The 82,963-nt window shown below is 52.1% G+C and carries 78 protein-coding genes and 4 pseudogenes; 20 read left to right on the top strand and 62 right to left on the bottom strand.

Features of this window, described 5'->3' with window-relative positions; genetic code table 11:
- Window positions 1–313: 313 nt before the first annotated feature.
- The gene (gene gogB, locus NAZ64_RS15635) at window positions 314–1,804 is read left to right on the top strand and encodes a type III secretion effector GogB (protein ID WP_010835411.1); all 1,491 of its coding nucleotides are present in this window, start codon (window positions 314–316) and stop codon (window positions 1,802–1,804) included.
- Between the two features lie 270 nt (window positions 1,805–2,074).
- Here gogB and NAZ64_RS15630 read toward each other — a convergent pair.
- From NAZ64_RS15630 to NAZ64_RS15555, 16 genes and pseudogenes are all read right to left on the bottom strand, one after another.
- Window positions 2,075–2,233 (bottom strand): annotated as a pseudogene (locus NAZ64_RS15630) (hypothetical protein); the annotation flags it as partial.
- Window positions 2,184–2,519 carry a hypothetical protein gene (locus NAZ64_RS15625; protein WP_483640983.1) on the bottom strand — a complete coding sequence of 112 codons (336 nt, stop codon included), beginning with the start codon at window positions 2,517–2,519 and terminating at the stop codon, window positions 2,184–2,186. The pseudogene NAZ64_RS15630 and the gene NAZ64_RS15625, both read right to left, overlap by 50 nt.
- A 113-nt stretch (window positions 2,520–2,632) precedes the next feature.
- Window positions 2,633–3,214: a tail fiber assembly protein gene (locus NAZ64_RS15620; RefSeq protein ID WP_000143168.1), complete on the bottom strand. Its 582-nt coding sequence runs from the start codon at window positions 3,212–3,214 to the stop codon at window positions 2,633–2,635.
- A complete protein-coding gene (locus NAZ64_RS15615; protein ID WP_023193196.1) occupies window positions 3,214–5,709 on the bottom strand; it encodes a phage tail protein in 2,496 nt (831 codons plus the stop codon). The genes NAZ64_RS15620 and NAZ64_RS15615 overlap by 1 nt, the downstream gene beginning before the upstream one ends.
- Window positions 5,710–5,762: 53 nt before the next feature.
- Complete coding sequence (locus NAZ64_RS15610; protein ID WP_000178849.1) at window positions 5,763–6,005, bottom strand: hypothetical protein; 243 nt, start codon at window positions 6,003–6,005, stop codon at window positions 5,763–5,765.
- Window positions 6,006–6,043: 38 nt separating this feature from the next.
- Window positions 6,044–9,406 (bottom strand): phage attachment tail tip protein J, encoded by a 3,363-nt coding sequence (gene gpJ, locus NAZ64_RS15605; protein ID WP_000514902.1) that lies wholly within the window; start codon window positions 9,404–9,406, stop codon window positions 6,044–6,046.
- 61 nt (window positions 9,407–9,467) lie between these two features.
- A complete protein-coding gene (locus tag NAZ64_RS15600; protein ID WP_483640981.1) occupies window positions 9,468–10,115 on the bottom strand; it encodes a tail assembly protein in 648 nt (215 codons plus the stop codon).
- Entirely contained in the window at window positions 10,013–10,750 is a 738-nt protein-coding gene (locus NAZ64_RS15595) for a C40 family peptidase (protein WP_000662738.1), read from the bottom strand. Before NAZ64_RS15595 ends, NAZ64_RS15600 begins: the two co-directional genes overlap by 103 nt.
- A 6-nt stretch (window positions 10,751–10,756) precedes the next feature.
- Window positions 10,757–11,455, bottom strand: a complete 699-nt coding sequence (locus NAZ64_RS15590; RefSeq protein WP_001152686.1) for a phage minor tail protein L — start codon at window positions 11,453–11,455, stop codon at window positions 10,757–10,759.
- Window positions 11,456–11,464: 9 nt separating this feature from the next.
- Entirely contained in the window at window positions 11,465–11,794 is a 330-nt protein-coding gene (locus NAZ64_RS15585) for a phage tail protein (RefSeq protein WP_000447370.1), read from the bottom strand.
- 2 nt (window positions 11,795–11,796) lie between these two features.
- The gene (locus NAZ64_RS15580; protein ID WP_000372075.1) at window positions 11,797–14,892 is read right to left on the bottom strand and encodes a phage tail tape measure protein; all 3,096 of its coding nucleotides are present in this window, start codon (window positions 14,890–14,892) and stop codon (window positions 11,797–11,799) included.
- Window positions 14,864–15,202, bottom strand: coding sequence for a phage tail assembly protein T (locus NAZ64_RS15575; protein ID WP_010989052.1), 339 nt, complete (start codon window positions 15,200–15,202; stop codon window positions 14,864–14,866). Before NAZ64_RS15575 ends, NAZ64_RS15580 begins: the two co-directional genes overlap by 29 nt.
- On the bottom strand, window positions 15,199–15,594 hold the full coding sequence (gene gpG / locus NAZ64_RS15570; RefSeq protein WP_000479607.1) for a phage tail assembly chaperone G: 396 nt from the start codon (window positions 15,592–15,594) through the stop codon (window positions 15,199–15,201). The genes NAZ64_RS15575 and gpG overlap by 4 nt, the downstream gene beginning before the upstream one ends.
- Before the next feature lie 50 nt (window positions 15,595–15,644).
- Window positions 15,645–16,391, bottom strand: a complete 747-nt coding sequence (locus NAZ64_RS15565; protein ID WP_000971954.1) for a phage tail tube protein — start codon at window positions 16,389–16,391, stop codon at window positions 15,645–15,647.
- 7 nt (window positions 16,392–16,398) lie between these two features.
- A complete protein-coding gene (locus NAZ64_RS15560) occupies window positions 16,399–16,800 on the bottom strand; it encodes a phage minor tail U family protein (protein WP_483640980.1) in 402 nt (133 codons plus the stop codon).
- Window positions 16,797–17,375: a phage tail protein gene (locus NAZ64_RS15555; RefSeq protein WP_000677089.1), complete on the bottom strand. Its 579-nt coding sequence runs from the start codon at window positions 17,373–17,375 to the stop codon at window positions 16,797–16,799. The genes NAZ64_RS15560 and NAZ64_RS15555 overlap by 4 nt, the downstream gene beginning before the upstream one ends.
- A 108-nt stretch (window positions 17,376–17,483) precedes the next feature.
- On the opposite strand from NAZ64_RS15555, the gene NAZ64_RS15550 reads away from it, so the two are divergent.
- A complete protein-coding gene (locus NAZ64_RS15550; protein WP_000817265.1) occupies window positions 17,484–18,614 on the top strand; it encodes an RNA-guided endonuclease InsQ/TnpB family protein in 1,131 nt (376 codons plus the stop codon).
- Window positions 18,615–18,646: 32 nt separating this feature from the next.
- On the opposite strand, the gene NAZ64_RS15545 is transcribed toward NAZ64_RS15550, so the two are convergent.
- The 9 genes from NAZ64_RS15545 to NAZ64_RS15505 are packed head-to-tail and all read right to left on the bottom strand — an operon-like array spanning window position 18,647 to window position 26,599.
- Entirely contained in the window at window positions 18,647–19,030 is a 384-nt protein-coding gene (locus NAZ64_RS15545; protein ID WP_000083292.1) for a head-tail joining protein, read from the bottom strand.
- Between the two features lie 10 nt (window positions 19,031–19,040).
- The gene (locus NAZ64_RS15540) at window positions 19,041–19,400 is read right to left on the bottom strand and encodes a DNA-packaging protein FI (protein ID WP_000201486.1); all 360 of its coding nucleotides are present in this window, start codon (window positions 19,398–19,400) and stop codon (window positions 19,041–19,043) included.
- A gap of 57 nt (window positions 19,401–19,457) precedes the next feature.
- Window positions 19,458–20,486, bottom strand: a complete 1,029-nt coding sequence (locus NAZ64_RS15535; protein ID WP_000522566.1) for a major capsid protein — start codon at window positions 20,484–20,486, stop codon at window positions 19,458–19,460.
- A 54-nt stretch (window positions 20,487–20,540) separates the two neighbouring features.
- Window positions 20,541–20,888 (bottom strand): head decoration protein, encoded by a 348-nt coding sequence (locus NAZ64_RS15530; protein ID WP_000011260.1) that lies wholly within the window; start codon window positions 20,886–20,888, stop codon window positions 20,541–20,543.
- A gap of 12 nt (window positions 20,889–20,900) precedes the next feature.
- On the bottom strand, window positions 20,901–22,397 hold the full coding sequence (locus tag NAZ64_RS15525; RefSeq protein ID WP_001189495.1) for a S49 family peptidase: 1,497 nt from the start codon (window positions 22,395–22,397) through the stop codon (window positions 20,901–20,903).
- Entirely contained in the window at window positions 22,387–23,967 is a 1,581-nt protein-coding gene (locus tag NAZ64_RS15520) for a phage portal protein (protein WP_000831820.1), read from the bottom strand. The genes NAZ64_RS15525 and NAZ64_RS15520 overlap by 11 nt, the downstream gene beginning before the upstream one ends.
- A complete protein-coding gene (locus NAZ64_RS15515) occupies window positions 23,964–24,167 on the bottom strand; it encodes a phage head-tail joining protein (RefSeq protein ID WP_000201416.1) in 204 nt (67 codons plus the stop codon). The genes NAZ64_RS15520 and NAZ64_RS15515 overlap by 4 nt, the downstream gene beginning before the upstream one ends.
- The gene (locus NAZ64_RS15510; RefSeq protein WP_000623086.1) at window positions 24,151–26,082 is read right to left on the bottom strand and encodes a phage terminase large subunit family protein; all 1,932 of its coding nucleotides are present in this window, start codon (window positions 26,080–26,082) and stop codon (window positions 24,151–24,153) included. Before NAZ64_RS15510 ends, NAZ64_RS15515 begins: the two co-directional genes overlap by 17 nt.
- Complete coding sequence (locus NAZ64_RS15505; RefSeq protein WP_001102153.1) at window positions 26,054–26,599, bottom strand: terminase small subunit; 546 nt, start codon at window positions 26,597–26,599, stop codon at window positions 26,054–26,056. Before NAZ64_RS15505 ends, NAZ64_RS15510 begins: the two co-directional genes overlap by 29 nt.
- Before the next feature lie 285 nt (window positions 26,600–26,884).
- Between NAZ64_RS15505 and pliG the strand changes: the two genes are divergently transcribed.
- Window positions 26,885–27,286, top strand: a complete 402-nt coding sequence (gene pliG / locus NAZ64_RS15500) for a g-type lysoyme inhibitor PliG (protein WP_000669693.1) — start codon at window positions 26,885–26,887, stop codon at window positions 27,284–27,286.
- 235 nt (window positions 27,287–27,521) lie between these two features.
- Here the strand turns inward: pliG and NAZ64_RS15495 are convergent, their stop codons facing one another.
- The 3 genes from NAZ64_RS15495 to NAZ64_RS15485 are packed head-to-tail and all read right to left on the bottom strand — an operon-like array spanning window position 27,522 to window position 28,757.
- Complete coding sequence (locus NAZ64_RS15495; RefSeq protein WP_001533543.1) at window positions 27,522–27,974, bottom strand: lysis protein; 453 nt, start codon at window positions 27,972–27,974, stop codon at window positions 27,522–27,524.
- Between the two features lie 17 nt (window positions 27,975–27,991).
- Window positions 27,992–28,444, bottom strand: coding sequence for a lysozyme (locus tag NAZ64_RS15490; RefSeq protein ID WP_000984587.1), 453 nt, complete (start codon window positions 28,442–28,444; stop codon window positions 27,992–27,994).
- A complete protein-coding gene (locus tag NAZ64_RS15485; RefSeq protein WP_001574216.1) occupies window positions 28,428–28,757 on the bottom strand; it encodes a phage holin, lambda family in 330 nt (109 codons plus the stop codon). The genes NAZ64_RS15490 and NAZ64_RS15485 overlap by 17 nt, the downstream gene beginning before the upstream one ends.
- 275 nt (window positions 28,758–29,032) lie before the next feature.
- On the opposite strand from NAZ64_RS15485, the gene gtgA reads away from it, so the two are divergent.
- The gene (gene gtgA, locus NAZ64_RS15480) at window positions 29,033–29,719 is read left to right on the top strand and encodes a type III secretion system effector protease GtgA (protein ID WP_001110788.1); all 687 of its coding nucleotides are present in this window, start codon (window positions 29,033–29,035) and stop codon (window positions 29,717–29,719) included.
- Between the two features lie 360 nt (window positions 29,720–30,079).
- Window positions 30,080–30,529, top strand: a complete 450-nt coding sequence (locus tag NAZ64_RS15475) for a lipoprotein (RefSeq protein ID WP_000798706.1) — start codon at window positions 30,080–30,082, stop codon at window positions 30,527–30,529.
- A gap of 135 nt (window positions 30,530–30,664) precedes the next feature.
- Here the strand turns inward: NAZ64_RS15475 and NAZ64_RS15470 are convergent, their stop codons facing one another.
- From NAZ64_RS15470 to NAZ64_RS15415, 12 genes and pseudogenes are all read right to left on the bottom strand, one after another.
- Window positions 30,665–30,790 carry a hypothetical protein gene (locus NAZ64_RS15470; protein WP_001534733.1) on the bottom strand — a complete coding sequence of 42 codons (126 nt, stop codon included), beginning with the start codon at window positions 30,788–30,790 and terminating at the stop codon, window positions 30,665–30,667.
- A 398-nt stretch (window positions 30,791–31,188) separates the two neighbouring features.
- Window positions 31,189–31,986 (bottom strand): antitermination protein Q, encoded by a 798-nt coding sequence (locus NAZ64_RS15465; protein ID WP_001047630.1) that lies wholly within the window; start codon window positions 31,984–31,986, stop codon window positions 31,189–31,191.
- A complete protein-coding gene (locus NAZ64_RS15460) occupies window positions 31,976–32,122 on the bottom strand; it encodes a YlcG family protein (protein ID WP_001617856.1) in 147 nt (48 codons plus the stop codon). Before NAZ64_RS15460 ends, NAZ64_RS15465 begins: the two co-directional genes overlap by 11 nt.
- A pseudogene (locus NAZ64_RS15455) lies at window positions 32,119–32,271 on the bottom strand (recombination protein NinG); the annotation flags it as partial. The pseudogene NAZ64_RS15455 and the gene NAZ64_RS15460, both read right to left, overlap by 4 nt.
- A 71-nt stretch (window positions 32,272–32,342) precedes the next feature.
- Window positions 32,343–32,942: a DUF1367 family protein gene (locus NAZ64_RS15450; protein WP_483640979.1), complete on the bottom strand. Its 600-nt coding sequence runs from the start codon at window positions 32,940–32,942 to the stop codon at window positions 32,343–32,345.
- Window positions 32,943–33,005: 63 nt separating this feature from the next.
- Window positions 33,006–33,254, bottom strand: a complete 249-nt coding sequence (locus tag NAZ64_RS15445; protein WP_000911591.1) for a hypothetical protein — start codon at window positions 33,252–33,254, stop codon at window positions 33,006–33,008.
- Between the two features lie 276 nt (window positions 33,255–33,530).
- A complete protein-coding gene (locus NAZ64_RS15440; protein WP_001131212.1) occupies window positions 33,531–34,214 on the bottom strand; it encodes a T3SS effector NleG family protein in 684 nt (227 codons plus the stop codon).
- A gap of 237 nt (window positions 34,215–34,451) precedes the next feature.
- Window positions 34,452–34,847, bottom strand: coding sequence for a DUF977 family protein (locus tag NAZ64_RS15435; RefSeq protein WP_000089413.1), 396 nt, complete (start codon window positions 34,845–34,847; stop codon window positions 34,452–34,454).
- 17 nt (window positions 34,848–34,864) lie between these two features.
- A complete protein-coding gene (locus tag NAZ64_RS15430; protein ID WP_000788952.1) occupies window positions 34,865–35,617 on the bottom strand; it encodes an ATP-binding protein in 753 nt (250 codons plus the stop codon).
- Window positions 35,618–35,623: 6 nt separating this feature from the next.
- Window positions 35,624–36,499: a hypothetical protein gene (locus tag NAZ64_RS15425; RefSeq protein WP_020839439.1), complete on the bottom strand. Its 876-nt coding sequence runs from the start codon at window positions 36,497–36,499 to the stop codon at window positions 35,624–35,626.
- A 44-nt stretch (window positions 36,500–36,543) separates the two neighbouring features.
- A complete protein-coding gene (locus NAZ64_RS15420) occupies window positions 36,544–37,038 on the bottom strand; it encodes a hypothetical protein (protein ID WP_001669257.1) in 495 nt (164 codons plus the stop codon).
- Window positions 37,025–37,279, bottom strand: a complete 255-nt coding sequence (locus NAZ64_RS15415; protein ID WP_001033909.1) for a helix-turn-helix domain-containing protein — start codon at window positions 37,277–37,279, stop codon at window positions 37,025–37,027. Before NAZ64_RS15415 ends, NAZ64_RS15420 begins: the two co-directional genes overlap by 14 nt.
- Before the next feature lie 96 nt (window positions 37,280–37,375).
- On the opposite strand from NAZ64_RS15415, the gene NAZ64_RS15410 reads away from it, so the two are divergent.
- The gene (locus NAZ64_RS15410; RefSeq protein WP_483640978.1) at window positions 37,376–37,801 is read left to right on the top strand and encodes a helix-turn-helix domain-containing protein; all 426 of its coding nucleotides are present in this window, start codon (window positions 37,376–37,378) and stop codon (window positions 37,799–37,801) included.
- Between the two features lie 443 nt (window positions 37,802–38,244).
- On the opposite strand, the gene NAZ64_RS15405 is transcribed toward NAZ64_RS15410, so the two are convergent.
- Window positions 38,245–38,424, bottom strand: a complete 180-nt coding sequence (locus NAZ64_RS15405) for a hypothetical protein (RefSeq protein ID WP_024135615.1) — start codon at window positions 38,422–38,424, stop codon at window positions 38,245–38,247.
- Between the two features lie 430 nt (window positions 38,425–38,854).
- Here NAZ64_RS15405 and NAZ64_RS15400 point away from each other — a divergent pair, with 430 nt between their 5' ends.
- The 11 genes and pseudogenes from NAZ64_RS15400 to aspC all read left to right on the top strand — a co-directional run bounded on the left by NAZ64_RS15400 (window position 38,855) and on the right by aspC (window position 51,944).
- On the top strand, window positions 38,855–39,139 hold the full coding sequence (locus tag NAZ64_RS15400; RefSeq protein ID WP_000613375.1) for a YdaE family protein: 285 nt from the start codon (window positions 38,855–38,857) through the stop codon (window positions 39,137–39,139).
- A gap of 74 nt (window positions 39,140–39,213) precedes the next feature.
- The gene (locus NAZ64_RS15395) at window positions 39,214–39,549 is read left to right on the top strand and encodes a hypothetical protein (protein ID WP_000799631.1); all 336 of its coding nucleotides are present in this window, start codon (window positions 39,214–39,216) and stop codon (window positions 39,547–39,549) included.
- Window positions 39,550–39,678: 129 nt separating this feature from the next.
- Window positions 39,679–42,878: pseudogene (locus tag NAZ64_RS15390) on the top strand (RecE family exodeoxyribonuclease).
- Window positions 42,841–43,998, top strand: coding sequence for a RecT family recombinase (locus NAZ64_RS15385; RefSeq protein ID WP_077906096.1), 1,158 nt, complete (start codon window positions 42,841–42,843; stop codon window positions 43,996–43,998). Before NAZ64_RS15390 ends, NAZ64_RS15385 begins: the two are co-directional and overlap by 38 nt.
- Before the next feature lie 42 nt (window positions 43,999–44,040).
- The gene (locus NAZ64_RS15380; protein ID WP_001237031.1) at window positions 44,041–44,280 is read left to right on the top strand and encodes a DUF4060 family protein; all 240 of its coding nucleotides are present in this window, start codon (window positions 44,041–44,043) and stop codon (window positions 44,278–44,280) included.
- Window positions 44,281–44,320: 40 nt separating this feature from the next.
- A complete protein-coding gene (xis, locus tag NAZ64_RS15375) occupies window positions 44,321–44,569 on the top strand; it encodes an excisionase Xis (protein WP_000065276.1) in 249 nt (82 codons plus the stop codon).
- A 44-nt stretch (window positions 44,570–44,613) separates the two neighbouring features.
- Complete coding sequence (gene int / locus NAZ64_RS15370) at window positions 44,614–45,906, top strand: FimB-specific integrase Int (RefSeq protein ID WP_001262314.1); 1,293 nt, start codon at window positions 44,614–44,616, stop codon at window positions 45,904–45,906.
- Window positions 45,907–46,100: 194 nt separating this feature from the next.
- The gene (gene pncB, locus NAZ64_RS15365) at window positions 46,101–47,303 is read left to right on the top strand and encodes a nicotinate phosphoribosyltransferase (RefSeq protein WP_000191405.1); all 1,203 of its coding nucleotides are present in this window, start codon (window positions 46,101–46,103) and stop codon (window positions 47,301–47,303) included.
- Between the two features lie 168 nt (window positions 47,304–47,471).
- A complete protein-coding gene (gene asnS / locus NAZ64_RS15360) occupies window positions 47,472–48,872 on the top strand; it encodes an asparagine--tRNA ligase (RefSeq protein WP_000117870.1) in 1,401 nt (466 codons plus the stop codon).
- A 605-nt stretch (window positions 48,873–49,477) separates the two neighbouring features.
- Window positions 49,478–50,569 (top strand): porin OmpF, encoded by a 1,092-nt coding sequence (ompF, locus tag NAZ64_RS15355; RefSeq protein ID WP_000977709.1) that lies wholly within the window; start codon window positions 49,478–49,480, stop codon window positions 50,567–50,569.
- A gap of 184 nt (window positions 50,570–50,753) precedes the next feature.
- Window positions 50,754–51,944, top strand: a complete 1,191-nt coding sequence (gene aspC / locus NAZ64_RS15350; RefSeq protein ID WP_000462653.1) for an aspartate transaminase — start codon at window positions 50,754–50,756, stop codon at window positions 51,942–51,944.
- 61 nt (window positions 51,945–52,005) lie between these two features.
- Here aspC and NAZ64_RS15345 read toward each other — a convergent pair whose 3' ends face one another.
- The 7 genes from NAZ64_RS15345 to cmoM all read right to left on the bottom strand — a co-directional run bounded on the left by NAZ64_RS15345 (window position 52,006) and on the right by cmoM (window position 62,950).
- On the bottom strand, window positions 52,006–52,653 hold the full coding sequence (locus NAZ64_RS15345) for an MBL fold metallo-hydrolase (RefSeq protein WP_220569311.1): 648 nt from the start codon (window positions 52,651–52,653) through the stop codon (window positions 52,006–52,008).
- A 27-nt stretch (window positions 52,654–52,680) separates the two neighbouring features.
- Window positions 52,681–53,229, bottom strand: a complete 549-nt coding sequence (mepK, locus tag NAZ64_RS15340) for a peptidoglycan L,D-endopeptidase MepK (protein WP_000357052.1) — start codon at window positions 53,227–53,229, stop codon at window positions 52,681–52,683.
- A 259-nt stretch (window positions 53,230–53,488) separates the two neighbouring features.
- A complete protein-coding gene (gene ldtD, locus NAZ64_RS15335; RefSeq protein WP_023201777.1) occupies window positions 53,489–55,336 on the bottom strand; it encodes a L,D-transpeptidase in 1,848 nt (615 codons plus the stop codon).
- 344 nt (window positions 55,337–55,680) lie between these two features.
- Window positions 55,681–60,147, bottom strand: coding sequence for a chromosome partition protein MukB (gene mukB / locus NAZ64_RS15330; RefSeq protein WP_058214899.1), 4,467 nt, complete (start codon window positions 60,145–60,147; stop codon window positions 55,681–55,683).
- Window positions 60,147–60,851 carry a chromosome partition protein MukE gene (gene mukE, locus NAZ64_RS15325; RefSeq protein WP_000060024.1) on the bottom strand — a complete coding sequence of 235 codons (705 nt, stop codon included), beginning with the start codon at window positions 60,849–60,851 and terminating at the stop codon, window positions 60,147–60,149. Before mukE ends, mukB begins: the two co-directional genes overlap by 1 nt.
- On the bottom strand, window positions 60,832–62,154 hold the full coding sequence (mukF, locus tag NAZ64_RS15320) for a chromosome partition protein MukF (RefSeq protein ID WP_001288828.1): 1,323 nt from the start codon (window positions 62,152–62,154) through the stop codon (window positions 60,832–60,834). The genes mukE and mukF overlap by 20 nt, the downstream gene beginning before the upstream one ends.
- A complete protein-coding gene (gene cmoM, locus NAZ64_RS15315; RefSeq protein WP_001154025.1) occupies window positions 62,147–62,950 on the bottom strand; it encodes a tRNA uridine 5-oxyacetic acid(34) methyltransferase CmoM in 804 nt (267 codons plus the stop codon). Before cmoM ends, mukF begins: the two co-directional genes overlap by 8 nt.
- 135 nt (window positions 62,951–63,085) lie before the next feature.
- On the opposite strand from cmoM, the gene elyC reads away from it, so the two are divergent.
- Window positions 63,086–63,862 (top strand): envelope biogenesis factor ElyC, encoded by a 777-nt coding sequence (gene elyC / locus NAZ64_RS15310; protein ID WP_000899562.1) that lies wholly within the window; start codon window positions 63,086–63,088, stop codon window positions 63,860–63,862.
- On the opposite strand, the gene NAZ64_RS15305 is transcribed toward elyC, so the two are convergent.
- From NAZ64_RS15305 to NAZ64_RS15240, 14 genes and pseudogenes are all read right to left on the bottom strand, one after another.
- Window positions 63,842–64,735, bottom strand: a complete 894-nt coding sequence (locus NAZ64_RS15305) for a YcbJ family phosphotransferase (protein ID WP_000436888.1) — start codon at window positions 64,733–64,735, stop codon at window positions 63,842–63,844. The genes elyC and NAZ64_RS15305 overlap by 21 nt on opposite strands.
- A gap of 210 nt (window positions 64,736–64,945) precedes the next feature.
- On the bottom strand, window positions 64,946–65,692 hold the full coding sequence (gene kdsB, locus NAZ64_RS15300) for a 3-deoxy-manno-octulosonate cytidylyltransferase (protein ID WP_220569312.1): 747 nt from the start codon (window positions 65,690–65,692) through the stop codon (window positions 64,946–64,948).
- Entirely contained in the window at window positions 65,689–65,871 is a 183-nt protein-coding gene (gene ycaR / locus NAZ64_RS15295) for a protein YcaR (protein ID WP_000350055.1), read from the bottom strand. The genes kdsB and ycaR overlap by 4 nt, the downstream gene beginning before the upstream one ends.
- 51 nt (window positions 65,872–65,922) lie before the next feature.
- Window positions 65,923–67,151, bottom strand: a pseudogene (locus NAZ64_RS15290) (winged helix-turn-helix domain-containing protein).
- Between the two features lie 43 nt (window positions 67,152–67,194).
- On the bottom strand, window positions 67,195–68,172 hold the full coding sequence (lpxK, locus tag NAZ64_RS15285) for a tetraacyldisaccharide 4'-kinase (protein WP_220569313.1): 978 nt from the start codon (window positions 68,170–68,172) through the stop codon (window positions 67,195–67,197).
- Window positions 68,169–69,917: a lipid A ABC transporter ATP-binding protein/permease MsbA gene (gene msbA / locus NAZ64_RS15280; protein ID WP_000551246.1), complete on the bottom strand. Its 1,749-nt coding sequence runs from the start codon at window positions 69,915–69,917 to the stop codon at window positions 68,169–68,171. The genes lpxK and msbA overlap by 4 nt, the downstream gene beginning before the upstream one ends.
- A 36-nt stretch (window positions 69,918–69,953) precedes the next feature.
- Window positions 69,954–72,218: a ComEC family protein gene (locus tag NAZ64_RS15275; RefSeq protein WP_220569314.1), complete on the bottom strand. Its 2,265-nt coding sequence runs from the start codon at window positions 72,216–72,218 to the stop codon at window positions 69,954–69,956.
- A gap of 229 nt (window positions 72,219–72,447) precedes the next feature.
- Window positions 72,448–72,732 carry an integration host factor subunit beta gene (gene ihfB / locus NAZ64_RS15270; RefSeq protein WP_000167332.1) on the bottom strand — a complete coding sequence of 95 codons (285 nt, stop codon included), beginning with the start codon at window positions 72,730–72,732 and terminating at the stop codon, window positions 72,448–72,450.
- A gap of 155 nt (window positions 72,733–72,887) precedes the next feature.
- A complete protein-coding gene (gene rpsA, locus NAZ64_RS15265) occupies window positions 72,888–74,561 on the bottom strand; it encodes a 30S ribosomal protein S1 (protein WP_000140324.1) in 1,674 nt (557 codons plus the stop codon).
- A gap of 113 nt (window positions 74,562–74,674) precedes the next feature.
- Window positions 74,675–75,358: a (d)CMP kinase gene (cmk, locus tag NAZ64_RS15260; protein WP_000125007.1), complete on the bottom strand. Its 684-nt coding sequence runs from the start codon at window positions 75,356–75,358 to the stop codon at window positions 74,675–74,677.
- Between the two features lie 172 nt (window positions 75,359–75,530).
- Entirely contained in the window at window positions 75,531–76,292 is a 762-nt protein-coding gene (gene loiP, locus NAZ64_RS15255; RefSeq protein ID WP_000792301.1) for a metalloprotease LoiP, read from the bottom strand.
- Window positions 76,293–76,434: 142 nt separating this feature from the next.
- The gene (aroA, locus tag NAZ64_RS15250) at window positions 76,435–77,718 is read right to left on the bottom strand and encodes a 3-phosphoshikimate 1-carboxyvinyltransferase (RefSeq protein WP_000445190.1); all 1,284 of its coding nucleotides are present in this window, start codon (window positions 77,716–77,718) and stop codon (window positions 76,435–76,437) included.
- Between the two features lie 70 nt (window positions 77,719–77,788).
- Entirely contained in the window at window positions 77,789–78,877 is a 1,089-nt protein-coding gene (gene serC, locus NAZ64_RS15245) for a 3-phosphoserine/phosphohydroxythreonine transaminase (protein ID WP_000079586.1), read from the bottom strand.
- Window positions 78,878–79,062: 185 nt separating this feature from the next.
- Window positions 79,063–79,755, bottom strand: coding sequence for a DUF421 domain-containing protein (locus NAZ64_RS15240; RefSeq protein ID WP_000642868.1), 693 nt, complete (start codon window positions 79,753–79,755; stop codon window positions 79,063–79,065).
- 136 nt (window positions 79,756–79,891) lie between these two features.
- Between NAZ64_RS15240 and ycaO the strand changes: the two genes are divergently transcribed.
- Window positions 79,892–81,652 (top strand): 30S ribosomal protein S12 methylthiotransferase accessory factor YcaO, encoded by a 1,761-nt coding sequence (ycaO, locus tag NAZ64_RS15235; protein WP_220569315.1) that lies wholly within the window; start codon window positions 79,892–79,894, stop codon window positions 81,650–81,652.
- Between the two features lie 404 nt (window positions 81,653–82,056).
- Window positions 82,057–82,914, top strand: a complete 858-nt coding sequence (focA, locus tag NAZ64_RS15230; protein ID WP_000642539.1) for a formate transporter FocA — start codon at window positions 82,057–82,059, stop codon at window positions 82,912–82,914.
- Window positions 82,915–82,963 lie beyond the last annotated feature (49 nt).

Raw genomic sequence — 82,963 nt, 5'->3', positions numbered from 1 at the left:
AAATGTACTTAATTATGTACTTTTGAAATCGTCAGCATACGATCTGCTGATCAACATACGACGTTACATCACAATAGAGGTCTATACGATCTATAAACCTATAAACACGGTTACAGTCAGTCCTGACTAAACAGCAGCCGGCCTACCGCAGTCACGTTCTTGCAGACAACGTGACTGCGGTAATCCATCCCACCGGATTGTCTTCAAATTCTCCATGTTGCTGAATCGGCTAACAGCTTCTTAAACGATCGGTATTAGGCTAGGTTCTAAATCTTGCCTGAATGAAAATAAATGTAATAATGATAGCTTGGTATTGACATATAGATTGAAAAAGCGCATGAAAATAGGATTCCAACCAGCCATATTGCAATATGCATATACAAGTAACGAGGCGACATCAAACCTTGAGTTATTAAATAAATGGAGAATAGAATCCCCAGATATTGAGAAGGAGGAGCGTAATAGTATTTACGACAAAATAATAGAAGCAAATCATACCGGGAGCTTATCAATTACTGCTCATCATGTTACCTCTATTCCGGTATTTCCTGATAATTTATCCGAGTTGAATTTATCTTCATGCTATACACTGGAGTCTATTCCAAATCTTCCTGATGGGTTAAAAAGTTTAACTATATCTGGAAATCAGACCATTAAAATTTCATATTTCCCAGATAGCTTAGAGTCACTATCTATAGATATGCAGGCATATGAAGAAAATTATACTTTCCCCGCATTACCTTATGGATTAAAGAGTTTTACTGCGTGCTATGGTAAATTTTTGCCTCCCCTTCCTCCGCATCTATCTTCTTTGTCATTGCAAAATTTCCCTGAAATATTATGTGCTGAGTTACCATATAAATTAGATAAATTAGACTTACAAAATTGCCCTTTCTTGCCATTAATGAAAATGTTACCTGAGGGGTTAAAAGAACTAAGTATTGAACTTATACAAACAGTTCCCGGTACTGTTATAGATGATATTTTGCCTGATAAGCTAAAAAAATTAAGTATCAACTTTTGTGATAATATTAAACTTCCAGTTAAGCTTCCTGTTAATTTAAAGTCTATCAATTTATCCTCAAGGACCCCTATTGTATGGGAAATACCAACCTGCAATCTGCCTGCACATATAGATATTAGTACCGATGGTTATGTTAAGCTTAATCCTGAATTTCTTACCAGGAGTGATATTACCTTTAGTAACAAACCTGCAGGAGATGCGTTAAGTTTTCAGCCTGGAGATGTGGTTTATGGTTTATGTAAGGCAAGAGATCGAGTAAATACTTTAGTTAATTCGTTATATTATTTTTCAAAAAAAGATATTATTATTCAAAATACATTAACAGATGCGGTCTGGGACAGGAAGAATAGAGCCGTGTTTAATAAAGATGAGAAGATAGCAGAAAGATTGAATGATGTTCAGAGAGGGACTTTTTTTAGAGAATTTTTATCTCAACATAAAAAATACAATATTACCGAAGATAAATATTCAGACTTATCCAATGAGGAGTGCTGGATAAAAACAAGTAAAGCCGGTCTTGAATTCCAAACACGATTAAGGGAACGGTCAGTTATTTTTGTCATTGACAATTTAGTTGATGCTATAAGTGATATCGCAAATAAAACAGGAAAGCATGGTAATTCTATTACAGCACATGAGCTAAGATGGGTATATCGGAATCGACATGATGATCTGGTAAAACAAAATGTTAAATTTTTTCTTAATGGTGAGGCTATTTCACACGAAGATGTTTTTTCATTAGTTGGTTGGGATAAATATAAGCCTAAAAATGGAGTGTGATATTTAACGTGTGATTCATAGAAATCGTTGACTTTAAAAATAAAATATGCAATTAATATATTTATATATAGAGCAGTCCTATTGGAGTTAAGAATATATACTACCCCTAACTCTAGACTACATGCCAACTTTACTTAGTATCATATTTTCTTGCTACATATCTGTTTGGCAAGGGTATGAATAAAAAAACAAGATTAATTTAATTGATATCGCAACAGATAAGCACTTGCATTTATCTTTAAACCTTTTTATGGCCAACCAGATTTTTCACCATCTGCGCACGTTTATTCGGGCATGCGTTGAAAACCTGCAAAAAAGAAAAATATCGATGCTTATTATTTTTTCTTTAAGTAAATTTTCGCTCAACAAACTTAATTGTTTATTCAATGACGATGAAGCGTGAACTATGCTGGAAATGAAGGAAGTCAACAGTAAGGATAGTCTGAATATTCACGGGTGATATTATGAGACATCGTATATTTTTCCCATTGCTTCTGGTGTTGTCGGCTACAGCCTTTTCGGCATCGGCGATGGCCGCCAGTGATACAAAACCCCCACCAGATAATACAAAATCCGCCTCCAGTGGACTGCCGCCAATACCCGCCCCATTTATTCGTCCCCCCTGGGTGACAACTGGCCACCAGATATAGAAAAACCACCAGAGTGGTGTCAGATTTGTGGTTGTTAATTTTTTACAGAAGGCTGTAACAACCATATCAGTACTGATGGTATATCTGGTTATTATGCTTCATCAGTTCCTCCTGAACTGAATATTACTTCAGGCTGGTGTATTTTATTAATGCCAGCCTGTTTTTTCACAACGTCATATTACTGGTTTACAGGCACTTCCGGCCAGTCAGGATTTGTGGTATCCACCCGGTTAACCAGTATCCTGTATTTTTTCCATTCGTCGAGCTGCGCTTTCTCATCATCTGTTGCGATATCAAGATCAACAGCATCCTGTAACGGCGCGATTTTTTCAGATGCTATTTGCAGGAGCCTGTTTTTGGTTTCTTCCGCCTGACGAAGCTGCGCTGCTTTTTCAGCCGCTTCGTCTTTTACCCAGACCTTAGCCTTACTATCCCATTTCTGGTATTCACCACCTGGTGAAACTGATGTGACATTTTCGGGCAACGGACCAGGAGCGGAGATATAAACCTGATTGCCGGTTGTTGTGTCGTAAACCATCTCGCCGCGGTGATCCTCATGCAAACTCCATGTCTGGGTTTCAGCGTCAAATATAGCAATATGACTGGCGGGAATATCAGGAGGGGCGATATCAGTACAGTTTGCCGGTAGTCCTGTGTGCGGCGGAATATACGCATCACCTGCACCAATAAATTCGTTAGTATCTGAACGCAGATTGAAAATTTTAATTGTCTGCGCCTGTTCGCTCATTTTAAAAGTCATTATGCCAGCCTCACTATGTAGTTAAATGCAATATTTTTAACCGTGGTTTCCGCATTACCGTCTGCGTCCACAATAACGACGTGACCGTGTGGACCGATATACATGGTGTGCTCGTGTCCTCCGATATAAACTGTATGCGCATGGTCGCCAGCGGCCTGTGTCCATGCACCACCTCCAGGCTGAAATGAGGTGTGATTGGAATCTCCCCAGTATGAATTGATATAACCGCCGAACTGGTGAGTATGATTGCCCGTGGTATTGGTCGATTTCGTGCCGTAATCAAAGGATGAGGTAGATTTTGTCCCTAAGTCAGTATCCTGCGCCCGCGCGGTGTGCGAGTGCGATTTGTTGCCGTCCATTTCTTGCGACAGTACAGCACGTCCACTGATGGGCTTACCCTTTATTGTCCAGCCTCGCATGTCAGGGATAATGCCGGACGGATACGCTACAGCCAATAACGGGTAAGCAGATTTATCAAATGTTTGCCCCTGCATCAGGGCGTAACCGGCAGGGATGGTGTCAGACGGCCACGGAAGGGGAACGCCGGGCGGACACGACATCAGGGGGCGCCAGGTAAAACTGGAACCATTGGTTGCGTCATAGCGTATGCCAGTCCAGGTATTACCGGCTGAGTCTGTTATCTGAACGACACAACCGTTTGCACAATCGCGCTTGGCAATCACTTCCAGGAAAACATAATCGTTTACCGGCAATATTGTTGCCGGAGCTTTATTGCTGGCAAACCGGCGTGCGCCAGATGGCAGGTTACTCAAATCATCGGCGGAGCTTATCCACATAACAGGCTGTTCAGCAAGACCGGTCTGGGTGTCGTCTATAGCTCTTTTGGCGGAGGAAATACGGATGTCGTCACCAGCGGCTACAGTGCCTAGCGTAGTGCCGACGTTGAGTGTAGCGCTGTTGCCAAGTTGGAGGGACTGACGGGCCAGCGCTTTATCTGGCACATCATTCAAGTTCTGGTCTTTTTGCATGGCGCCAGTGGCACGACTTATGGTTTCTCTTAAACCAACGTATTCGATAAGACCGTCAACGCTTTTTCCTGACAACGCCGTCAGGGTTTCGTCCAGCGGCTGCTTGCCCGCCAGTTTATTCAGTACTGTGGTGGCAAAGTTCGGATCGTTTCCCAACGCGTCAGCCAGTTCCTGCAGGGTGTCCAGCGCTTCCGGCGCAGAACCAACCAACTGTGCCACTTTCGCCGCAACAAACGCTGCTGTGGCAATTTCAATACCTGCAGCTGTGGTTTCCGGCGTTGGTGCCGTTGGCGTACCGGTCAGTGCCGGACTGTCCAGCGGCGCTTTGGTCTGTGCCTCAATCATGACAGCTTTGACCGCCTTTGGCGTGGCTGCCAGCGCTTCGCTGTCACTGTCCGTGGCGCTGCTTAACTTAACGATACCTTTTTTCGTCAGGCTGGCATCTTCCAGGGAAATCACGTCCGCAATGTCTTCTGCCCGTTTTGCGGCATCTTCTGCTCTGGTGGCTGCTGCTCCGGCAGCAGTACTGCTTTGCGCCGCCAGTGATGCGCTGGTATCAGATGCGGCGGCGTGGGTGGATGCCTCCGATGCTGATGACGAGGCGGCTGTTGCGCTGGCCGCTGCTGTACTTGCTGACGTTGCTGCGTTTGTCTCAGATGTTTTCGCTGCGGCTGCCGATGCGGCTGCCGCCTTTTCCGACGCTGCCGCCGCAGTGACTGACGCACCTGCATCACCGGCACTGGAAGCCGCCTGCGTTTCTGACGTCTTCGCGGCGGTTTCGGATGCTCCGGCGCGCGCTGCTGATGTCTGCGCCGCCGTCGCGCTGGCGGCTGCGGCAGCAGCTGAATCGCCGGCGGCAGTACGGGAGACATCTGCATTCGCTTCAGATGTTTTCGCTGCGGCTGCCGATGCGGCTGCCGCCGTTCTGGCTGTGTCAGCCGACGCCGCGCTAGCTGATGCCTCCCCAGCTTTTGTGGTCGCCGTACCTGCGCTGCTCTCCGCAGACGCTGCGGATGAGGCTGCCTGTGTGGCTGATGCTTCTGCCGCTCCGGCTGCATTCACTGCTGCCGTGGCGCTTTCCGCCGCCTGACCTGCTGATGTCTGCGCCTGTTCAGATGCCTGCCCTGCGACAGTGGCATTCCGCGATGCCTCCGATGCCTGGCGGGCAACTTCTTCCACCATCGCCTCAAAACGCCGCAGCGCCTCCGGGCGGACGTCGTCTTCCGTCATGGCCCCCAGAAAATCATTCAGGGTGCCCGGCTTTGAATCATCGTAGACCGTAATAACTCCGGCATGTGACGGGGGATATCCTTCCACCAGGAGCGTGACAGTGTACTGCCCCTGCTCCACATCCATGCTGTAGCGCCCGGCGTCATCCGGATTTTCCGATGCCACCGTATTCACGACCACCGTCGTACTGGTCCGGCTGGCTTTCAGCTGAATGGTGCAGTTCTGTATCGGCGTTCCCGTACCATCTTTCAGTACGCCGGAAATAAGTACTGGCATATTACCTCCATAAAAAAACCCGCCCGCAGGCAGGCTTCAGATTTATTCACATCTCAGCACTGATTATCCGGGTCACGTAAATATGCCGGCAGAGAACACTGGACGCTCCGCGTGATTGTTTTTCCCTTTGCCTCACGGTGCTGTTTCTGCCCACGGTCGGTGCCGGTATAAATCCGGGTCTGGTTTTCAATATTGCTGTTGCCGCTTCCTCTTCCGTTATCGGCAACGGCAGCAGTGGAAAATAAAACGGACAGGGAAAGCCCTGCCGCCAGAGAAATTACGCGCGACATAGTCATATCTGTTCCTTGTTAAACGAAAGGGACCGGAAATCCGGTCAGTTTGTGAAGTTGCTCCCAGAACGGGAAACCATCACCAGCGGCCAGACAGAAGCTTCAGTGGTGTACTGCCCACGGACCCTCAGAGAGACGCTGATATCCACGACAGGTGAAGTGGTGTAGACCGAAAAGACAACGGTCTGATACATGGCCGGAATCCCTGCGGTATACGGCATAACCTCCGCCGTTTTCACCTGTCCGTTAATATTTATCGTGACGGTGATGGCACCGGAGCCACCGTTACGCTCACAGTTAGCCATCACCGTGATGGTTTTCCCTATCTGATAGGTGGCGCTGTCGGTATACCGTGTTGAGGTGCTGCGTTCGTCGTTCGTCGCCCTGATGCTCACGCCCTGCATGACTTTTGAGCCGCAGATATCACCGACAAACTCTCTCGCTTCTATCACGCCAGAAAACTTACCGGAGGTGGCATTGATTTCTCCCGTAAACGAGCCAGATACAGCGTTGATATGCCCGCTGATATCCGCATTTTTCGCAGTCAGCTTTCCATCCGGCGTCAGGGAAAATGCCGGAGGATTCCCGCCACTGGTAATGGTCGGCGCGCTCAGATATTTCAGGAACGCCTCATTCATGATTATCTGGTCGCCCTGCATGACGAATCCGGGCGTCTCGTTTCCGTTTGCCGGGTTAATATAAGCAATGCGATCCGCCGCCACCAGGAACTGGCTTATCTTCCCGTCAGGCATGTCTTCCATGCTCAGTCCAAGTCCGGCCACATAATATTTGCCGTCTTTGGTCTGCTCTATTTTGATGCCCCACATGGCGTTCCATTTATCGTTAGCATCCTGCCACTCCTTCGAAAACTGCTGCAGTTTGCTGGCGTTATCCTCCGTCAGTTCCACCTTCTCCAGCAGTTCCTTACCCAGGTGACTTTCAGTTATCTGCCCTTTGAAAAAATCCAGATAGCCTGCGGCATCGTTGCTGGCCTGCCCGGTCGCCTCCACGAATGCGGATTTACCGACCTGATTTACCGCCCGGATATAAAAATAGTAATCCCTGCCGGGCCTGATATTCACACTGGCCGCTATCCAGTACAGCGCCTTTCCCAGATATCGTGCGGCGTTTTCCACCTGATGGATATCCGTAATCTGCGCGTCTGAAAACCAGAACTCATACTGCACCGTCGGGTCGTATACCGCCTGACGCGGTGTGGCTGTAATCTGGAAATAGCCAGGGGTGAGTTCGATAAATGATGGTGCCGCCGGCGCGGAGATGCTGAACTGTGTGCTGGCCGGGTCTCCCTGTTGTCCCTGGCTGTTCACCGCCCTGACGGACAGGGTGTAGCGCCCCGGCGTCAGCCCCCGGAACCGGTACTGCGTATCCGGCGTTCCTGCGCTGCTTACCAGCCGGTCACTGCCATCTTCCGCCGCCACGTTCAGGCGCAAAGAAAACGAGGCGCCCTTAACGACTCGCGGTGTGTCCCAGCGCGCCAGTACCTGATACTGTCCCTCCTCCGCCAGAATTTCTGTGGTCAGATGCTGTATCGCCGGGGGAACGGTGCCGTGAATCGTTCCGGGTTGCGGATCGAATGATGCCCCGTTGTCCACGATGGACTCTTTTTCCGGCACATGCTGTACGGCGGTGATGGCATACGTTCCGTCGTCGTTTTCCCGGACAGCCACACACCGGAAGAGACGCTGGCGCAGCGACGGCAGTTTCAGCCCCCAGACGCTGTATTCCGCCACGCCGTCCGGTATCCGGCTGACCTGAACCTGCACACCGTCGGTAACAGACTGCACGTCCACGCTGACCGGCAAGCCTTCGCCATCCATCAGGCTTATCAGCGTGGTGCCGGACGACGGCAGGGTAATCTCCCTGTCAAGGGTCAGAATGCGGCGGGCGCGGTCAACGGACAGAATCCGCCCGCCCAGGCTGATGCCGGCATAATCCTCGTCGCAAACCTCAATCACATCACCGGGAACGTGGCGCAGCCCCTCCGCACCCACACTAAAATCAACCGTCTGGGTTTCCAGCAGCTCCGTTTTTATCAGCCACAGCCCGGCGCGGTGCGCCTGCCCGCGACTGGTACAGCCAAACGCATCCATTTTTACCAGATTGCGTCCGTAGTGACTGATGGCGACCGTGTCTTCCACCAGTTCCGTGGATGTCTGCCAGCCATTATCAGGGTCGATCCAGTTCACCTCTACCGCATTATGGCGGTCCTTCCGCGCACTGAAGCTGTAACGGAACGGTGTGCCCTCATCCGGCATTACCACATTGCTGCGGGTATAGGTCCAGACTGTATCCGAGGGCCTGTCCTGCACGAAGGTCATCATCTGCCCGTTCCACACCGGCATACAACGCATGGCGGAGCAGAAGTCGGTCAGCACATCCCACGCCTTACGCTGCTGTGCCAGATACGCATTAAAGGTCATACGCGGCTCTGTCCCGCCGAATCCGTCAGGGACCATCTGGTCGCAGTACTGGCCTATTGCATACAGCGCCCACCTGTCCACGTCCGCCGCGCCGATTCGCTGTCCCATGCCATAACGGGGATGTGTCAGCACATCCCAGAGACACCACGCCGGATTATTGCTGTATGCAGGCTTGAACGTGCCGTCCCAGATGCCGCTGTAGGTTCGCGCTACCGGATCGTAATTCGACGGCACATGAATAATCCGCCCGAAAAAATGGTAATTTCGCGTCACCTGCTGGCTGCCGAACTGCTCAGACTCCACCTGCAGGCCAATTACGGCGGTGTTGGGATAGCGCTGCCGGACATCAATAATCTCGGTATACGACGACCAGACCGTGTTGTTCTGTAACTGGTCAGTGGTACTGTCTGCCGTCACTCGTACCATCCGGATACCAAATGGCCGGGGAGGGAGATTATCCACTATCACCGAGGCCAGATACTGTGTGGTTGTTTTCCCGGTAATCGTAATCTCTTTTTCCACCACCCACTGACCATAGCGCTCAAGATGGATTTGCAGCCTGACCGATGTCGGATTGCGGTCGCCCTTGCTGTTGGCCTCCACCAGTGACTGCACGCCGAACGTAAAACGCAGGCGGTCAATATTTGCAGCCGTGATGGTTCTGGTCACCGGATTGTCGTATTTGACCTGTACACCAAGCACCGTCTCGGCGCCGGACGATTCAAATCCCTCCAGCGGGGTCTGTTCCTGCTCACCGACGCGGTATACCACCTTCACGCCGTGGATATTCGTGTTACCGTCGCGGTCCACCACCGGCGTCTGGTTTACCAGAACACTGTGCAGACCGTTCACCGGGCCTTCTATCGGTCCCTCGCTGATGGCATCGATGACGCTCAGCAGCTGCGTGGATTTAAGGTTATCCGGTGCCTCGCGGGGCGTATGCCCTTTTCCGCCGCCCTTTCCCATTTATTACCCCGTAAAACGACAAAACCGCCCGGAGGCGGTTCTGTCTGAATCTGTTCTGTTGTCAGCGGCCAATCACCACAACCTGACCAGCATCTCCTTCATCAGCGGTACTGACTTCCTGGGAAATCACGCGTGACCCCACCTGCATCTCGCCGTACAGCACCGGCAACATGTTACCGTTGGCAACCATATTATCCAGCGACGAGAAATACGTGTTCTGCCTGCCGTTATCGGTCTGCCTCATTTCGGACATTTTGGGTTTTGGTGCCAGCATCTGCGCCATACCGCCCAGAATCATCGACGCCCCGGTCATATACATGCCGGATACCGCCGCCGCTCCCAGCCAGCCTGCCGGGTTCCACCAGGCAACGGCAATCAGCGCCGCACCAAGCACCGCCTGAAACACCCCGCCAGATTTGGCCCCGGCCAGACGCGGCACAATATGAATCACCGCGCCAGGCGGCAGCGGGTCATGCAGGCTGGTTGTCAGGGTATCAGCCGTAACATCGTCTCCGGCTATGCGTACCTGATACCAGCCGTCGTTCAGTTTCTGCCGGAGACCGGGCAACTGTACCGCCAGTGCCCGGACAGCTTCAGCACCACTGGCTACCTGCAGGCTGACGCGGCGGCAAAATCGTTGCAGATCCCCGTAAAGGCAAATTCGCGCCATGCCCGGTGTCGCCAGATGGAGTGCGTGCGTCGTTGCCATTTGTCGGTATACCTCTCACGTTTACTCAGTTGTTCAGGAATATGGTGCAGCAGCTCTCCGTCGCCGCAGTAAATCGCTGCGTGGTTCGGAACGGAGGAGCCAAAGCAGCAAATCAGCACGTCGCCGGGCTGCGCACTGGCTGCGCTGACACGGTAAAATCCCGTCGTCTCCAGATTATCCAGATAGAGATTGTCACCATGCCGCCACCAGTCGTCGTCCCGGTGAAAATCCGGCATATCAATCCCCGCCAGATGATAGGCATCACGGAACAGCGTGTAACAGTCAAAAACCCCATGTTTAAACTGTCGTCCGGTCAGGTGTGGCACACAGCGGAATTTATGTACCTGGTCGGCGCATACCAGCCACCACGGCAGGTCGCTTTGAACCTGCAGCCTGCGGTCCACATCGCTCAGATACGGCTGGCCGCCAGGATGGCTGTGAACCAGCGCCACAATATCCCCCTGCGTTTCAGCCCTCAGCCAGTCCTCCGGCGCCATACGGAAATAATCCTCCGGCGCGGCAGAAATATTCACACAGGGGAGATACCGTTCTCCCGCCTGTGTTCTCACCACGAAGCCACACGACTCCGCAGGCGCACACCGTCGGGCGTGCGCCAGAATATCCTGTTCTTTCATGAAGATTTACTGTGAAAGTTTATTAATGGAGAGGAAACCGCCAAAGTTTCCGGTATTGTTACGCAGGGCGCATCCCCGGGCGCAGCGGCTGCAGGCATCTTTTGCCGGATCGGCGGTAGGGTTATCAAATTCATCCGCGACAGCTGGTCCCGTATAGCCGCATTCGTCAGAGCGGTATATCCATGTACAGGTATTGGCCAGCATAATCCTCCCGGGGAAGACACATCCGTCTGTTTCAGTCGGTGTTGCCAGGACAAATGTCGCACTTACCGCCGTCAGATCACTGCACTGCTCGATCACCCAGCGGCTTACAGACTCCTGCTCCGGGTCGGCCTCCTGGTTGCCGCTTTGAAAATTAACGGCATCGAGAAACCGGGCATACACTATCCTGCGGATGACCGTCGCTCCAACCAGGCTATGCAAATCCTCCACCATTCCGGTCACCATACCGTAAAGATTGGATACCTTCAGTGACGGGCGCGCAGCTGCGCCTTTGCCGTTCATTTCAAATCCGCTACCCTCTACAGGATAAACATCATATTTCTGTCCCTGCCAGGTAACCGCCTCCCCCTTTTCATTCGCCTCGTTACAAAAAAAATAACGATCACCGCCAGACTGTGTCAGATCGATTTCCCACAAAGTGATCCTGGCGGACTGCGCCAGTTTAGCGGCTTCGTTCAGCGTATCCTGCGAAATGTCCTGCATCACTCCTCCTCAGATAACAACCTGTTCAAAAGTCGTGGTCACAGTCACCCAAAGAGAGCCAACGCTAATCGACCATTTGCGGCAAATCACCCGAATTTGTGTCCAGGTATAAGGCGGTGTCCAGAGAAAGGATTTCACTCCACCGTGGCGGGATAAAAATGCCTCAAGATTCTGATGTTCTCCCTTACGAATCCGGACCGTTACGTTATACTTCGCCAGATGGTTGTTCAGCCCGGCTGGACGCCGTTGTTCATACCCGTCACCCAGTTTTATGGAGGTGACTTTTGGTTCTGATTCCACTGTCATATCAGGGCGGATCTTCCAGTTAAATGTTTCCATTGTTATCGCCCTCCTCCAGCAATACCCCCGTCACGCGACTGCTGTTGCCAGAAATCAATGGCGGCTTTTTTTCCAATGTTATATACGGCCTGTAATGCCTGCGGACCAATCTGTCCGTTGCCGGCGTCGTTGTGGATTTCAATGTTGTACTCAGGCGCAAACATCGCCATCCCTCCTGAACCGGCTGCCACGACACCCAGCTTACCGTCAGCACCACGACGAAGTGGTAATATTGCCTCCGGTCCTGCCTCGCCCATCACCCCGGCACCTTTGGCAAAAGCAAAAAATGTCGGGCGATTAACAATGCTGCCGCTGTACTGGCTGAGTCCTGCCGAACGGTACACGCCGCCGTCCGCATTCGGAATAACCGACAGCGCCGCAGAACTGTATGCCCCTGATGGTGTACTGCCGCCTGCCGATGTGCCAAAGCCGAACATTGCCAGCACTGAACCCAACAGTTTAGAAGCCGCAATACGTGCCTCCATTTTTGCAAGGTCAGCCAGGATGGAGACCGTCAGGCTCCGGAAACTGCCCTTTCCGGTCACGGCAAAATTCGCGATACTGTCCGCCATGCCGTTAAATGCGTTTGTGAAAACGTTCTCCGTCATGCCTGCCACATTGCCGCCCTGCGCCAGAAAGTTATCCAGCGCCCGCGACGCCCCCAGCGTCCAGTCTCCCTGCGCAGCGTCAACTTTCGCATTGTAATCCGCCCACTCAGCCAGCCGGCGATCGAGACTGCCCTTCAGCGCCTGCTCCGCCTGACGATATTCGTCAGAACCGTATGTCCCTTTTGCCTTGCTGTCGCGTTTAAGCTGCTCCAGTTGTTCCTGGTAGTGCTGCTGAATTTTCAGACGCTCTTCGTATCGGCCACGTTGCTGATCGCCCATACCCATTGTGGCCAGCGCCATTGCGTGCTGTTGCCTGACGCGGGATTCTTCGTCAGCGAGCTGGCTGGTCAATGTGAGCGTCTTTTTCTTCAGTTCATTAAGGGCATTCTGGTGTTGCAAATCCTGTTGTGAGATATCCAGCTTCTGTAGCGCAAGCGCGATTTCATCCTTATGTGCCAGTACGCTTTGTTCATCCGCCGTCAGTTTTTTACCGGACAAATCAGCGATGCGCTGCTGAAATGACAAAAGCTGCTTATGCGCTTCCGTCATTTTTTCGGTCGTGGAAAGCTTCGCGGCGGCAAGCTGCCCTTCAGTCTGCGCCTGTTGCTGGCTGTACTGCAAAAGCAGTCGCCTGGCCTCGTCGTTGTGGTAAGTCTTTGGCTTTTTCGCCTGTTGTGACAACGCCTTTTTATGACGTTCATTTTCGCGCTCCAGTGCGGCATTGCGTACAGCAGCATCGGCATACTGCATGGCGGTAATGCGCGCCACCTCCCGTTGGTGCCGCAGGGATTCAGTTTCATTATCCCGGTTCAGCGCGGCATTCTGCTCGTTCCGACGTTTCTGCGTTTCCTGATAATTACGCTCTGCCTGCGCCTTCGCATCCAGCAGGTCCTTCTGGCGTTTCTGTTCCTTAAGTTCGTTCAGCTGCTGCTGATCGTATTCAGTCTGGGAGGAAGACACCGTCCAGGGCGTTTTTCTGCCGCGCGCGATTTTTTCCTGCAGTGTCGCGATCTTTTCATCGAGCGTATCTTCCCGCCCGATATCCAGCATCCGATCCCATGCCCACTTCGCCGCATCACCGACAGCATTCCATGCTCTTTCAATCCAGCCCAGATTGTCGTGTACGTCTCCCATCCGCTTATTCATTTCTTCCGAATACGCGGACATGGCAATTTTCGCGGCATCAGCCACTCTTCCCTGCTCGCCCAGTACCCTGATTTGTTCAAGCTGGGTGGAGGTCAGAAAATGCAGTGTCCTGTCCAGTTCTTTCGCCGCATTCACCGGATCATCCCGCAGGCGTTTAAACTGGCGGATGGTTTCATCCACTGATTGTCCAACGTTTTCCTGCATTCTGGTCGCGGTACGGGATACCATTGCCACTGCCTGCCCGGTAAACGCTCCGCTACCGACCACCTGTGCCAGCACGCCTGCAGCGTCGTGCTGCGTGACGCCATTTCCGGCGAGCGACTTCGCCATCGCATTAAGCTGGCCTGTGGTTTTTCCGGCATAACTCCCGGTCAGAATAAGCTGTTTATTGAACGTCTCGCTTTCCTTAGCGCCTTCATAGTAGGCCTTGCCCAGCCCGTAAACAGCAGCAGCCACGCCGCCAGCCAGCCCGCCGAGCATCATGCCCTTCGGAGACATCAGTTGCTCGATCCACCCGGCGCGGTTAGCGAGCGTAATACCACTTCCCCGCAGTGCCCCGAAATTCCCACGGGCCAGCTCACCAGCCAGCACGCCCAGTTCACGACGGGCAGCAGCGCTTTTCAGTCCTAGCGTATGGGTGGCAGTTCCGGTACGCTCCAGTTTACGGATATAAATATCTGCGGCGCTACTGACACCCAGTTCAGCCGCCTTCACCCGCAGCAGCTCGGTACGGGAGAGGCCCTGTACCGTCGTCTGCTCTTTCAGGCGGCGTATAAACTGTGCTTTTTTCTGCGTGGCCAGCGCTTCGGCATCGGTAAGCTCACGGGTCTTCCTGGCGGTTTCAGACACCAGCGCCAGATAATCGCCCTGTGAGATATCTCCGCGTCCTTTCGCCTGTCGTACCTGCGCCTGGATACGCTGCAGCTCCTGCAGACCACCGCTTAACTGTTTTACACTGTCAATCTGGCGGTAAAAAGCAGCACTTGTCCTGTCCTGTGCTGCCGCCACAGCCGCTGACTGCGCCTGTTCCTCACGCAGTTTCCTTCCCAGTGCCTCCACCCGCTGTCGCGTCTGATCCACATCCGCCGCCAGACGCGTACTGGCCGCTGCGCTTTTCTCCACAGCGGAACTGTACGCGGTACTGCTGGCAGTCACTTGCTCCAGACTGGCGGACGTCCGGCGCGTCGCCTCCGTCTGCTTATCCAGAAAACGCTGCATCCGGGCCGCTGAACGTTCTGAGTCACCAGCCGCATCGTTCAGCAATTTTTTAATGCGCGGAACTTCGTTTCGGAACTCTGCGCTGTCGATACTTAAATCAATGACCAGGTTCGCTATCTGGTCCATAGCGGACACCTCCGGTAATACCTTCGCCCAGGATCATCAGTTCATCATCCGTTTTTTCGTGCAACGACTCAGGATCAGTGATCAGGCTGAACATTTCTGCATCGTGATGCGTGCCTGTAACCAGTCCGGAAATCAGCGATTTCAGCGTTGCAAACTCCGCATCCAGCAACATGTCACTGAAGCTGTTCTTCCCGAAATGCTCCGCCCACTCACCCAGCTCTGTCGCACTCATTTCCGCCAGCATCTGCCGCCAGTCTGGTCGCCGGAACTCACGCGCGAGCCGCATCACAAACGCCAGCTCCCGGTTCAGGACTTTTCCGGCGTGGTCGTGTCCTTTTCACTCCCGCTGTCGTCTTCCTGCGATGCCGGAAGACGCATACCACTCAGGGACAGAACCATATCAGCGCCACGTCCCAGCGCCTCATAAGACCATTCCAGTCTGACGGACTCATACAGGGCGCGGGCCTCCTCCTCTTTTTTGCTTTCACACAGGGAGCGGGATACCAGCCATGCATTAATATCCACCCCCATCTGCATAAATTCTGTCTGACGCTCTGCTTCCGTCAGGGTTTCAGGCTGTGCGTCATAGTCTGCCGTCCGCTGCTGAATAAACTTCAGATAATCCACACGTTGCAGGGCAGAAAGCTCACTGAGCACGATGGAATGCCCACCGTAGTTAAAGGTGTCTGTATTGAGAAACATGATGATTTTCCATAGAAGCCCCGGAACCGGGGCGGACTGATAAGAGAGGGTTATGACGCCGTCACTGTCACTGCTGCCACCGCGACAAGACTGCCGTCACTGCTGATGCCAACAATATTCACGCTGCCCGCCTTCACGCCTTTAACCGTGGCCACATTATCCTTCAGCGTGACGGTGGCGATCAGCGGATCGGCGGTCGCAACCTGCAGCGTTTTATCTGACGCGTTATCAGGTTTTACCGTAAATGTCAGCGTGGTGGTGGCTCCGGCAGCCACCGTGGCACTGGCCGGCGCAACGGTCACGCCGGATACGCTGACTACGTCAGGTGTATCCTCCTCCGCAAGAGAAGGACGCCCGACGCCGGTGATTTTTACGCTGCGTGTCATCACCTCTTTGGACGTCACGGTTTTACCCAGTGAACTCAGCCAGCCGCGGAACACATCAACCGTCCCGTTAGGATACCTGATACGGAAGGCGCGAACTTCGCCGGTGTCAAACAGCTCAACCAGTTTTTTCTGTCCGGTCTCACCGGGTTTCCAGGCCAGCGTGGCCGTGGTGTCACCGACGCTTTTCTGCCCCTGCGTAGTGCTTTTCCAGTCGGCATTTTCATCATCAAGATAGTCATCGTCTTCCGCATCTGCACTCATTTCTCCGGGCTGCAGATCCTTAATACCTGCCAGTCGCAGCCAGTCATCATCAGCCAGTGGATTTTTAAACGCATCGCCGCTGCCGGTATACAGCCAGAATGTGGTTCCGGCGCCTTTCGTTTTTACCAGTGGGTTTGGTGTTCCCATCATATCCTCCTCAGTTGGTATAGGTGATCCGGTAAGTAATTTCTGCCATCCCCCACGTTGCCATTTCGCTGTCACGCTGGTAGTCATAACCCAGCGGGGTCATGGTATCGATAAGGCGCTCCAGACCACTAACCTCTTCCAGCGCAGGAAAGATTTTTTCTTCCATCCAGATATCAAGCTCTGTATCAGGAGCCTGAGCCCTCAGAAAAACTGCCGTATGGAGAGTAGCCTGCCAGTCATCCTCATCGGTTATAAGGCCTGTATACTGTGCGTCTGTCAGCCAGACAGCTATTGCGGGTAAATCTTCCTGTTCTACGAAAGCAGGAAGTCCATCAAAAAGAGTGACAGGTGCGCCAGTCACGGATTCCAGCTTTTCCAGAACGGCCCGGCGGATTAATGTGTGTTTGCTCATCGTGAAAGATAAAGCCTCAGTTGTTGTTTCAGGGCATACCCCAATTGCTTCGGTATTTCCTCGTCAATCAAACTTTGTGTGGCGCTTTCGAATGCCTGAGTCAATGGTCCGGAAAGAGGAATTTTCACTACATCAATTGGATAACGGTTTTTCCCGTTAACGCGTCGCATAACATGCCAGCGTCCGTTAGCCAGTTGCTGAATAAAGGCATCCCGGAACAGATATGGCCCGATTTTCAGCACACTTCCACGATACAGCAGTTTGCCCCTCCGTTTGCTCATCCTGACCTGTGCAGCGCCCAACTTTATGGCGGGAAGGTTTCCCCGGTTAATCCGTATCCGGGCAGAGCGTTTACCGTCTGTACCGGCTTTAAATAACCTCACCCTCTGGCGAACCAGCTTCAGCGGAAGTCCTCTTACCTGGTTATCTCCGGCGACAGTCTCCCGCGCCACCTTACGGGTTGCCACTGAAACAGCTTTCTGCGCCACGCGATTCACAGCCCAGATACTGGCCCGGGGAACCATCTGTCGGTCAAGGCTGTTCAGATTCCGGATCGCATTTTCAAGCCCTTTCATCAGAATGCCTCCGGGAAACCCCGGCCTTCTGGCCGGGGAGGAAAGGAGGCGGTTTTCCGGCTAACTGTCTTTTGCATAATCACATTTTCCTCTTTAATATGTGAGGCTATGAAACGCGCATATAAATACCGGTTTTACCCCACGACTGAGCAGGCTGAGCTTTTAGCTCAGACGTTCGGTTGTGTGCGTTTCGTCTACAACTCCATCCTCCGCTGGCGTACCGATGCGTACTACGAGCGAAAGGAAAAGATCGGTTACCTACAGGCCAACGCTCGCCTTACGGCGCTGAAAAAGGAGCCGGAATTTGCCTGGCTTAACGACGTTTCCTGCGTTCCCCTCCAGCAGTCTTTGCGCCACCAACAAACCGCCTTTGCTAACTTCTTCGCCGGACGGGCTGCATATCCGGCTTTCAAAAGCAAACGGCACAAGCAGGCGGCTGAGTTCACTGCGAGCGCGTTTAAATACCGCGACGGCAAGCTGTACATGGCAAAGAACAAAATCCCCTTAGACGTGCGCTGGAGTCGTCCGCTGCCGTCCGTGCCGTCTACCGTCACCATTTCCAAAGATGCCGCAGGGCGGTACTTTGTTTCGTGCCTTTGCGAATTTGAATCCGCATCACTGCCGATCACCTCTTCAATGGTCGGCATTGATGTTGGTTTAAAAGATTTGTTCGTCACCGATACCGGATTCAGGTCCGGCAATCCCCGCCATACCGCTAAATACGCGGCTCGCCTGGCACTACTCCAGCGCCGGTTAAGCAAAAAGGCCAAAGGCTCAAAGAACCGCGCCAAAGCCCGCTTAAAGGTGGCCCGACTCCACGCGAAAATTGCTGATTGCCGACTGGATGCCCTGCACAAGGCATCCCGCAAACTGATTAACGATAACCAAGTTGTTTGCGTCGAATCCCTGAAAGTGAAGAACATGCTCCGCAACCCGTCGCTATCCAAAGCGATAGCAGACGCGAGCTGGGGCGAACTTGTGCGCCAGCTCCAGTACAAAGGCGAATGGGCCGGGCGGTCAGTAGTCGCCATTGACCAGTTTTTCCCGTCCTCAAAACGCTGTAGCTGTTGCGGTTTCACCATGAAAAAAATGCCTCTTGATGTTCGTAAATGGCAGTGCCCTGAGTGCGGAACTGACCACGACAGGGACGTTAACGCGGCACGTAATATCAAAGCTGCCGGGCTGGCAGTGTTAGCCCACGGAGAGCCTGTAAATCCTGAATCGCTCAAAGCGGCTTAGGTTCGGCTCGTTGAAGTGGGAATCCCCGTCCTTCAGGGCGGGGAGCAGTCAAACATTCCTCCCGTCCTGCGCCGGTTATCCGTCGGCGGCTCCCCCCTGCCCAGCAGAATAATACTGCTGTCTCCACCAGCCGGAGTGATGCGATCCACCCAGAAGGTGTCACCGAGAATGGTTAGTGTGTCCGGGCGCTTCAGATGGACTGTCAGGGATGTTTTGACAAAAAATGTAGGCTTGTCCCCCTCAATCCGGACACCTCCGGCGGCATACGACACACTTTCAGGATCGTCAAATACGCCCGTAAGCGTGGCCCCAGCCAGAACGCCGGAGGTTATTGTTGCTACCGTTCCCATCACCCGGAGGATGGCATCATCAGCCTGAGAAATCGCGGTATCAAACAGGTTTTCGGACTGCGACATATCGCCACCCTTACAGTTCAATAATAAGTCCTGCAGCAATCAGCTCGTCCACATCGTGTTGCGAAATACGCGCCGGGTTTCCCGCCATAACCATATCCAGTTCCCGGTTACTGTCCGGATCGATGGCGCAGATGTGTAGTGTACGAAGCGCCCTGATAAGTACCCGTTCGGATCTTTGCCCGATCCCGGGCGGCACTATGGATTCATCACTGTCATTTTCCACAGCAGGCAAATGCTCCGCCTCCGCTTCCTCTTCCCATTCCATGACACGCTGGCTGAGTTCAGCGGCGCTCCCGGACACATCCGGATCACGACCAAGCCGCGTCGCAAGCTCCCGCAGACGCTGTATATTCTCTTCTTTTGTTGCCATAAAAGATCCTCCCGCAATTTGTAACAATAAAGGCCTGAATCAGGCCTTTTGGGATGCTTAACCGACAGTGACAATGACAAACTCATCCGGGTCCGGCAGGACCATCAGCGGCGCAGACTGCGTCATGGTATATTCATTCGCCGGGTCCCCCACCGTCAGCCAGTGTTTGGGATAACGGGTGGCGGCAACAATACCCTCCGCGAGCGCCTGTGAATCCTGAATGGCACCATAGCAGCGGATACCTTCTGCCGCCGTATTTCCCAGAACCAGAGTCCCTTCAGGCAGGTAACGCTTTTCGGTCCCGTTATCAGCAACATAGGATGTTTTAGCCACCACAATGGCCAAATCTCCGTAATACCCCTTGAACGACACCACAGCCCCAAGGTCCTTCACCGCCGTTTCCAGCTGAGAATTTGAACCGCGGCGTGTATCCAGTTTTTCACGGAACAGCTTAAAACCGTTCAGCAGACGCCAGACTTTCCCGTCCATCACGGCAATATTGATCAGACCGGATGCCTGGTCGCAGTACATATCCAGATCATAAGTCGGGTCAAAGGTTTCCCTGTCCTGCTCTGACCATTTTTTACCTGTGGCCTGAATAATGTTATTCCCGGCGGAGCGACCAAAATCCACCTCCACGGTGTCAAACTGCTCGCCCTGCATGGTGTATTTCCCGTTCAGCACCGCACTGACGGCCTGCATCTCCTCCACCTGGACGATGGCCTTCTCTTCCTGCTTCAGGTTATCGGTCAGAATGCGCAGACGACGGTAGGCCGGATCGTTAAGCCTGGCCGGGTCTTCACCCGGCAGACGCTCAACAACCTGCGCATAGTTAACTTCATGCTTCGGTTTGACATACCCCGGACGCAGTACGCGCGTTTCCCCGCCGCGGTTACGCAGAACCTTCCCTCCAACCACCGGAGATACATAAGCGGCAATCGGTGTTTTTCCGGTAATTTTGTCCAGCATGACTTCCTGGGTAGGAAATGTCACAGTACGGCGAAAAAACAGGCTCAGGAAGAGTGGATTAAATTTAACTTTCTGCTCGGTATAACCCAGCAACTGGCGGGTGGTAAACAATCCCATAAATGGTGTCCTCCGGACGTTAAATACGATAAAGGCCGCTTCGCGGCCTTCTTATTACGGTAAAGCGGCGTGACTGACGGCGCTTCCGGCGAATGCATTTGCCTGCTTAATGGCATCCACACTCTTCGGCCATGCCAGTGATTCTGTGGCAAAGGTGCCGCTCTTCCAGTACGTCAGCAGGTTTTCCGACCCGTCCAGCTCAAGGGCCAGAACCCCGACCGCCGTTCCGGCCTTCTGCCCGTCCCAGGCCACCAGTTTCCCGGTGGTATCATCCAGCATCAGGGGCGTCAGCATCGGTGTGGCCGCCGTTATCCCGCTGACTCCCGTTGCGGTATGTGCCGGATCGTTACCGGCGAAAATGCGGTTATCCGCACGTTTCTCAATAGTGGTGGTAAATGACATACTGTCTCCTTATCAGGTGGCTGAAGTACCGGGAATACTCATCAACAACGTCGTTTCGGTATCATTACTGTGGCCTTTGCCGCCGGATACGGGGTCCGGGGAATGAGACTGCATGAAAGCATCAAATGCGTTGTTCATGCTCAGCCCCGCATTACCGGATTTGTCCGGCGCGGCAGCCAGCAGGTCACGGGCCTGATCTGTGGTCATACCAGGCATGACAGCCAGTTTTTCCGCCAACTCTTCACGGCCTTTCGCCTCATCAAGCGCCATCACGGCATCATAAAGTGACGTTGCCGCAGCGATCGGCGATGCTGCCAGAATGGTTCTGGCCTGTTCCACCGTCATCTCCGGCATGGCCGCCAGTGTCTGTGCGAGTGTTTCCCGACCACCAGCTTCTTCCAGGGCAAGCATACGGTCAGCGGTGCTGGTCGTATCCGCCGGCGCGGCGGCAGCCAGAATAGACTTCGCCTGAGCAACGCTCATTCCCGGCTGCCCGGCCAGCATCTGTGCCAGTGCCTCATGCCCCCTGGCCTCCGGGCAAACCAGAATTCCCATTACGCGCTGGTTTTCCTGCGTGACAGCGTCAGCTGCACTTAATTCAGGCATAGTGCCTCCTGTCTTGTTACTGTTGATAGCTTCTGCCATCACGCCGATGGCGTCAGCAGCATTCACCATTCCATCTGCCAGTCCGGTAGTGATAATGGCCTGCCCGTCATACACTGCCGCCTCCGTCGCCATTACCGCATCGACAGACAACCCCGTGTACCGGGCCACTTTTTCTGCAAACATCTTTCTGGCCTCGTCCATTCGCTGCTGGTAGTCGGCATGGACGCTTTCCGGTAATTTCTGGCTGGGCGTCAGATCAGCCTTGTGTGCGCCAGAATAGATAAGGGTGATATCGATCCCTTCCTGTTTCAGTTTTTCGGCGTAACTGGTATGCGCCATCACCACACCAATTGATCCCATTCTGGACGTCTGGGTCACAAGGCGGTGCGAACAGGCTGCCGCCAGCAACATGGCCGCCGAACAGGCTGTTTCATTTGCCAGTGCCCAGACAGGTTTCTGTTCGCGCATCCGGTAAATCATGTCAGCACAGTCAAACGCCCCGGCAGCCTGACCGCCGGGGCTGTCAATATCCAGCAGAATGCCTTTTACCTCCGGATCTGAAACCGCCTGTTGTAGCCGGGCAGTGATACCGTCATAGCCGGTCATCCCTGAAAAGGGACGCATTCCGCCGAGTTTATGAACCAGTGTTCCGGTCACGGGTAATACCGCAATACCGTTCACTACCTGATAAAAACGTGCCTGCGGCTTTCCGGTCGCCATAAAATCGCCTGTGACCAGTGCCATATCCGACTGATCCAGACTTTCGTTATTACCGGGAATGTGCAGGCTGTTAATGCCTGACTCCCTGCCCAGCGCGCAAAAGAAAACCCGCGCATAGGCGGGTTCAAGCAGCAACGGAGCACTGGTTGCCTGGCTGATGATGTGCGGGAGATTACGTTGCACGCTTTTCCTCCTCCGTCTGACGGCTCGCCGCGATCTGTTGTTGATAGGTATCGGTGATCCATACCGGACGCGAAAGTCCGGCTGTCCGCCGTTCTTCGGATTCCCTGACCTGCTGGCGGAATATCTCCTGGTAATCCTCGCCCATAATGGCGAGTTCTTTTTCATAGGTACTCAGCCCGGCCTCAATACGCATCACGGCTTCCTGAACCTCCTTGAGTCCGTCAATCGCCATACGTCCGGCACCAATCCACTCCGATCGGCTCCAGCTGGATCGGGCCTCCCAGAAGGAAAACCTGGCCCGGGGTGCCCGGATAACTCCCCGTATCAGCGCCTCCTCCAGCCAGCAGGAAAACATTTGTGTCGCCAGCCGTCCGGCAATGAACCGGCGCCGCCCCAGGAAATAGCGCCAGGACTCATTGGCAGATGCGCGGGCGCTGGAATAGCTGACCTGAGAATAATCACGCGAAAGCTGCTCATAAGAGACCCCCAGCCCGGCGGCAATATACCGGAGCAGCGCCTGCTCCAGCGCCGAAAAGCCATTATCGGAATCCTGCGCAGTCTGCAGATTCAGCTCATCACCCGGGTACAGGTGGGGAATTTTTACACCTCCCAGTTTGATACTGTTGGTACTGTAATAGCGGGCATAATTTGCGAGCATGTTAACAAGGGGCGTATCTTTGTTATCTGCCGCCGTGATGTATTCAAAGGCTTTCTCGGAATCGAGTTCGCTTTCGATCGTGGCGGCGTACATGGCTTTGACAATCGCGGACTGAAGCTGCGTTGCCTGCAGGGTATCAAGCATCTTCAGCCGCTCCATCACACTGTAAAACTGATTGGCACCGCGCGTCTGTCCGTCCTCAACCGGCTCGAAAATATGTAACATCGCGGGTCGTCCGGACGGCAGAAAACGAGGAATACGGGTCCAGCGTTCCCCACCAGCCACCGGCCAGTCATCATCACAGACATGATAGGCGAGGGCTTTTCCATTCCGGTCCGTTTCCACTCCTGCGCGAAGCTGGCGGTTTCCGCGGGCATACCCCGGTGTGTCCACCCGTTTCGGACTGACAGCCTTGAATCGGGTACGGAAAACCTGCGTGGTTTCAGCGTCCCAGACAGGCTGGAGAAAAATTTCACCATTAAAGGCGTGAACGCCCACGCCTTCACGGATGAACTCTGTAAAAGTACGCTTCCCCTCGGCATCCATTTCGCCAAAAATACCATCGCAATATTCTGTCCATGCAGCTTCAACCTCATCCACAAAACTCTTCGCTGCGCTCTCACGCATACCAAGATAGCGCCAGTTTGGACGATAGCTGATAAGAAACAGGTGTCCGACAATATGATCCTTGTGCAGCGCCACCGCATTTGCTGCAATACCATTATTACGGACCAGATCATCAGCCCGCGCATTGCCGAGGCGCAACGAAGGCAGCAGCGCGGCATCCACGCTTTCCGCCGGGGGCATCCAGTCAGCCATCTGTCCGCCGAAACCGATCCCCCCGCCGGTGTATCCCAGACTTTCCCGCAGCGGCGTGCCGTGAACATCCACCAGAACCGGGGTGCGCTTCACAGTCTCACCCCCACAGGTGCCCGGCGGCGACCATTGCACAGTGACGCCTCAAGTTCCGCGACATATTTTTTCAGCTCCCCCACCGATGTCGTGGTAAATTCAACCCGTCGCCCGTCTTTCTGAACCGTCGCCACCCGTTTTCCCGTCATCAGGTCATGCAGCGCGACGCGGGCTTCCTGTAGCTCAGTGATTGTTGCCATTAACTCCTCCTGCCAGCATTGCGGCCAGTTGTTCAAGTGTCGGGGTATCCTGCTCTTCGCTTTTCCTTGATGTCGCCAGCGCCTCCAGATCCAGTTGCCAGCGCTGCACAGACACCCGTAACGCTGCACTGGCATAGACAAGACAATCCAGCGCTTCGTTACGACGTCCTTTGGCATCCCATAACAGCCGGAATTTTCCGTTAACCAGTTTCTCCACCAGCTCTTCGGCTACCAGTTGCTTCGCTTCCACCTCCGTAAAAACATCCGGATTATCCGGAAAGCGGATCGCATAAGGCGTGGCTTCGTCGGCAGGCGCAGCAACCGCCCCCATTCTGGCGTAAAGCATTTCTTTGGCAGTATCAGTACCGATTTCGCACAGGAATACCCCGCTCTGGTTGCGTTTTTTAGGCATGGTAATAACGGGTTTTCCGTAAACGGAGGCCCCTTTGACAGGCAGCACGCGGAAAATGCCGTGTTTTTTTGAGCGTTTATAGACGATTTCTGCATCGATACCGCCGATATCCCAGCAGATACGGGAAATGGAAATATCCGTCCCGTCAGCATGACGATATTTTTTATTAATGACGGCATCCACACGCTGCAGGGTATCTTCATCATCATGCCGTCCCATGATAATTTGCTTATCAATAAGGAAAGCCTCTTCGCCCTGCGCCCAGCCCCAGACATACATTTCATAACGGTTACGCTGGGAGTCGATACCAGCGGTCAGATACACCACCCGCTCCGGAACCGGCGCCGCATAATGAATCACTTTTTCCAGCAAAAGCTCATGGCTGAGTTTTTCGGCCACCGCCTCTTCATAAGGCTCGCCCAAAGTGGTGTTTATAAAGGTTTTCACACCATTTGGATCTTTCAGCGCATCCAGCCAGTCATAAATAATCTGTATCCAGGTGGTAAAGGGACTGTAAGCCGTCCAGATATGAAAGGTAATGGATCGTGGCGGCGGAACCTCCTCACCGGACGCGCTGAAATAAGCCAGTCCATCGCGTGTCCACATGCCTGTGTTATCGCAAATCCAGCGGCCTGCTTTCTGATCAAGTTCCGATTGACGGATCACGCATCCATTATGTTCACAAAGGTAATACACCGTCTCCGGCTTGCTTTTCTCCCATTTCAGACCGAACGGCGTACTGCCATCACCGAATTTAAGGTACTGTTCTTCGCCACAGTGCGGACACGGTACATGAAAACGCATAAAATGCGCCGATTCATTTGCCGCCTTTTCAATCTGGCATGACCCTTTGACTTTTGGTGTGGAGCCCCGAATGGATTTAGGCCAGACAGAACCTTCAATACGTTTATCCCCCAGCAGCGTCGGCGAACCTTCTTTCTCGACATCCGGCTCAAAAGATGACAATTCGTCATAGCAAACCACATCCACCGATTTTTCACGGTAGTTTTTGGCTGCTGCACCGCCGAGGCACCAAAACCCGACACCGGAAGAAAAGCGTTTCAGGGTAAGCGTGTTATCACGATGTTTACGCCCGAACCAGGGGGCCAGCTCCAGCAATACAGGAACATCCCTGATAGTCGGCTCCAAGTGGGATTTCATAAAATCCTCAGCGGATGAGTCGGTCGGCTGGAACAGCAGGCTGTTGCGCGACTTGTGCTCTATGAAATAGCCTTCCACCCCCAGCAACATTTTGGTATAGCCCACGCGGGCAGACTTAATGAGGTTTACAACGCGGATCAGTTCATACCCCATCGCGTTCATTATCGCTACCTGAAACGGCAGCGTTTCCCATTTGCCGGGGGTGTAGGAGGACTCTTTTGGCAGATAGTAATACTCATCAGCCCACTGCACGGTGGTAAGCGGTACGGGAATATGAAGCGCTATCAGCCCGTTAGTTATGGCTCTGTTGGCATTATTCGCCCTGCGCTCTCCGGAAATCATCGGTCCACTTCTCCACATCCGCTATCGTGGCGGCCCTGCCTGACGCCCTGGCGATTTCCGTTCTGACCACATCGATGTGCGACTGGCACAGATCAGGATATTTGCGCTGTAATACCAGCGGTACCCTTGACAGTATCCCTGCTATTTCCTGAGCCACCCGTTGCAGGATGTAGGTGAACAATTCGGTCTCAAGAACCAGCCCTTCGCGCTCAGCATTTTTAAGTTCCTGCGCATCCGCCTGGGCTTTTGTCAGGCGGTAGCGCTCATAGTCGATGGTGCCGGGATTAAGATCTGATTCCGCAGCGGCACGTAAATCATCAACCTCTTTACGCAGCTTTTCATTTTCAATAGACGCATCACGCTCCGCGTACCATGAAATCGCTGCCGCGGTGTCGAACACTGCTTCGTTACCTTTTCCTCCTCCGGAAACAAGTGGCAGCCCCTGGCTTTGCCAGGCTGTGACAGTTCTGACGTCACAACCAAAAATTTCAGCCAGTTTTTTTTTATTCACGTTCATGGAAAAGTCTCCCGGAAACAGGAAAGGATCTGCGACCTTCGTTTTTAACTAAAAACGTTATCCAGCAGATCCTTTCTTTTTTCTAAAAAAACCTTTAAAAACAGGAAATAAACGATAAGAAGAACGGATCTGGCTTTTCCCTGAAAATTTTCATAAGGAGTGAAATCCTGCGACGCTGCCGCCCCGTAACAGGCAGAATTCCCGGAAAGGACCCTGGAAAAAACCGAACAGTTATTGTTACAATATAACAATTAATCATTTTAACGCTGACTGAGGGTCTTACATATGAAATTCAAGAGTATCGCTAAAACTGTTTTTCTTTTTGCACTGCTAACCTCAGCTGGCTTTGCAACTGGTAAAAACGTGAATGTCGAATTCGATAAAGGACAAAATAGCGCCCGCTATTCCGGCGTAATAAAGGGATACGATTACGATACATATAACTTCCAGGCCAGAAAGGGGCAGAAAGTACATGTAAGTATTTCGAATGAAGGCGCAGATACCTACCTGTTCGGGCCAGGAATTAGCGATTCCGTTGACCTGTCCAGATATTCATCTGAACTGGATGGCAATGGCCAGTACACGCTACCGGCGTCCGGAAAATACGAACTGAGAGTACTTCAGACACGTAATGAAGCCCGTAAAAACAAAGCGAAAAAATACAGCGTCAATATTCAGATAAAATAAATGCCAGCCTGGTCAGGGGATTCGTTCCAACACCAAACTTTTCAGCCACTGGGTTATTTCATGAGGTGTACCAGTTTTTAGCGTCTGGTTACGTTTTTGAGGTGTACGAAAACTGGCTTATATCAGTACGATAAAAACGCGATGTGGTAGTACGCAGACCCAGAGACATTGTCATGTTTATGCATTTCTGAAACTCCCCCGCAGGTAAGCTCCTTTTCCCTCCTGCGGGAATTTTTTATTTGCACTGCGTCCGGATGTACTCCTGCAAATACTTCAGTTTTTCCTGATCGCTGATGATTCCGGCGCGGATATCGAGAACGTTTTGTCCAGCAACTGGAGAGAGTTCGACGGTGGCAGCATTGCCCACGCGGCGGGTACTGGCGGTTTTGGTTGTGGTTGTGGTTGGCACTGTACAGCGTCCTTCGACACGCACCCGGCTACCAGCAGCAAGGCGGCGCTGCAAATCAGTATTCCTGTTTTGTGCATCAGCTAGTTCCTTTGTGTATTTTGCATCGAGGGCGGCAACGTCACGCTGGCGCTTCGTCATATCGGTAATTGTCTCGTTCGCCAGCTTCAGGTTGTGAGTAGCAGTATCACGCTGGTACTTGTAAGTGATAGCGTTATTGCGGTAGTGATTTGCCAGCCGACCGGCAACAATTAGCGAGACGAGCAACAGGCCAACAAACATCGTTTTCCAGTTGAACATCATGACAGGAACAGAGCACGCTCCGCCTCACGCCGACGGGTAAGCCCGTTCAGTACTTTGCCACCAGCCTTATTCCAGCGCAGGAACTCATCAGCGGCGCCGGCGTAATCACCAGCGTTTAGCTTCCGCAGCAGAGTTGATGAGGATAATGTCCGGGCGCCGAGGTTGTACGCGAACGACACCAGCGCATCAAACTGGCCTTGTGTCAACTTGACCTTAACCAGTTTGGACACATCATTTTCATAACCGACTAAACCAGTTTTAAGCAAGCGCTCGGCAGTAGCCTCGTCAATCATCATTCCGGGCTTAACTGGCTTACCGTCAACAGAGTGGGTCCAGCCATAACCAATCGTCCAGGGATCTCCCCCCGTTCCCGAGTCCGGATAAGCTGTCAGGCTACAACCTTCAAACTCTTTGATTAGGGTAATGCCTTTTTCACTGATTCTCATCATTAACCCCTGCACGTTTTTTGAGTGCGCTAATTGCGATTTCGCGCAGCTTGTCCACACCGACAAAGCCAATAATTCCGCCAACGAAAGGCGAAATGGAAACCGGCAGGCCTACCACATCAAGCGCACTGGTGACACATAAGGAAAGAGCGCCACACAGGACGCCCTCAAGCCATTTATTTTTACGGGTGGCGCCGTCGTATATCAGTCGGCCGTAGGCAATGAGTCCGGCCATTAACGCCCCAAGTATCTGGGGCCACGCATTTTTGAGTCCGGTCAAAACCGCAGCCCAGAATTCAGGAGTCTTGTCATTCATTTTCATAAGCCTCACCTCCGATGATTTCGGATGGTAACTAGAGTGAGTGAAATGGTTGGGTTGCAGGGTTTAATATCTTGTAAAACAGGATTGCCTGTGGTTGCAGAATCTGAAAGTAAAATCACGCAGAGTACAATTTTAATGGAGGTGAGGCACAAATACTGCAAATTTAGCTTTTAGCTTAATTGATTGCGTGCTGAGTGAATTCTGTTTGACAAAAACATGCTATTTATAGAATGTTAATTCCATGTAATAAAAAGGATGTGTAACTCATCATGCCAGCAGGAATTAAACCAATATTTATCAATAATATGATGTCAACATATGGATTATCCCATCCTCATGACAGCAAGGTATTTCCAGACCTTCCAGAACACCAAGATAATCCTTCGCAATTACGCCTCCAACATGATGGTCTTGCTACCGATGATAAAGCCAGGCTGGAACCAATGTGTCTTGCTGAATACCTTATCTCTGGACCAGGAGGAATGGACCCTGATATCGAAATTGATGATGATACCTATGATGAATGCCGTGAGGTGCTATCACGCATACTTGAAGATGCATACACTCAAAGCGGGACATTCCGCAGACTGATGAATTATGCCTACGACCAGGAATTGCATGATGTAGAACAACGCTGGTTGCTGGGAGCCGGAGAAAACTTTGGTACTACCGTAACTGATGAAGACCTGGAGAGTTCAGAAGGCAGAAAAGTGATTGCCCTCAACCTGGATGATACAGACGATGATTCAATACCAGAGTGTTATGAAAGTAATGATGGCCCACAACCATTTGATACAACACGCTCATTTATTCATGAAGTTGTACACGCGTTGACTCACCTTCAGGACAAAGAAGACAGTAATCCAAGAGGCCCGGTAGTCGAGTATACCAATATCATTTTAAAAGAGATGGGTCACACATCACCACCAAGAATCGCCTACGAATTTAGTAATTGACACTCATCAAAAAATGCAAAATCCCACGATGCTACAACACAGTAACCAGTTCAGGTCTGAGCTAATACAGGTCAGCAGTCCATAAACACTGGCTCCTGTCAGGATGCCACCTGCTAACCCAGTACCAGAAATCGATTCGGACATTCATCCCCCTCTGGTTGTGTGGGGCCTCTCAGTTATGAGGGGAAATAATAAATATCCTCCGGCATAGCCGGAGGATATTTATTCATAAAGAACACAATTAAGAATAATACCGATTTAATTAAAATAACTTGATCTCACAGTTGAAGAATGAATAATAGCGAGCCCTGCCAAGGCAGGGCATAGAAATAACCAACGAGAAGAAATAGGTAGGAACTAATGAAAAACACCGCTCTGGGTAAGTTCATTTTTATCGTCGGCACCGCGTTACTGCTCGGTGGCTGTAGTGGCATGGTCATGCCTCCCTATGCCACCCACGGTACATCGGTCGGAATCATTGCGCCGGCGGGAGGCTATAGCGAGTGGCACACGGATAGCCGCAACCACACCACAGGAGACAGTCACAGCCAGTCACAGGGAAACTGCACCCAAAGTGAAGATAGCCAGCTCAGCGAAAATGGTCTCACACGGACACACCAAAGCAACTGTAACACCCGTAGTCAAACCCACAGCAGTAGCACCAGCAAAACCCGCTCCAGCAGCGTCGGTTTCAGCGTCGGGGGGCCTGTTGGTGCTAGCATAGGGTTGATCAAGCAGATGGAGTCGATGAACCGTGCGCCAGCCAACGATATGAGTAGTAATGAGATGTTCAAGAATTTCGGTTTCTAGCACATAACGCCACCTGGTACCGTTGTGGTGTCTGGCCCGGCGGCTATCTGTAACGACTCACAATCGAAAAAAGTCAGACTCGCAATCAGCGCAAATTTTGGCTCACAATAACTGCAACTGAAATCGGACGTGGACTCACGCTAAGTGAGAGCGAAATCCGACGCTCAGAGCCAAATGAGAAGTTTTTTCCATTGGCAGTAATTGTGAGCCAGCAAAAATAGATTGTGAGTCCATTGAATGGGGATCGTTGTGCATTTTCATAAGCCTCACCTCCGATAGCTCGGATGGCGCAGTGTGAAGTAGGAAGGCCGCCCGGTGGATCAACGACAAAACTCAGAGGGATTATTCCGGACGGCACAAACAGAAAAGCCCCGGCAATCACCGAGGCTTAAATTGTTGCCGGTTACCGCTCCGGCGCGATCAGCAAAAGCTATCGCGGTATCAGATTGTGGTCCTGCCTGTGTGAGCTTTGCGGTCGGCTGGAACATGTAGACTCCGCATCACTCCCCGCACTTTGTCTTATTGGCGTCGGGAATCCATAAAAGAAAACCCCGCCGAGGCGAGGTTCTTAATTCTTGTAACGTCACAGGCATAATAACCCATCGTTGGAATCAGGTTAGCCATTTTTCGTTAAGTTTGCAATAGCTAAATTATTTTGGTCATCGAGTCACGTTTCCCAGAACCTTTTCTGCATACGATTCCTCAATATGGCAATGCTCCACCAGCCGATCGAAAAACAGTTTATAGTTGTACCGCCATACCATTTCCGTTACTCCTAGTGCTTTAAAAATCTCGGTATCTTTGAGACGTGGGTAGCCTCTTCCCTTGCATCTTGGGCATTTTTTATAAACCGGCACGCCCTGCAACTCAGATTTTTTCTTATCGAGAATTTCTCCGCGTCCCCGGCAACGACATTCATTTTTCACATGGCCTTTGCCATCACACGCCTTACACACTACGCGCACCTGCTCACGAACTGATTTCCACACCTCCCAGTCGGACGGAGAAATACCTTTCGTATCTTTTACCCATTTTGGTGGCTTACCATCCGGATAGGTAACCTTGTTCGTGAAAACCTCAGCATCAATTAATTTAGCACCATGACAGCTACTGCACGTCACCAGGCTGGCCGCGCTGAGGGAATAATCGCGAAATACATAACGCGCCATAGTGTCGAGAAATTTTGAACGCTTACCCTCTTCCATTTTCCGTAATGCCCCATGCCGTTCTGCACGCTGCTCTGCTAATAGCCTGATATAGGCGATGATATTTTCAGAAGATAAAACCCCAGCTTTTGCAAGATACAATTCAATACCCACTGCGGCTTTTGCAGTAAGTAGCCCGAGGGATGCCATTACGTCAGTAATAGTCAGCGTATCAGACGTTATTCCGCATGGTACTGCGCCGGGCATCATGGATTTAGGTGAAAAATATTTCGGTAAGGACTCAAGATTCATTTCGATGCTCCCGTTTTGCTTCAATGCGGACGTAATTACGAAGAATGCGGTATGCCACAGGAAAAGATCCCCGGTATCGATAAATTCGGAGACGCAACCAGCGCATGCGGAGTATCTCGATCAGTTCTGGTTTCATGCGGCCTCCAGCTTTTTTAGCGCACGCAGATCCGCCAGAGCCGCGAGCCTGATTTCCTTCAGCTCCTCGACCGTCCAGCGGTGCGGGGTGTTATTGTTCTCGAGTGCCAGCACCGCCGCCTCACCGTAACGCTCAACCAGCGCGGCACGGCGCCGGTATCCCGCCGCCAGCTCATCCGCCTCTTCGGTGGTACACACCGGATGCTGAAACCATGTCATTTTCATGCGAACTCCAGCAGATGCGCGGCCACATTTTCAACTTCTTCCAGAGAGGAAAATTTACGAAACAGAATCCAGTTCCACAGGACGTTCAGCACAGCTTTACAGACCTGTTGAAACTCGGTTTCGTCCATACTGGCGAACGCTATGGATTTCGCCCGGCGCCCGCGGCTGCCATCCGGATAAAAATGCCCGGTATAAAACCCGGCCTGAACGGTTACCCATTCCCGGAAGGCATCAAAAGATTTAAGAAGGGCGACGTCCCCGGTTCGCAGGGTAGCTACGTTATGGAGGTACTGTTCCGCCGCCTCGTTAAGGGCCGGGGTATATTCCTGGCCTGCGGAGTCGCAAAGAAAATTAACGAACCCGGAGATAAGTTTCTGTTCCCGCGATGTGACCGTGCCACCCGTTGGCGTCCAGTAGTCGAAACCAAGCTGAAGGAGTTTAAAAAATCGTTTATGAAAGGCGTAGTTGCGGACACGCTTAAAATCGGCGTGTATCCACTCACCGATTTTTACTGAGCGCAGGAAATCCCCACTCTCCGGCGTCGCCGGGAGCAGAAGCCCTGATGAGGTTTGCTTGACCAGTTGTAAATGCGCCATCGTTCTCTCCGGTGGCGCAGTAGATTGGGAGTTCAGCCCACAGACGAGTATAACAAAGGATGATTATTCATGATAACCGGCCCTGATAGTCAGCTCATTAATCAGGCTATCGCTCCCCATGATGTCATTTTGCAACAACGGCAGAAACCGGACATAGCGGCCATCCCGATACATCAATGACCTGTTGCAGTCAGGAAAAAAATCCATTTCAGCAATTACTGTCATGTCATCACGGCGAATAACAGCATATTTACAAGTGAATGTTTTATTTAATTTTTTCACGGTGTCTCCATAGATAACGAACTTGAGCATTTTTAAAGCACCTTCATTCTCACCATGAATATATAGGAGACTACTAATTATCATTATTAATAAATATGGATATTTTTTGACATGCTCATTTCCCGGACATTAAAAACCCGCCGGAGCGGGTTGAATGTGGGTGCATTGAGGATACCTGACACATCAGAGGCGGCGGGGATTTCTCCCCGCCGGGTCTCTTACCCCTCAAATTCGTAAGCCGTGAAGACAGCGGCCTCCGTCTGTCCGTACAAAGTTCATATTCATCTGATAATATTTAATCAGACACTACTTTAAGGTAAATTTATCACGCTCGGTATTAAAAAAACATTCACTTTTTCTAACTATCATACCCATACAGATAGGCTCCCGACTCAAAGGATGCTCTAATCCCTGACACACCAGGTTGAGGAATGCCTCTTTGTCAAATAAGCAACAAATATCTGACTGTGATGATACTTTAACAAAAACACCGTTTGTTGGAATATCCAGCGTTATCGGACAAGTTAAATGTTCTTCAGAACATGCAAAACTTCCTGCTTCAACCTGAAAACTACAGAAATTAATCCTAACAGGTAATAAATCTCTTATGTTGGCAGGTTGAGTATTAAAATGGTATCTGGCGTTCTGGGATTCAGAAAAAGTTAAAGATGCAGGCGGTGCAGGCATATTCCATGTACGATTTAATTGGCGTGCCAACCTTTCTGCATTGCTAAACCTTTCTGGATAACTCCTGCGAATATCACTATAAACCTGCCCCGGCTCACGCCATGGAACCACCTCAAATGCTCCTTCGTCGGGGCTATGACGTACCAGGTATAATGCATCACGTAGTTGCACCTGTATTTCAGTCGGCCCAGTCGCGCCATCAGGAGGTCTGGCTGCATTACGTATACTGTCGAGAATATCCGAGGGTAATGTCTCTATTCTCATATGGGTATTTAAATATACATTTGGAAAACTTAATGGCATATTTTATTTCCTTTTATATTATTAAAGTTAAGAACACAGTAATTATTATTTTTTTGAAAACATACCCCACACCATCTCACTATCATCCACACCTAACTAATACTTAAACATCCTGAATGATCTAGTATTTTTAATGCAACGCTTTCAATCAAATTTAGGACATATTCCATTTAGTCTGTTCATTATTCACACGTAGTTTCAGACGGGACTCAGCACATCCTTCCTGGTATTCGATTTTCATTCAGATTTCGCCTCCCGGTAATTTCCCCGATAAAATGCCAGTACCCTTTGCATCGTCACGCTGTTCCGGCACTCCGTACAGATAACGTTTCTGGTCCGGTCGTAGGAACGCACCACACCCTCCGGTGTTTTCAGAAAGCGGGTAATCCTGGCATCTTCACGTTTCTGCTTCCAAAGCAGGAAAGCCTGTTCCGAAGGAAAAATACCGCTTCTCCCGGCCTGATACAGATCCCCACAACTTTCCGCCTTTTCCAGGTAGTGACGGGCTGTAAAAATAGTTAACCCCGTTATCTTCCGCAGCTCTCCAAACGTCATCCGACCATGTGTTCGCACCAGTTCCGTCAGGCGCTTCTGTATTTCAGCTTTCTGCGCCGGTGTGTAATTTCTGCTCATGAAAACCCTCCGGAAAATTATTTCACCGCCCTGAGATAGCTGACGTTCGGGCGCCAGCTCCCCCAGTCAAAATTCACCCACCGCCCGCCATTCATGGTCATTCTGTCCATTACACGCTGACCAGCCAGCTTCGACAGTGCTTCATGGTTAAGGTTTGTCAGCATTCCGACGCTGCGCAGGGATGCCGTCCGGCGATCGATAATCTGGTTCAGCGTTACCTGTTCGTTTCTGGTCTCACGTTGCACGCCAACCTCATCGAGGATCAGCAGATCAACCCCGCACAATTCCCGCAGGAATTTCTCACCGGATTTCCCGTCATCGTAGCTGGCATGAAGCGCACTCATCACATCGGCGACGGTGATAACAATCACACTACGTCCGGCATTCATCAGACGATTGCCAATGGCAGCGGCCAGATGATTTTTTCCGGTACCGGGATTCCCGCTGAACACGAAGTTCGTGCAGCCAGTATCCAGTTCACCAGCAATGGATTTAGCCTGACTGAGTGCATGGCGCTGGCCGTCGTTCTGTATCCGGTAATTTGCGAACGAGCATCCGCGATGCAGCCGTTGAATCCCGGCCCGACCGAAGATTTTTTCTGCCCTCGCCTGACGATTCTGACGATCAATTTCTTCGCAACTCCTGCGCCCTTCGGCGAGTTGCCATTCCCGCCACTCCTCCGGCGTCCGGAACGGTGCTGCGCGTTCGGAAGACTGTGGCGCCAGTTTCCTGATTCTGGCCAGAATTCCGCTATCTGCGATATTTTTCATGGTCTGTCACCCCCTGAAACCCGGTGGAATGGTTTTATCCGGCGGCGAAACCGGGATACCAGGCATACCGCTGTCTCCCCTCACAGGAATATCCCAGTGATTTTCAAAATGCCTGTCCGGCCCGAAAAATGTCGCTGCCTGTTGCACGAATTCAGAACCAGCCTTGTGCGTACTACCGAGATACGCCACGTAGCGCCGGACACCGTCGAGCATGTCGCCGGGGAGGACGCCCTCCCGTCGTCGGGCATTCCAGGCTTTGAATGCAGATTTTTTCGGATTGGCGCCTGCCCGCTTCGGATATTCCTGCCAGACCAGTTCAAACTCCGCCGGATAACTCCCGCCTGGTTCATCGTTTTTTTTCGGCGATGAACCAGGAGAGATTGGTTCTGGTTCTGGTTCTGGCTCTGGCTCTGGCTCTGGCTCTGGAGTCCCAACGACAGTTTGAAACCCTTCAAGAACCCTTTCGAAACCGTTTAATTTACCCGGTTCAAACCTTGATATAGCCTGCCTCATACCATCAGCTAACAGTGACTTAATGGCTATTTTATCCGGTACATCACGGAATAATTTCAACGCTGCAATGGCTACATTCGGGTTTTCAAAACCATTCCATTCCAGATAACCGGGAATTAACACCCATCGGGTAGCTTTATCCCGTATGGCAAAACCATTACGGGATAATTCTTCAAACCCTTCTGATACCCTATTTTTATCCCATTGCAAATCCTCACAAACGTACCCGTCGGGGAGACGGAAACAGCCGGTCATATTGGCGTGGGGACTGGTTAACAGATATAACGAGAGCATCCGGCCATCATCGGAAAGCGAGCGTATGCTTTCGCTGGTCCAGAAGGATGAATTCACCTTTCCGTAATCACGCATAAAACCTCACCACGCCCTTACAGGGCGATCCGAATATATAAAAATTACTCACTGGTCATGTCTCTGGTACTGCTGGCGATAACCGCTACGTAACGCCTGTAACGCATATATGGCCTCGTCACACTCCCGCTCAAAATCCGCCAGCGGCGCGCCAAGAAGTACCGCGCTGGCCACTGCGGTTTTTTTAAAAGCTGTGAAAGCAGGTATTCAATGCTCTGCCCTGCCGTTATTCGTTTATGCAACTCCGGCGCACTTTTGCGGATCGCCTCCAGAATAGCGGGGATCAGCGCAGAGAATTTCTCGCAGTGCTCCGCCGTTTCCCGTTTCCGCCAGCGCTGAAAAATGTTTATCCGGTTACGGCGCCATGCGTCGTAATCCACCGTTCCGTCGTCACGCTCGATACGGTGAACCGCTATTTGCGGTCGCGCCGGCTGCTCCAGGAACGCGCGGGTGATCAGCTGCGTGGCGGTTTCCTGGGTTATCTGTAGATATGCCAGCCATGACGATAACGCCTGACTGGCTGTTTCAGGGGTGATCATGGTTGTTCACCTTCGCTAATATGGTTCTGCTATCGTTCACATGAGGCGGGAAAACATCATCAAGAACACAGCGAGATCCCAGATGGTTAAGTGTGGCAACAATTTTTCGGCACTCCTCCAGTCCGGGTGTGCGAAAATTTGCTTCGTAGTTCGCCAGACGGCTCTGTATCCATCCCAGGTGAGTCGCAAACTGCCGTTGAGATAGCCCCAGTTGCTTTCTGTATGTTGAAATTTTGTTCATTTAAAACCTCCGCCAACAATTCTAAACACAATATGTGTTGCATGGTCAAGTTGTTTTGTGTTTTGCGTAAATCACGCATCGTGATAAAAGGGAGCCATGAGAAAAGAAAATGAAAAAATTGCCGCCAGCCGGCTTAATGATGAGATCGCAATGCGCCTCAAGGGGCGCAGACAAAAGCTCGGCCTGTCTCAAGGTAAACTGGCTGAGATTTGTGGATGGACTCAGTCACGCATAGGAAACTATGAAGCAGGAAGTAGAAATGTTGGGGTGTATGATGCAGTTGTACTTGGTGAAGCACTAGGTATTTCCCCACCCGAACTTCTGTTTGGTGAAAAGGACTCCTCGCAGGCATGGCTAAGTGATCAACATAAAAAATTACTTGAGTTATTCAATCAGTTACCAAACTCAGAGCAACAACGAATGATTGATCTCTTTGAGGTTCGTTTAAAAGAGATTGATGACTATGTTGAAACGTACCTAAGAAATCGGCTTAAAAACTCAACTCAACCACCAGAAAACTAACTTAAGACTTGACCTGAATAGTTTAAAACCTGCCACTGGCGGGTTTTTTATTGCCTCAAGCCCAGCAGAACGCCTTCCTTTAATCAAAAACACATTTTGTGTTGACAATTACACACAATTTCGTGTTTAATGAATTCATCAAGACAACGCCAGACCAGATAACAGCCGGACAATACCAAGAGTTATCCCGCTGCTGAGTCGGGCTAAGTAGCCAGCCTGAGGCATACGAACATGACGGCAGTTGTTGGTAAGTAACAAGCGCAGTAGATAAAACGTTCCGCCGCCGGGCGTTAAGCGGATGAGGTGAAAGATGAAGATGCAAGAACTTCCAGTAGAGATTCAGGCTATCGCAGCTTCTACTCTGCGTAGAAAAATGAAAATCAATGACCAGCGAGCAGATAAAGAGCCAGTCGAGAAACTGGCTCATGAGGTGAGAGAGGCGTTTACGAAGCTTTATCTTCCTGTTGAGGTCGATCCCTCTCAGCGCGGTAGTGGTTAAGCATATGTGTAAAAACATCCGAAGCATCACTTGCGTAACTAATTTTGCCCGCTCTGATTAACTCAAGAACCACTTCGTGAGCTGCTTTTTCAGGAAAAACAAAAGGGCTGATTGTATCAGACATAATATTTCCTTACTGGTTGCGTGGGAACTCCAGTATACCACCGCCCCGATGTGGATAAAGACAGGCGTCAGCTCCACGATACGGAGCATACAACACGAAAGCGCGTTCGTTACTTAACTAAGGTTGTCGTTAAATCCACCGATCCTGGTTGAGCGCGCTTCCGGTTGCGAGTGGAACCCGTGACATTGCTGTGTGTAGTCTTTGGCGGTACCAGTTCATTCCTTTCTGGTTTCCGCCCTTTTTAAAGCGAATTTTGTGGTGTGGTGAATGCGGCTAAGCGCACGCGGCACAGTTAAAAAGACATAACGGTCCTTCATGTTGTGGGTGGAAATAGTAGTCGGCGGTAATGGTTAACTGGTTATCGTCACCTGGAGGCACCAGGCACCGCACCAACAAAATTCGCTTATAAACAGGCAAAGAGGATAAAACGATGATACCTGTCATTACACCTCGTTCCGACTGGATGCGCAGTCCGGCTAAACAGCAGACTGCAATAAACAGAAAGCCGGGCTTGATTCGTAAAATTTATACTCTACTCACCCAGAAAGGAGACCCGACATTAATTAACTGCGCATATTGTCAGAAAGCAATACCGGAAGAGACCGCATACGAATATGAACTGATATATATGCACGGAACGCTTATTTCACGTAAAAATCAAAAATATTGCAGTAAACGCTGTGCCAGCCATGACCAGATGGCACATGAACTTTAATTAATCATTTACTGAAACAATAAAACTATGCCAGCAATGGCAGGGATTCACTCAACCTGAAAAAGGAAATAAAAATGAAAAATACAACGCCTGATGCAGCAGTATTACAGGAACTAAAAGAACTCACCAGCCGTATATTTAAGATATGCGAGCAAAACAATATGCCGGTAGTTATTGGCTATTCATACGAGTTAAGCAGAAACGAAAATGGCTATTCAATAAATAAATCAATAACTGCATATGCAGATGAAAAAACAGGGGCATGGGACTCCTCTATAGCCGCAGCAGCCATGTTGCTCAAAGTGAAAGACGTCCCCCGGGATGTTATTGGTGCATTGAAGAGCCTGTCTGTTGCCAGTGATTTTGCGCGGGCGATGTCTGAGGCCTCAAAGGAAAAAAGCCTGCATTAAATCCCGGCTTTACATCCCGGCGATGCTGAGGTGAGCGACCAGACCCACCACCAGAGACATGACCAGTGAGCACCCGGAGAGGATTTTCACTGGCAAAACGATTTTAATCTTAACTGAGGTTAAAAAACAATGAGCATTAAGCAGGAAGAATATTCATTTTACTACAAGGTTAAAAATGAAAGTGCCAGGAAACGCCTCGGCTTTAAAGCCGGTTTTTTCTGGTGTACAGCTAAAAAGCAGTCACTCGCCCTCTCCCGTGGCGAACTGGCTATGGATGCTGCCGGATTTGATGAAGCTGATTTTGCCAGACCTGTACGCGTACATTTTCCGGTAGAAAATGACATTCCGCCCGAGGGTGTCTTTGACACTAAATTTTGTGAAAACCGCGAACCCGGTGGCGAAGACGGCAAAACCCTGACACTTATCCCCGGCGCAGCTTCTGCTGTTAAATCAGATGAAACAGAACTCGCCGACGGTGCTGGCACTCCTGCCGGAGAAAACGGGATACAGGAATCTCATAACCCGCCAGCAAACCCTCAACTGACCGTGGTTGCGACACTGCCGTTCCGCCATCGCGTTCTGGCACAGTATATTGGCGATGGAGAATATCTTTATCACGTCGATACAGGCCAGAAAAAAGAAATCGCGTGTCTGGAGATGGATACTCAGAATACCACTGTCCAGAACCTGATACTCGCCGCAGAAAATGTAGAGCCGTTCAAAAAAGCTATCGAGCACGATATTCACAAAGCAGTGAATGCGTATAAACAGGTATTTCCTGTCGATGGAAAAGTGCCTGAGTTATGCACCACTATTAAGTTTTTTAAGGAATGGTTCAGTGCTGAACACATTAACCACGGCCTGCTGGTTAAGGAATGGGCTGAACGCCTGAAGAATAAACCTGCACCCGTTAAAAAAACCGGGCCACATAAAGTAATTGTCGACGACGTAAATAAGCCAGAACGTCCACGCCGTAGCGAAAAACCGACACACAGAACGATTAACTATGAGCTCGCCTGTGGTTTCTGTGAGGAGCTGGATCTGAATAACCTGCGTCCTGCAATGGATTTTGCAAAACGTATCATCGCCGAAGACCGGGAAGACTGGAAACAAATGTCGATGACAGTGGGCATTATTCCCGACATCAAAGGCTACGACCGACAGACCATTATTGACCTGGTACGCAAAGCGCCAAAGGCCGTACATAACGGTAATCCTGATCTTCGCCGGACGTGGTGCGAAAGCTTTCTTGCCGTTCATGGTGTTCGCGATCCGGACTGGTACGAATATGTGCCTGATAACACCCCAACAACCCATGAAGAAAATGCAGCAAGGCTTCGTCAGGCGGGCAAATGTCTGCGGGATATTGAGACAGGGAGATTTCAGTGTGATGAAGAAAAACCGCAACCGACAGGCGAACTGGCAAATGAACCAGCAACGCCTGAAGCAGTGGAACAGGACACAACTGAACATCATCCGGACCCGCAGCCGCTGGAGAATGAGCCACCTGTAAGCCAGACAGAAGCAGGCTACCAGAAAATACGGGCAGAACTGCACGAAGCACGTAAAAACATTCCACCCAAAAACCCGGTTGATGTTGGTAAACAACTGGCAGCCGCGCGCGGTGAATATGTCGAAGGCATCAGCGACCCGAACGATCCGAAGTGGGTGAAGACAGAGACAAACCAGCCGACCACCGAACCTGAACTGGTTAAAAATGTTGGCAACGGTATTTTCGACGTGTCCGCTTTAATGCAGAACTCATCAACTCATGGCACAGAAACGAATCCGGAGATCACCAGCAATGTGCAGGTTCAAGAAGCTGACAGTGATGAAAAACAGGCTGGTGATGCGGTGCAGGCAGGCGAAGGCGATCTGGGTACTGGTAAAGAAGCAGTTACCGTAGAGAACCATAATCAGGCTGAAACGCACCAGAACAACGATTCTGTGAGCCAATCTGAACCTGAGGCGCAACAAAACGTACCGGAATCGCAACAAGAAGAGCCAGAAGCAGCCTGGCCGGAATACTTCGAGCCGGGCCGCTATGAAGGTGTACCAAACGAGGTTTACCACGCCGCCAACGGGATCAGCTCAACTCAGGTGAAAGATGCTCGCGTGTCGCTGATGTACTTTAACGCGCGTCACGTAGAGAAGACTATCGTCAAAGAGCGCTCTCCAGTGCTTGATATGGGCAACCTGGTACATGCTCTGGCTCTACAGCCGGAAAACCTCGAAGCGGAGTTCAGCGTAGAGCCGGAGATCCCTGAGGGTGCTTTCACCACCACCGCCACCCTGCGCGAGTTCATCGACGCGCACAACGCCAGCCTGCCAGCGCTGCTGAGTGCTGCTGAGTGCTGCTGAGTGCTGATGATATCAAAGCGCTGCTGGAAGAGTACAACGCCACCCTGCCGTCGCAGATGCCGCTTGGAGCTTCGGTAGATGAAACCTATGCATCGTATGAGCAGCTTCCCGAAGAATTCCAGCGCATTGAAAACGGCACCAAACATACAGCCACGGCGATGAAAGCCTGCATCAAAGAGTACAACGCCACCCTGCCCGCGCCGGTTAAAACCAGCGGCAGCCGTGACGCGCTGCTGGAGCAACTGGCAATAATCAACCCTGACCTGGTCGCTCAGGAAGCGCAAAAATCGTCGCCGTTGAAAGTATCTGGCACGAAGGCCGATCTGATTCAGGCCGTGAAATCAGTCAACCCGGCAGCGGTATTCGCCGACGAATTGCTGGATGCGTGGCGGGAGAACACCGAAGGGAAAGTGCTGGTCACCCGCCAACAGCTCAGCACCGCGCTGAACATTCAGAAAGCCCTGCTGGAGCACCCGACCGCCGGCAAATTGCTGACTCACCCAAGCCGCGCTGTCGAGGTTAGCTATTTTGGGATTGATGAGGAAACCGGGTTGGAAGTTCGGGTACGCCCTGACCTTGAGATCGATATGGGCGGCCTGCGCATTGGCGCCGACCTGAAAACTATCAGCATGTGGAACATCAAGCAGGAAGGCCTGCGTGCGAAGTTGCACCGGGAAATCATCGACCGGGACTATCACCTGAGCGCGGCCATGTACTGCGAAACTGCGGCGCTGGACCAGTTTTTCTGGATTTTCGTCAACAAAGACGAGAACTACCACTGGGTCGCCATCATTGAGGCGTCTACCGAGTTGCTGGAACTTGGCATGCTGGAATACCGCAAAACAATGCGAGCGATAGCAAACGGCTTCGACACTGGTGAATGGCCAGCGCCTATCACAGAAGACTACACCGACGAACTGAACGATTTTGATGTGCGCCGCCTTGAAGCGTTGCGCGTACAGGCATAAGGGGAAAATCATGGAAAACACCAATATTATTACCACTGAGCAGCAGGCACCAAACACCATTTCTGCCAGTAACGCAATTTTTAACGTTCAGGCGCTGGGTCAGTTAACAGCTTTCGCTAACCTGATGGCAGACTCACAGGTGACGGTACCGGCACACCTTGCAGGGAAACCAGCCGACTGTATGGCTATCGTCATGCAGGCTATGCAATGGGGTATGAATCCTTACGCTGTGGCGCAGAAAACACACCTGGTTAACGGTGTTCTTGGTTACGAGGCACAACTGGTCAACGCAGTAATCGCAAGCTCCAGTGCCATTCATGGCCGTTTTCATTACCGCTATGGGGGTGACTGGGAGCGCTGCACCAGGACACAGGAAATCACACGCGATAAAAACGGTAAAAGTGGGAAGTACACCGTCACTGAGCGCGTTCGTGGCTGGACGGATGAGGACGAGATCGGCCTGTTCGTTCAGGTTGGTGCCATTATGCGAGGTGAATCTGAAATCACCTGGGGAGAACCTCTTTACCTCTCCGGCGTTGTTACCCGCAATTCTCCGCTATGGGTTTCAAACCCTAAACAGCAAATTGCCTATCTGGGCGTTAAATATTGGGCTCGCCTGTACTGCCCGGAAGTGATCCTCGGCGTGTACAGCCCTGATGAGGTTGAACAACGAGAAGAACGAGAGATTAACCCTGCTCCAGTCCAGCGCATGAGCGTACAGGAAATCACCAGCGAGGTTAGCACCAGGACCAGCGCGCAGGAGTCGGCAGCTAACGTTGATGCTGTTGCCGACGATCTTCGCGAACGCATTGATACAGCAAGTTCCGTTGATCAGGCAAAAGCAATCCGTGCGGATATCGAATCACAGAAAGCGTTGCTGGGTACTGCGCTGTTCACCGAATTAAAAAACAAAGCAGTGAAGCGCTATTACCAGGTCGATGCACAGAACAAAGTCGAGGCAGTGATCAACTCAATTCCAAACCCTGGCGAACCGGAAGCCGCAGAGATGTTTGCTAAAGCTGAAAGTATGCTTGGCGCTGCTAAACGTCATCTTGGCGACGAGCTGCACGATAAGTACCGCATCACCCTGGACGATATGAAACCGGAATACATCGGCTAATTGCATCGGGAGGGGTTACGCCCTCCCGCCTGAGGAGGCTTTATGCGCCTTATAAATCGCAGTAAGCAATCGCCATTGGGCCGTCGCGCATGTGATGTTGCACTGGCTGCGCATCATGAGAAGTTCGGCGATTACGGCAGACAAAAGCACGTTACCAATTACACCGTTGTAGTGGATGGCGTAAAGGTTCCTGTCGAAGTAGTTAACCGGGCCACCAGCTACGTAGCCACCGCAATGATCGGCGTCCGGAAACTTAGAAATCTGCCAGCACAGGCAAACTGAATATTAGCGATGGCCCGCTGCGGGGCCACTGGAGAAAACGATGAGCAACATTATCCAACTGACGCCAAACAAGTGGGTTAGCGAAAAAGTTCTGATTGCGGTTACCGGGCTTAAGCCCGGAACCATTACCCGCGCCAGAAAAGAATCCTGGATGCTGGGCCGCGAGTACCTGCACATTTCACCAGACGGAAATCCGAAGCCTTCGAGCGAATGCATATACAACAGAGAAGCCGTTGATCAGTGGATCGAGGCGCAGAAAAAAAATCAACCAGGTGCGAAGACAACATGAAAAGCAGTACACTCGTCAATGCTCCTGGACGTCAGGAGGGATTAATGGCTAATGCATCATACCCGACAGGCGTCGAAAACCACGGCGGTTCGCTCCGCATCTGGTTTCTGTATAAAGGTAAACGTGTCAGGGAAAACCTTGGTGTCCCTGACACTGCAAAAAATCGCAAGATAGCTGGCGAACTGCGTTCTTCGGTTTGTTTTGCGATAAGGATGGGGAATTTTAACTATGTGGAAAAATTCCCAAACTCACCGAACCTTGCCCGGTTCGGTCAGGATAGAAAGGAAATTACTGTGCTGGAGCTTACCGAAAGATGGTCCGAGCTGAAGAGAATGGAGATCAGCTCTAATACCATGAGTAGGTACGAATCTATCATAAAAAACATGCTTCCACTCATCGGCGAAAACAAAATGGTTTCTGCGGTGACTACTGAGGATTTGCTGTATGTCAGGAAGGAGTTGCTGACGGGCTTTCAGGTAATGAAGAAGGATCACCGGACTCAGGTTAAAGGCCGGAAATCGTCCACAGTGAATAATTACATGATGCTGATGGCCGAGATCTTCCAGTTTGGAACAGATAACGGCTATGCAAAGGAAAACCCGTTTAGCGGAATTAACCGTCTCAAGAAAGCGAAAGGGGAACCTGATCCACTCACGACAGACGAGTTCATCAGGTTTATCCAGGCATGCGGCCACCAGCAGATGAGAAATCTCTGGTCACTGGCAGTCTATACCGGAATGAGGCATGGGGAGTTGTGCGGTCTGGCCTGGGAAGATATCGATCTGCATGCCGGGACGATCATTGTGAAGCGCAACCTTACCCAGACGGATGAGTTCACCCTGCCAAAAACCGACGCAGGTACTGACAGGGTGATATATCTCATTCAACCAGCTATTGATGCCCTGAGGAATCAGGCCCAGTTGACACGCCTTGGCCGGCAGTTTGAGGTTGAAGTGAAGTTGCGGGAATATGGACAATCTGTCATTCAGCCCTGCACGTTCGTATTCAGCCCTCAATGCGTCAAACGTGGACCTCGCACAGGATATCACTACGCGGTTAATTCCATTAATAAAATTTGGGGCCCGATAATCAAGCGTGCCGGCATTCGTTACCGTAACGCGTATCAGTCACGACATACCTATGCATGCTGGTCATTATCAGCTGGTGCTAACCCAAACTTTATAGCAACGCAGATGGGGCATACCGATGCACAGATGGTTTACAAGGTGTATGGAAAGTGGATGTCAGAGAAGAGCGCAGAACAGGTTTCTCTGCTCAACCAGGCACTTTCCCGCTATGCCCCATCACTGCCCCAAAGCATGGTAGCAGCGCAGTAGAAATCCTTAAATTCAAGGGGTTAGCAGTCGCATCGCTACATTTTTATAACATGGGGCACGAAATGCGCTCGACCCTAAAGACAGCTTATGGTGTGATCGGGGTTCAATAAATCGCTAAACAAGGTATACTCCAGCGGTTTTCTTAGTTGTTTATTGTACTAAACGCTCCCGTGAGAGGACGCAACAGCGCACCTATGACACAATTCGCTTCTCCTGTTCTGCACTCGTTGCTGGATACAGATGCTTATAAGTTGCATATGCAGCAAGCCGTTTTTCATCACTACTATGATGTGCAGGTAGCGGCTGAGTTTCGTTGCCGTGGCGACGACCTGCTGGGTATTTATGCCGATGCTATTCGCGAGCAGGTGGACGCGATGCAGCACCTGCGCCTCCAGGAGGACGAGTTCCAGTGGCTCTCCGGCCTGCCCTTTTTTAAACCGGATTATCTGAACTGGTTACGCGAGTTTCGCTATAACCCAGCTCAAGTCTGTGTCACCAACGATAACGGCAAGCTGAATATTCGCTTAACCGGCCCGTGGCGTGAAGTCATTATGTGGGAAGTGCCGCTGCTGGCCGTGATCAGTGAGCTGGTTCATCACTACCGCTCGCCAAACGCGGGCGTTGATCAGGCGCTCGACGCGCTGGAAAGTAAGCTGGTTGATTTCACTGCGTTAACCGCCAATCTCGATATGTCCCGCTTCCACCTGATGGACTTCGGCACCCGCCGCCGTTTCTCTCGTGAAGTGCAGCAGGCGATAGTTAAACGTCTCCAGCAGGAGTCATGGTTCGTCGGCACCAGCAACTATGATCTCGCGCGTCGCCTGGCGCTGACGCCGATGGGCACTCAGGCGCACGAATGGTTCCAGGCGCATCAACAAATCAGTCCGGACCTGGCGACCAGCCAGCGTGCCGCGTTGGCCGCCTGGCTTAACGAATATCCGGACCAGCTTGGTATCGCATTGACAGATTGCATTACAATGGATGCGTTTTTACGCGATTTCGGCATTGAATTCGCCAGCCGTTATCAGGGGTTACGCCACGACTCAGGAGACCCTGTCGCATGGGGCGAAAAGGCGATTGCCCATTATGAAAAGCTGGGGATTGATCCGCTGACAAAAACGCTGGTCTTTTCAGATAACCTTGATCTGCAAAAGGCGGTCGAGCTCTATCGCCATTTCGCCTCTCGCGTTCAGTTAAGCTTCGGCATCGGTACCCGCCTGACCTGCGATATCCCTCAGGTAAAACCGCTCAATATTGTGATTAAACTCGTGGAATGTAACGGAAAGCCGGTGGCTAAACTTTCCGACAGCCCCGGTAAAACGATCTGTCATGATAAAGCGTTTGTGCGCGCGCTGCGTAAAGCCTTTGATCTCCCGCAGATCCGCAAAGCTAGTTAATTCTTTCCTGGGAGCCTGCCTGGGCTCCTTTTTCAGGTTTATTTCCGAAATCTTTCACTTCAGCTGCGATTTCTACTTGTCTGATTGCAGATGCCAGGTAACATAGGAATACCCCCATTTCGGGTGGACAAGTGTTTATTTTTTCCGACTATTAACAGAGAGAATATTATGAGCGTTGTGCCTGTAGCCGACGTACTCCAGGGCCGTGTAGCCGTTGACCAAGAAGTCACCGTGCGCGGATGGGTGCGTACCCGCCGAGATTCAAAAGCTGGCATCTCCTTCCTCGCCGTTTATGACGGCTCCTGCTTTGATCCTGTACAGGCTGTCATTAATAATTCTCTGCCCAATTATAATGAAGAAGTATTACACCTGACGACAGGCTGCTCCGTGGTAGTAACAGGTAAGGTTGTCGCGTCGCCGGGACAGGGGCAAAGTTTCGAAATCCAGGCTACGAAAGTAGAGGTCGCAGGCTGGGTGGAAGATCCGGATACCTACCCGATGGCGGCAAAACGCCATAGCATTGAGTATCTGCGTGAGGTCGCGCATCTGCGCCCGCGCACTAACCTGATTGGCGCGGTAGCGCGCGTCCGCCATACTCTGGCGCAGGCGCTGCATCGCTTCTTCGATGAGCAGGGTTTCTTTTGGGTCTCTACCCCGCTGATTACCGCTTCCGATACCGAAGGCGCTGGTGAAATGTTCCGCGTCTCAACGTTGGATCTGGAAAACCTGCCGCGTAACGACCAGGGCAGGGTAGATTTTGACAAAGACTTTTTTGGCAAAGAATCATTCCTGACCGTTTCCGGCCAGCTCAACGGTGAAACGTATGCCTGTGCGCTGTCCAAAATCTATACTTTTGGGCCGACCTTCCGCGCGGAAAATTCCAACACCAGCCGTCACCTGGCGGAGTTCTGGATGCTGGAGCCGGAAGTGGCGTTCGCCGATCTGGAAGACAACGCCCGTCTGGCGGAAGCCATGCTGAAATATGTCTTCAACGCGGTTCTGGAAGAGCGTGCGGATGACATGAAGTTCTTTGCCGAACGCGTGGATAAAGACGCTATCGCTCGTCTGGAGCGTTTTGTCTCCACCGACTTCGCTCAGGTGGATTACACCGATGCGGTCGCCATTCTGGAACGCTGTGGTAAGACATTTGAAAATCCGGTGTTCTGGGGCGTCGACCTCTCTTCCGAACACGAACGTTATCTGGCGGAAGAGCATTTCAAAGCGCCGGTAGTGGTGAAAAACTATCCGAAGGAAATTAAAGCGTTTTACATGCGCCTTAACGAAGATGGCAAAACCGTGGCGGCCATGGATGTGCTGGCGCCGGGAATCGGCGAAATCATCGGTGGTTCCCAGCGTGAAGAGCGTCTGGATGTGCTGGATGCCCGTATGGCCGAAATGGGGCTGAATAAAGAAGATTACTGGTGGTATCGCGACTTGCGTCGCTACGGTACTGTACCGCATTCCGGCTTTGGCCTGGGCTTTGAACGCCTTATCGCTTACGTCACGGGTGTGCAAAACGTGCGCGATGTTATTCCGTTCCCACGGACCCCACGCAACGCCAGCTTCTGATTTTTACGTCACACTCAAGGCCAGCTATGCTGGCCTTTTTTTTCGCCTGAATGTCAGTTTTATTATCAATAAGTAAATAAATTTAATTACAACCCTCTGAATTACCACATCTTGTTACTGTATATTTCACTAAAATATTTACACATAAAAATTAATCCTTAATTTTATTGCGGATTAGATTTTTCTGCTCTAATAGCACAATTTTTCACCATAATTTCGGACATCAAGACTTCTAAATGGCTATTTTTATGAAATAGCTCGCCTGCTGCTTTTTCAGGCACAACGGTGTCGCAAACCAATAAATGCAATAAAATCATAGTAATAAAATAAAAATGATCAAATCAAAGCGAGAACTCAGGGGAAGTTTGACGTTGTTCACAAAGTTCCTAAAAAATAACATTTGTTTACATATTTTTTCCTTTTGAAACTAAATCTTTATATTTGTAGCACTTTCACGGTAGCGAAACGTTAGTTTGAATGGAAAGATGCCTGTCAGACACATAAAGACACCAAACTCTCATCAATATTTCTGTAAAGTTTTATTGACGAAATTTATTGACGGCAGTGGCAGGTGTCATATAAAAAACCAATGAGGGTAATAAATAATGATGAAGCGCAAAATCCTGGCAGCGGTGATCCCTGCCCTGCTGGCTGCTGCAACCGCAAACGCAGCAGAAATTTATAATAAAGATGGTAATAAGCTGGATCTGTACGGTAAAGCCGTGGGTCGTCACGTATGGACAACGACCGGCGATAGCAAAAATGCCGACCAGACTTATGCCCAGATTGGTTTTAAAGGGGAAACGCAGATTAACACCGATCTGACCGGTTTCGGTCAGTGGGAATACCGTACTAAAGCAGACCGCGCTGAAGGCGAACAGCAGAACTCGAATCTGGTCCGTCTGGCTTTCGCGGGTTTGAAATACGCGGAAGTGGGTTCAATCGATTATGGTCGTAACTACGGTATCGTTTACGATGTTGAATCCTATACCGATATGGCCCCCTACTTCTCCGGCGAAACCTGGGGCGGCGCCTATACTGATAACTACATGACCAGCCGTGCTGGCGGTTTGTTGACCTACCGTAACTCTGACTTCTTTGGTCTGGTGGACGGTCTCTCTTTCGGTATCCAGTATCAGGGTAAAAATCAGGACAACCACAGCATTAACTCTCAGAATGGCGATGGCGTAGGTTACACCATGGCATATGAGTTCGACGGCTTTGGCGTCACCGCAGCGTACAGCAACAGCAAGCGTACTAACGATCAGCAGGATCGCGATGGTAATGGCGATCGCGCAGAGTCATGGGCCGTTGGCGCGAAATATGATGCAAACAACGTCTACCTGGCTGCCGTATATGCTGAAACCCGCAATATGAGCATTGTTGAAAATACGGTTACCGATACCGTGGAAATGGCAAACAAAACGCAGAACCTGGAAGTGGTCGCTCAGTACCAGTTTGACTTCGGCCTGCGTCCGGCAATCTCGTATGTGCAGAGTAAAGGTAAGCAGTTGAACGGCGCCGACGGCTCGGCCGATCTGGCGAAATATATTCAGGCGGGCGCGACTTACTACTTCAACAAAAACATGAACGTATGGGTTGACTACCGTTTCAACCTGCTGGACGAAAACGACTACAGCTCCAGCTACGTTGGCACCGACGATCAGGCGGCTGTCGGTATTACTTACCAGTTCTGATCAGCAGACCCCTTTGTTTTATGCCTCAAAAACAGGACTTCGGTCCTGTTTTTTTATCTCTCTTAGAGAAAATGTGCGTCTTTCAAAAACAGGCGGGCTTTTTAGCGCTAACGGTTGGCATTTTGTAAATCTGCCGTTAACCTGATAGCGGATTTCCCTTCTGTAACTATAATGGAACCTCGTCATGTTTGAGAACATAACCGCCGCTCCTGCCGACCCGATTTTGGGCCTGGCCGATCTGTTTCGCGCCGATGACCGTCCAGGGAAAATTAACCTTGGCATTGGCGTATATAAAGATGAAACCGGCAAAACACCGGTGCTCACCAGCGTTAAAAAAGCCGAGCAGTATTTACTGGAAAATGAAACGACGAAAAACTATCTCGGCATTGACGGGATTCCGGAATTTGCTCGCTGCACTCAGGAACTGCTGTTCGGCAAAGGCAGCGCGCTGATTAACGATAAGCGCGCACGCACGGCGCAAACACCGGGTGGTACCGGCGCGTTACGCATTGCCGCCGATTTTTTGGCAAAAAATACTCCGGTAAAACGGGTGTGGGTGAGCAACCCCAGCTGGCCGAACCATAAAAGCGTGTTTAACGCTGCCGGCCTGGAAGTTCGGGAGTACGCTTACTACGATGCGGAAAATCACACGCTGGATTTTGAAGCGCTACAAGCCAGCCTGAGCGAAGCACAGGCCGGCGATGTGGTTCTGTTCCACGGTTGCTGTCATAACCCAACCGGCATTGACCCTACTCTGGAACAGTGGCAGGTTCTGGCTGAGCTTTCCGTTGAAAAAGGGTGGCTGCCGCTATTCGATTTCGCCTACCAGGGCTTTGCCCGCGGCCTGGAAGAAGATGCGGAAGGTCTGCGCGCCTTTGCCGCGCTGCATAAAGAGCTCATTGTCGCCAGCTCCTACTCCAAAAACTTCGGCTTATATAATGAGCGCGTCGGCGCCTGCACCCTCGTTGCCGCCGATGCGGAAACCGTGGATCGCGCTTTTAGCCAGATGAAATCCGCCATTCGCGCTAACTACTCCAACCCACCAGCGCACGGCGCGTCCATCGTCGCGACTATCCTGAGTAATGACGCCCTGCGCGCTATCTGGGAACAGGAACTGACGGACATGCGCCAGCGTATTCAGCGTATGCGTCAACTGTTCGTGAATACCTTGCAGGAAAAAGGCGCGAACCGTGACTTCAGCTTTATTATCAAGCAGAACGGGATGTTCTCATTCAGCGGTCTGACCAAAGATCAGGTGCTGCGTCTGCGTGAAGAGTTTGGCGTTTATGCCGTGGCTTCTGGTCGCGTGAACGTGGCGGGCATGACCCCGGATAATATGGCGCCGCTGTGCGAAGCCATTGTCGCGGTACTGTAAAAAGCTGCCGACTGGCGTGACCGATAAAAAAGCCTGCACATTGCAGGCTTTTTCATTCTGCTTACCAGACCGGCATCTCATCTTGCAGGAAGGGATTATGCAGACGCTCGTATCCGAGCGTAGAGAGCGGGCCGTGGCCAGGAATAAAGGTCACATCATCGCCAAGCGGCAATAATTTACGCTTAATGGCGTCAATCAACTGGGTGTGATCGCCGCGAGGAAAATCGCTGCGCCCGACGCCACCTTTGAAAATCACATCGCCGGAGATCAGCAGTTGCGACTGTTCATCAAAGAAAACCACGTGTCCCGGCGTGTGTCCCGGACAATGTAACACCTGTAACGTCACATTCCCTACGCTGACGCGATCGCCGTCGTTCAGCCAGCGATCAGGCATCAGCGGCTGACACTCATCCAGACCAAACATGCGACTTTGCGCCGGCAGTCCTTGCAGCCAGAACTCATCTTCTTTTTCCGGACCGATAACAGGAACGCCGTAATGCTGCGCCAGTTCACTCGCCGCGCCGACATGATCGAGATGCCCATGCGTGAGTAAAATTTGCATCAACGTCACGCCGCTGGCGTCCACTTCTTGTTTAATTTTTTCCGCGTCGCCGCCCGGATCGACCAGCGCCGCCAGCCGGGTTTGTTCGCACCAGATTAATGAACAGTTCTGGGAGAACGCGGTGACCGGAATAATACGATAGTTCATACTGCTCCTTTGATTAAGCCTCGCTGATTACCAGTGCCGCGCCGGCCCGGTATCAATATGCACAAAGTTACTACGTGGGTAATATCCTACACCACCTGCGCGCATAGATAACGCCGCTTTGCGAATATTGCTCAGCGCCACGCCTTCAATATGAAAATCCATCGCCTGCCCTTTTGTATGGTAGCTTTTTTTCGCTACGCCGCTGCTACGGGCGCGTAATTCATTATTGGTATCAAGAGAACGGTAGCCTGAGATGAGCTGCACAGGTTTACGCGTCCCTAACAGCCCCTGAAGTCGGTAAAGTTGGTCAAACAGGCGGGGATCGATTGATCGGACTTTATTCGCGCGATAGTCACGGAAAAAATGGTTTAACTTTGCTAATTCATCCTGAATGTAGGCTCTTCCATCGAAAAACTCCGCCTTGATTGACTCTCCGGTATGGAGATTGTTTAACGTCAAAATGCGCGGGCGTGGGGTCGAGAGTGTGGCAAACGCTGGCGCGGGCAGGATGGCGGCGCCGAGAGCGACACCACCAAGCGCCAGCAGCTTGCGGCGATTAGCGTCAAATTTGTCCATGATAATCAGGTCTACAGGTCAATGTTATCGTTAATACACTTCTACCTTTAAGCAGACATGATACCGGCTGGCACAGACTTCTGAACGGCCCGGTCGACTTAAAGGTTATTGTATATGCACTTCTGGCGCACGAAAGGCACCTTAACTGCCGATAAAGCCCGCGTCAAGATGGCCCTCCCCCAGCCACAACGGGGGTCTACAGCGAAACGCCCCGTTGAAGCCAAACATTAGGACAACATATTTACCAGAACTTCTTCATTTACCTGATTAATTGTTCAACCTTTGGCACAATTTGTGCGCTGGATCGCGCTGTGAGATCGTAATTGTAAATATCTGTACGATATTGCATACGTCCATCTGCGCCGACAAACGCGGTCAGATAGTAAAGATTTACTGGAATGTTCTGCCGGATATTGACATACCGCGTGTCGCCTTGCTTCAGGGCACCTGAGATCCGCGCATCGTTCCAGCCAGCATCCTGCAAGAGCATATTCGCCAGTTCAGAGGCCTTATTGACCCGCACGCAGCCGGAACTTAACGCCCTGGCGTCACGCTGAAAGAGAGTATGGTTAGGCGTATCGTGCAGATAGATCGCATCTGAGCTCGGCATATTAAATTTATAACGCCCCAGCGAATTGTGCGCGCCTGGCGCCTGCTGGAAACGGAACGGAAGATTCGATGGCGTAATGGTGGTCCAGTCAACCTGCCACGGATCGATCGCTTCTTTGCTGTTCCAGCCGCGCATCACGGTGTAGCCATGGCGCTCCAGATAGCCTGGGTCATTCCACACCTTCGGTAAAATGTCTTTACGCGCAAGCGTGGGCGGAACGTTCCACGGCGGGTTCACCACCACATTATTCAGCGCGCTGCTCATCATCGGCGTTTTACGATCGGGACGCCCGACGATCACCCTCGAAGCCAGCACCTGGTTGCCATTCTGATAGTAGACCAGCGAATAAGCGGGAATGTTTACCATAATACCGGTAGAGAGTTCCGCCGGCAGCAGGCGTAAACGTTGGATATTCAGTGCCAGTACGCCTGCGCGTTGCGCGGGGGTCATATTAAGCCAGTTACGCGTCGCCGGGCCAATAACGCCATCCGCCCCCAGCCCTTGCCATGCCTGAAAACGCTTTACCGCCTCGACCAGTTCACGATCGTAGGCGCGTGCCGCCGGAGCCGACTTACTACGGCGGGCCGTTGGTTCGTCGACCGGCTGCGCCACCGATGTTTCGACTACCGCGGCGGAGGGGCTGACGACGGCACTATCAGCAGTGTTATCGCCGGGTAAGGCTATCTTTGGACCGCCATCCAGCATCCCCGTACGCTGTAATATTTCGCGCAGCGCAGGCACATCGTTACTCCATTGCCCCGGGCGCAGCGTCGCGGTATTGGCCAACTGCGGCCACGGGCGAGAGTCCGCCACCAGCTTCAGCAACGCGTCATGCATGGGCGCATACTGTGGATGCTGCGGCGCCAGGCTGGCGACAAACATCGGCAACTGGCCCTCTTCCAGCGCGATTTGCCACTGGTTAATCACCGAGACTGGCGGCGTCGCCAATGCGTAAGGTTTGTTGCTATATAACCAGCGCTGGCCTTTGACGGGGATATTCGCAATGAAATGGAGATAGCCCATCATGGCGTCTGACAACACAACATCGCGCGCCATACCGTTTACGGCGGGATCGGTCAACAATGCCACCCAGGCGGTAAACTGCGGCTGGAATCCGGCAATCGCCACCTCCGCCAACTGTTGCTGGAAGGCTTTCACCGCATCGCGATTATCCCACATGGGCTTCATGTCGCGCGCGGCATACAGCAATGTCAGCTGGCTCATATAGACCGGCGTATAGCCGGAAGGAAGCTGCGACTGTAAATCAGCCCGGACTTTCTCGGCTGAAACGCCCTCCGGCAGCGGCTGAATCCCGGCCATAATCGCCGTCGCGGCGGATTGCTTCTGCGGCCCAGCCTGATCCGTCGCGGCAACGGCGCTATCGCCAGGTATCATTTCAGGCTCATCGGCCTGCGCATTGAACAGTGGAGCGAATGTTACGGCCAGGCATAAACTGATTGCCGACAGACAACGACCACACATCTTATTAAGCAACATCCCTTGCCCCCTGTTTTCGTTATCATACTCCGCATGACTGCGCTGCCCGCAGCGCGGGTCAACCGCAACCAATGCTTTTGTTTAGTATGACGAGTCAGCCTGCTCACTCGTCAGGCTTAACTCCAGTATATAAAGTTCGTTACGTTTTTGCCTAACCTAATGTAAAGAAGTTTAAAGAAATTGCACTACCCGGAGAGATTTTTCAGATAAAGAAAAAGGCGGCTTTCGCCGCCCCAGGCTAATGATAAAACAGAACTTGTTGTGCCGGATGGCGGCGTAACCGACTTATCCGGCCTTGCCTGATAAGCGAGGCGCCATCGGGCACTTCATCGTTTCTGCCGTGTTTAACTCGCTTCTGAAGGCGTATCTTCCGTCCGCGTACCGGGAAGCGTTTCCGGAAGCTGTGGCGCAAAGCCACGCAGCCCGACAACATGAACATGCTCAGTATTCTGAAACACTTTACGCACCAGTTTATACGTCGTGCCCTTCTCCGGACTGATGTTTTCCGGCGCGGCGATGATGAGCTGCATCTGCAAACGTTCGCATAGTTCAAACAGCGTGGCAATAGAGCGCGCATCCAGACGCGCCGCTTCATCGAGGAACAGCAGGCGACATGGCGAAATATCTTTCCCGCGCAGTCTGCGCGCTTCGTCTTCCCAGCTTTGCACCACCATCACCAGAATTGACATCCCGGTCCCGATAGCTTCACCCGTGGATAGCGCGCCGGATTCCGCACGCAGCCAGCCGTCGGACCCACGGTTAACTTCAACTTCCATTTCCAGATAGTTACGGTAGTCCAGCAGCTCCTCGCCGATGGTCTGCGGCGTGCGTTGCCCCATATCGATCTGCGGATTCAGACGCTGGTACAGTTTCGCCAGCGCTTCGGAGAAGGTCAGACGATTGCTGTTAAACAGATCCTGGTGCTGCTCCTGCTGTTCTGAAAGCACATCCAGCAAGGTGGCATGCGTTTCACGCACGTTGACGTTTAACCGCACGCTATTCACCTGGCCAAACGAGACGCTTTGCAACCCCTGGTTCAGCATACGGATACGGTTCTGCTCACGCTGGATAGTCTTGCGGATAATGTTTGCCACGCTGCGGGAACTGATCGCCAGCTTTTGCTCACGCGATGTCAGCTCTTCCGTCAGACGGCTCAGTTCAATCTCCATTTGTTCAATGGCTTCAACCGGATCGTCGGTACGAATAATATCCTGACGAATACGTTCGCGCAGATGCTGGTAAACGGCCACAAAGAACTGGATTTTACGTTCCGGGCGTTTCGGATCTTCCGACAGACGCAATACGTCGCGCAGATGTTCGTTATCCGCGACGGCCAGGCGCAACGCGCCCAACGCCTTATCCGACATGGAGCGCAGTTCATCCGCCGACAGATAAGCCAGCTCACGACGGTGCAGACGGCGTTCCACGCCATTGTCTTTCACCATCCGCATGACTGCGCACCAACCGGCTTTCGCGGTCACAACCTGCTCGCGCATTTCATGATAATCGCGCTCCAGCTTGCGCAGCTTACGGGTCAGGTTATCCATCTCCGCTTCGCAGAAGGTGAGCGCTTTCTCAAGCTGATTGCGACGCGAACGGTTATTGCTCAACTGGGCGTGCAGTTCATCGCGACGCTGGCGAGCGCGCTCTTCCGCCCCGCTGTCGGCGCGAACGCCAATATCCTGTAATTCGCGCTGCAAATCGTTAAGCAGCTCTTTTTTCGTGTCATAAGAGCTTTTTAGCGAGGCCAGAACCTGGCTGTACTGACTTAACTGCGCGGCATGGCTGCGCAACGCTTCGCGGGCGCGGGTACGCTCGGCTTCCGCCTGCTCCAGCCGCTGGCGCAGCTTTTCGTTGAGATCGCTGTTGCCGCTCAGCATTTCCGCCGAGTCGGAATAGCTGAAATGCGCCCGACGTTCGACGACTTCAGCCAGCGCAAAAGCCTGCTGGCGCGCGTCGCGCTGCATTTGCTGCGACCATGCATAGTCTTCTTTTAACTGCTCAAACTGTTCCGGATCGCTTTGCAGAACGGAAACCACCGGCTCCAGTTTGGCTAACTGGTTGCCATATTGCTGCACAAATCGCGCCGCTTCCTGCGCCTCATCCAACCGTTCCTGAATTTCATCGACCCGATCGGCCAGCGTTTCATCGGCCAATAAATTCAGCCGCGGCAGCAAACGGTTAAGCGCGGAAACGCCCTCTTTCGCCTGCTCAAACTGAAGGCGCTGTTGCTGGTTGTCGCTTTCATGCGTCGCCAGCGCGCGCTCCAGCTCGACGCGACGCCCGTTCAGTCGGCGAATTTCCGCTTCCGGATCGTCCTCAAAGGCAACGGAAAGGTGGCTACCGATAAAACGGCTGAACGCCTGGTGCAAACGCTGGGTTTTCTGCACGTCAAACGAGAGCGTGGCAAAGCGCTCGGAAAGCACTTCCCGTTCCGCATGGAGACTTTCAATACGGTTCTCGCGCGCCGCACGGCCAAAAATAGGCAGCGACGGGAAACGCGAATAACGCCACTGACGGTCGGCAATTTTCACGACCACCGCCTTTTCCAGCTCGTCAACGCTGAATACGCTGTCATCAAAAGACTGCGGATCGCCTTCGATCAGGTACAGATCTTCCGGGCAGTCGGTCAGACCTTCAAGCTGTTCGGCTATTTGCGATAAATCCGGTACGACGATCGCATGGCGCGACGGGCCATACAGTGCGGAAAAGTACGGCGCATCTTCAAGGCTGACATCATCGTAGATTTCCGACAGCAGTACCCCGCCAAAACGCTCCGCCAGCGCATTCAAACGCTGATCTTCCGCGCCGCCCGGCTGGCTTAAACGTTCGATCTCTTCATCAACCGCATTTTTACGCGCGCCCACTTCGTCGCGTTCGACAATGGCTTCGCGCTCACGCTCCAACAGCTGTTGCAGGTATTCGGTCACTTCCTGGCTGGACGTAAACTCCTCGCCGCACTGTTCGCTAAGCTGGTTCAGGCTATTCTGCGCCGCCAGCCAGACAGGAGCGCGTTGCATCAGATGCTGGATACGGGATTGCAGCTGTTCCTGTTCCTGACGCAAGGCCATACGCTGTTCGCTGGCTGACGATACGCTATCAGACAAGGACGCGATGCGGGCTTCCAGCTCCTGATGCAGCGCTTCCAGTTCGTCAATATCAAAATTTTTGCCCTGTCGCTTACAGAACTCCGCCAGCAGACGTTCCGCCTCTTGCTGCTCGCGCAGCCGCTGTTCCAGTTCGCTCAGGCGCATCCGCAGCGGCTGTACCTGTTCCGCCAGATGACGCTGGTTCACGCCGTCCCGTAACAGCTCGCGCGCCACGTCCCAGGCTTCGCTACGCGCCAGCGGGCCGTTGATCGCCGCCACCAGCTGATAAGCCTGCTCAAACTGGCTGTGCGCGGTTTGCGCCACGCTCATTTTTTGTTCCAACGACAGCAGTTTTTCCGTAGCTTCCTGCTCTTTTGCCTGGAAAGTATCCAGCCATTCGGCGGCGCTTTCCGGCGTTAGATCCGGCAGATGGCAAAGTTCTTTAGCGCGGGCAAGCGCTGATATCGCCTGGTTATACTGAATCGCGCGCGTTTGCTGTACATCCAGAGCCTGCTGGTAATCCGCAAGCTGGCTTTTGAGTTCATCGACTTCCAGCTCGGCGGCTTCGGCACGCGCTTCATTTTCGTCCTGCATTTCGGCGGCTTCCGCCACCACTTCATTTTGCTCTTCGAGTCGAATCTGCAGCTCTTCAAGATCCGCTTCGTAGCGTTCAATTTTTTCCTGCTGGCGCAGCGCGGTTTGCACCAGATTCAGGTGATCGCTCGCCGCCTGATAATCCGCTTCAAGAGAACCTTCGGCGCCGTTATGTTCGCCCAACTCACGGGCCATATCGACGTGCTTGTACTGCTCCGCCGCCAGTTGTTTGCGCGATGTGTACAGTTCGCGTCGAAACGCCAACGCCTGATCAAGGTGAACCCGACGCTCATTGGCGTGGCGCATATAATCCGCCGCCACATAATCGGTGGCTTCGCTGATCAAATGCTTAAACAGATCGCGATCGGATTGGGTAACACGAATCGCTTCCAGCGTGAGTCGGTTCTCTCGCAGCGCCGCTTCCATATCCTGGAATGCCTTGCGCACGCCGCTGTTTTCCGGCAATAAATAATCGCGCAGCGATCGGGTAATGGCGCTGGAGATCCCGCCGTACAGCGAGGCCTCTATCAAACGATAGAATTTACTACGATCGGAAGCGGAGCGCAGACGACGGGCGATAATCCCTAAGTCAAACATCAGCGAATGATAATCGGTGATGGAGTTAAACTGCTTAAACTGCACGCCTTCCATCTCGTCAAGCTTGTCTTTCAGCTCAGCAAGCGACAGTACGCGCGCCTGACGTTCGTTTAATGTCTCCGTCACCAGTTGTGTCGGCTGTACCGACATCGGCAGCCCCTGGATAGCAAACGGTTTGATGTCCACTTTGCGATCGCGCCCAGCGACCTGCTGCAGACGCACGCCGACCACCACCCGCTGATGGCGGGAATTAATGGTGTCGAGCATGGAGTAACAGACGCCCGCCTTCAGCTTACCGTGCAGACCTTTATCGCGCGAACCGCTGGTGGCGCCGGCTTCCGTGGTGTTACGAAAGTGCAGTAATGTGAGATCCGGGATCAGCGCCGTGACGAACGCCGCCATCGTCGTGGATTTTCCGGCGCCGTTGCCCCCGGATAACGTCGTGACCAGTTCATCCAGGTCAAAAGTGCGGGCAAAAAAACCGTTCCAGTTAATCAGCGTTAGCGAGCGAAATTTACCGCGTTCAATCATTATTCTTCCTCTCCACTGTCCGGCTGATTCTCTTCGGTCTCATCATTAAGTTGCAGATGGTTTTCAATGGGCATCGCTTCCCCGTCGCGGATGAGACGACGCTGCGCCTCGCGAGGATCGTCGCCGGCGCGGACATCCGCGCCAAAGCGGAAGACCGATTCGGTAATGCGGAATTTGCTGCTGTCGTGGCCCATAAACCATACCATGCCCAAACGACGCAGGCGGTTCAAAGAAGAACGCACCTTTTCCTGCAGTTTCTGACGATCAACGTCAGATCCCGTCGAGCGGTTATTCACCAGCTTGAGCAGTTTGGCTTCGTCCGCAAGGGTAAGCAGCTCGTCGTACAACTCCTGCTGAGTAAAGATCCCTTCGTTGGCCAGACGCTCCGGGCTAAGATAGAGGTAGCAGAGAATTTTACCGACCATCATATCCAGTTCGGATAACACCGAGCGCGGGATAAGCGTGGTAGAACGCGGACGCAGGTAGAAGAACCCCTCCGGCGCGCGAATCAGCTCCACGTTATAACGCGCGTAAAACTCTTCCAGGTATTCCTGAAAATCCATCAGAAAGGCATGATTATCCAGTTCGTCCAGCCCGATGTGGCGGCCCGAACGTAATGCGCTATCCAGCGCCGGAAATAACGGATTCGCCAGCGCCTGCGCCAGCTTAACCGGCATCACTTGTTCAATATTTGTCAATGACATGCGCCTGTACCTTGGCTCCGTAATCATTAATCGGCTGCCATTTGGCTGGCAGTCCGGTGAAATCTGCTTGCGCTACGCCAAGACGTACCGCTTGATCGATAACAATACGCGCCACGTCGAAATGACGCGCGCGCGGGTATTGCGCCAGATACTCGCGCACCACCAGCCCAAGATCCAGTGGCGTTTGTCTGGTTTTGTAGATAGCCAGCTGTTCTTCAATGATGGCCGCTAACTGCTCGCGGATCTCGTTAAACTCTTCATATTCCAGATCCGGCGGCAACTCCCCGGTGACTTCATCGTCACGCAACGCCATCTCTTCATCGCGCATATCCAGCAGACGATCGGCATTCGCGTAGGTTAGCGCCCACGGATCGTCAAAATAAGTCTGCACGGACTGGCGCAACCGCTGGGCGAAGACACGGTTTTTATCCATATCGATCGCGGTACGGATAAATTTATGCACGTGACGATCGTAGCCGATCCATAAATCAATAGACTGTTGACCCCAACTGATAATGCGGTCAAGTTTACTTTGTAAGTCAAACACCAGCCTGTCGACAAAATGCAGATCGTCGTGCGTCATCGTGGCATCCTGAATGCGCAGCAGGTTAGCCTGCAGCTTATCGCCCGCCGCCTCCAGCGTATCCTGCAATTCGCGCAGCGTACCGGACGTTTCGGAAAGCAGCAGTTCACAGCTGGAAATCGCCGCCCGCCAGTCTTTATTCAGCAGTTGTGCGATATCGTCTTTCACCTGCTGCTGCTGTTCATCCATGATGCGCTGGGTGAGATCGATACTGTCGAAAATCTCCGCCACCGAATATTTCAATGGCGCGTAAACGTTGCGATGCCAGTGGAACTCATCGCCACCCTCCGCTGCCGCATCCGCCGCGCGCTTCAATTCGCCGGCCACAATCGACAACTGCATAGAAAGACGCAGCGTAGAGAATTCGCGTTGACGAATGTAGTAATCGGTGATGCCAATCCCGAGCGGGGTTAATCGGTAAATCGCATTGCCTTCCGCCTGCTCGCTGGTAAAGCGGTTCAGCAGACGTTGACGCACCATATCGTTAATCGCGTTATTAGCGCGCACGCCGATGGTTTCGCTGGTTTGCTCAAACGCATCACTCACATGGCGGAATGCATCCACCAGCTCGCCTTCACTCATCTCGCCGTCAAGGCGTTCGCCGTTCAACGTGGCGACCGCCAGCAGAAAGGAAAGTCTGTCTACCGGCAGCGAGATGGAAAAGTCGTTTTTTCTGGCCCAGGCAACCAGTTCGGGGACTGTCTGGGAAAATTCACTCATAGGTTATCCTTGCATCTGCGGCTAGCGCCGGGCTTTTAATCGCGGTGACATGAATGTAGCGCCCAAGGCTAATATACGGCTCCTGGCGGCAATAACGCGTTTCCAGTTCGACCAGGGTCTCATAACAGTCACGCTGCTGGTGTTTTTCACGCAGATAATCATGAAACACACGCACGCCGGTTTTACCGGTAATCTGCCAGCCAATCGCCTCCAGCCACTGGTACACCTGCGCGGGGTCGCGCGGGTAGTCAGGCGACAGCGTGCGCTTCTTGCGTTTAGGCATCCCCGCCTGCACGTAGTCAAAATTACCCGCCACCATATTGTGCATCAGCAAACCGTTGGCGTTATAGAACATCAACGACAGCGCGCCGCCAGGGCGCAATACTGACCAGAGCGTTTCTAATACGCCGACAGGATCGGCTACCCACTCCAGCACAGCATGAAACAATATCAGATCAACCGGGCTTTCCAAATGCGAAGCGACGTCCTGAGCCGGGCATTGTATAAAATGCATGTCTTTGCTCACACCTTTTGCCTCGGCCGCCTGCCGCGCGCGGGCGATCATTTCGCCAGACAGATCGCATAACGTCACCTGATGGCCGCGTTCCGCCATCTTAATCGCCGTTTGCCCTTCGCCGCCGCCGGCATCCAGTACCCGCAGTTTTCGCCCGCCAATCTCCTCCAGCACGCGATCCAGGTCTTGCCACAGAATGGCTTGCCGCAGTTGTCCTTTGGTCGTGCCGTAAATGTTACGGGAAAACTTTTCAGCAATGTCATCAAAATTGCGATCCTGCATCGGACTCTCCACAGGCTGGCTCAGGCGTTATCTGATAAAACCGCTATTTTGTCACAGCCGCGGCGAGAATGAACCTGTCTGGTGTAATATCACCGTTAATCCTCCGCTATATGGTTAAAAAAGGAACCAAAAAGGATGCTTTTTACGCTAAAGAAAGTGATTGGCGGTATGTTATTGCCGCTTCCGCTGATGTTGCTAATGATTGGCGTCGGCCTGGCGCTGCTCTGGTTTAGCCGCTTTCAGAAAACCGGAAAAGTATTTATCAGCGTAGGTTGGCTGGCGCTATTGCTATTAAGCCTGCAACCCGTCTCTGACCATCTGCTGCGTCCAATAGAAAACCGCTACCCTACCTGGCAGGGTCCGCAAAAGGTGGAATATATTGTGGTTCTCGGCGGCGGCTATACCTGGAACCCGCAGTGGGCGCCGAGCTCTAATTTAATTAACAACAGCTTGCCGCGGCTGGCGGAAGGCATTCGGCTGTGGCGCGCGAATCCGGGAGCAAAGCTGATTTTTACCGGCGGCGTAGCAAAAACCAATACGGTAAGCACGGCGGAAGTCGGTGCACGGGTGGCGCAGTCGCTGGGCGTACCACGTAGCGATATTATTACGCTGGATAAACCAAAAGATACGGAAGAAGAAGCCGCCGCCGTTAAGCAGGCCATCGGCGACGCCCCTTTCCTGTTGGTAACCTCCGCCTCGCATTTGCCGCGTGCGATGATTTTCTTTCAGCATGCCGGGCTGAATCCGCTTCCCGCGCCGGCGAATCAGTTGGCGATCGATTCGCCGCTCAATCCCTGGGAGCGGGCAATTCCGTCCCCGGTCTGGCTGATGCACAGCGATCGCGCTGGGTATGAAACATTAGGACGACTTTGGCAATGGCTGAAAGGCATATCAGGCAAGCCAGGGGAGTAATGATTTCGCCGCCAGATCAAAATTGGTACGGTTAAAACGTCCGGTATTGACCAATTGCGCAACCTCGTCCCACAGCACATAGAGCCAACGCCGCCAGATGAAGGACTCCGCCACTGGCGCGCGTTGCAGATAATGCCAAAGCAATCCCTCCGCCAATGGATTATCCATCAGGCGAAACAGTTCGAACTCTCTCGGCGCCCACAGCATCAGCCCGGGGCCGACCATCGCCAGAAGCTGATCGCTACGGGCGTCTTTAAGCATACTGCGCAGGCAGAAGTTGCCATGCACCAGTACGCAGTTGTCGTTAAACCCTTCAAATAACGAAGGAAGACATTCTCTGGTACGAAACAGAATGCGTTTGTCCTGCATCGTCAGGCCGGTATTGCTGAACTGATTTAGCGTCGTCCACAGCACCTCCACCCGCTGACGATACCAGGAAGGCCAGATATTCTCCTGAGTATGGTCTACGGCGCCCACGCAACCGCGGCTATCCTGCCGATGCCAGGCTAACAGCCCTTCGACAATCTGATCTTTTAGCTGTTCCCAGCGTTCCGGAGTGCGCGCCGGCGCCTCGACCGGCACACCGCGCAGTCGTTCCAGCAGCAGCACATCCGGACCAGGATGCTCTTCATGCGTCAATACGCCATAGATTACCGGCATCCTCACCGTACCGCTACGCGCCAGCATTGAGGTTTTCCATGCCAGTTGCTGCGCAACGCCGGGAGTGGTAAAACTTCGCGCCATCAGCGGCATCGGAATTCCCTGGCTGTCATATAATGACCACAATGCGGAATCCGCTTTCTCATTCACGCACTCTATACGGCTAAGTTTTTCACCCAACAAATGACTGAGTTCGGCCCGCAACTGTTCCATTCCAGATTACCCCCATTAGTGCTACTGCTTTAATAATGAGCGTCGTATGGACAGATGTCACCCGTATCAGATCAAGGGAAGAAAAGAAAAATGAGGAAAATCGTAACGGTACGAGAAAACCGCCACTGATGAGCAAACGTGAGTATTCATCTTTGCGCTATCATACCGCGCTGTTCATGACCGTCTAAGACGATCATGAACAGGATCATGTTAACGCATTTCAGCGCGCACGCGCTCCAGGTCGTTGGCGGTGTCTACGCCCGTGCCGGGCACCGCTTTGGCGACGGCGACATGAATTTTTTCGCCGTACCACAGCACACGGAGTTGCTCCAGCATTTCAATATGTTCCAGCGGGCTGGGTTGCCAGCTCACGTAACGGCGGATAAAACCCGCGCGATAGCCGTAAATGCCCAGATGGCGCAGGCAAGTATCCCCTACCGTTTCCATACTTTTTGCAAAGCGGTCGCGATCCCAGGGAATCGTCGCCCGGGAAAAGTAAAGCGCATAGCCTTCGGCATCCAACACGACTTTTACCGCATTCGGGTTAAACGCTTCTTCGGCGCTGTGAATCGGCACCGCCAGCGTCGCCATGCCAACCTGGCGCTGCGCCAGATTTTCCGCGACCTGGCGAATAATAACCGCCGGGATCATCGGCTCATCGCCCTGAACGTTCACAATAACGGTATCGTCGCTGAATCCGCACTTCTCTACCACTTCCGCCAACCGTTCGGTGCCGGACTGGTGATCGGCGCGCGTCATGCACACTTCGCCGCCAGCCGCTTCTACCGCACGAGCCACGTCTTCATGATCGGTCGCGACAATAATGCGTTCCGCGCCAGATTCACGCGCCCGCTCCAGGACATGAACAATCATGGGCTTACCATTAATATCCACTAATGGTTTGCCTGGCAGTCGGGTAGATGAAAAACGGGCCGGAATGATGACGACGAAACTCATGATTTACTCTCATCAGATGTCAGGGCGCGAGCTTCATTTTCCAGCAATACAGGAATGCCGTCGCGTAACGGGAAAGCGAGATTATCCAGTTTGCAAATTAATTCTTGCTTTTCCTGGTTATACCAGAGTTTGCCGTTACATACCGGGCAGGCGATGATTTCAAGCAGACGATGATCCATAGTTCCTCCAGATGGACCGGATTGTGAATCCTTCAATATTAACATAATCGGTTATGATGCAGGGTCTATTTCCCAGCCATGACGCATGGCGCTAAACAGGCCTGGCGGACATTGTCCCAGCGTCACGCGCGATGCCCGTTGCCAGGCAGCAAACGCGCTAATAGCCTGCCAGATTCCTTTTTGCAGACTAACGCCAGGGCGGCGTCCTCCAGATACAGCGAGATAACCTCAAGCACCCCCGTTTTACGGTGCATTTTGGCATCCATTCGCCCGACTAAACGGCCCTGGTATAATAGCGGCAGCACAAAATAACCGTACTGGCGCTTCGCCGCAGGCGTATAACATTCCAGCTGATAGTTAAATCCGAAAAGCTGCGCTGCCCGCTTGCGATCCCATACCACAGGATCGAAAGGCGACAGCACTGCGCTATGGGTCGCCTTTAAGGCGTTATTTAGCGCCGGTTCAAGCTGCGAAAGAAGATCGGCATGAAGCCACATCCGCCCCAACGTTTCCACCTCGACCGGAATAATCTGCTGCTGTTCCGCCCGGCTCTCCCGCCATCCCTTCAGGTCAGGACGTTTCAGGCGGTAGTAATCCGCCAGCCACTGTTCACGGAAAATCCCCAGACTGCGCGCGCTATTATCCAGCATCAGGCTTTCCGCCTGCGGCTGTGACAGTCCATCGCGTTCATCATCCCAGTGCGGCATCACACGGGGCGTTAAATCATATACACGTTGAAAATTACGCCGCTCAACAACCATGACTTTTCCGGCGGTAAATAAACCCTCAAGGTGGCGTTTATGTGGTTTCCATTCCCACCAGCCGCTGACGCCTTTCCGCGCATGTTCAAAATCGGCAGAACGCACCGGACCGTGCTCCTGAATATGCCGCACTAGCTGTTCTATTTCTTCCGCGTGCTCATGCTTCCATGCCGCGCGATATTTCCAGCCCATCTTTTCCGGCGACAGCATACGATGGCGGATAAGTTTAAAGTCGTCGCGTGGTAAGAAACAGGCCTCATGCGCCCAGTATTCCATTAACTCGCCGCGTCGCAGCGCCTCATCCAGCCAGGCCTGCGGGTACGAACCGAGACGGCTAAACAGCACCAGATAGGGGCTACGTGCAACAACATTGATGGTATCAATTTGCAACAACGCCATGCGTGAGATGGCGGCAAGAACATCGCCAGGCATCGCGTTACGGCGCGGCTTTTTCAATAGCCCCTGCGCAGCAAGGTGAAGACAACGGGCCTGGGAAAGAGAAAGGTACGGCAATGACATTCATGACTCCATAAATTCATCACTGCCGCAGCATTGGGGTACGCTAGCGAACCAGCGAGGTGATATGTTCAAGCAGCTTATCAGGGTGCTCACCGGACAAACGCGCATCAACCGGTAAGAACCACCAGTTATCTTCGGCAAAAGCACGGCATTTCACCGCGTCTTTTTCCGTCATTACCAGGGTCTGCCCTTCACCGACCAACGCCTGAACGTCAGCAGGGGCGAGCGTTTGATGATCGGCCAGCGGGACGCACTTTTGCGGATGCGCGCCACAGGCTTCCAGCGTCGCGAAAAAGCGCGGCGGATGACCGATGCCCGCCATCGCCACAATATTGCTCAGTTGCGCCACATCGCAACGCGCTCCTGTACGTAAGTTCACCGCCAGTCCAGGCGCTAGCTGCATGGGTATTTCGCCTGCCCGGGCGACGCCGCCATTCACGATAGCGGCGTCTACGGTTTTCAGGCGACTGGCGCGTTCGCGCATAGGACCGGCAGGAAGCCACCAGCCGTTGCCAAAACGGCGCACGCCGTCAATCACCACAATTTCAATATCTCGCGCGAGTCGGTAATGCTGCAACCCATCGTCGGTGATAATAATCTGCACATTATGCGCCGCCAGAATCGCTTTCACCGCCGCGGCGCGTTCAGGCGCTACCGCGACAGGCGCGCCGGTCCGTTGATAAATCAATACCGGTTCATCTCCCGCTTCTGCGGTTGTCGTCTCCGGCGTCAGGAGCAGCGGATAAGCGGCAGCTTTCCCGCCGTAGCCGCGGGAAACGACCCCCACGCGCACGCCACGCTGTTGCAGCTTTTCCACCAGCCAAATAACTACGGGGGTTTTACCGTTACCGCCAGCCGTAAGATTCCCTACCACAACCACCGGTACCGGCGCTCGCCAGGCGCGTTTAAAACCAAGCTTATAGCTCAGACGAATCGCCCCGCTCACCAGGCCATACAGCCAGGAGAGCGGCAGCAGTAACCGCCATAGCGGGGATTCACCCGACCAGATACGCGCAATCATTGGCCAAATTGCATCTTATGTAGCTGGGCGTAAACGCCGTGTTGCGCCAGCAGCTCGCTATGAGTGCCGCGCTCAACGATAATGCCGTCTTCGACTACAACGATCTCATCCGCCTGTTCGATGGTGGAGAGACGATGCGCAATCACCAGAGAGGTACGGTTTTTCTGCAGCTCATCCAACGCGGCCTGAATAGCACGTTCAGATTCGGTATCCAGCGCGGACGTAGCTTCATCAAGGATCAGAATCGGGCTGTCGCGCAGTAAGGCGCGGGCAATCGCGATACGCTGACGTTGACCACCGGAAAGCAGTACGCCGTTTTCGCCGATGATGGTATCCAGGCCATTATCCATCTTGTTGATAAAGTCCATGGCATAGGCCATGCGCGCCGCCTCTTCAATCTGCTCGCGGCTATATTCTTCCGTCCGGGCATAAGCAATGTTATTAGCGACCGTGTCGTTAAACAGATGCACGTTTTGCGAAACCAGCGCCACCTGATTACGTAGCGAGGCCAGAGTGTATTCGCGTAGATCGTGACCATCCATCAGGATGTGTCCTTCATCAATATCGTAGAAACGGGTGATCAGGCTGGCGATAGTTGATTTACCCGATCCGGAACGCCCCACCAGCGCCACGGTTTTCCCGGCAGGAATTTTCAAATTGATATTACGCAATGCCGGCACTTCACGGCCCGGGTAAGTAAACGTCACATTGCGGAATTCGAGATCGCCGGTCGCGCGGTCAATGACACGTTTACCTTCATCTTTCTCCTGTTCGCTGTCCAGAATCGCAAACAACGTCTGACAAGCCGCCATCCCACGCTGGAACTGCGCGTTAACGTTTGTCAGCGATTTTAATGGACGCATCAGCGCAATCATGGAAGAGAACACCACGGTGATGGTCCCAGCCGTCAGGCTATCCATTACGCTTGGGAAGCTCGCAGCATAGAGAACAAACGCCAGCGCCAACGAGGCAATGAGCTGAATGATAGGATCGGAAATTGACGAGGCAGAGACCATTTTCATGCCTTGCAGTCGCATCTTATTGCTGACTTTATCAAAGCGTTTAGTTTCGACTTCCTGACCGCCAAAAATCAGTACCTCTTTGTGTCCTTTCAGCATTTGTTCAGCGCTGGTAGTCACTTGTCCCATCGTGTTCTGCATATTTTTACTGATGCTGCGGAACCGCTTTGAGACAACGCGAATCGCAATCGACACAATCGGCGCTAAAACAACCAGGATGATCGACAGCTGCCAGCTGTAATAGAACATCATGATAAACAATCCGATGATCGATGCCCCTTCACGCACCACGGTAATCAGCGCGCCAGATGAAGAAGAGGCAACCTGTTCTGAATCGTATGTAATACGCGACAGCAGCGTACCGGTAGACTGTTTATCAAAGAAGGCGACGGGCATTCCCATCATATGGCCAAACAGGCGACGGCGCATGGTCATTACCACCTTGCCTGACACCCATGAAATACAGTAGCTGGAGATATAGCTAGTGATGCCTCGTAATATCATCAGCCCAATAACCACCAGCGGCATCCACAGCAACACTGAGCGATCCGTTTTACCGAAACCATCATCCAGTAATGGCTTGAGGAGCGATAGCATGAAGGTATCGCTGGCTGCGTTGAGAATTAACGCTATGCCCGCCACGATCAGACCTGCTTTAAAAGGCGCTATGGTTGGCCACAGTCGGCGGAAGGTCTGCCACGTAGAGAGATCTTTATCGTTATGCATTCAAAAAACCAGCATTTGTTGAAATAGCCGCATATTCTACCCGTTATCCTCGGACACGCCAAACCACTGATGATACCAGCGAGGTAAAATTTGATCCCGCAAGCCTTGTATGCGCCAGCCCTGCGGAGAAAACCGCAGCGAAATTTGCCCCTGGTGGGGTGTATCAAACCACTGATACGCCTGTTGTCGGTAGCGCTGTTTTACCTTGCGGGACGGCAGCCGCCATGCGTTATAGCGCGATGCGGACGCCAGCGCCGCTTCACCATGTACGCGCTGAATAAATGGTAACGACGACGACGTATTACTACCATGATGCGGCACCTGGATAAACGTCGCCGCAAGATGTCGCCAGTAACGACTTAGCATTTTTTGTTCAGCGCCCGCTTCAATATCGCCCGTAAGCAGGATGCTATGTACGCCGTCATCCACTTTGACCACACAGGAGCGGTTATTTCCTCGATCGGCACTTTCGCGTAACGGCCAGTGCGCCTGAAACGTTAGCCCCTGCCATTGCCACTGCTCGCCGCGAAAACAGGGCAAATGTCCCTGCCAGCCTAACGGGCTGCGAATCCACATTGACGGCCAGATCCGCTGTAGCGAACGCAGCCCACCCCGATGATCCAGATGCTCATGACTCAAAATAACGCCCTCCGGCGTCAGATTATGCCAGCGCAACCAGGGAATAATAACCTGTTGCCCGCTGTCGCCCTCCGGCCATGCCCGACCGGTATCGTAGAGTATTACTTTATCGCCCCTGACGATCGCTATCGCCAGCCCCTGACCGACATCCAGCATATGCACCTGCCATCCGCTGGCGTTTATCGGTCGCCAGAGTGGCCAGCTCATCAACAATAACCCGCATAAACAGACCGCCGGCCAGGTACGCCAGACGTTTAATCGCCACGCGATAAGCATTAGCCAGGGCAAAAACGTCAGCCACTGCCAACGGTTATCAATATTCACCCAGCCCTGCGGTAAAGCATTCAACAGGTAAAATAGCGCGGCTAACGCGCGATCGGTCAGGTACCATACCCACTCTTCAAGAAAAAACGGCCCGGTTAAATGCAGAATCATTCCCGCCAGGATGAGTGGAACCGTCACAAATGTGACCCAAGGTACGGCAAAAAGATTCGCCAGCATTGCGGTAACGCTTATGCCATGAAAAAGCGCCACCTGGAGAGGCAAAAGCAGAAGTGTAATGCCTGCCTGTAGGTGAAGCAGGTTAAGCAACCAGCGTAAGCCCCGTGGAAAATTTCCGTTTGGCGCAGGAAACCACTGATACCAGAATAACAGGCCGGCAACCGCAAATGCTGACAGCCAAAGACTTTGTGATATAACCGCCACAGGATCGGCGAAAATAATCGCGGCCAGACAGCAGCACCAGACTTGCCAGCCGCTCCACTGTCGTCCGCTTAATTTTAATCCTCCCCAGACGCTCAGTGCCGCCACCGTGCGCAGCGCAGGCGGTTGTAAGCCGGTAAGCCAGGCATAACATATCGCGCAAAGAATGCCGCCCAGCAATGGCGTCTGCCAACGAATCCATCTGACCGGCAAAAAGAATTGTCCGCCACGGATTAATCCGGCAGCCAATAACGCAGCAAAAGCGATATGCAGGCCGGAAATCGCCATCAAATGGGCAGTCCCCGTATCGCGCATAACGGCCTTCACCTCCTGCGACACCGCTCCCCGCTCCCCCATTCCCAACGCCAGAATAACCTGCTGCCACGGATAAGGCGCAAGCGTAGCGCGAAGCGAAGCAAGATAGCGCCCACGCAAGCTACACTCAGGGTTAATCGCTTTAGCCTGTAGAAAACGCCCGGTCAACGGTTGGTGCTGCGCCAGCGCGTAACGCTGGCTATCAAAACCGCCTTCGTTAAGCTGTCCGTGTACCGCTCTGACCTTCAGCGTCATCGCCCACTGTTGCCCGGCACACACTTCCGTGGGTAAGTACTGGCCATGCAGGACAATCCCTACAGCAGGAAAGAGCGGCTTTCCACGCAAATGGGTGATTCGCCCATAATGAGTGGTCATATGATCGGTGGCAGTAATGACGACTGTCGCCTCCTGCGTCGCGGCGGGCAGGACGTTTCCCGCCCAGATGGCCTGCCTGGCGGCAAATATCCCCCACATGAAAAAGAGCAAGGTTAATGCCGCGTAGCGCGCATAGTGATGGGGTATGAGGCAAAGCAAACATGCCAGACAAAACAGCACCGCGAGAATCCACGTGTCAGGTAATACTGGCAATATCATGAGCGGAAGTATGCCGCATACTACGCATACGCTGACCGTCGTTATCTTCATAGACACCTCCCTGTGCGGGAAAGTGTGCAGGTTCAGGACGCCATTGTCTGGAGGGGATTTTGTACTATACGGCGCGGATTCCAGGTTTTTTACCTGATAAATGTAAGACGCAGCAAAAAATGCGAAACGTTTTCCAGTTTTCGGTCGAATAGCGTTTGCGCCTGACGGCGTATAAATGAAAAAAGCACCCTGACGGTGCTTTTTTCGGGTTCAAGTTTTGCGTTAAAACTTAACCGTAAATATTGGCGCGATCGCGCAGTTCTTTACCCGGTTTAAAGTGAGGAACGTATTTTCCTTCCAGTTCCACTTTATCGCCGGTCTTGGGGTTACGTCCGGTACGAGGCGCGCGGTAATGCAAAGAAAAACTGCCGAAACCGCGGATTTCAATACGCTCGCCCTGCGCAAGAGTCGAGGCCATATGCTCCAGCATCTCTTTTACCGCGTCTTCAACCGCCTTAGCGGGAATGTGAGATTGCTGGGTTGCAAGTCTTTCAATCAATTCTGACTTGGTCATGATTCCTCCGGTTCCTTAAAGGCAAATTGGCTGCAGCCGTGAGATTGATTAAGGGCGGCCGTAGCCGCCCTTAGTGCTTGATTACAGGCCGAAACCTGCAATCTGTCAAGTAATCTCGTTATACTTCGGACTAAAAGGCCCGAAGTTTCAGAGGATTACTCGCCTTTAGCTGCTTTGAATGCTTCAGCCATTGCGTTGTTAGAGAAGTTTGCATCTTCCTGTTTGTTAACAGTTGCGATGGCATCTTTCTCGTCAGCTTCGTCTTTCGCACGAACAGACAGGCTGATTGCGCGGTTTTTACGATCAACGCCGGTGAATTTAGCTTCAACGTCGTCGCCAACGCTCAGAACCAGAGTCGCATCTTCAACGCGGTCACGGGATGCTTCAGAAGCACGCAGGTAACCTTCAACGCCGTCAGCCAGTTCTACGGTTGCGCCTTTCGCGTCAACTGCAGTGACTTTACCGGTTACGATAGCGCCTTTCTTGTTCAGAGCAACCCAGTTGTTGAACGGATCTTCTGCGAGCTGTTTAACGCCCAGGGAGATACGTTCACGTTCTGCGTCAACCTGCAGAACAACTGCAGCGATTTCGTCGCCTTTTTTGTATTCACGAACTGCTTCTTCGCCTGCAACGTTCCAGGAGATGTCAGACAGGTGAACCAGGCCGTCGATGCCGCCGTCCAGGCCGATGAAGATACCGAAGTCAGTGATAGACTTGATTTTACCTTCAACGCGGTCGCCCTTGTTGTGGGTTTCTGCGAACTGCTGCCACGGGTTAGATTTGCACTGCTTCAGACCCAGGGAGATACGACGACGTTCTTCGTCGATATCCAGAACCATCACTTCCACTACGTCGCCAACGTTAACCACTTTGGACGGGTGGATGTTTTTGTTGGTCCAGTCCATTTCGGAAACGTGAACCAGGCCTTCAACGCCTTCTTCGATTTCAACGAAGCAGCCGTAGTCGGTCAGGTTGGTCACGCGACCGGTCAGTTTGGTACCTTCCGGATAACGTTTAGCGATAGCTACCCACGGATCTTCGCCCAGCTGTTTCAGGCCCAGGGATACACGGGTACGCTCGCGGTCGAATTTCAGCACTTTCACGTTGATTTCGTCGCCAACGTTCACGATTTCGCTCGGATGCTTAACGCGTTTCCAGGCCATATCAGTGATGTGCAGCAGGCCGTCAACGCCGCCCAGATCAACGAATGCACCGTAGTCAGTGAGGTTCTTAACGATACCTTTAACTTCCATGCCTTCCTGCAGGTTTTCCAGCAGCTGATCGCGTTCTGCGCTGTTTTCGGATTCGATAACGGCACGACGAGAAACCACAACGTTGTTACGTTTCTGGTCCAGCTTGATTACTTTGAATTCAAGCTCTTTGCCTTCCAGGTGCAGAGTGTCACGCACCGGACGAACGTCTACCAGAGAACCCGGCAGGAACGCGCGAATACCGTTCAGCTCAACAGTGAAGCCACCCTTAACTTTGCCGTTGATAACACCGGTAACAGTTTCAGCATCTTCGTAAGCTTTTTCCAGCGTGATCCATGCTTCGTGACGTTTAGCTTTCTCACGAGAGAGCAGAGTTTCACCGAAGCCGTCTTCTACTGCATCCAGAGCAACGTCAACTTCGTCACCAACCTGGATTTCCAGTTCGCCCTGGGCGTTTTTGAACTGCTCAGCCGGAATGGCAGACTCAGATTTCAGACCGGCGTCAACCAGTACTACGTCTTTGTCGATAGCAACAACAACACCACGAACGATGGAACCCGGGCGGGTTTCGATTTCTTTTAAGGATTCTTCAAAGAGTTGAGCAAAAGATTCAGTCATGTTTAATCTTCAGGTTTCATATTTAACGTCCACCTGGCTCCGTGCCGGATGGGGTTGTTTAACATACCCGCTGTCAATCCTTTGCAACGGGGGTACTACAAATTCGGTCGCATTTAAGCGAGAGCCAATTTTTGGCGCGCATATTGTAACGCTTTTTCAATCACTTGCTCAATGCTTAATCGGGTAGAATCCAAAACTAATGCATCAGCAGCAGGAACTAACGGCGCTACAGCGCGATTACGATCGCGATCGTCGCGTTCCTTGATCTCGGCCAAAAGGCGTTCAAAGTTAACACTAAAGCCATTCTCCTGCAACTGTAGCATACGTCGATGCGCACGTTCCTCCGAGGAGGCGTCAAGGAAAATTTTTACCGGCGCATCCGGGAAGACCACGGTCCCCATATCGCGTCCATCGGCGATTAAACCAGGCGCTTCGCGGAATGCACGTTGGCGGCGAAGAAGCGCTTCGCGCACGCGTGGGAATGCCGCCACCTGGGATGCCGCGTTCGCGACTTCCTGCGTACGAATTTCACCGCTAACGTCCTCGCCTTCCAGGATAACTTCCAGGTTGCCGTCCGTTGAGACGAAACGCACGTCCAGATGGGACGCCAGCGGCACCAGCGCATCTTCAGAGGCGAGATCGACATGGTGGTGCAATGCCGCCAGCGCCAGTACGCGGTATATCGCGCCGGAATCCAGCAGATGCCATTGCAATGCTTCCGCCATTGCTTTGCACAAGGTGCCTTTACCTGCACCGCTTGGGCCATCAATGGTTATTACCGGGGCAATTGCCGTCATCTTTATCTCCTTAAACAGGCGTACCGTTAACGTAAACGCCGCGCATTATACGCGCCAACGCTCGCGACCGTTAACGTTGCGTGCAAAAACCAGTTTTGTCTGTAATCAGATGCGGAATAATTGCGCAATTATAGCGGGCCGGCGAGAAACCAGCCCGAAAGATGACAATGATTTACTTTTTATCTTCGGCAATTCTGTCGCGCATATGCTGCGCGCGATCGGCTGAGGCCGGGTGGGAGTCCATCAATGATTTTGCATGACCTGCGTCCATTGTGGCGAATTTATCGAATGCCGTGACTAAGCCCTGGGTGTTAATCCCGCGTTTTTTCAGCAGATCGTAAGAGAAGTCATCCGCATCCGACTCCTGACTGCGAGAAAACGCCGAATTGATGACGCCTTCCGCCAGATCGCCCAATTGAGACTGGGAAAGCTGCGCTGCGACGCCGCTGGTGGCGGAAATCGCATCGCGAGCCGCCAGCGTGGCATAGGCGGTCTGCATTGCCTTGCGGGAGTGCCCTAAAGAGACATGGCCCAATTCATGGCCCAGTACGCCTTCAATTTCATTATCGGTCATCAGATCCATCAGGCCGGAGTATACGCGAACGCAACCGTTCGCCATCGCCCATGCGTTGATATCGCTGGTCATATAGACTTTATAGCTAACCGGCGTACCGTCAATGTTGTTACCCAGCGCTTTGGCGATTTTGCTCAGACGTTTGGTGTATTTGCTTTTCGAACCTGCCAGTTGATTCTCGCTGTCCATTTGTTTACAGGCATTATTAGATAATGCCTTAACATCCGCATCGGACAGTGTGGCGGCTTTGTAGGCTGACATGCCGGAACTGGCGATTAAATTGCCATTCACGCCATTTTTACATCCTGCCAGTAGCGTGGCGGAAATCGCCACCGCCAGTAGTAATGATTTATTTTTCATACTAATCTTCCGTTGATAACTATTATAAAAAACACATAAATCAATGTGTTAAATCATCAACAAATTAGCATTAGTCATAATTATAAAAATAGTGCGAATACGGACTCGGCGCGCCAGCCCGTCGACTGGCGCAACAGAAGACTTAGGCAGGCGTACTCATTCGCGCCAGTTGTTCGAAATAATCAGGGAACGTTTTTGCGGTACATTTCGGGTCCAGGATCGTAACTGGCGTATCGGACAGTGCGACCAGTGAGAAGCACATCGCCATACGGTGGTCGTTGTACGTGCCAATATCCGCGTGTTGGAGCTTCGCCGGCGGCGTGATACGAATATAGTCGTGCCCTTCTTCGACTTCAGCGCCCACTTTACGTAGCTCGGTCGCCATCGCGAACAGGCGATCGGTTTCTTTCACTCGCCAGTTATAAATATTGCGCAACGTCGTGGTTCCTTTCGCAAACAGCGCCGTGGTGGCAATCGTCATCGCCGCATCCGGAATATGGTTCATATCCATATCTATGGCGTGCAATTCGCCGCGCGTGCAGGCAATAAAATCATCGCCCCAGGTAATGGTCGCGCCCATTTTCTCCAGCACATCGGCAAAACGAATATCGCCCTGCATACTTTTGCGGCCAATTCCGGTCACTTTTACCGTGCCGCCTTTTATCGCCCCGGCGGCGAGAAAATAGGACGCTGACGAGGCATCGCCCTCGACCAGATAGCGACCCGGAGAGTGATACTGTTGACCGCCCTTCACGACAAATTGTTGGTAGTGATGGTTCGTTATCTCCACGCCAAAGGTTTTCATTAAATTTAGCGTGATATCGATGTAAGGCTTTGATACCAGTTCGCCTTTAACGCGAATAGTTGTGTCTTCAGGCGCCAGCGGCGCCGTCATCAGCAGAGCGGTCAGGAACTGGCTGGAAACGCTACCATCAACCTCAATGTCGCCGCCGGTAAAACCGCCGCGCAGACGCAGGGGCGGATAGTTTTCCTGCTCCAGGTAATCAATATTCGCCCCGCCCTGGCGCAGCGAATCAACCAGATGGCCTATCGGACGCTCTTTCATACGCGGTTCGCCGGTTAACACTATCTCATTTTGCCCCAGACATAGCGCTGCCGCTAACGGACGCATCGCGGTTCCGGCATTACCGAGAAACAGTTCCAGAGCGCCTGGCGCACGTAATGCGCCGCCATTACCCGTGATATCACAGCGGGTGCGATCGGCAGAAAGGGTGTAATTGATCCCCAACGCGCTCAGGGCATTGAGCATATGGCGGACGTCATCGCTATCCAGCAGATTCGTCAGAACGGTTTTACCACAAGCTAAAGCCGCCAGGAGCAAAGCACGGTTTGAAACACTTTTGGAGCCAGGTAAATTAATGGCGCCATCGACCCGCGCGATGGGTTGTAACGTCAGGGATTCCATGAAACTCAACTCTCAAAAAACAGAAATAAAAACCCCACAGACTGGCCGTGGGGATGAAAAAAGAAATGTATTAGCCGTGGCGACGCTCAAAATCGATCATGAAATCGGTCAGCGCTTTCACCCCTTCAATCGGCATGGCGTTATAGATAGAGGCGCGCATACCACCAACAACACGGTGCCCTTTTAAGGCGTGCAGACCGGCGGCGAAAGACTCTTCCAGAAAGACCTTGTCCAGCGCATTGTCCGCTAACTGGAACGGAACGTTCATCCGCGAACGGTTGGCCTGTGCGACATCGTTACGGTAGAAATCGCTGTTATCAATCACACCGTACAGCAACTCCGCTTTTTGCTGATTGATTTTGTGCATCGCCGCCACGCCGCCCTGCGCTTTCAACCATTTGAATACCAGACCGGAAAGATACCAGGCGAAAGTCGGCGGCGTATTAAACATCGAGTCGTTATCATTCAGGACGGTGTAGTCGAGGATGGACGGGCAGCTCTCATGCGCCTTGCCTAACAGATCCTCCCGGACGATAACCAGCGTCAGTCCTGCCGGACCGATATTCTTCTGCGCGCCAGCATAAATTACGCCATAGCGAGAGATATCCAGCGGCGCAGACAGGATGGTAGAAGAAAAGTCCGCCGTGACGACCACCTCCGGGCCAAAATCAGGCGTTTCATCGATGGCGATGCCGTCAATAGTCTCATTCGGGCAATAGTGTAAATAAGCGGCGTTATCGGAAAGCTGCCACTCGCGCATCGGTTTTACGGCACGTTTGCCGTCAACGGTGATTTTGGCGTCGATAATCTGCGGCGCACAGTATTTTTTGGCTTCTTTGATGGCGCTCGCCGCCCAGTAACCAGCATCGACATAATCCGCCGTGGTTTTATCGCCCAGCAGATTGAGCGGCACGCCAGCAAACTGCCCGCGACCGCCGCCGTGACAAAATAAAACTTTATAGTTGGAGGGGATATTAAGGAGATCGCGAAAATCCTGCTCCGCCTCTTCAGCGACCTGGATAAACTCTTTGCCTCGATGGCTAATTTCCATTACCGACGTACCAAGACCGTGCCAGTCACGCAGTTCCTGTTGCGCCAGTTTAAGTACTTCCGCCGGTAGCATCGCCGGACCTGAACTAAAATTAAAGACCTGAGCCATTTCCCCTCACCACGCTGCATTGTTTCCTGCCTGACAGACATCAGGCAAACGTTATTCATGTGAATATCGGTTTTATCATTCAGTGACACGCGCCGCAATGGGTAAAACAATGCGAGGAGAAAATGCGGCATGCGTCACACAACAGAATCTTCCGGATTAACCGTATAAATCCGATATTTTCGCTGTTAAACAACGCGTTTAGCCCGGCTTGCCTTCGTCCATTCTGGATTTGCGCAGCGCGGACATAATTGCTTCTCCCCGACATTCATGCGTATCACTTCACTGCAACGTACGCAGGCATAGTCGCCAGCCTCCGGCGCCACGATAAAGCGTGGCGTACAGTGCTCAGGAAGAATGCTTAACCCCGGCTTAACGTCTTTATTTTCAAAGAAATAGACGCTGATTTGTCCGTTTGTCTCCAGGATGGCCAGTCTGACTTGCCCCAGTTGCTCAACGCCATTCAAGCGAAGCTCCATAAAAAACTCAAACTCCGTCATGTTCGAGCGCTGCAGTTTTTCCCACGCCAGTTCGCCGTCTTCAACAATGACCACCGACTTGCCTTCCAGCAGATCTTCCAACTTTTCACTATGCGCCATCAGCCACATGACCAGGCGATAGAGCAGCGCCAGGGTGATGAATACCACCAGAACAGGGAGCATCGGAACGTCATCATAAAACGCGACGTCGCCTGCCGCCGACCCCAATGTCAAAATGATCAGCACTTCAAAAAGCGACATTTGCCGTACGCCGCGTCGTCCTGTCACCTTTAAGAAAAGAAACACCAGAACAAAGGTGTAAAAGCTACGTAGCGCCACTTCCCCCAAAAACGCTACCGGCACGTTATCCAGCGCCATTCGTTGCAAATCAAATGCTTTCATTTTTTATGCTCTTCCTGTGAATTCCAGTGTAAAAGCATAGCCAATACTTTTATTTCCGCCGATGTCCCGGCGAGATAGCGCCCGTCACATAAAACCCGTATCATTGCGCGCTTTCCGTACGACAAAAGTGATTTTCATGACGCAAACATTTATTCCCGGCAAAGACGCCGCGTTGGAAGACTCCATCGCCCGCTTCCAGCAAAAGTTACTCGACCTCGGCTTTCACATCGAAGAGGCCTCCTGGCTGAACCCGGTGCCAAACGTCTGGTCAGTGCATATTCGCGATAAAGAGTGCGCGTTATGCTTTACCAACGGAAAAGGCGCGACCAAAAAAGCAGCGCTGGCCTCGGCGCTGGGCGAATACTTCGAGCGTCTGTCAACCAACTACTTTTTTGCTGATTTCTGGCTTGGCGAAACGGTCGCCAACGGGCCATTCGTGCATTATCCGAACGAAAAGTGGTTCCCGCTGACTGAAAATGACGACGTACCGGAAGGCTTGCTTGATGCCCGTCTGCGCGCGTTTTACGATCCGGAAAATGAACTCACCGGAAGCCAGTTAATTGATCTTCAGTCTGGCAATGAAGCACGCGGCGTCTGCGGCCTGCCATTTACCCGTCAGTCCGATAACCAGACCGTGTATATTCCGATGAATATCATCGGCAACCTGTACGTCTCTAACGGAATGTCCGCCGGCAATACGCGTAATGAAGCCCGCGTTCAGGGACTGTCGGAAGTCTTCGAGCGCTATGTGAAAAATCGCATCATTGCAGAAAGTATCAGTCTGCCGGAGATTCCCGCAGAGGTGATGGCGCGTTATCCGGCGGTAATGGAGTCGATCGCCACGCTGGAAGCCGAGGGTTTCCCGATTTTCGCCTATGACGGCTCGCTGGGCGGTAAGTATCCGGTTATCTGCGTCGTGCTGTTCAACCCGGCTAACGGTACCTGCTTTGCTTCTTTTGGCGCCCATCCTGACTTTGGCGTTGCGCTGGAACGTACAGTGACCGAGCTACTCCAGGGACGCGGACTGAAAGATCTTGATGTCTTCACGCCACCAACGTTCGATGATGAAGAAGTCGCGGAGCACACTAATCTGGAGACCCACTTCATCGACTCCAGCGGCCTGATTTCCTGGGATCTGTTCAAACAGGACGCCGATTACCCGTTCACGGACTGGAGTTTTTCCGGCACTACCGAAGAAGAATTCGCCACGCTGATGGCCATCTTTGCTGCTGAAGATAAAGAAGTTTACATTGCCGATTACGAGCATCTCGGCGTATACGCCTGTCGTATTATCGTACCGGGAATGTCTGATATTTATCCTGCCGAAGATCTGTGGCTGGCCAACAACAATATGGGTAGCCATCTTCGTGAGATTCTGCTTTCGCTGCCCGGTAGCGCCTGGAATAAAGAAGAGTATCTCAATCTGATTGAACAATTGGATGAAGAAGGTTTTGACGATTTCACCCGCGTGCGTGAACTGTTGGGTCTGGCGACCGGAGCGGACAATGGTTGGTATACACTGCGCGTCGGCGAATTAAAAGCAATGTTAGCGTTAGCGGGCGGCGATTTGGAGCAGGCGCTAATCTGGACAGAATGGACGATGGAGTTCAATTCGTCGGTCTTTAGTCCGGCACGCGCAAACTATTACCGTTGCCTGCAAACGCTGCTGCTCCTGTCGCAAGAAGATGCGCGTCAGCCGCTGCAATATCTCAATGCTTTTATAAAAATGTATGGCGCAGAGGCTGTAGAAGCCGCCAGCGCCGCGCTTAGCGGTGAAGCGGCTTTTTATGGACTACCGGCTGTCGACCACGATCTACAAGCGTTCCCGGCGCATCAGTCCTTGTTAAAAGCGTATGATAAATTACAGCGCGCGAAAGCGGCATACTGGTCAAAATAAGGCCATATGAATGACTTAGGGTAGGTTTACCCTCTCGGCTGCGTTATATTACGGGGCACCTTTGCGGCCCCGTTTTATTTATTTTCACTAAACGGCGAAAAATGTAATAACAAGGTTAAATATTGGTTGTTGACATTAAATTAATTGACATAGTGATGTTACTTTATTTGTTGATTACTCCATATTAATTAACCGTGCAGCAGGAGGAGCCAGGAAAAAATTCAACTCTATTTATAATTTTTAAAATTTATTTTTATTAGGATAATCAAAAAGTTACACCGTAATTGCATAAAAGCCATGCGACTTACGGGCCTATAAGCCAGGCGAGATATGATCTATATCAAATTCTCATCTATAATGCTTTGTTAGTATCTCGTCGCCGACTTAATAAAGAGAGAGTTAGTGTGAAAGCTGACAACCCTTTTGACCTTTTACTCCCTGCAGCAATGGCCAAAGTGGCTGAAGAAGCAGGCGTCTATAAAGCAACGAAACATCCGCTTAAGACTTTCTATCTGGCGATTACCGCCGGCGTATTCATTTCAATTGCCTTTGTTTTTTATATTACTGCGACAACCGGTACTGGCGCGATGCCTTATGGCATGGCGAAACTTATCGGGGGTATCTGTTTCTCTTTGGGACTGATTCTCTGTGTTATTTGCGGCGCTGATCTTTTCACCTCTACTGTTCTGATCGTTGTAGCTAAAGCTAGCGGTCGCATCACCTGGGGGCAACTGGCTAAAAACTGGTTAAACGTCTATTTTGGTAACCTGATTGGCGCTCTGCTTTTCGTGTTACTGATGTGGCTTTCCGGCGAGTATATGACTGCCAACGGTCAATGGGGACTTAACGTCCTGCAAACCGCCGACCACAAAATGCACCACACTTTTATTGAAGCTGTCTGCCTCGGTATTCTGGCGAACCTGATGGTTTGTCTGGCCGTGTGGATGAGCTACTCAGGTCGTAGCCTGATGGACAAAGCGTTCATCATGGTACTGCCCGTCGCCATGTTTGTCGCCAGCGGTTTTGAGCACAGTATCGCAAACATGTTTATGATTCCTATGGGTATTGTAATACGCGATTTCGCTACACCGGAGTTTTGGACCGCAGTCGGTTCGTCTCCGGAAAGTTTTTCTCACCTGACCGTGATGAGCTTCATCACTGATAACCTGATTCCGGTCACGATCGGTAATATTATCGGCGGCGGTTTGTTGGTCGGGTTGACATACTGGGTCATTTACCTGCGTGGTAACGAGCATCATTAATCTGTTGATGCCCATTACACGCAGTAAATAAAAAATCCACTTAAGAAGG

It is taken from the genome of Salmonella sp. A1325, from assembly GCF_056991255.1.
This window is presented reverse-complemented; position numbering and strand designations above follow the sequence as displayed.

Bases quoted from the DNA above. Each gene is read 5' to 3' on its own strand.
- NAZ64_RS15465 (WP_001047630.1), bottom strand. From the start codon at position 31,986: ATGAATCTTGAGTCCTTACCGAAATATTTTTCACCTAAATCCATGATG.
- NAZ64_RS15445 (WP_000911591.1), bottom strand. From the start codon at position 33,254: ATGCTCAAGTTCGTTATCTATGGAGACACCGTGAAAAAATTAAATAAA.
- NAZ64_RS15550 (WP_000817265.1), top strand. From the start codon at position 17,484: ATGAAACGCGCATATAAATACCGGTTTTACCCCACGACTGAGCAGGCT.
- serC (WP_000079586.1), bottom strand. From the start codon at position 78,877: ATGGCTCAGGTCTTTAATTTTAGTTCAGGTCCGGCGATGCTACCGGCG.
- NAZ64_RS15425 (WP_020839439.1), bottom strand. From the start codon at position 36,499: ATGCGTGATTACGGAAAGGTGAATTCATCCTTCTGGACCAGCGAAAGC.
- NAZ64_RS15620 (WP_000143168.1), bottom strand. From the start codon at position 3,214: ATGACTTTTAAAATGAGCGAACAGGCGCAGACAATTAAAATTTTCAAT.
- gpJ (WP_000514902.1), bottom strand. From the start codon at position 9,406: ATGGGAAAGGGCGGCGGAAAAGGGCATACGCCCCGCGAGGCACCGGAT.
- NAZ64_RS15545 (WP_000083292.1), bottom strand. From the start codon at position 19,030: ATGTCGCAGTCCGAAAACCTGTTTGATACCGCGATTTCTCAGGCTGAT.
- NAZ64_RS15460 (WP_001617856.1), bottom strand. From the start codon at position 32,122: ATGAAACCAGAACTGATCGAGATACTCCGCATGCGCTGGTTGCGTCTC.
- kdsB (WP_220569312.1), bottom strand. From the start codon at position 65,692: ATGAGTTTCGTCGTCATCATTCCGGCCCGTTTTTCATCTACCCGACTG.
- NAZ64_RS15410 (WP_483640978.1), top strand. From the start codon at position 37,376: ATGAGAAAAGAAAATGAAAAAATTGCCGCCAGCCGGCTTAATGATGAG.
- NAZ64_RS15490 (WP_000984587.1), bottom strand. From the start codon at position 28,444: ATGATGAGAATCAGTGAAAAAGGCATTACCCTAATCAAAGAGTTTGAA.
- NAZ64_RS15610 (WP_000178849.1), bottom strand. From the start codon at position 6,005: ATGACTATGTCGCGCGTAATTTCTCTGGCGGCAGGGCTTTCCCTGTCC.
- int (WP_001262314.1), top strand. From the start codon at position 44,614: ATGGCTAATGCATCATACCCGACAGGCGTCGAAAACCACGGCGGTTCG.
- cmk (WP_000125007.1), bottom strand. From the start codon at position 75,358: ATGACGGCAATTGCCCCGGTAATAACCATTGATGGCCCAAGCGGTGCA.
- mukF (WP_001288828.1), bottom strand. From the start codon at position 62,154: ATGAGTGAATTTTCCCAGACAGTCCCCGAACTGGTTGCCTGGGCCAGA.
- NAZ64_RS15385 (WP_077906096.1), top strand. From the start codon at position 42,841: ATGTGCGCCGCCTTGAAGCGTTGCGCGTACAGGCATAAGGGGAAAATC.
- aspC (WP_000462653.1), top strand. From the start codon at position 50,754: ATGTTTGAGAACATAACCGCCGCTCCTGCCGACCCGATTTTGGGCCTG.
- NAZ64_RS15600 (WP_483640981.1), bottom strand. From the start codon at position 10,115: ATGGCAACGACGCACGCACTCCATCTGGCGACACCGGGCATGGCGCGA.
- NAZ64_RS15580 (WP_000372075.1), bottom strand. From the start codon at position 14,892: ATGGACCAGATAGCGAACCTGGTCATTGATTTAAGTATCGACAGCGCA.
- NAZ64_RS15475 (WP_000798706.1), top strand. From the start codon at position 30,080: ATGAAAAACACCGCTCTGGGTAAGTTCATTTTTATCGTCGGCACCGCG.
- NAZ64_RS15470 (WP_001534733.1), bottom strand. From the start codon at position 30,790: ATGAAAATGCACAACGATCCCCATTCAATGGACTCACAATCTATTTTT.
- ihfB (WP_000167332.1), bottom strand. From the start codon at position 72,732: ATGACCAAGTCAGAATTGATTGAAAGACTTGCAACCCAGCAATCTCAC.
- NAZ64_RS15400 (WP_000613375.1), top strand. From the start codon at position 38,855: ATGATACCTGTCATTACACCTCGTTCCGACTGGATGCGCAGTCCGGCT.
- mukE (WP_000060024.1), bottom strand. From the start codon at position 60,851: ATGTCATTGACAAATATTGAACAAGTGATGCCGGTTAAGCTGGCGCAG.
- gpG (WP_000479607.1), bottom strand. From the start codon at position 15,594: ATGTTTCTCAATACAGACACCTTTAACTACGGTGGGCATTCCATCGTG.
- NAZ64_RS15515 (WP_000201416.1), bottom strand. From the start codon at position 24,167: ATGGCAACAATCACTGAGCTACAGGAAGCCCGCGTCGCGCTGCATGAC.
- ompF (WP_000977709.1), top strand. From the start codon at position 49,478: ATGATGAAGCGCAAAATCCTGGCAGCGGTGATCCCTGCCCTGCTGGCT.
- NAZ64_RS15440 (WP_001131212.1), bottom strand. From the start codon at position 34,214: ATGCCATTAAGTTTTCCAAATGTATATTTAAATACCCATATGAGAATA.
- NAZ64_RS15405 (WP_024135615.1), bottom strand. From the start codon at position 38,424: ATGTCTGATACAATCAGCCCTTTTGTTTTTCCTGAAAAAGCAGCTCAC.
- NAZ64_RS15450 (WP_483640979.1), bottom strand. From the start codon at position 32,942: ATGGCGCATTTACAACTGGTCAAGCAAACCTCATCAGGGCTTCTGCTC.
- NAZ64_RS15495 (WP_001533543.1), bottom strand. From the start codon at position 27,974: ATGTTTGTTGGCCTGTTGCTCGTCTCGCTAATTGTTGCCGGTCGGCTG.
- ycaR (WP_000350055.1), bottom strand. From the start codon at position 65,871: ATGGATCATCGTCTGCTTGAAATCATCGCCTGCCCGGTATGTAACGGC.
- NAZ64_RS15305 (WP_000436888.1), bottom strand. From the start codon at position 64,735: ATGGAACAGTTGCGGGCCGAACTCAGTCATTTGTTGGGTGAAAAACTT.
- msbA (WP_000551246.1), bottom strand. From the start codon at position 69,917: ATGCATAACGATAAAGATCTCTCTACGTGGCAGACCTTCCGCCGACTG.
- NAZ64_RS15590 (WP_001152686.1), bottom strand. From the start codon at position 11,455: ATGCAGGACATTTCGCAGGATACGCTGAACGAAGCCGCTAAACTGGCG.
- gtgA (WP_001110788.1), top strand. From the start codon at position 29,033: ATGCCAGCAGGAATTAAACCAATATTTATCAATAATATGATGTCAACA.
- loiP (WP_000792301.1), bottom strand. From the start codon at position 76,292: ATGAAAAATAAATCATTACTACTGGCGGTGGCGATTTCCGCCACGCTA.
- NAZ64_RS15595 (WP_000662738.1), bottom strand. From the start codon at position 10,750: ATGAAAGAACAGGATATTCTGGCGCACGCCCGACGGTGTGCGCCTGCG.
- NAZ64_RS15345 (WP_220569311.1), bottom strand. From the start codon at position 52,653: ATGAACTATCGTATTATTCCGGTCACCGCGTTCTCCCAGAACTGTTCA.
- ldtD (WP_023201777.1), bottom strand. From the start codon at position 55,336: ATGTTGCTTAATAAGATGTGTGGTCGTTGTCTGTCGGCAATCAGTTTA.
- NAZ64_RS15435 (WP_000089413.1), bottom strand. From the start codon at position 34,847: ATGAGCAGAAATTACACACCGGCGCAGAAAGCTGAAATACAGAAGCGC.
- rpsA (WP_000140324.1), bottom strand. From the start codon at position 74,561: ATGACTGAATCTTTTGCTCAACTCTTTGAAGAATCCTTAAAAGAAATC.
- NAZ64_RS15430 (WP_000788952.1), bottom strand. From the start codon at position 35,617: ATGAAAAATATCGCAGATAGCGGAATTCTGGCCAGAATCAGGAAACTG.
- NAZ64_RS15565 (WP_000971954.1), bottom strand. From the start codon at position 16,391: ATGATGGGAACACCAAACCCACTGGTAAAAACGAAAGGCGCCGGAACC.
- NAZ64_RS15615 (WP_023193196.1), bottom strand. From the start codon at position 5,709: ATGCCAGTACTTATTTCCGGCGTACTGAAAGATGGTACGGGAACGCCG.
- NAZ64_RS15540 (WP_000201486.1), bottom strand. From the start codon at position 19,400: ATGGCAACAAAAGAAGAGAATATACAGCGTCTGCGGGAGCTTGCGACG.
- NAZ64_RS15395 (WP_000799631.1), top strand. From the start codon at position 39,214: ATGAAAAATACAACGCCTGATGCAGCAGTATTACAGGAACTAAAAGAA.
- NAZ64_RS15415 (WP_001033909.1), bottom strand. From the start codon at position 37,279: ATGAACAAAATTTCAACATACAGAAAGCAACTGGGGCTATCTCAACGG.
- NAZ64_RS15585 (WP_000447370.1), bottom strand. From the start codon at position 11,794: ATGGAAACATTTAACTGGAAGATCCGCCCTGATATGACAGTGGAATCA.
- xis (WP_000065276.1), top strand. From the start codon at position 44,321: ATGAGCAACATTATCCAACTGACGCCAAACAAGTGGGTTAGCGAAAAA.
- pncB (WP_000191405.1), top strand. From the start codon at position 46,101: ATGACACAATTCGCTTCTCCTGTTCTGCACTCGTTGCTGGATACAGAT.
- NAZ64_RS15510 (WP_000623086.1), bottom strand. From the start codon at position 26,082: ATGATTTCCGGAGAGCGCAGGGCGAATAATGCCAACAGAGCCATAACT.
- NAZ64_RS15485 (WP_001574216.1), bottom strand. From the start codon at position 28,757: ATGAATGACAAGACTCCTGAATTCTGGGCTGCGGTTTTGACCGGACTC.
- NAZ64_RS15380 (WP_001237031.1), top strand. From the start codon at position 44,041: ATGCGCCTTATAAATCGCAGTAAGCAATCGCCATTGGGCCGTCGCGCA.
- NAZ64_RS15530 (WP_000011260.1), bottom strand. From the start codon at position 20,888: ATGTCATTTACCACCACTATTGAGAAACGTGCGGATAACCGCATTTTC.
- cmoM (WP_001154025.1), bottom strand. From the start codon at position 62,950: ATGCAGGATCGCAATTTTGATGACATTGCTGAAAAGTTTTCCCGTAAC.
- NAZ64_RS15420 (WP_001669257.1), bottom strand. From the start codon at position 37,038: ATGATCACCCCTGAAACAGCCAGTCAGGCGTTATCGTCATGGCTGGCA.
- asnS (WP_000117870.1), top strand. From the start codon at position 47,472: ATGAGCGTTGTGCCTGTAGCCGACGTACTCCAGGGCCGTGTAGCCGTT.
- NAZ64_RS15535 (WP_000522566.1), bottom strand. From the start codon at position 20,486: ATGGGATTGTTTACCACCCGCCAGTTGCTGGGTTATACCGAGCAGAAA.
- pliG (WP_000669693.1), top strand. From the start codon at position 26,885: ATGAAATTCAAGAGTATCGCTAAAACTGTTTTTCTTTTTGCACTGCTA.
- aroA (WP_000445190.1), bottom strand. From the start codon at position 77,718: ATGGAATCCCTGACGTTACAACCCATCGCGCGGGTCGATGGCGCCATT.
- mukB (WP_058214899.1), bottom strand. From the start codon at position 60,147: ATGATTGAACGCGGTAAATTTCGCTCGCTAACGCTGATTAACTGGAAC.
- mepK (WP_000357052.1), bottom strand. From the start codon at position 53,229: ATGGACAAATTTGACGCTAATCGCCGCAAGCTGCTGGCGCTTGGTGGT.
- elyC (WP_000899562.1), top strand. From the start codon at position 63,086: ATGCTTTTTACGCTAAAGAAAGTGATTGGCGGTATGTTATTGCCGCTT.
- NAZ64_RS15625 (WP_483640983.1), bottom strand. From the start codon at position 2,519: ATGGTTGTTACAGCCTTCTGTAAAAAATTAACAACCACAAATCTGACA.
- ycaO (WP_220569315.1), top strand. From the start codon at position 79,892: ATGACGCAAACATTTATTCCCGGCAAAGACGCCGCGTTGGAAGACTCC.
- NAZ64_RS15505 (WP_001102153.1), bottom strand. From the start codon at position 26,599: ATGAACGTGAATAAAAAAAAACTGGCTGAAATTTTTGGTTGTGACGTC.
- lpxK (WP_220569313.1), bottom strand. From the start codon at position 68,172: ATGATTGCGCGTATCTGGTCGGGTGAATCCCCGCTATGGCGGTTACTG.
- NAZ64_RS15275 (WP_220569314.1), bottom strand. From the start codon at position 72,218: ATGAAGATAACGACGGTCAGCGTATGCGTAGTATGCGGCATACTTCCG.
- NAZ64_RS15560 (WP_483640980.1), bottom strand. From the start codon at position 16,800: ATGAGCAAACACACATTAATCCGCCGGGCCGTTCTGGAAAAGCTGGAA.
- NAZ64_RS15240 (WP_000642868.1), bottom strand. From the start codon at position 79,755: ATGAAAGCATTTGATTTGCAACGAATGGCGCTGGATAACGTGCCGGTA.
- NAZ64_RS15555 (WP_000677089.1), bottom strand. From the start codon at position 17,375: ATGAAAGGGCTTGAAAATGCGATCCGGAATCTGAACAGCCTTGACCGA.